The sequence below is a fragment of the Paracoccus sp. DMF-8 genome, from assembly GCF_029309835.1.
Classification (GTDB): Bacteria; Pseudomonadota; Alphaproteobacteria; order Rhodobacterales; family Rhodobacteraceae; genus Paracoccus.
Genome location: NZ_JARJHL010000003.1, coordinates 1 through 115,343 on the forward strand (window position 1 = coordinate 1; position 115,343 = coordinate 115,343).

A 115,343-nucleotide genomic window follows, 5' to 3' on the forward strand; every position below is an offset into this window, starting at 1 on the left:
GGGACTCCACGCAATTTCTTCTGCATTAGCGCAGGTTTTACGAATCTGCAAAGGTGAAAGGCGGAATGCGGGTTATACTGTCGTCAGGAACCCGTGACCGCCCGGATCGGTTGCGATGGCATCCCCCCCTTTCGCGAAAGGACGACAGAATGCGCATGACCAGACGGATTTCCCTGCAACTGGCGCTGACCGGCATCGCCATGGGCGGCCTGCCCCGCATCGGCGCGGCCGAGGACGCGGCCCCCGCCACGGTGTCGATCCGTCCGATCGAACATGCCTCTTTCTATCTGGAACTGCCCGACCGGGTGATTGCGGTCGATCCGGTGGGCGATGCGGCGCTTTATGCCAACCTGCCCCAGCCCGACCTGATCCTGATCACCCATGAACACGGCGACCATTTCGACCCGGACCGCTTGCAGGCCCTGCTGGGCGAACAGACGCGGATCATCTCGAACCCGGCGGTGCTGGAAAAGATGTCTGACGCGCTGAAGGCCCGCACCACCGCCATGGCCAATGGCGAAACCGCAGATCTGGACGGGCTGATGATCAGCGCCGTCCCCGCCTACAACATCACCGAGGACCGGCTGCAATACCACCCCAAGGGCCGCGACAACGGCTATGTCCTGACCATCGGCGGGGCGCGTTTCTACATCGCGGGCGATACCGAGGCCACGGATGAGATGAAGGCGCTGACAGACATTCACGTCGCCTTCGTGCCGATGAACCTGCCCTATACGATGACCGCCGATCAGGCGGCCGAAGGGGTCGCGGCCTTTGCCCCCGTTCAGGTCTATCCCTATCACCATCGCGGCACCGACCCGGCAGCCTTCGCCGCGAAACTGAAGGAACTGGGCAGCGAAACCGAGGTGATCATCGCCGACTGGTATCCCGCCGTCGAAGACCCGACCGGCGCCAACCCGGAATAAAGCGCGCCGAGTGAACGAAAAAGGCCCGAGAGCGATCTCGGGCCTTTCATCATGCGGCTGCGCGGCAATCAGCCTTGCAGCGCCTTGTTCAGATATTCGTCGACTTTTTCCAGATAGCCCATCGTGGTCAGCCATTTCTGATCCGGGCCGACCAGCAGCGCGAGGTCCTTGGTCATGAAACCATCCTCGACCGCCTGAACGGTCACACGCTCCAGCGTCTGCGCGAAATTCAGCAGGGCCGCGTTGTCGTCCAGTTTCGCGCGATGTTTCAGACCGCCGGTCCAAGCATAGATCGACGCAATCGAGTTGGTCGAGGTTTCCTTGCCCTTCTGATGTTCGCGGTAGTGGCGGGTGACGGTGCCGTGCGCCGCCTCTGCCTCGACCGTCTTTCCATCGGGCGTCATCAGAACCGAGGTCATCAGGCCAAGCGAACCAAAGCCCTGCGCGACCGTATCCGACTGCACGTCGCCGTCATAGTTCTTGCAGGCCCAGACATAGCCGCCCGACCATTTCAGCGCCGAGGCGACCATATCGTCGATCAGGCGGTGTTCGTAATGGATGCCGGCTTTTTTGAAGGCGTCTTCGAATTCGGCCTCATAGACCTCCTGGAAGATGTCCTTGAAGCGGCCGTCATAGGCTTTCAGGATGGTGTTCTTGGTCGACAGATAGACCGGATAGCCGCGCTGCAGACCATAGTTCATGGATGCACGGGCGAAATCGCGGATCGAATCGTCCAGGTTGTACATCGCCTGCGCGATACCGGCGCCGGGGGCCTGGAAGACCTCGTGTTCGATGACTTCGCCATCATCGCCGACGAATTTGATCGTCAGCTTGCCCGCGCCGGGGAATTTGAAATCGGTGGCCTTGTACTGGTCGCCGAATGCGTGACGCCCGACGATGATCGGCTGCGTCCAATGCGGCACCAGACGCGGCACGTTCTGGCAGATGATCGGCTCGCGGAAAATCACGCCGCCCAGAATGTTGCGGATCGTGCCGTTGGGCGATTTCCACATCTTTTTCAGGCCGAATTCCTCGACCCGCGCCTCGTCCGGGGTGATCGTCGCACATTTGACGCCGACGCCATGTTCCTTGATCGCAAGGGCGGAATCGATGGTGACCTGATCGTCGGTCGCATCGCGGTGTTCGATGCCCAGATCGTAATATTTCAGGTCGATATCGAGATAGGGCAGGATCAGTTTGTCTTTGATGAAGTGCCAGATGATCCGGGTCATCTCGTCGCCGTCAAGCTCGACGACCGGGTTCGCTACCTTGATCTTCGACATGGGTACCCCCTCATGGAATGGAACGCGCTCGGCGCCGCTATAGCCGGGAATGCGGGGAATGGAAAGGTGTGTATGCGATTGCATACCAAATTTCCGCCAATCTTCGGACGGGCGCGGCGCATGGCCGGCGTCGGGGCATCCGGCGGGGGTGTCAGGGACGGTTTCGCCGGGCGATCATCTGGTTCAGACACAGCGCGGCCAGACCGCAAATCACGACGGGCAGGCCGAAACGGGTGGAAAAGCCCTCTCCGATCCCCAGAAAGGACCGGCCTGCGGTCAGGGCGAACAGGATGCCGATCAGCAGGCCGAGGTCCTGCCGAGTGACGCCCTGCGGGATGGCGATGCGCAGCGCCAGCAGAATCAGGACGACAAGGCCCGCAGGTTGCAGCGCCTCGGTGACCAGACGGCGCCGCCCGGCGACTTCGGCAAAGGCGTCAAAGCCCCGTCCCGATGGCAGGGGGCCGCTGATCTGCGCGGCAATCCCGGCGATGCCGTGGTCCAGCAGCGCCATGCCGAAAAAGCACAGGCAAAGTGCCGCGGCACGCCTAGGCATGGGCGAACCACTGTCGCGCGCGTTCGTCCAGCCATTGCCACAGATCCGGCGCGCCGCGTTCGATCTGGCGCCCGACGCGGGCGACCAACTGGTCGTAGGTGACATTGTATTCCGGCCATGTCCCGCCATCGCTGGCCAGATTCAGCACGACCGGCTGCGCCCGGTCCAGCGCCTTGCCAAAGATCGCATCCGGGGTTTCGGCCGCCTCGAATTCGTCCCACAGCGCGCGGAAGCCCTGCCCTTGCGCCTGCGGCAACAGCCCGAAGATCCGCCGCGCCGCCGCCTGTTCGGCCGCAACCTGCCCCTGCGAATGATGCGAGGCGCCGCCATTGGCGTGGATCGGCACATCGCCCGTGTCGATTTCGACCAGATCATGCAGGATCAGCATGCGGATCACCCGCGCCGGATCGACGCCCGGCCCGGCGATGCCCCCCAAGACCAGCGCGTAAAGCGCCAGATGCCAGCTATGTTCGGCGGTATTTTCGCGCCGCGACCCGTCGCAGAGCCGCCCGGCCCGCAACACGGATTTCAGCCGGTCCGCCACCGCCAGAAAGGCCAGACGCCGCCCCAGATCGCTGTCGGGCAGGGGCTGGCCGTCCAGCAGGGATTGCGCCGCCGCCATCGCCTCGGGCCATTCCTGCCACAGTCGCGCGGCGCGGCCCCCGCCCATGTTGTCGCGCACGATCTGCAGGTGATCGGGGCGCGGACGATCGGACAGCAGGACCTGAAACAGCGGCTGGATATGGTCCATGCGCTTGGCGAAACGCGCATCGGGGCTTTGCCCCGCCTCGAATTCCTGCCACAGCGCCAGCAGGGACGCGCCACCCGGCAGCAGGCCGAACAACTGTTGCGCGGCGGCCAGTTCGGCGGCCTGCACGGCGGCGGCGTCATGGGCCAGATGGATCGGATGATCGCCCGTGTCGATTTCGACCAGATCATGCAGCAGGATCATGGCAATCGCCCGGTCCGACCCGCCAAAGACCATCGCGTAAAGCGCCACATGCCATGAATGTTCCGCGCTGTTTTCGGCGCGCGAATCGTCCATCAGCACATTGGCGCGGTCGACGGATTTCAGCCGGTCCGCCTCGATCAGAAAGGCGATCAGGGCGGAGTAATCCGTCATCTGCCGCGCCCGGCGTGGCGGCGGGCGAAACGCAGCGACAGCAGGGCGCCGATGATCGCGGGGGCCAGATATTGCAGGCGGTTGACCTCGACCGGGATGTCGCAGGCGCCGCCGTTTTCGCGGATCATGTGCCATGGGATCAGCGCGGCCAGAACCAGCGTGCCCGCGATCAGGACCGGACGTTCGCGCAGGGGCCGCAGCACCGCCAGCACCGCCAGCGGCATCAGGCACAGGCCCATCACCGCCAGCCCAAGCGGATCAAGCTGGGGCAGCACCACGCCAAGCGTCGCGGGCGGATAGCTGTCCATCATGTCGCCTGTCGGGCAGATCTCATCGCCCTTGATGATGCAATGGATACTGTCCACCTCCAGCCCCGTGGCCAGCGCCTCGGCCAGCAGAGCAAGACCCGCGACCACGACCAGCCACAGGCCCGAAAGCAGACGCAGCATCAGCCCGCCCAAACCCCGTTACCGCGTGGTTTCGGTCAGGCGGCGGCGGACATAGCCCTGAACATTGGCGATCATCGGCTTCATATGCACCTCGTCATCGCGGAAGAAATGGTCCGCGCCCTCGATTTCCTCGTGGGTGATGGTGATGCCCTTCTGCTCGCGCAGCTTGCCGACAAGGCCGTGGGTGTCTTTCGGCGGCGCGACACGGTCAGCGGTGCCGTTGATGATCAGGCCCGACGACGGGCAAGGCGCCAGAAAGCTGAAATCATACATGTTCGCAGGCGGCGCGACCGACACGAAACCGGTGATTTCCGGGCGCCGCATCAGCAGTTGCATCCCGATCCATGCGCCAAAGCTGAAGCCCGCGACCCAGCAATGCTTGGAATTCGGGTTCATCGCCTGCAGGTAATCCAGCGCGGATGCGGCATCCGACAGTTCGCCGATGCCCTGATCGAATTCGCCCTGACTGCGGCCGACGCCCCGGAAATTGAAGCGCAGCACCGTGAAGCCCATCTGATGAAAGGCGTAATGCAGGTTGTAAACCACCCGGTTGTTCATCGTCCCCCCGAATTGCGGATGGGGGTGCAGGATGATGGCGATCGGGGCGTCCGGCTTGGCCTGGGGGTGGTAGCGTCCCTCCAGACGACCTTCGGGACCGGGGAAAATCAGTTCAGGCATGGGCTTCCTTCGATTTCGGCTTTCTTGACGCTTATGCGGCTCACCATTAGACCCATACTTGGGAAGCACGCAGGAAGAACACAAGAAACGCAAGGCACGGCTTTGGCGGATTAGACCGAAGCCCTGGCCCGCGTCAATCTTTGGCCAAATCTTTGGCCAGCCCCACAGGCAGCCCGCAGATCCCTGCGCGAAGGAGAGAAACCCCATGAAACTATCGACAAAGGGTCGTTACGCGATGGTCGCGCTGATTGATCTGGCGATCGCCAAGGGCGACAACCTGACCTCTCTGGCGGAAATTTCGGACCGGCAGGATATCTCGCTGCCCTATCTGGAACAGCTGTTTGTGCGGCTGCGCCGGGCCGGGCTGGTCGAATCGGTGCGCGGTCCGGGCGGCGGCTATCGTCTGGCCCGTCCCGCGTCGGAAATCCGCGTCGCCGAAATCCTGGAAGCCGTCGATGAAACCGTCAGCGCCCTGCATGTCGGCGCGGGCGCGACGGGCGGCGTGTCCGGGTCGCGGGCACAGACCCTGTCGAACCGGCTGTGGGAAAGCCTGTCGGCGCATGTCTATGTGTTTTTGCACAACCACACGCTGGCGGATGTGTCGAAAAACGCCCTGCTGCCCTGCCCCGCCCTGCCGCAGATCCTGGCGGTCGTGGACGAATGATCACGCCTTATCTGATTGGGCCATTTCCAGCGCCAGCCGCAGCGCGCCGTCCAGCGGCGTGCCGCGCGCGGGGCGCTGATTCCAGCGGTCAAACAGCCGGTCGGCAAAGATCGGGCCAAGCCCGCCGGTGAAGGTCACGGGCAGATCGCGCCCCCCCTGCAACCGGGTGATGGCCTGAATGACGTAATCGCAGGCGGCATCCAGCACCTGTTCGGCCACCGGATCGCCCGGATATTCCAGCATCAGCCGCGCAACGCGGGCAAAATCGGCGCCGCTGGCCGTGCGCGCAAGGCCCACGATCTGCTGCGGCCCGCCCAGTTGATCCAGCACCGCCAGCGTCAGACCCGTCGGCTCGACCAGCCCGTCCTGCGTGCGCAGGGTCAATGTCAGCAGCAGCCTGCCCATCCATGCGCCGCTGGCCTCATCCCCCAGAACCGGACCCCACCCGCCGATGGTTTCGACCGCGCCGCCGATCTGGCGCGAAAACACCGATCCCGTGCCGATGGCCGCCACCACCCCGTCGCCCGCGCCAAGCGCCCCCGCCACCGCCGTCACCGCATCATGCACGACCCGCACCCGGCCAAAGGGCAGCATCGGTCCCAGCCAGTTGCGCGCGCCGGAAATATTCGCCCCGGCCAGCCCCAGACATGCCGCAACGTCACCGGGCGCGCGCCCGTCCAGCGCCTGCCCCGCCGTGTCCATGATCGCGGCGAGCGCGCCATCGCGGTCGGAATTGATATTGGCGGGCCCGCCTTCGCCCCGGCCCAGAACGCGGCCGTCGCGATCGGCCAGAACCGCGCGGCATCCGGTCCCGCCACCATCAAGACCCAGAAAGAACTGCATGTGACGACTCCTTGACGACCATGGCGGCGGGCTGCAACCTGACCTCAGCTAACAGAAGCGGCGAAACAGCCGCAAGCAGGGAGAACGACCATGAAGCTGGGCAAAATCAGCGCGATCCTTTTGGCGGCGACGGCACCGGGCACGCCCGCATTCGCGCAGGATGTGGTGCTGAACATCGAAAGCTGGCGCAATGACGACCTGCCGATCTGGCAGGAAAAGATCATCCCGGCGTTCGAGGCCGCACATCCGGGGATCAAGCTGAATTTCACGCCCTCGGCCCCGGCGGAATACAATGCTGTGCTGAATTCCAAGCTGCAGGGCGGTTCGGCGGGCGATATCATCACCTGCCGGCCCTTTGACGCATCCCTGCAACTGTTCGAACAGGGCCAGCTGGCCGATCTGACCGATCTGGCGGGCATGGCGAATTTCAGCGATGTCGCGAAATCGGGCTGGTCCACGGATGACGGGTCGAAAACCTTCTGCGTGCCGATGGCCAGCGTGATCCACGGGTTCCTGTATAACAAGGCGGCCTTTACCGAACTGGGGCTGGAACCGCCCCGGACCGTCGATGAATTCTTTGCCCTGCTGGACAAGATCAAAGAGGAGGGCAGCTATATCCCGATGGCGATGGGCACCCCGACCAGTGGGAAGCGGCGACGATGGGTTACCAGAACATCGGCCCGAATTACTGGCACGGCGAGGATGGCCGCAAGGCGCTGATCGCGGGCACCGCCAAGCTGACCGATCCCGAATTCGTGGCGCCGCTGGAACAGCTTGCCCGCTGGAAGGACTACCTTGGCGACGGGTTCGAGGCGCAGACCTATCCCGACAGCCAGAACCTGTTCACCCTTGGCCGCGCGGCGATCTATCCGACAGGGTCATGGGAAATCGGGCCGTTCACCCCGCAGATCGGCGGCGCCTTTGAAATGGGCGCCTTCCCGCCCCCGGTCCCGGCGGATGGCGATACCTGCTATATCTCGGATCACACGGATATCGGCATCGGCATGAATGCCGCGACCCGACATCCCGACGAGGTGCGCATCTTCCTGGACTGGGTCGCCAGCCCCGAATTCGCCACGCTTTACGCCAATGCCCTGCCCGGCTTCTTCCCGCTGTCCAGCGGCGAGGTCGCGCTGGAGGATCCGCTGGCACAGGAATTCATCGGCTGGCGCGGGAATTGCCAATCGACCATCCGATCCACCTATCAGATCCTGTCGCGCGGCACGCCGAGATCTGGAAAACGAGGCGTGGCGCATATCCGCCGCCGTCGTCAACGGCACCCTGACGCCCGAGGCAGGCGCCAAGGAACTGCAGGACGGTCTGGAAAGCTGGTATCAGCCCGCGCAATAAGGTCACGGCCCCGGTTCGCCGGGGCCGACCGCCATGTTCAAGCGCCCGCATATCCTGGTCTTTCTGGCCCCCGCCGTCATCATCTATACGCTGGTGATGATCCTGCCCTTGTTCGGCACGCTGCGCCTTGCGCTGTTTCGCGGCGACGGCTTTGTCGGGCTGGCGAATTTCCAGACCCTGTTCGGCGATCCACGGTGGAGCGCGGCTTTCTGGAACGCGCTTGGCAACAACCTGTGGTTTTTCATCGTGCATATGCTGGTGCAAAACCCCATCGGCATCGCGCTGGCGGCGCTGCTGTCGTCGAACCGGCTGCGCGGGGCGGCCTTTTACCGGACCGCGATTTTCATTCCGACGATCCTGTCTTTTGTCGTGGTCGGTTTCGCGTGGAAGCTGATCCTGTCGCCGCTCTGGGGGATCGCGCCGAACATGCTGGATGCGGTCGGGCTGAAATCGCTGTTCGCGCCATGGCTGGGACGCGAGGGATCGGCCCTGACCACGCTGGCGCTGATCTCTGTCTGGCAATTCGTCGGCATTCCGATGATGCTGATCTATGCCGCGATGATTTCCATCCCCGATGAGGTGATCGAGGCCGCCGAGATCGACGGCATCACCGGCTGGTCGCAGTTCCGGCGCATCAAGCTGCCGCTGATCCTGCCCGCGATCGGGATCATTTCGGTTCTGACATTCGTCGGAAATTTCAACGCATTCGACCTGATCTATGTCAGTCAGGGGGCGCTGGCCGGGCCGAATTACGCGACTGATATTCTGGGCACATTCATGTTCCGCACGTTCTTCGGGTTCCAGTTGCAACTGGGCGATCCGAACATGGGCGCGACCATTGCCAGCGTGATGTTCGTGATCATTCTGGCCGGCGTCTGCCTGTATCTGTTCGGCATCCACCGCCGCCTGCGGAGGTATCAGTTCTGATGCGCGCCCGCATGATCGCCGCCCATATCGCCCTGCTGATCTATACGCTGATCGCGCTGTTTCCGGTCTGGGTCGTCGTCATCAACAGTTTCAAATCGCGGCAGGCGATCTTTCGCGAGCCGCTGGCCCTGCCCGATGCCGACAGCTTCAGCCTGATCGGCTATCAGACGGTCGCGGCGCAGGGCGATTTCCTGCTGTATTTCCAGAACTCGCTGATCGTGACCTGCCTGTCGCTGGCGGGCGTGCTGCTGTTCGGCGCGATGGCGGCCTTCGCGCTGTCGGAATACCGCTTTCGCGGCAATGCGCTGATGGGGCTGTATCTGGCGCTTGGCATCATGATCCCGATCCGGCTTGGCACGGTGTCGATCCTGCAAGGCATGGTCGCGGCCGGGCTGAACAACACGCTGGCCGCGCTGATTCTGGTCTATATCGCGCAGGGGCTGCCGCTTGCCGTGTTCATCCTGGCGGAATTCGTGTCGGGCATTTCGGACGACCTGAAATCGGCAGGGCGGATGGACGGGCTGTCGGAATATGCGATCTTTTTCCGGCTGGTCCTGCCGCTGATCCGGCCCGCGCTGGCGACGGTTGCCGTGTTCACCATGATCCCGATCTGGAATGACCTGTGGTTCCCGCTGATCCTTGCCCCGTCCGAAGGCACCAAGACGATCACATTGGGCACGCAGGTTTTCCTTGGCCAGTTCGTGACCAACTGGAACGCGGTTCTGGCGGCGCTGACGCTGGCGATCGTGCCGGTTCTGGTGCTTTACCTGATCTTTTCGCGGCAGTTGATCCGCGGCATCACCTCGGGGGCAGTCAAATGAGGGTTCTGGTCGCGGGCTTGGGCAATATGGGGCGCAGCCATGCGCTGGCTTGGGCGAAACTGCCGGGGGTGCGGATCGTCGGGCTGGTGAACCGTTCGCCGGTCGATCTGCCGGATGAACTGTCGGGCCTGCCGCGTTTCAGCGATTTTCACAGGGCGCTGGCCGACACCCGCCCCGATGTCGCGGTGATCGCCACCTATTCCGACAGCCATGCCGAATATGCCATCGCCGCGATGCGGGCCGGGGCGCATGTGTTCGTGGAAAAGCCGCTGGCGACGACGGTCGCGGATGCGCAGGCCGTGGCCGATGTGGCGCGCGACACCGGGCGCAAGCTGGTCGTCGGCTATATCCTGCGCCACCACCCAAGCTGGCAGCGCCTGATTGCGGAATCGCGGGCGCTTGGCGGCCCCTATGTCTTCCGGCTGAACCTGAACCAGCAATCCAGCGGCGCGACATGGGATGTCCACAAGGCGCTGATGCAGACGACATCGCCCATTGTCGATTGCGGCGTGCATTACGTCGATGTCATGTGCCAGATCACCGATGCCCCGCCGGTCGAGGTGCGCGGCATGGGGGTTCGCCTGTCGGATGAAATCGCGCCCGACATGTATAATTACGGCCATTTGCAGGTGCTGTTCGCCGATGGTTCGGTCGGCTGGTATGAGGCGGGTTGGGGACCGATGATGTCCGACACCGCGTTTTTCGTCAAAGACGTGGTCAGCCCGAATGGCGCGGTCAGCATCCGCATGCCCGATGATGCGCGTTCCGACGATATCGACACCCATACGCAAACCGCAAAGATCCGGCTGCACCGCGTCGGCCAGCCCGATCAGGATCTGTCCATGCAGGGCGAACCGGGCCATCAGGAGCTGTGCGATGCCGAAGCGGCCTTCATGGCCCGGGCGATTGCCGATGACACGGATCTGGCGCGGCACAGGGCGGATGCGGTCGCATCATTGGCTGTCTGTCTGGCCGCCGACACATCCATCCGCACCGGCCAGCCGGTCCGATTGAAGAGGCAAAGATGCAGCAATCTCTGAACTGAGAAACCTGCGCAAGAAGCTTTGGCGCGGTCGAGGTGATCCCCGGCGTCAGCCTGACGGTCGAGCCGGGCGAGTTCTGCGTCTTTGTCGGCCCGTCGGGTTGCGGGAAATCGACGCTGCTGCGGATGATCGCGGGGCTGGAGGAATCGGACAGCGGCGATATCCTGATCGGCGGGCAACGCGTCAACGACATGGCGCCATCGAAACGCGAAATCGCGATGGTGTTCCAGACCTATGCGCTTTACCCGCATCTGACGGTCGCCGGAAACATGGGCCTTGCGCTGAAACAGGCGGGCAGGCCGACGCGCCGAAATCGACATGCCGCCGTGGCCCGCGCCGCCGATATGCTGGCGCTGGCCCCCTGCTGGAGCGTCGGCCCGCCGAACTCTCGGGCGGCCAGCGCCAGCGCGTCGCCATCGGCCGCGCCACTCGTGCGGCGAGCCCCGGCTGTTTCTGTTCGATGAACCCCTGTCGAACCTCGATGCCGCGCTGCGCGTGCAGACCCGCATCGAACTGGCCCGGCTGCATCGCGACCTGAATGCCACGATGATCTATGTCACCCACGATCAGGTCGAGGCGATGACGCTGGCCAATCGCATCGTCGTGCTGAACAAGGGCCGCATCGAACAATCCGGCCCCCCGATGGAACTGTATAACCGCCCCGCAAACCGTTTCGTCGCGGGGTTCATCGGATCGCCCGCGATGAATTTTCTGGATGCAGGCGCCCTGCCCGGCGCGCCTGCGGGCGCGGCGGAACTGGGCATCCGCCCCGAACATCTGCAGATCGCCGACAGCGGCATTGCCGGGGTGGTCAGCCATGTCGAACGGCTTGGCCATGAAACCATTATCCATGCCGATGCCCTCGGCCATCCGGTCGCCCTGCGGCTGAGCGGCGAACACGACCTGCCGGTCGGGCAAGAGCTGCGGCTGGCGCCCGACCCGGCGCGCGTTCACTGGTTTGACGCGCTAGGCGACCGGATCTAACGCCACCCCACGCAGATTGTCACCCCTGCGTCACCATTCCTTGCGAAACAGCGTGATCGCCCCTATATGCGGCCATTCCGTTTCAGTTTCCAAAGGGTTCGCTGATGCAGCCTCTCCCGACGCCCTATTATCTGATTGATCTGGCCGCCCTGCGCCGGAACATGGAAAAGATCGCGCATCTGCGCGAGGCTTCGGGGGCGAAATGCCTGCTGGCGCTGAAATGCTTTGCGACATGGTCGGCGTTCGATTTCATGCGGCCCTTCATGGATGGCACGACATCGTCCAGCCTGTTCGAGCTGCGTTTGGGCCGTGAGGAATTCGGCAAGGAAACCCACGCCTATTCCGTGGCCTGGGCCGATCACGAAATCGACGAGGCCATCGGCTATGCCGACAAGATCATCTTCAACAGCCTGAGCCAGCTTGACCGTTTCGGCGACAAGGCCAGCGGCATCGCGACGGGCCTGCGGCTGAACCCGCGCTTTTCGACCAGCGGCTTCGATCTGGCCGACCCGGCGCGGCAGTTCTCGCGGCTTGGGGAATGGGACCTGAACCGGCTGAATGCGGCGCTGGACCGCATCAGCGGCGTGATGATCCACTACAATTGCGAAAACCGCGATTTCGCGCTGTTCGACCAGCAGTTGACCCGGATCGAAACCGAATTCGGCAGCTTTCTGGAAAAACTGGACTGGGTGTCACTTGGCGGCGGCATTCACTTTACCGGCGACGATTATCCGCTGGATGATCTGGCCGCCCGCCTGCGCGCCTTTCAGGACCGTTTCGGCGTCCAGCTGTATCTGGAACCGGGCGAGGCCAGCATCACGAACTCGACCACGCTGGAGGTCACCGTGCTGGACATCATCAACAACGGCAAGGACGTGGCCATCGTCGACAGCAGCATCGAGGCGCATATGCTGGACCTGCTGATCTATCGCGAAACCGCCAAACTGCCGCAGGACGGCGCGCACGAATACCAGATCGCGGGCAAGACCTGCCTTGCGGGCGATATCTTTGGCGACGGGCGTTTCCCCGCGCCCCTGCGGATCGGCGACCGGATCAGCATCGCGGATGCGGCCGGTTACACGATGGTCAAGAAAAACTGGTTCAACGGCGTCGCCATGCCCTCGATCGCGATCCGCGAAGAGGACGGAACGGTGCGCCTTGTTCGCCAGTTTTCCTATGACGACTACAAGGACAGCCTGTCCTGACCCTGTTCAGCCACAGAAAGGAGACTGAATTGGCCAGAAACGTTCTCATCATCGGCGCCGGCGGCGTCGCTCAGGTGACAGCGCATAAGGTTGCGCAAAACGCGACCGAGTTCGGCACGCTTCATATCGCCAACCGGACGCAGTCCAAGGCGGATGACATCATCGCCAGTATCAAGGCCAAGGGTCACAAGGCGGAATTCACCAGCCATGCGCTGGACGCGATGGACAGCGATGCGGTCGCCGCCCTGATCCGCAAGGTCGATGCGCAGATCGTCATCAATGTCGGTTCGGCCTTCATCAACATGACCGTTCTGGAAGGCTGCATCCAGACCGGCGCCGCCTATCTGGACACCGCGATCCACGAGGATCCGGCCAAGGTCTGCGAAACCCCGCCATGGTATGCCAATTACGAATGGACCCGGCGCGAGGATGTCAAAAAGGCCGGCGTCACCGCGATTCTGGGCATCGGCTTCGACCCCGGCGTGGTGAATGCCTATGCCCGTCTGGCCGAAGACGAATATTTCGACAGCATCGAATCCATTGATATCGTCGATATCAACGCCGGTTCGCATGGCCGCTGGTTCGCGACGAATTTCGACCCGGAAATCAACTTCCGCGAATTCACCGGCACCGTCTATTCGTGGCAGAATGGCGACTGGCAGACCAACAAGATGTTCGAGGTGGGCCGCGAATGGGACCTGCCCGTCGTCGGCAAGCGCACCGCCTATCTGTCCGGCCATGATGAGGTTCACAGCCTGTCGGCCCGCTATCCTGCCGCCGATGTGCGGTTCTGGATGGGCTTTGGCGAGCATTACATCAACGTCTTTACCGTGCTGCAAAACCTGGGCCTTCTGTCGGAACAGCCCGTGAAAACCGCCGAGGGGCTGGAGGTCGTGCCGTTGAAGGTCGTCAAGGCGGTGCTGCCCGATCCCGCCAGCCTCGCCCCCGATTACGAAGGCAAGACCTGCATCGGCGATCTGATCAAGGGCAGCCGGGACGGCAAACCGGGCGAGGTCTTTATATACAACGTCGCCGACCACAAGGACGCCTATAACGAGGTCGGCAGCCAGGGCATCAGTTATACGGCGGGCGTGCCGCCGGTCGCCGCCGCGATCCTGGTTGCGCGTGGCACCTGGGACGTCAAGAAAATGGTCAACGTCGAGGATCTGCCCGCCCGGCCCTTCCTTGAACTGCTGGGCACGCTTGGCCTGCCGACGCGGGTGATCGACGCAAGCGGCGATCACGCGATCTAGGCCCCCCCTTTCCAGTCGCACCGAGGGCCGGTCGGGACATGCCTGACCGGCCCCTTTTTCAACTTGCGCGCCCCCGCCCCGGAACTGCGCGCCCACCATGGCGTTGCGATTGAGCCAACTGGTTTTGGGGGCTCCATGCCTTATCCTGATCGGGACGATCCACATCTGTTTCCGATTTCCGCTGATGCCGAAGCGCGTCCCGGCAAGGTTCCGGGCTGGGCCGTCATCGGCATTTTCGTGATCCTGCTGTTCTTTTTCATCGCGCAGGCGCGCGGCTTTCTGATGCCGGTGACCCTGGCGGTTCTCCTTTTCTTTGTCTTTGTTCCCTTTCGCCGCTGGATGGAGCGCATGGGAATCGGTGCGACCGTCACCGCCGCCGTCGTGACCGTCGGGCTGGTCATCGGCGTCATCGGCGTGGGCTTTGCCATTTCCGGACCAATCCAGCGGATGGTCGCGATTGCGCCTGAAATCTCGGCCCGACTGGAGGCGCGAATTTCCGAATTGCGCGCCAATTTCCACGGGCTCGAGGAGGCGGCAGCCAAGCTTGACGAACTGTCGGGCAGCGGCACCAAGCCAGAGGCCGAGCCTGTCGCCGCCGGACCCGGCCAGCACCGCGTCACCGGCACCATCACCACCGACCCGACACCGCAGGAACCGAACCCGGCCGATCAGCAGATCAACGTACAGGTCACCTCGCCCTCGGTCAGCTCGACCCTGATGGGCGCGCTGTCCTTTGGGCCGGAAATCGTCGGACAGATCATCTTTACCCTGTTCATGCTGTTCTTCCTGCTGGCCTCGGGGGATCTGATGTATCTGAAGATCGTGCAAAGCTTCGACACGATGCGCGACAAGCGCGGCGCCTATCTGGCACTTCGCGAGATCGAGGACAGCCTGGGCACCTATCTGGGGGCGATCACGCTGATCAACGCCTGTCTGGGCGCGATCATGGGGATGGCGATGTGGGCATGGGGAATGCCCAGCCCGCTGTTGCTGGGTTTGGCCTGCTTCCTGCTGAACTATATTCCCTATCTGGGACCGATCGCGGGGGTGGCGATTGCCTTTGTGGTGGCACTGATGGTCCAGCCGGACATCTGGACCGCATTGATGATCGCAGGCACCTATTGGCTGATCTGTGGGATCGAGGGGCAGCTTATCACGCCCTTTCTTGTCTCCAGCCGGCTGGAGCTGAACACGGTCGTGGTTTTCCTGACCGTCGCACTTTGGGCCTGGCTATGGTCGATCCTGGGCATGGTCGTCGCGGTTCCCATGCTGGTCGTCCTGCGCGTCCTGTCGGCGCATATACCCAGCATGCAGAAATTCGGGAACTTCCTGGCCGGAGAGGATCCGCCCGCGATCACCGAAGGTGACGAGGAGCCGCAACCCACGGTCACATAGTCCATAGAATTATCGCAATGCGGATTGCGGCGTGATATAGCACCATTGCGTCAGTGCTTATCAGAGAATCACGACATGACCACGACACCCGCGCCACGGCTTCGCATTGGTTTCATTCTCGCCCCGCGCTTTACACTTTCTGCCTTTGCGAATTTCGTCGATGTGCTGCGGTTGGCGGCAGATGACGGGGACGGATCGCGGCCGATCCGCTGCAAATGGACGGTGCTGTCGCATGACATGTCGGCGATCCAGTCCTCTTGCGGGTTGCGCATCCAGCCCGAGGAGCGATTGGGCGATCCATCGCGGTTTGACTATATCGTCCATGTTGGCGGGCTGATTGATGCGGGCAGCCGTCCCAGCCCGGAAATCGTCGCATTTTTGCGCAGCGCGGCCCAGGCACGTGTTGCGTTGATCGGGATCTGCACCGGGGTTTTTGCACTGGCACGCTCGGGTTTGATGGACGGATATCGCTGCTGCGTGAGCTGGTTTCATCATCAGGATTTTCTGGCCGAATTCGAAAAGATGCAGCCGGTTTCGGACCAGATCTTTGTCGTCGACCGTGACCGGTTGTCCTGTTCCGGCGGCGTCAGCGCGGCGCATCTGGCCGCCTTTCTGGTCGATCGCCACATCGGCCGCGCGGCGGCGCGCAAAAGCCTGTCGATCATGATGATCGACGAGGCGCTGACCGGCGACCGCCCGCAGCCCGGCCTGCCGCTGGAGCTGACCGCCCGCGACCCGCTGGTCCGCCGCGCGCTGCTGGCCATGCAGCAAAACCTGCACGCGCCCCTGTCAGTCGCCCGTATCGCCAAGGATCTGGGCGTCGGCCGCCGCAAGCTGGAGCGCCATTTCCGCGCCGATCTGGGTATCCCGCCTGCGGATGCCTCGATTCGAATCAGGTTGGGTCAAGCGCGGATGTTGCTGGGTCAGACCGGCCAGACCGTCACCCGTATCGCCGAGGAAACCGGCTTTTGCGACGCCTCGCATCTGATCCGGGTGTTTCGCGAAAGCGAGGGCACGACCCCGGACCAATGGCGCCAGCAGCAAGGCGTGACTGGCGAAAGCGCCGCCTGACCGCCCCGGAAACCCGCCTCGCATGACCCGCCTCTGGGCCGTTGCTTGGCGCCGGAACGCAACGCCCTGAAACCTCTCTGATAATGGCTGCGCCTTTCGGACAGAGTTTCAGGAGCAAGTCATGCCCAACAAAGCCACAGTCAGCGGCATCCTGATGGATGCCACCCTTGCCCCCGTCGCCGAGGGCAAGATCATCGCCACGCTGCACGGATCGGATGTTTTCGACAATGGCCTGCGCATCGTCACGCAAAAGGTCGAGGCGACGACCGACGCGGCGGGCGCATGGTCGCTGGATCTGATCGTCAATGGCGAAGGCGACAGTGCCGCGACGACCTGGACCATCGAAGGCTACAACCAATATGTCGCCAAGGTCTTTGAGGTGAAATCGCTGTTCATCGCAACGGATCAGGCGATCACTCTGGGCGATCTGGAAAAGACCAGCCCGCAGAACCTGAAAGCGGCGCAGGCCGCTGGCGTGTCGCGGCTGATCGTGGTCGATGATTTCCGCGAATACGAAGACCTGCCCGCCAGCCAGAAGCGCGCCACCGATATCGTTCTGGTCAAGGGGGCCTGAGCGATGACCGTCACCATTCACCCCGATATCGCAAGGCGCCTGTTCGACGGCGTCGCTGCGGTCCATTTCGGCGCGGATTCCGCGACCCTGCTGAACGCGCAGGGCGAAACGCTGGCGATTGGCGAAGCGCCGCTGCCGCCCGTGGTCGTCAACCAGCCCTCGCTGCAACCGGCATCGGCGGCGCTTGGCGACAGCGTCACCGTCAATCTGGGCAGCGCGACCGGGCGCCCCGCCCCCGAGGTCGCATGGCAGCTGACCCTGAACGGCGCGAGCGTGACCGAACGCGTCGACGAATTCATGGCCATCGAACTGTCCGAACCCGGTCTGTATGAACTGCTGGTCACCTGGACCAATATCAACGGCACGACCGAGACCGAGATCATCGGCCTGCTGGTCGAACAGGCCGTCGCCCGCGACATCGACTATACGCAGGCGCTGCTGTATATCGACGCCTCGACCCCGATCGAGGGCACGGACAGCGCCGTCACGGCAATCAATGCCATCGGCGCGGCGCAGGCGCGGCTGATCGCCACCGGCAGCGGCAACCCGGTCCAGCGCAATGAACAGGGCTTTGTCTTTGACAACGGGATCTGGCTGCAATCGCAGAACCTGACCAATCTGGCCGCTGGTGACGGGGTTTTCGCGGTGGTCGATTTCACGGTCACGGCAGCCGCGACAAGCGGCGGGCAGGTGCTGAACGGCGCGGGCAGTCGCATCAGTTTCAGCAACGAAGCGGGGCAGTTGCGCGCCTCGGCTGCGGATGACACAAACCTGAACGTGAACGCGGGCGCAACGCCCTATGGCACGCGCGTCGTTCTGGCCGGGCGGATCGACGACCTGCTGGACAGCTTTGACCTGATCAATGCCGCAGGCGCGACGGTTGCGACCAGCTTCGTCAACACCGACCCCAATCCGACGCGCTTCAACTGCGGGCGCTATCTGATCGGCACGATCCACCGCATCGCCATCTTTGGCCGGTCCGAAGGCGGCGCCTAGCCCTATACGATGGAGGAAATCCACGCGGATTTTCGGGTGGGGGCGTGACGGCCCCCAGACCTTCCGTCACAACGCTGGAACTGCTGCCCGCCTATGGGCAAAGCGAAAACCGCCCCTCGCGCAGCGCCGAGGCATTGGCGCCACTGGACGCGGCGACCACGAACCAGATGTATTTCACCTATGGGCTGGTCGATGCCGATGGCGCGATGCTTGGCCCCGCGGGTGCGGCGATCAAGGCGATTGACCAGCAGGTTCCGGCCAGCGGCTTCATGACGGCAGCGGCGCTTGGCAGCGTCTCGCCCGCCTATGCGTTCCAATATGCCCGTGCCGCCCGTTGGCGCGACGGCGGGGATGTGCAGCGGGGCGCCGTCATCGCGGACCACGGCAGCGGCGGGCGCCGGATCGAGGAATTCCAGCCCGACAACCCCACCCCCTGCGGGCGCAACCAGATCTATTGGCTGCGTGAAAGCGCAAGGCTGGCGGCCAGTTTCGGCACAGGTCTGCACTGTCCCTATGTCTTTGCCTTCATCGGGACCTCGGCCAAGACGCAAAGCGCGGCGGATTTCCGCACCGCCTTCAATGCCGCCCATGCCCCGCTGGTGGCCGAGGTCGAGGCCCTGACCGGCACCACGCCGAAACTGGTCATGGTGATGAACGGCAGCGACGTGCGTTCGATCGGGGATGTCTATGCGACGCCTTCGGCCCAATACCGGCTGGCGATGGAACATGGCGCGCTGATGGGCACATGGCAGCGGATCTATCCGATCAACGACCGCAACATCCATCTGGACCCGCAGGAAAAGGTGCTGATCGGCGAAACCTGTGCCTGGGCGGCCGAGATCGACGAGGCGGGCGGCCCGTGGAACATCACCTATGCGGTCGCAAAGGCCGGCGATACGGTGACGGTAAGTTTCGATCTGCGTCCCGGAGAGGTGCTGCTGAACCGCCCCGATCTGTATGACGCCTATGGCGGCCCCGCGACCTGCCCGAATTTTGGTTTCGAGGCAGAGGGCGGCATTCTGGCAGCGATCCCGGATTTCGGCGGGAACACGGTCACGCTGACGCTGGCCGACCCGGCGGCAAGCTGGCTGCGCTTTGCCCATCAGTTGCAGGACTGCATGGATATGGTGGACGAACAGGGCTATGCGATGTCCGCCCATCGCAGCACGCTGTTCGGTTCGGAAACCCGGCCAAGCCGCTTCGTCCCCGGCCAGACCCTGTGGCGCCCCCTGCCCGGCTTTCGCGGCACATTCAGCGGGGATGCCTTTACCGCCGAAGGTGGCTGAGCACCGACCCGCTGAGCGCCGCCCCGCCCGATCACAACATGGCAAGGCCGCGGACATCTTTGCGTCCGCGGCCTTGCCGAATATCTGTGCACCATCCTGCGTTACCCCGCCCGAGGCCCGGGACGGGCCAGTTCGCGCGGCTTCATCTGTCTGGTCGCCGTCGTGGACCGGTGCTTACGGCGGGTGCCGGCATCGAAACTGTCGGTCTCGCCGGTGGCCGAATTCTGCATCGCGGTCGCCTGATCGACCATATCCAGCCGGTCATGCGCGATCCGGCAACCAGCGCGCCTTTACCGCGCCCGAACGAAAAGGCCGCAGTTTCCTGCGGCCTTTCGAGATCATTTGAACTTCGCGTTGCGGTTGCCGATCAGTTTCAGCCGCAGGGCGTTCAGCTTGATAAAGCCCGCCGCGTCCTTCTGGTCATAGGCACCGGCGTCGTCTTCGAAGGTCACATGCTTTTCGGAATACAGCGAATGATCCGACCAGCGGCCCACGCAGGTGACCGAACCCTTATACAGTTTCAGACGCACGGTGCCGGTGACGTGTTCCTGGCTTTTGTCGATCAGCGCCTGCAACATCTCGCGTTCGGGGCTGAACCAGAAGCCGTTATAGATCAGTTCCGCATAGCGCGGCATCAGGCTGTCCTTGAGGTGGCCCGCGCCGCTGTCCAGGGTGATCTGTTCGATGCCGCGATGCGCCTCGAGCAGGATGGTGCCGCCCGGCGTTTCATAGATGCCGCGCGACTTCATGCCGACGAAACGGTTTTCGACGAAATCCAGCCGCCCGATGCCATGCTTGCGGCCATATTCGTTCAGATCGGTCAGGATGGTCGCGGGCGACAGCGCCTGGCCGTTGATCGCCGTGGCATCGCCGCGTTCAAAGGTGACCTCGATATATTCGGGGGTGTCGGGCGCATCCTCGGGGTTGACGGTGCGCTGATAGACGTAATCCGGCGCCTGTTCGGCGGGGTTTTCCAGCGCCTTGCCCTCGCTGCTGGTGTGCAGCAGGTTCGCGTCGACGCTGAAAGGCGCCTCGCCGCGCTTGTCCTTGGCAATCGGAATCTGGTTCTGTTCGGCGAATTCGATCAGTTTCGTGCGGCTGGTCAGATCCCATTCGCGCCAGGGCGCGATGACCCGGATCGACGGATCCAGCGCATAGGCGCTGAGTTCGAAACGCACCTGATCGTTGCCCTTGCCGGTCGCACCATGCGCCACGGCATCGGCGCCGTGCTGATGCGCGAGTTCGACCAGACGCTTGGAAATCAGCGGCCGCGCGATCGAGGTGCCCAGCAGATACAGCCCTTCATACAACGCATTGGCGCGGAACATCGGGAAAACGAAATCGCGGACGAATTCCTCGCGCAGATCCTCGATATGGATGTTTTCCGGGGCGATGCCCAGCAGTTCGGCCTTGGCGCGGGCCGGTTCCAGTTCCTCACCCTGCCCGAGATCGGCGGTAAAGGTGATGACCTCGCAGCCGTATTCGGTCTGCAGCCATTTCAGGATGATCGAGGTGTCGAGCCCGCCCGAATAGGCAAGGACGACTTTTTTCGGCGCGTCGGTCATGCGGTGAACCCTTCTGCGAATTTTCGCAGGGAATAGGACCATTCGCGCGTTGTCACAAGAGGAAGGGTGAGATCATCGCCGGATCAGGCGCCTTCGCATCCCGGCGTCATCTGCCTCGCCGTCGCTTCCGGGCCGCGAACGACTTGACTGATACAGCCGAGGAGCGCAGGATTTTCGTACCGTTAACGCGATCCGGAATCATTCCCAAGGCGACGGGAATGCGCCCCCCTGTTCAAAGGGAGAGACCAGGATGATCGTTCAGGAAACCTGCGATCTTTGCGGTGGCTACGGCACCGATTCCAAGCGGCGCGAATGCCTGAAATGCTATGGGCTGGGCAAGGTCGAAAGGCGGGTGCCCGATCCGCCGCGCCCGAAGAAACGGCGTGCCAGCGTCCAGCCCGGTCCCTCCGATCTGGTGAGGCTGATCCAGATGGCGCTGTTCGGCGCTGTCGCCTATTATTGCCACGCGCGCTGGGGCAATCCGCAGGCGCAGGAGCCCTGGACGCAATGGATCCTGCCGGTCGCCGCGGGGCTGGTGGCGGCCGCGCTGTGGCAGATCATCGCGACGCTGGCCGCCATCACGCTGGGCTATGTGCTTTTCGTTGCCGATTAGCCCCGGCGCTGCAAGTCCGCTTGCCAAATCCACCATTTCGCGCCATGGGCAGCAACATGGAAAACTTTGCCGCTTCTGTCCGCCAGGCAGAGCTCGCCCTGCGCGACCTCTTCGAGCCGACCCCGCTTCAGAAAAACGACCACCTCTCGGCAAAATACGGGGCCGAGATCTGGCTGAAACGCGAAGACCTGACGCCGGTGCGCAGCTACAAGCTGCGCGGCGCCTTCAACGCCATGCGCAAGATCGTGGCGACGCGCGGCACCGGGCATTTCGTCTGCGCCAGCGCGGGCAACCATGCCCAAGGGATCGCCTATGCCTGCCGCCATTTCGGGGCGCAGGGGACGATCTTCATGCCGGTGACGACGCCCCGGCAAAAGATCGACAAGACCCGCATCTTTGGCGGCGGCGCGGTCGAAATCGTGCTGACCGGGGATTATTTCGACCAGACGCTGGCGGCGGCGCAGGAGTTCGCCCGCCAGCAGGACGCGATTTTCCTGTCGCCCTTCGACGACCCGGACATCATCGAGGGTCAGGCGACCGTCGGCCATGAGTTGCTGGAACAACTGGGCACCGCGCCCGATCTGATGGTGATCCCGGTCGGCGGTGGCGGGTTGTCGTCGGGGCTGGCGCGGCTGATGGCCGAACGCGCACCGGGCACCGAACTGCGCTTTTCCGAACCCGAAGGCGGCACCAGCCTGCGCGCGGCCCTGCAGGCGGGCGAACCCGTCACCCTGCCCACCGTGGACAATTTCGTCGATGGCGCCGCCGTCGCGCGGATCGGCGCCCTGCCCTTTCAGGAGTTGAGCCGCTTTGCCCCCGATCAGGTTCTGGCCGCGCCCGAGGACCGCATCTGCCGCACCATGCTGGACATGCTGAATGTCGAAGGCATCGTTCTGGAACCGGCCGGGGCGCTGGCCATCGACGTGCTGGACGATCTGGGCGATATCCGGGGCAAGCGCGTCGTCTGCATCTGTTCCGGCGGCAATTTCGATTTCGAGCGCCTGCCCGAGGTCAAGGAGCGCGCCCAAAGGTTCGCGGGCCTGAAACGCTACTTCGTCCTGCGCCTGCCGCAACGCCCCGGCGCGCTGCGCGATTTTCTGGAACTGCTGGGGCCGGATGATGATATCTCGCGCTTTGAATATCTGAAGAAATCGGCGCGCAACTTCGGTTCCGTCCTGATCGGGATCGAAACAAGCCGGCCGGAAAACATGGCCGCGCTCTGCGACAGGTTGGACGCCAAGGGCTTTGGCTATCGCGACATCACGCACGACCAGATCCTTGCAGAGCTGTTGATCTGACCCTTTCGGCGCAGCCCTGTTCGTCGCCGTTCCGTTCGGCGCGGTCCCGGTCGGCGGGCGCGCTGCGGCACCTCTGGTCCAGATCGCGGATCAGCAGGCGCTTGCTGTCGGCATAGACCGTCAGCACGTCGTCGATACAGCCCTGTGGCAGCGCCCGGCCTTCGGCCAGCGCCTCCAACCGTTCGCAAAGCTGACTGAGGCAGCGAAAGCCCAGGCTGCACGCGCAGCCCGTCAGAAAATGCAGATCGGCGACGGACTGATCGCGATCATTGCCCGGCAGCCGAAAGACAACGGTTTCGATTTCGTCCAGAAACAGTTCCAGAATCGGGCGAAATTCGGCGTCGCCGACATCTCCCCGCATCTCCAGCACCCTTTTCCAGTCGATCATGTCCGAATGCCGCATGTTCAATCCTGTCTTCCCCGCACCCCGGCCGCGCGACCTGCGCGATGGGCATGCCTAACACCCGACAGGTTAGCATCGGGTTAAGCCGGCCACGCCGCTTAACATCTTGTTTATCGCATGGGCGTATTCCTGCGTCATGTCGCAAGCAGATCGCAATTTACCCAATTCCCCGGCACCGCCTTCCGCGCGGCTGGTTCTGCTGGTCAGCGACAGCCGCGCGCAACGGCGGATGATCGCGATTCAACTGGACCGCGCGGGCTATCACGTCAAGGAAGCCGGATCCGCGGATGAGGCGATGGGTTTTTTCCTGCGGGAACAGCCGGATATCGTGATTTCGGACTGGATCATGCCGGGGCGTTCGGGGCTGGACCTGTGCCGCGACCTGCGGGCGATCAACACCGGGCAATACAGCTATTTCATGCTGCTGACCTCGAAATACAGCAAGGATGACATTGCGCAGGGCTTCGGCGCCGGGGCGGATGAATTCCTGATCAAGCCGGTTTCCGGGGCGGAACTGCTGGCCCGGCTTGGGGTGGCGGAACGCATCCTGAAGATGGAACAGCAGTTGCGCAAATCGAATGCGGAACTGCAGCGGGTGATCGGCAGGCTGTCGGATGCCCAGGCCGCCATGGACCGCGACCTGAAAGAGGCGCGGGCCCTGCAACAGCGCCTGATCCGCGAAAAAAGCGAACAATATGGCGATTTTCAGCTTTCGTCGCTGATGCGCCCCGCCGGCCATATCGGCGGCGATATGGTGGGGTTCTTTCCGATCAACGACCGCCGGGTCGGGATCTTTGCGGCGGATGTTTCGGGGCATGGCATCACCTCGGCGCTTCTGACCGCGCGGCTGGCGGCGCAGCTTTCGGACACGACCGACCAGAATATCGCGCTGCGCATCACCGATCTGGGCCTGTTCGACGCGCTGCCCCCGCGGGAACTGGTCAAGGCGCTGAATACCCAGCTTTTGAACGAATTGCGCATAGATGCCTATTTCACCATGATCTACGGCGAACTGGATTGCCTGTCGGGCAGACTCAGGCTGGTGCAGGCGGGCCATCCCCATCCCTTCGTCCAACGCGCCGACGGGCGGCTTGAAAAGATCGGCAATGGCGGGCTGCCGGTCGGGATCTCGGATCATGCCGCGTTCGAGCAGATCACCATCGACCTCGGGCCGGGCGACAGGATCTTCATCGCTTCGGACGGGATCACCGAATGCGAATGCCCCGGCGGCCAACCGCTTGGCGACGAAGGGCTTTGCGCCATCCTGCAAACCAATGCGACGCTGCGCGGAAACACCTTTCTGGAATCGCTCAGCTGGTCCGTGCAGACCTATACCAGCGGGAACAGGATCGACGACATGTCGGCGGTGCTGATCGAACGCCTGCCCGCTCAGCCGGGATAAAGCGGCCTTGCCGATGCCGCCCTGCCCAGCACCATCTGCGCCATCGCGCGCGATCCGGGGTCGCGCAACAGCCCCGCCACGTCGCGACAGGGCACCCAGATCGCGGAATGGCCCGGCTCTGACGGGGCGGCCAGCCGGCAGATCGGACGGGCCAGCCAGACATGACAGATCTTTTCGGCGAACCAGCCGTAATCGGGCAGAAAGCAATGGCGGCGGAACGTGCCGATCCGGCGCAGGGGCCGGATGCGCCAGCCGGTTTCCTCGATCACCTCGCGATGCAGCCCGGCGATTGCGGATTCCTTCGGCTCGATCCCGCCGCCGGGCAGCTGGTAATCGGGTTCGGGAAAGTCCTGCAGCGTCATCAGCACATGTCCATCGCGGATCAGCAGCGCATAGGCGCCGGGTCGCGGGCGATAGGACTGGCCGGGCCGGATCGTGCCATATCGCGGAATCATCGCGCCTCCGGTTTCAGACTGATGTGCATCGCCCCTATCTTCCCCAATGAAACAGCCGCGCCATGACCGGAGCGCCAAGGATCACGATCACCAGCCGCAGCAGGTGATGGGTGATGACAAAGGGCAGATCGGCGCCGATCACCAGCGCCAGCACCGCCATTTCCGCCTGACCACCGGGGGCGAAGGCCAGAAAGGCCTCGACCCCGGGGGCAAGGCCCATCAGCATCACGGCCTCGGCAAAGATCAGCGAGACTGCGGCAAGGATCAGGCAGAACACCATGCCCGCCGCGACATCGACCCGCAATTCACGCGCCGTGACCCCGGTATATTTCGACCCGACCGAGATCCCGATAAAGAACTGCGCCGCCATGATCGCAATCGCAGGCGGGCTATGTTCGATCAGGCCGGCCAGCGACATCACCGCCGCGACGACCATCGGCCCGATGATCGAGGCGCCGAAGATCCCCAGCCTTTCGGCCAGCTTCCAGCCGCCGATCGCGGCGACGACCATCAGCGCCATTTCGGTCAAGGGGATTTCGGACAGCGACTGGCCAAGCGCCCCGTCCAGCGGTCGCTGATAGATGTAATGCATGATCAGCGGCACGGCAGTCACGATGACCAGGATCCGCGTCGCATGCACCAGCGAGACAGCGCGCATATCGGCCCCCGCCTCCTGCCCGAAAACCATCATGTCCTGCAGCCCGCCGGGCATGGCGCAGTAATAGGCGGTCGGCCCGTCAAAGCCGCAGATCCGGCGAAAGAACGGATAGCCGATCACCCCGATCACCAGAATGAACAGCGGCACCAGCGCCGCCGACATCGCCATATCGGGCAGGCGCCCGACCAGTTCCGGCGTGATCGTGCTGCCGACGGCCACGCCCAGAATGGTGCGCAAGGGCGCGCCGATGCTGCGCACCCCGCTCATCCTGACGCCGCAAAGCCCGGCGATCAGGCAGGCAAACAGCGGCCCCAGCAGAAAGGGCAGCGGCAGGGCCAGCAGCAGAAAGCCCGCCACCCCGGCTGTCGCCAGCCCGATCGTCACCACCGCCGTTTTCATCGCCGCTCCCTGCATCTGGGCCCCTGCATCTGGGCGCGAAAATGTCGGCACGGCTGCGCGGGCACAAGCCCGAATCGCGCCTCAGAAAAACGCCTGCGACCCGGTCACCGCGCGCCCCAGAATCAGCGCGTGAACATCATGCGTGCCTTCATAGGTGTTGACGGTTTCCAGATTGACCATGTGGCGCATGACCTGAAATTCTTCGGAAATTCCGTTGCCGCCGTGCATGTCGCGGGCCGCACGGGCGATGTTCAGCGCCTTGCCGCAGTTGTTGCGCTTGATCAGGGAAATCATTTCCGGCGCGGCATTGGCCGCGTCCATCAGCCGACCGACCTGCAGCGCCGCCTGCAGGCCAAGCGTGATTTCGGTCAGCATATCGGCCAGTTTCAACTGGAAAAGCTGGGTCTGGGCCAGCGGCTTGTTGAACTGCCTGCGGTCGATCCCGTATTGACGGGCGGCGTGGAAACAGAATTCGGCCGCCCCCATCGCCCCCCATGCAATGCCATAGCGGGCGCGGTTCAGGCAGCCGAACGGCCCCTTGAGCCCTTCGACATTCGGCAGCAGGGCGTCATCTGCAACCTCGACATTCTGCAGGACGATTTCGCCGGTGACAGAGGCCCGCAGGGACAGTTTGCCCTCGATCTTCGGGGCGCTCAGGCCGGGCGTGCCCTTGTCCAGCACAAAGCCGCGGATCTTGCCGCCATGCGCCTCGGATTTGGCCCAGACCACGAAGACATCGGCGAATGGCGCGTTCGAGATCCACATTTTCGACCCGTTCAGCACATAGCCGCCATCGATCTTGCGCGCCGTGGTGCGCATCCCGGCGGGGTCGGATCCGGCATCGGGTTCGGTCAGGCCAAAACAGCCGATCCATTCACCCGAGGCGAGTTTCGGCAGGTATTTCCGGCGCTGATCCTCGGTCCCGTAGGCATGGATCGGATACATGACCAGCGAGGATTGCACCGACATCATGCTGCGATAGCCGCTGTCCACGCGCTCGACCTCGCGGGCGACAAGGCCGTAGCTGACGTAACCCGCGCCAAGCCCGCCGTATTCCTCGGGGATGGTGACGCCCAAAAGACCCATCGCGCCCATTTCGCGAAAGATTTCCGGGTCGGTCTGTTCGTTGCGATAGGCGGCGATGATGCGCGGTTGCAGCCTGTCTTGCGCATAGGCATGGGCGGCGTCGCGCAAGGCGCGTTCGTCCTCGGTCAACTGGTCATCCAGACGCAGCGCATCCTGCCAGTTGAAGGTGGACAGGTCCGGGCGATCCTTGGGCTTGAGCGAAGGGGTCTGTGTCATCTGCATCCCGTTTCTGCTGGATATGTCGGTTCGGACCAGCCTAGCCCATTCATTCGGGGTGGGAAACGGGTGGGCTTGGGTCGGCGAGGCGCGGAATCGTCGTCGCCCCTGCCGATGCCGCCGCCAGCCTTGCCAGATCGCGCCACATGTGCAGGGCTGTCGGCACCACAAGGACAGGGCGAAACAAGGACAGGGCGGATCAGGATGCGACAGGGAAAGCTGAACCTCATCACCGATGTTCCCGGCCTGATGGTCGGCAATGCGCAGGATGACGCGCTGCGGTCGGGGGTCAGCGTGCTGCTGGCCGAACGGCCCTTTGCCGCGGCGGTCAAGGTGCTGGGCGGCGCGCCGGGGACGCGGGAAACCGACCTGCTGGCCCCGGACAAGCTGGTGCAGCAGGTCGATGCGCTGGTCCTGTCCGGTGGCTCTGCCTTTGGGCTGGATGCCTGCCGTGGGGTTGTCGATGGGCTGCGCGCGGCGGGTCGCGGCTTTGCCATCGGTCCGGTGCGCGTGCCGATCGTGCCCGGTGCCATCGTCTTTGACCTGCTCAACGGCGGGGAAAAGGATTGGGCGGCGAACCCCTATCCGACGCTTGGCCGTCGCGCCCATGATGCGGCGCGGCGCGAATTCGCCATCGGCACGGCGGGCGCGGGCACCGGCGCGCTGACCCATCAATGGAAGGGCGGGCTGGGGTCGGCCTCTGCCGTGATGGACAGTGGCGTGACCGTCGGGGCGCTGGTCGTGGTCAATGCGCTTGGATCGGTCACCGCGCCCTCGGGCGATTTCTGGGCCGCGCCGTTCGAGCTGGATATGGAATTCGGCGGGCGCGGTCTGTCCGGTCCCTTTGACCCAGCGCACGAGCCCTTTCCCGCCAAAAGACTGGGCGAATCGACGACAATCGCCATCATCGCCACCGATGCCGATCTGGACAAGGCGGGCCTGCTGCGCATGGCGACCGCCGCCCATGACGGCATGGCCCGCGCGATCCAGCCCAGCCACACGCCATTCGACGGCGATCTGGTCTTTGCCGCCTCGACCGGCGCGCGCAAGCTGGCCGATCCGGCGGTGGACAGCTATCTGCTGGGCCATGCGGCGGCCTGCGTCCTGTCCCGCGCCATCGCGCGCGGCGTCCATGCCGCCAGCCCTCGCCCTGGCGATCTGCAACCCTGCTGGCACGACAGGAACGGCCAGGCGCCGGCTTCATGCGCGGCTTCGGGCTCGGTGGATGCTTCGGGATCGGCGCCATAATCGCGCAGCATCCGCGTCACGTTCGCCTTGACCGCGCGCAGGCGGACATGGACCATATCGTCCTCCCATGTCTCGAACTGGTCGGAAATGCCGACGCTTTCAAAGCTGGGATAGTAATCGACGCCCGGAAAGCGGCCGATCGCGACCTCGGCCGCGATTTCGAATAGCTGTTGGCGACCAGCACGTCCTTGTCGGTAAAGGTCCGTTGCAACGGAATGGGCGAGACGGCAACCATGATCTTTTGATCCGCCGGGCCATTGGCGCGGATGCGTTCCCGCTGTCGGCGCTGCCGCCTTCATGCATCAGGCAGATATTCCAATTGGCTGATGAAAGGCGCTTGCCACGACATCACGGCTGCCCCTGACCGGGTTGCGGCGGCCGTTCCGCAAGGTCGGGGCAGGTAGCAGCGCGCACCCCCGGCTTTTTCGGAAACTGGACATGGCGCGGCGCCCGTGATCCAGTCGGCGCATCAACCCGATGCAGATCACCGACAGGGGAACGCCATGACCGCCAATGCAACCCAGGACCTGCGCGCCACGCTGCGCGACCCTTCGCTGCTGGAAACCCGAGGCTACGTCGCGGGCGAATGGATCCATGCCGGGGACGGCGCGACCTACGACGTGACCAATCCCGCGACCGGACAGGTCATCGCGCAGGTCGCCGACCTGTCGCGCGCCGACGCCACCCGCGCCATTGCCGCCGCCGAACAGGCGATGAAGGGCTGGGCCGCCCGCACGGCCAAGGAACGCGCCAACATCATGCGCAAATGGTTCGACCTGATGATGGAACATCAGGACGATCTGGGCCGCATCCTGACCGCCGAACAGGGCAAGCCGCTGGCCGAGGCCAAGGGCGAAATCGCCTATGGCGCCAGCTTCATCGAATGGTTCGGCGAAGAGGCCAAGCGCATCTACGGCGAAACCATCCCCGGCCACCAGCCCGACAAGCGCCTGACCGTGATCCGCCAGCCCATCGGCGTGGTGGGCAGCATCACGCCGTGGAATTTCCCGAATGCGATGATCACCCGCAAATGCGGCCCGGCGCTGGCGGCGGGCTGCGGTTTTGTCGGGCGCCCGGCGTCCGAAACGCCGCTGTCCGCGCTGGCGCTGGCCGTGCTGGGCGAACGCGCGGGCCTGCCTGCGGGGATCTTCAGCATGATCCCGTCCTCGCGCTCTTCCGATATCGGCAAGGAGTTCTGCGAAAACCCCGCCGTGCGCAAGCTGACCTTTACCGGCTCGACCGAGGTCGGCCGCATCCTGCTGCGTCAGGCCGCCGATCAGGTGATGAAATGCTCGATGGAACTGGGCGGCAACGCGCCCTTCATCGTCTTCGACGATGCCGATCTGGATGCGGCGGTCGAGGGCGCGATGGCGTCGAAATACCGCAACAACGGCCAGACCTGCGTCTGCGCCAACCGCATCTATGTGCAGGCGGGCGTCTATGACGAATTCGCCCGCCGCCTTGCTGCGGCGGTGGACAAGCTGCGCGTCGGCGACGGCATGCAGGACGGCATCACCACCGGCCCGCTGATCAATCAGGCGGCGGTCGAAAAGGTGCAGGAACATATCGACGATGCGCTGGCAGGCGGCGGCCGGGTCCTGACCGGCGGCAAGCGGATCGAGGGGCTGTTTTACGAACCCACCGTCATCACCGGCATCACCGACGACATGAAGGTCGCGACCGAGGAAACCTTTGGCCCCCTTGCCCCGCTGTTCAAATTCGACACCGAGGAAGAGGCCGTCGCCCGCGCCAATGCCACGATCTTTGGCCTGGCATCCTATTTCTACGCCCGCGACATCGGCCGCATCACCCGCGTTCAGGAATCGCTGGAATACGGCATCGTCGGCGTCAACACCGGCATCATCTCGACCGAGGTGGCACCTTTCGGCGGCGTCAAGCAATCCGGCCTTGGCCGCGAAGGCAGCCGCCACGGGATCGAGGATTATCTGGAAATGAAATATATCTGCCTGTCGATCTCAGCCACCAGCCCGTCCATCCCCTTGCAGTAATCGACCGGTTCAGAGGCCAGACAGAACAAGACCAGCTTTGCACTGGGTCGAATGCCGGGCTGGGACAAGGCCCATTCGGTCGCATCAAAACTCATGGCGCGCGCCTCGCGCAAATCGCCAACGGTTGGGCGTATGCCCGCAGGAAGCGCGGGCGGCTAGGCACAACAGGGCGGCGGCCCCACACTGGCGCATGCGCCTTGCGGCCCCGAGGCGCGGAAAAGCGAGGCCTGGGAAAGTTATCAGGTTCGCGCTTTGCTTCCGTTATATCCCGATAACGGAGATCGAGTAATTTTCTGATTTATTTATAAATTTTCTAACCTTGAAAACCGATGCCCCACTAGCCGAGCTAAACTCCCAAGCCGCGCGCCTGATTACGGCAGGATCGCCTCGCGATCAAAAGGGAATGCAGGCGCGGACTGTCTTTCGTCACCCGGCGCCCCCTCGCCCGTCAGGAAACCGCCCGACTGGCGCGACCACAGCCGCGCATAGATGCCGCCCAGGGCCAGCAATTCCTGATGGGTGCCCTGTTCGACGATGCGGCCGTCATCCATGACGATCAGCCGGTCCATCTGGGCGATGGTGGACAGCCTGTGCGCGATGGCGATCACCGTCTTGCCCTGCATCAGCCGCAAAAGCTGGCCCTGAATCGCTGCCTCGACCTCGCTGTCCAGCGCACTGGTCGCCTCGTCCAGAATCAGGATCGGCGCATCCTTCAGCAGCACGCGGGCGATGGCGATGCGCTGGCGCTGGCCGCCCGACAACTTGACGCCGCGTTCGCCGACATGGGCATCAAGACCGCGCCGCCCGTGGCTGTCGACCAGCCCGCCGATGAAATCCAGCGCCTCGGCGGCGCGGGCGGCCTCGATGATCTCGGCCTCGGTCGCGTCGGGGCGGCCATAGGCGATATTGTCGCGGACCGAGCGGTGCAGCAGCGAATTGTCCTGCGTCACCATCCCGATCGAGGCGCGCAGGGATTCCTGCGTCACCTGCGAAATATCCTGCCCGTCGATCAGGATGCGGCCGCCGGTCAGGTCGTGGAACCGCAGCAGCAGGTTGACCAGCGTCGATTTGCCCGCGCCGGAACGCCCGACCAGCCCGATCTTTTCACCGGGCCGCACGGCCAGATCCAGATCGCGGATGATCGTGCGCGGCGCGGCATGGCGGTCCGAATGATAATGGAAGGTCACATGATCGAAACGCACATCCGCCGGCCCCTGGGCAGGGGCCTTGCGCCGGGCGCGTCCGTGACCAGTTGCGGCACCGACAGGCTGCCGATGCCGTCGCGCACCGTGCCGATGTTTTCGAACAGCCCCGCGAATTCCCACATGATCCAATGCGACATGTTCCCCATCCGCATGGCCAGCGGGATGGCGATGGCGACCGCGCCGACCTCGACCCGGCCCGAGACCCACAGATACAGGCCAAGCGTCGCGACCACCCCGATCAGTCCCGAGTTCAGGGTCGACAGCGCGACGTTCTGGATCGAGGCCAGACGCATCTGCCGATGCACCGTCCCCAGAAATTCATCCATGCTTTCACGGGCATAGGCCTCTTCTCGCGCGGAATGGGAAAACAGTTTGACGGTGGTGATATTGGTATAGCTGTCCACCACCCGGCCCGTCATGGCAGAGCGCGCATCCGCCTGATCCGCCGAAATCCGGGCGATCTGCGGAATGATCCACCACAGCAGAAGCCCGTAGACCAGCCCCCAACCGGCAAAGGGCAGCGCCAGCCAGAGATCCATCGTCGCCGCAAGAATCAGCGAGCCGATGAAATAGACGCCGACATAGACCAGCACATCGGTGAATTTCATCGCGACCTCGCGCACGGCCAGCGAGGTCTGCATCAGCTTGGCCGCGATCCGGCCCGCGAATTCTTCCTGGAAATAGCTCGTCGACTGGCCAAGCAGATAGCGATGCGCCGTCCAGCGGATACTTTGGGGGTAATTGCCCATCAGGGTCTGGTGCATGACCAGCGAAAACAGCAGTTGCAGCACGGGCAACAGGACAACCAGAATCGCGCCCATCAGGATCAGACGCCCGCCCTCGACCTGCCAGAAACTGCCGCGATCGGCGCTTGCCAGACGGTTCACCAGATCGCCCAGATAGCCGAACAGCACGACCTCGGCCACGGCGATGGCGGCGGAACAGGCGGCCATGACCAGCATCCACGGGATCGCGCTGCGCGAATAATGCAGGATGAACGACCACATGCCGCGCGGCGCCATGCGCGCGGGGTGGTCGGGATAGGGATTCAGCCGGCGCTCGAACCAGCGAAACATGGGGTCCGTCCTGTCTGTCGTTTCAACCCGCCAAAGCGGTCGCGCGAACCGCCCCTTATGCCCGGCTTCGACGAAATTGGCCAGAGGTGACGGGGTTCGGGCGCGGGATTTCACCCGTTGTCAGCGGCACCATTGGCGAAATGGATCGGGGCCCGCAGCAACGGGCGTCGTGACAGGTTTTCATCCGTGGTCCCCGTGCAGGTTTCGGGCTGCACCTGCCGACAACGCAGCCACCGCTGGCCTGACAATGAAAAACCCCGCCAGATGTGGCGGGGTTTGTGTGATGTGAAGGTGGGGTGAAACCCCACCCTACCCCTGCCGCACCGTAGGTGGGGTTTCACCCCACCGCCACAAGCGCCGCAGGTCACTCGATGATTTTCGACACCACGCCCGCACCGACCGTGCGGCCGCCTTCGCGGATCGCGAAGCGCAGTTTCTCTTCCATCGCGATCGGCGCGATCAGCTCGACCTCGAACTTCAGGTTGTCGCCCGGCATCACCATTTCCGTGCCCTCGGGCAGCTTCACCGTCCCGGTCACATCCGTCGTGCGGAAGTAGAACTGCGGACGGTAATTCGCAAAGAACGGCGTGTGGCGGCCACCCTCTTCCTTCGTCAGGATATAGGCCTCGGCCTCGAACTTGGTGTGCGGCTTCACCGAACCCGGCTTGCACAGCACTCGGCCACGCTCGACACCGTCACGGTCGACACCGCGCAGCAGCGCGCCGATGTTGTCGCCGGCTTCCCCGCGATCCAGCAGTTTGCGGAACATTTCCACGCCCGTGCAGGTCGTTTTCTTGGTGTCGCGGATCCCCACGATTTCCAGCTCGTCGCCGACGTTCACCGCGCCACGCTCGACCTGGCCGGTCACGACCGTACCGCGGCTCGAGATCGAGAACACGTCCTCGATCGGCATCAGGAACGGCAGGTCGACCGCGCGCTCGGGCGTCGGGATGTATTCGTCCACCGCGGCCAGCAGCGCACGGATCGAGTTTTCCCCGATTTCCGGATCCCGGCCTTCCAGAGCGGCCGTGGCCGAGCCCTTGATGATCGGAATGTCGTCGCCCGGATAGTCGTAGGAGGACAGCAGTTCGCGCACCTCCATCTCGACCAGTTCCAGCAGTTCCTCGTCGTCAACCTGGTCGACCTTGTTCATGTAGACGACCATGTAGGGGATGCCGACCTGACGGCCCAGCAGGATATGCTCGCGCGTCTGCGGCATCGGGCCGTCGGCCGCGTTCACCACCAGGATCGCGCCGTCCATCTGCGCCGCGCCCGTGATCATGTTCTTCACATAGTCCGCGTGGCCGGGGCAGTCGACATGCGCATAGTGACGGCCTTCGGTCTCATATTCCACATGAGCCGTCGAGATCGTGATCCCGCGGGCCTTTTCCTCAGGCGCGCCGTCGATCTGGTCATAGGCCTTGAAGTCACCGAAATACTTGGTGATCGCAGCCGTCAGAGTCGTCTTGCCGTGGTCAACATGGCCGATCGTCCCGATGTTGACGTGCGGTTTCGTACGTTCAAACTTTGCCTTTGCCATCATGGCCTCCTATCGGGGGGGCCTGCGCACCTAAGCCCCCATGAAACATTCGCCGCGACTTATAAGTGTGTGGGGGAAAAATCAAGGGCTGGCGGGGCAATCGCCGCACGAGTTTTGCTTGCGGGAACTCCCGTCCCGGCCAAGAGTTGAAAGACGCAGCCGGTTCGCGGCCGCTTGGGCGCCTGCCTGACACAAAACCAGAGGGGATTTCGACCATGAGTCTTGTCAAGACACTGGCCCGCGTGGCGGCTGGCGTGATGCTGGCCAAGGGCATCGGATCGGTGATGCGGAACACGCAGAGCCGGGACGGACAAAGCGCGTCCTCGCGGCAGACCGGGGGCGGCATTCTGGGCGATCTGCTGAAAAACAACACACAAAGCGGCGGAGACCGTCGCAGCGGCTCGGGCGGGCTTGGCGATATGCTGGGTCAGGTTCTGGGCGGTGCCGCGGGATCGGCTGGCGCGGGGACGGGTCGGCGCTATGGCGGGCCGAATTCGCGGGGCGCGTCGGGCGGGCTGGGCGGCATTCTGGACCAGATCACCGGCGGGCAGCGCGGTGGACAGCAGGGCGGCGCGCTTGGCGGCATTCTGGGCGGTGCCGCAGCGGGTGGTCTGGGCGGTATTCTGGGCACGCTTCTGGGCAAAGGTCAGGACCAAGGCGACGCGGCCCTGCCCGCGCGCGACAATCTGGCCCAGAAGGATCTGCAGGGCAACCAACGACGCCAGCTTTGGCGAGTTGTTCAACGACTCGCTCACGACCGGCGCGGACCCGGAAGTTGCCCCGACCCCGGAACAGAACGCCATGGCCGGGCTGCTGCTGCGCGCGATGATTCAGGCCGCGAAATCGGACGGCAAGATCGACGACGCCGAAAAGCAGCGCCTGCTGGCCGAGATCGGCGATCTGGACGAGGCCGAGCGCGCCTTTATCCGCGAGGAAATGTCCAAGCCCGTCGATGCCGAGGCGCTGGCCCGCGAAACCCCGCAAGGCATGGGGCCGCAGGTCTATCTGATGTCGCTGATGGCCATCGACTTCGATAACGAGGCCGAGGCGCGCTATCTGCATGCGCTGGCCGAGGCCCTGGGGCTGGATCATGCGCAGGTGAACGAAATCCACGGTCAGGTCGGCGTCCAGAACCTTTACGCCTGATCGCGGCCCGCGCACACCGTGAACGGCAGGCACGGGTTCCTGTCCTGAAACTGCCCTGCGGCAATCCGTCGTCGCAGGGCATGGCTGTGTTCCCCTGCACCCATGATTCCCCTGTGCGCATGGCAACCGTCAGCCATGCAATCGGCGTGGCGCCTGTGCTGTCCGGGACCAAGGTGCACCGCCTTTGCAACAGACGGACCGCCACGGCCATATTACCGCATATGGCCGCGACAGCGGCCCGCGCGGACCCTGCTCAAGAGGCAGTATTAGGGCTACGACGCAGCCGCCCCATAGCCTTCACGGCCGCCAACCACGTCGCCCCGACACGATGCGCCTGCTATTCAGCGACGATAGCGCAAAAAGCAGCCATTCCGTCGATATAACCCTGCCCGCATTCCTGCTTAATTTTCGGTGTCGTCCCCTTTCTCGTCATCGAACAGCCCCAGTTGACGCGGTTCCGCCATGCCCCCGCCCTCCAATCCCGACAGGGTGATTCCCAGCAGGCGGATACCTTGCGGATCGGCAAAGACCGGGATCAGCAGATCCTGCGCGATGGCCAGCATTTCCTGTTCGTCCGCCACGACCCGCGCCAAAGAACGCGCGCGGGTGATCTGGCGGAAATCGCCATATTTGACCTTGAGCGTCACCGTCCGCCCGCGCGTTTCGCTGCGGGTGGCATGGCGCCAGACCTTGTTTGCCAGAACCTCCAATTCCTTGTTCGCCAGATCAATATCGCGCAGATCGGTAAAGAAAGTGTTCTCGGCGCCGATGGATTTGCGGATGCGGTCAGGCTTGACCTCGCGACTGTCGATGCCGCGCGCCACGTTCCAGTAATAGCTGCCCGCCTTGCCGAAACGCGCGATCAGGAAATCAAGGCTTTGGCGGCGCAGATCGGCGCCGTTATAGATGCCATGCGCCTGCATCCGCGCCGCCGTCGCAGGCCCGATGCCGCGAAAATCGCCGATGGGCAGGCCTGCGACGAAATCCGGCCCCGCCTCTGGCGGAATGACGAACAGCCCGTTCGGCTTGCGCTGATCCGAGGCGATTTTCGCCAGAAACTTGTTATAGCTGACCCCGGCCGAGGCGGTCAGTCCGGTGTCCTGAAAAATCCGGGCGCGGATTTCCTGCGCGATCCGCGTTGCCGTGCGGCCATTCAGGTGATCGGTCAGGTCCAGATAGGCCTCGTCCAGCGACAAGGGTTCGATCAGGGGGGTATATTCCGCGAAAATCGCGCGGATCTGCTGGCTGACGGCACGATAGACATCGAAACGCGGCTTGACGAAAATCAGGTCCGGGCACAGCCGCAGCGCGCGTTTCGAGGGCATGGCCGAACGCACGCCAAAGACCCGCGCCTCGTAGCTGGCGGCCGCGACGACGCCCCGCTCGATCCCGCCGACGGCGACGGGATGGCCGCGCAGGGCGGGATTGTCGCGCTGCTCGACCGAGGCATAAAAGGCATCCATATCGACATGGACAATGCGGCGAACGGGGTCGGGGACAGGTTCCTGTCCGCCCGCGCTCATGTCAGGATGCGTGCCTCGCCCGCGGTCAGCGGCACGCCCATCCGGTCGAAACGCATATGTGCGATGGCCCGGCCGTTCGATTGGGTGAACAGCACCCCGGCCTCGCGCCCGTCCTCCATGGTGATCGGCGTGCCGACGGGGGCCGCGCCCTCGATGCCGACCACGCGCAGGCCCTTTTTCAATTCGGCCTTGTGCTTCATCCGGGCCGTCACCTCTTGGCCGACATAGCAGCCCTTGCGGAAATCGACGCCGTTCAGCCGGTCAAACCCTGCTTCAAGGATAAAGCTGTCGTTCGGGATCAGTTCGATCAGGGTTTCGGGGATGGCATGTTCGACGCGGATCGCATCCCAATCGCTGCCGTCATCACCAGCCGTATCGCCATACAGCCGCCAGCCAAGCGCCGGGTGACGGGGATCGGGGATCGCGCCATCCGGCGCAGGCCCGGTCCCGCGCGAGACCTGGATATCCGTCGCCGCAATCTGCACATCGGATCGCAGCTTGTACATCGACAGCCGCCGCAACAGGTCATCGGCCAGCCTGTCATCGACATCGACCAGCAGCGCATCGCCCTGGGGGATCACCAGAAAATCGGCCAGATATTTGCCCTGCGGCGTCAGCAGCGCGGCCCATGCCGGCCCTTTCGACACGTCATTCGTGACCAGACCCTGCAGGAAACCGACGCGATCCTGACCGGAAATACGCATGATACGACGCATGAGACCTCACTTTCCGAATTGCAGACGCACAAGGGCGGCATAGGCGCCATTGCCCTGCATCAACTGGTCATGCGTGCCCTGTTCGACAACCCTTCCGCCTTCGATCACGACGATCTTGTCGGCCTGACGGACGGTGGACAGGCGATGCGCGATGACCAAAGTGGTGCGCCCCACGGACAGTTCATCCAGCGCCTGCTGGACCAGACGTTCGGACGCGGCATCCAGCGCGCTGGTCGCCTCGTCCAAGAGCAGGATCGGCGCGTCGCGCAGGATGGCGCGGGCAATCGCCACGCGCTGACGCTGCCCGCCGGACAGGGCCGAGCCGCGCGGCCCGGCGGCCGTGTCCAGCCCGCCCGGCAGCCCGTCCGCGAAATCCGCGACATGGGCGGCGGTGACGGCAAGGCGCAGGGCATCAGGATCGGCGGGGCGCCCCAGCAGGATGTTTTCCGCCAGCGTTTCGTCAAACAGCGCGGCATCCTGGCTGACGGTCGAAAACTGGTCGCGCAACACGCCCAGATTGTATTCCTGAACCGGCACGCCCCCCAGCAGAACCCGCCCGGATGCCGGATCGACCAGCCGCGTCAGCAGGTTGAAAACCGTGGATTTCCCCGGCCCCGACGGCCCGACCAGCGCGGTGGTCTGCCCCGCCTCTGCCGTGAATGTCAGCCCGTTCAGGACGGGATGGCCGTCGTAATCCAGCCTGACATCGCGCAGCTCGACCGTCGTCGCGGCAGGCGGCTGGACCCGCGCGCCCGAGATGATCGCGGGCTGCATGTCCATCACGTCATAGATCCGTTCCAGCGAGGCCGCCGCCGTCTGCCATGTCCCGGCCAGCATCCCGAGACGGCGCAGGGGCTGAAAGGCCAGCGCCAGCGCGGTGAAAAAGGACATGAAATCGCCGACCGTGCGCTCGCCCTGCGTGACCTCGACCTCGCCAAGGGCCAGAACCCCGATAAAGCCGATGCCGGTCACGATATCGACCAGCGCCGGGATGATCGCGGCCATGGCGGCCATCTTGACCTGACCCTGCCGGATCGCATCGACGATGGCGCCGAAACGGGCGGCCTGATAATCCTCCATCCGGTTCAGCTTGACAGCGTTGATGCCGTGCAGGACTTCGTCCAGACGGGTCGCGCGCTGGCTGGCGATATCGCGGTTCTGGCGCATCTTGCGGCGGACATAGCGTTGCACGACCACCATCGGCACGATCAGGATCGGCGCACCGATCAGCGCGGTCAGCGTCCAGATCGGGTCGATGAGGATCGCCACGGCAAACAGCGACAGCAGCGAAATGATGTCGCGCCCCATGCCGGTGATGAAGGTCTGCCAGACCCCTTGCACGGCCTGACTGTCGCCCTGCACCCGTTCGATCAGCGCGCCGGGCGGGTTTTTCTGAAAGAAGCTGCCGTCCAGTACCATGATATGCGCCAGCAGGTCCTTTTGCATCGAGGTGGACACCGCCAGCGACACCGAGGTCATCAGGCTGCGGTTCACGATATAGGTCACCGCCCGGATGATGAAGAGCGAGAAGATCACCCCCCCGACCCACCAGATCGCATCGGTATCGCCGCCGACGAACACGCGGTCAAACAGCGGTTTCAGCATCCAGCTGAGCAGGCCAAGGGTCGAACCCTCGACCACCAGAAAGATGAAGGCCAGCAGGATCCGGGGCCAGTAGGGCCGCAGATAGTCCCGCCACATCCGACCGAACAGCGGCCCGGTTGCATCCTCTTTGCCCGGCATGGAAATTCCTGATCAGGTGGCGCGTCCCGTCAGGGATACGCGGCAGCGCCGGTCAGGGCAAGCCTGCCGCCCCACCCGTTGACCATGATCGCGGGCGGGCCTACCGATGGTGGGCAGCTTCGCACAGGCAATCCCATGTCCCTTCATCCGGCCGCCCTTTCGCCATTCCCGGCCCCTCGCCCCTGCCCGACCGCGTGATCCGCGCCATGGCCCGCCCCTCGCCCGATATCTATGGCGAGGAACTGGCCGATCTGAACCGCCAGATGATCGCGGGGTTGAAGCGCATCGCCGGGACCTCTGCCCATCTGGCCCCCTATATCGGCAACGGACATGCCGCGTGGGAAGCCGCGAACGCCAATATGCTGGACCGGGGCGACCGCGCGTTGCTGCTGTGTTCGGGCCATTTCGGCCGGGCATGGGGCGAAAACGCCACGGCGCGCGGGATAGATGTGCAGCGCATCGACTTTGGCCCCGCCGCCCCCGATCCCGCCCGTCTGGCCGAGGCGCTGGCCGCCGACAGGGACCAGCAGATCAGGGCCGTTCTGGTCTGCCAGACCGATACCGCCAGTTCCGTGCGCGCCGATATTCCGGCGCTGCGTCAGGCGATGGGCGATCATCCCGCGCTGCTGGCGGTCGATGCCATCGCCTCGCTAGGGTGCGAGCCGATGCGGATGGATGACTGGGGCGTCGATGTGCTGATCTCGGCCAGTCAAAAGGGGCTGATGGCGCCGCCGGGCATGGGCTTCGTGTGGTTTTCCGACAAGGCCCGCGACAGGGCGCGCGACCGCAAGCGTTCCGCGCTGGTGACGCCCTATTGGGACTGGACGCCCCGGATTCAGGCGGATGCGCTGTGGCAGTTCTGGGGCGGGACGCCGCCGGTGCAGTTGATCTTTGCCATGAACGAAGCCATTGCGATGATCGAGGATGAAACCCTGCCCGCGATCTGGGCGCGGCATCAGGCACTGGCCGGGGCCACATCCGCCGCGATCGATGCATGGGGGGCGGGCCATCCGGGGATCGGCCATCTGGTCGCCGACCCCGCCGCGCGGGCCAATGCGGTGACGGCGGTGAACCTGCCGGGCGCGGATCGGCTGCGCGGCTGGTGCCGCGACATGGCCGGGCTGACACTGGGGATCGGCCTGGGCGCGGACCGGCCCGAGAACGCCATGCGCATCGCCCAGATGGGCCATGTCAGCGCGCATCAGCATCTGGGCACGCTGGCTGTGATTCAGGCGGGGCTGATCGCGCTGGATATCCCGCATGGCGCGGGCGCGCTGGATGCAGCGGCGGGGGCGATTGCTCGATCAGCGGCGGCGGCGGCGGCGGCGACAGGGGCGTGATTGCATCCCCGCCCCGCAACACCTAAGCACGAAACCGGAAACGGGAAATTCACAAGGATCAGGGGTATGAGCGACGACGATTATGTCTATGACGAGGCCAGCGGCGAATGGCGTCCGAAATCCGAAATGGCCGAGGCGAACCGCACCGTGGTCCGCGACGCCTCGGGCAACGAACTGGCCGACGGCGATTCCGTCACGCTGATCAAGGACCTGAAGGTCAAGGGCGCGGGTCAGACGCTGAAACAGGGAACCGTCATCCGCTCGATCCGGCTGACCGACAATCCCGAAGAAATCGACTGCCGCCACGACACGATCAAGGGTCTGGTGCTGCGCACGGAATTCGTCCGCAAACGCTGATCGCGCCCGAATTCAGGGGCGACAATGGGAAAGAGCGTGCGACAGGGCGGGCGCAGGATCCCTGCGATCCGATTGCCCGCATTGCCCCGCACGGCCTGCGCCAAGAAGCCCGGCAATGGAACGCCGACAGCCTGTCGGCACGACCAGCGGGGGGCGGGGAAACCGGCGGGGCGGGCCGATGAAGCGCAGGCCCTTCATGCCCCCACATCTATGCCCGCAGAAACGGGCCGGGGCAAATAGTCAGGCCGCCGCGTGGGGCAGGACCCAGATCCCCGCCTGCGGCACGGCATTGACCTGTAGCGAACAGCCATAGGCCCGCGACAGGATCTGATCGGTCAGGACCTGCTCGGGTCGGCCCTGTGCCAGCACCTGCCCCGCCGTCAGCAGGGTGATGCGATGGGCGAACATCGCCGTCAGGTTCAGGTCGTGCATGACCGCGACGACACCCCCGCCGCGCCGGGCATAATCGGCGGCCAGCCGCATCACGGTCAGCTGATGGGCAATGTCCAGAGAGCTGACGGGTTCGTCCAGAAACAGCCAGCGCGGGCCGTCCTCGCCCACCGGATGCCAGACCTGCGCCAGCACGCGGGCCAGTTGCACGCGCTGCTGTTCGCCGCCCGACAGTTCCTGATACAGCCGCCCGGCAAAGCCCGGCAGGTCGACCGCCGACAGCGCCGACAGGATCAGCGCATCGGCGCGTTCGCGGCGGACCTCCAGCCCGATGCGGACGACCTCGGCCACGGTAAAGGGGAACGCCAGCACGGTCGCCTGAGGCAGCACGCCGCGCATCCGCGCCAGCGCCTCGGGCGACAGTTTGCGCATGTCATGGCCGTTCAGCGCGATCCGGCCCGTGCAGGTGATTTCGCCGGTCATCGAGCGCATCAGCGTCGTCTTGCCCGAGCCGTTGGGACCGACGATGGCGGTGAATTCGCCCGGATTGGCGTGGAAATCGACGCCCTTCAGGATCGGCTTGCGGCCCAGTTCGACGCGGATATCGGTGGCGGTCAGGGTCATAGATCGACGACTCCGCGCTTTTTCAGCAGAATCCACAGGAACACCGGCCCGCCGATCAGGGCGGTGATGATGCCGATGGGCAGCTCTGCCGGGGCGACGATGGTGCGGCTGGCGACATCGGCCAGCAGCAGCATGGTGGCGCCCAACAGGGCCGAGTTGATCAGCAGCCAGCGGTGATCCGGCCCGGTCGCCAGACGCAGCAGATGCGGCACGACGATGCCGACGAAACCAATGCCGCCGGACACCGCGACGGCCGCGCCGGTCGCGGCGGCGACGGTCAGGATCGCGGCATTCTTGATGCGTTGCAGGCGGATGCCGGTGTGGCTGGCCGCCGCTTCCCCCAATGCCAGCGCATTCAGCCCCCGCGCCAGCAGCGGCGAAAAACCCAGTGCGATCAGGATGATCGGTCCCGCGACCATGACCTTGGTCCAGTTGGCGCCGGCCAGCGACCCCAGCCCCCAGAAGGTCAGTTCACGCAACTGGTTGTCATTGGCCTTGAAGACCAGCACGCCGGACACCGCCCCGGTCAGCGCACCCAGCACGATCCCCGCCAGCAGCATCGTCGCGATGGATGTGCGCCCGCTCAGCGTCGCGATCCGATACAGCACCATCATCGAACACCAGCCGCCGACGAAAGCCGCAACCGGCACCAGATACCAGCCAAAGAAATTCGCCAAAGCCACCGGCAGGCTGCCCGCCAGAACGATCATCGAAATCGCCCCAAGCGAGGCACCGGCGCTGACCCCCACCAGCCCCGGATCGGCCAGCGGGTTGCGAAACAGCCCCTGCATGACCGCGCCGGAACAGGCCAAAGCCGCGCCGACCAGAATGCCCATCAACAGGCGCGGCATGCGAATGTCAAAGATCACGACCCGGTCCTGCAAGGACAGCTCGCGCCCCGCCGCCAGATCGCCCAGCACCCGCCAGAAGGACGTGCCAGCCGCCCCCCAGCCAAGCGAAAACAGCGATGTCGCCAGCAGCACGACGATCAGGATCACGCTGATCCGGCGCGCGCGGTGGCTGCGGTCGCCGTCGATGCGCAGCGCGTCGGGGGTGACCGACACCATTATTCCGCCCCGTAAAGCGCCTGATGCAGCTCGCGCGCGGCCCGGGCGGTGCGCGGACCAAAGCCCAAGAGCAGCAGCCCGTCCATCATCACGACCTGACCGTTCTGGCCGGCAGGCGTGGTCTGGATCGCGGGCATGGCCAGCAGCGCATCGCGCGCGCCGCCGTGGCCGCTGCCGCCATTGGCCGCCGCATCCGCCGCATCATCGCCCCGGCTCATCATCAGGATGACATCGGGGGCGGCGGCGGTCACGGCCTCGTCCGTGACCTGCTTATAGCCGTCAAAGCCGGTGATCGCATTCTCGCCCCCGGCCAGCCCGATGATCGCATCGGCGGAACTGCCCTGCCCGCCCGCCATGATCCGGCCACCTTGCAGGGACAGGATGAACATGACCTTTTTCTTCGTTTCCAGCGCGGCGGCATCGGCCTGAACGGCGGCGATGCCGTCCTTGACCTCGGCCGCCAGCGCGGCGCCGTGATCGGACATGCCCAAGGCGTCGGCGACGATGGTGATCTTGTTCGCGATGCCTTCGGGTTCATAGGATTCGGGCACCTCGACATAGGGGATGCCCGCGCCTTTCAGAACCGAAATCGCCTCGGGGGGGCCGGCGCCTTCGTCGGCGATAATCAGTTCGGGTGCGACCGACAGCACCCCTTCGGGCGACAGCGCGCGGACATAGCCGACATCGGGCAGGGCCAGAACCTCGGGCGGATAGCTGGCGGTGGTGTCGCGCGCGATCAGGCGGTCGCCCTGCCCCAAGGCATAGACGATTTCCGTGATCGACCCACCTAGCGACAGCACGCGCCGGGCGTCGGGATAGCCCTCGGCCCATGCGGCAAAGGGTGCGGATGCAATCGCCAGCGCCGCGATCAGGGCGCGGCGTTTCATTCCGCCGCCTCGGCCAGCACCGGCAGGTCATTGACCAGCGCGGCCCAGACCGCCGCATCGCCGCCTTTTTCCGGGCGCATCCCGAAACATTGAAAGATCAGCCCGCCTTCGGCATCGAACGCCTCGACCGAGATCGCCGGGCCGCGTTTCGTTGGCTTGTCGACCAGCCAGACCTCGGCGATGTGATCGCCACGCAGATGCAGGTTGAAACGCGGGTCCATGACATTGATCCACGGCCCCATCGGCTTCAGGCTGTCCATGCGGCCGGAATGGATTTCGATACAGCCTTGATTGCCGACGAACATCATCACCGGCACGCCGCCCGCGCTGACGCGGTCAAACAGTTCGGTGACGGCCTCGACCGCCAGCGGCCGGGCCAGAGGCGCGCCGACGATGCGATAGGCGCCAAGCCGGTTCATTTTCAGCCGCCGCACCAGAATGTTGAACTGATGCGTGTCGGTCATCTCGCGCCATTCCTTGCGCAGGATTTCGACCTTGTCCATGGGGGCCTTGGCGGGTTCGACCGGGGCGCGCGCGTCAAAGGCGATGGTGTCGGACTGGTCGGCGATGGCCAGATCGCGCTTCAGCGTCTCCCACGCACCCAGATCGGAATTGTCGCGCAGATGGACCTTGTGGATCGCATCGCCCGCCGCGTCAAAGACCTGGATCGAGCGGCGCGTGCCCTGTTCACCCTGAACCTCGACCGCAAAGGCATGGACCCAGTAACGCGGGAACATCCGCATGTCGATTTCCGGGTCCAGCGTCATCGAGGCATGTTCGCCATCGTGGAAATTGTTGTAGGTGCCGATCTTTTCGATGACGCAGGAACGGTTGCGGGTCAGCGCCATGACCTCTCCCAGGCTCTGGATCGCGGGGAACAGCTTGCCCGGCGCCGCCTCGATCTGCAGATTGCCATGCCCGACATCGGCCGCGACCAGCGCGCATTCGGGCACGCCAAGACGGTCGGCAAGATCGAAGGGGCGGCCGGTATCTTCCTGCTTCAGCTTGCGCAATTCGGCGGCGGTGTAAGTCGGCATTGGGAATCCTTGAATCTGGCGTCGATGGTCACGGACGGGATCTGACAAAGGATCGCGGCTGTGTGCTTGACAATTTTACTTGGTTAAATAGCGAGCGCAAGACACGCCAGCACCCCGCCAGCCCCCACGCAGCAGAAATAGGGGAAAAAGCGGGATGGCGACCAGAACGGCATTGTTGGCAAGCGCGGCATGTATCATTTCAGGCCCCATGGCGGTATGGGCACAAGACGGCAACCGGACCTATGTTCTGGACCCCGTCGTGATCTATGCGGGTCAGCCCAAGGTCGCCTCCGAGGTCCCGCAATCGGTCACCGTCGTCGGCCCCGAACAGATCGCCGAAATCGCCCCCGGATCGGTCGGCGAAATTCTGGCCACGGTGCCGGGCGTTGCGGGCACCGGCTCTGGCAGCTTTTTCGGACAGGGCTTCAACATCCGCGGCTTTGGCACGACCAGTTCGGCCGCGTCCGAATCCGGCATCGTTCAACTGATTGACGGCGAAGAAAAATATTACGAATCCTATCGGCAGGGATCGCTGTTCGTCGAACCGGATTTCCTGCGTCAGGTGCAGGTGCTGCGCGGCCCCGGTTCGTCCACGCTTTACGGATCAGGCGCGCTTGGCGGCGTCATCGCCATGGAAACCATCGAGGCATCCGACCTAATCGCCGAAGGCGCGACGCAGGGCGGCCGGGTCAAGCTGGGCTATGCCTCGAACCCCGACACATGGACGGGCAGCATCATGTGGGGCTGGCGCCCGACGGCGGATTTCGAGGCGCTGGCCGCCTTTGCCTATCGCGATCTGGGCGACACCAAGGACGCCAATGGCGATGTCACGATCCGCACCAATTCGCGCACCCCGAATGTGCTGCTGAAGGCCGTGCAAACCTTTGGCGACCATTATGTCGCCTTTTCCTATCAGCATCTTGAGGCCAAGGGCGACAATCAGGACTTCAACCAGCTGGACGGCGCGCAGGCGGGGCTGTTTCCCGGTTTTGCCGGTTGGGGCGTCGGCGATATCACCACCCGCGACCAGGTGGCGAAAGCGGTCTGGGGCTACAACCCGCAGGACAACCGGCTGGTAGATCTGACCGCCACCCTGTCCTATACCAACACGATGAAGGACGTGCGTCAGGGCGACGACCCCGACGAGCCGATCATGTCCAGCCTGCTGGGCGAACGCGACTACAAACTGTGGAAACTGAAGCTGCGCAACGTCTCGGACCTGTCCACCGACAGCTATGACCATTTCCTGACGACGGGGATCGAGGGGCTGAAACAGGACCGGTCGTCATCCGTGCCGTCCTCGTCCCACCCCGAGGCTTATACCCGCGCCTTTTCGGCCTATGCCTGGTCGGAATTCTCGTGGGATCGCCTGACCGTCAACACCGGCCTGCGCTATGAAAAGCAGCGCACGGAACCGAAATCGACCGTCACCGTGCTGGACGAAAAAATCAGCGCCGAAGCGATCGAGCCGCAGATCGGTGTGATTTACCGCCTGAACGACCAGTTTTCGGTCTTTGGCTCTTACGCCTATGTCAATCGCCTGCCGACCGTCGATGAACTGTATGACAGCTTCAACGGCCGCCCGGCGAATCCCGATCTGAAGGATGAAAAGGGCAAGAACATCGAAATCGGTCTGGGCTACCGCAATGCGGGCGTCATCCGCGATGACGATGAACTGGTCGCCAAGCTGACCCTGTTTCGCAACAATATCACCAACATGATCTCTCGCCCGGCGACAGATGCCCCGCTGACCGTGCCCGGCTTTGTCAACATCGACCGCGCCTATCTGCGCGGTGGCGAGCTGGAGGCCAGCTACCGCACCGGCGCCTTTGATTTCGGCGCGGCGTTCTCGGTGGTCAACGGCTACGATCAGGACGGCGACAAGCTGACCAGCCTGCCCAACAACCGCGTCGTCCTGTCGGCAAGCTGGCGTCCGAACGACGACTGGAAGCTGGGCCTGCGCAGCACGCTGGCCGATGGCCGCGACAAGCCCGATGGCACGCATCGCAGCGGCTACGGCGTCCATGACATCTATGCGACCTGGACCCCGCAATCCGGCCCCGTCGCCGGGATCGAGGTTCACGCCGGCATCGACAATGTCACCGACCACGATTACCTGCCCGCAACCTGGACCGATGTCCGGGCACCGGGGCGCAACTTCAAGCTTTCCGTCGCCCGGAATTTCTAGGCGCCGCGTTTTCCTGGCACCGGCACTTTCTGGCACCCCTTTTTCTGGCACCGGCACCTTTGGCACCGCGATTTTCTGGCACCCATCACTTTCCAAACCACGACTTTTCACCACGGATCTTTCAAAAGGCTCGCGACAGCCTGCCCGCCCGGCTCCCTCTCGGGCGGGCTTTTTCATGCCGGGTCCGGGTTACGGCGAGCGGGGGTGTCGGCGGATGACGCTGGCCGGGATTGTCCCGGCCCGGACATGGCCCCACATTGACAACACCCGCTTTGGGCCAAACGCCGCGACAGGGCAGACCATGCGCACCACGCCCCTTCCCGAATTCCAGTCCGAGGCCGTCTTGCCCGAACTGTGCTTTGACCGGTTGCTGCCACATCTGCAGGCCCATGCCCGCGCGCGGGGCGCCGATCTGCACAATGGTCATGGCCGGTCGGTCTGGGTGCAGGACAGGCGCGGCGAATATGGCGCGCGGAAACTGGGCACGGGCAGCCTGCTTTATGCCCGCGCCCATCAGCGCGACGGGCTGGCCGGGGTGCAGGCCGAAATCGCCGCGCTGGCCCTTGCCAGCGGCGGGGCGCGGCCCGACTGGAACACCGACGCCCCGAACCGCGCGCCGGTCGGCTTCAGCACGGCTCAGGTCGTGTCGGTCACCCGGCTTTCCCTCGATTTCCTGCGCCTCAGGCTGGCCGGAGCGGGTTCGCCCGCCCTGCGCAGGACGATTCGATCCATTTCCGACTGGTCCAGCCAAGGCCCGGCCTGACAGCGCCGGTCTGGCCGCATGTCGGAGACCGGGGGCAGACGGTCTGGCCCACCGGCGACCACGCCCTGCGCCGCCCGGTCTATACGACGCGCCGCATCGACCCCGCTGCGGGCTGGCTGGACACCGATATCTTTCTGCATCCCGGCGGGCGCACGGTGGATTGGGCGCTGGCCGCGCGTCCCGGCGATCCGGTGGGGCTGATGGGCCCTTCGGGCGGCGGCGTGCCGCAAGGCGACCGGCTGATCCTTGCAGGCGATGAAACCGCCTATCCCGCGATCGCCCGCTTTCTGGAAACGCGGGCGGGCAATGCGCGGGGTCAGGTCTGGCTGCTGGGCCAGAGCGCCGATTACCCCCTGCCCGAAACCCCGGAATTCGAGGTTCTGCACCGTCCCGGTGGCGAATCGCAACTGGCCGCAATGCTGGAACCCGCCCCCTGCCGCATCGCTGATCTGCTGTGGGTCGGCGGAGAACGCCGCGCGATCGAACCGTTACGCCGGCTTGCCGCCGATAAAATGGCCCCGGACGGGCTTTTCAGCCATGTTTCCGCTTTCTGGACGGCATGAATCGGGCGCATGGCATTGCTTGCTAATAGTTGACAATTTTACATGGGCAGCGGATAGGGACGTAACTGTCCGCAATGGGCAGGCAAGCCCGGCTGCCCATTGCGTGGCGATTGCTTTCAAATCCTACGGCGCAGCAACCGCGCGCGCCCCGAGACTGCAAAAAGAAGGATAACCATGACCAATCAGCGAAAGTCGCGCAAAGCCGCGAATATTCAGGCCATGACGCTGGCTTGCTTGCTGATGGCAGCGACCCCGCTGGCCGCGCAGGAAACCACCCTGCCCGAGCCGCAGGGCACCGCAACCGAATCCACCCAGACCACGCCGGACACGGCAGCGCCGCAGGCGGCCCCCGAAGCAGCCGCACCGGCAGCCTCCGCACCGGCAGCCCCCGCAGCAACGACGCCCGCGACACCTCCGGTGACGACGGCACCCGCCGCAGGAACGCCCGCCGAGACAGGCGCAGAGACACCTGCCGCGCAAACCCCTGCGGCACAGACACCCGCAGCAGAAACCACCCCTGCGGCAAGCACCGGGACCGCCCCGGCGGCCGTCGCGCCTGCCGCGACTGAAACCCCGGCTCCGGCCGCGACCACGCCTGCGGCCCCTGCGGCAACCACGCCCGCAGCCGGCGAAGCACCGGCAACCCCTGCGGCAGACGCCGCCGCAACGGGTGCAGCCGCCCCGTCCGGCGAAACCGCGGCTGACGCCGCTGCCTCGACCGCGACTCCGGCGGCGCCCGCCGCCGAACCCGCCGAAGCGGAAGACGCGGCCCCCTCGTTCCTGCCCGAATCGGTGCAGCGCGCGCTGGATCCGGTGCTGAACCCACCCGCGCGGGACCCGAACCTGCCGCATGACCTGTCGCCCGTCGGCATGTTCATCGCGGCGGATATCGTCGTGAAAGCCGTGATGATCGGCCTGGCCTTTGCCTCGGTCGTCACCTGGACCGTGCTGGTCATGAAGGTGCTGGAACTGATGGGCGCCTCGGGCCGCGTCGCCCGCGCCCGCCGCATCATCGAAGATTCCGCCGACCTGCCGCAGGCCGCCGCCGCGACCAAGGGCCGGGGCGATCCCGCCTCGCGCATGGTGCGTGCCGCGATGGCCGAATATGAACGCTCGGCCCCGTCGCTGGTCGGTCGTCAGGGCGACGACGGGCTGAAAGAGCGCGTCCATTCCCGCCTTGGCCAGATCGAAGGTCAGGCGGGCCGCAGCATCAGCCGTGGCACCGGCCTTCTGGCCACCATCGGTTCGACCGCGCCCTTTGTCGGCCTGTTCGGCACGGTCTGGGGCATCATGAACAGCTTCATCAGCATTTCCGAATCGCAAACCACCAACCTCGCCGTCGTCGCCCCCGGTATCGCCGAGGCGCTGCTGGCCACCGCCATCGGCCTGGTCGCGGCCATCCCGGCCGTCGTCATCTACAACGTCTTTGCCCGCGCGATCACGGGCTACCGCATGAAACTGTCGGCAGCGGGCGCAGGCATCCAGCGTCTGGTCAGCCGCGACCTGGACTTCAGGGGGGTCTGAAAATGGCCGGAGGCATTCGCGAAAGCTCGGGGGGGTTCGGCGACGATCTGCCCGACAACCACGAGATCAACGTCACGCCCTTTATCGACGTGATGCTGGTCCTGCTGATCATCTTCATGGTGGCGGCGCCTTCGGCGACGGTCGATGTGAACATCGACCTGCCGGTGTCGAATGCCACGCCCGCCCAACGCCCGGATCAGCCGGTCTATCTGACGATCCAGCCGGACCTGACGCTGAACTCGGGCAATGATCCGGTCGCCGAGGGCGCCTTGCAGGCCGCGCTGGACCGGGCGACCGGCGGCAACCGCGAACAGCGTATCTTCCTGCGCGCGGACAAGGTCGTCGCCTATGGCGATGTCATGGACACCATGAACGAGATGCGCAGCGCGGGCTATCTGAAAATCGCACTGATCGGGCTGGAGGCCGCGCCGGGCGAACAGGTCGCCCCGCCCGCAGCCACACCAGAAGCAGCGGGGGCAGGGCAATGAGTTCGCGGACCGGCAATTTTCTGCGTGATTCGGCGGCCTGGGGCACGGCAGGGCTGATCGTTCTGACCGCCCATGTCGCGACAGCCGCCTGGCTGATGCGTGACGCCGAAGCGGCGCAGATCTCGGGCCTGCCCGAGCCGGTCTTTATCGACATGGCCGAAATGCCCATGGCCGCCGCCGAACCGGAGGAGGTCGAGCAGGTCGAGCAAGAGGAATCGAAACCCGAACCGGAACCCGAGCCGGATTTCAGCGAACTGCCCCTGCCCGAACTGGAACCGCTGCCGGATATGAACTCGCTGTTCCCGCCGCCGCCCGACGCGGTCGTGCTGACGCGGTCGGAACGCCCGCAGCCCCGCCCCGAAAAGCGCGAGGAACCCAAGGTGGTCGAGCGTCGCGAACCCGAGCCGGAGCCCAAGCGCGAACGTCGCAGGGAACCCGAGGCGGTCCAGCAACGGCAATCCACCCGCGTCGACGCGCCGCGCGCCGATCGCACGGCAGCCCGCAGCGCGCCCGCAGGCAATGTCACCCGCCGCCAGACCGAAAGCTGGCAATCGACCGTGCAATCGCGGGTCGCGCGTCACATGAACCGCACCCGGATGCCGGGCCGGCGCGGGTCCCTGTCCACGCAGGTCCGGGTCAGCATCAGCGCGAATGGCACCGTCACCGGGGCGCGCATCAACGGTTCGACGGGCGATCCTGCGGTCGATGCCGCGCTGAGCCGTCAGGCCGCGCGGATGCCGAACCTGCCCCCCCATCCCAGTGGCACGCCGCAGTCGCTGGTCGTGCCGGTCGTGGTGCAATTCCGCTGAAGGGCAAAGAGCCGCTCCCGTGGGCGGCTTTTGCGGGCGGCTTTTTTCATGGCGCCATCCCGTCCCCCTCGAACCTCGGCCGAAGATCGGGCCAATCCTCGGGCCATGCGGGGGCGGGAATGCCGTTTTCCGCCTCCAGCCGTTGCAGGCGGGTTTCCTCGGTCGCCAGATAGTCGCGGGTGATCGGCACGGCGTCGTTGCGATGGGCCATCTGGATCTGGAACACCACCATATCGCCCAGGCGAAAGCTGGCCTCGCTGCCGGCAAGGTAGAATTCCCACATCCGGCAGAACGCCTCGTCATAGATCGCCAGCGCGCGGTCGCGCTGCACCATGAACCGCGCCCGCCAGGCGCGCAGGGTTTCGGCATAGTGAACCCGCAGAATCTCGATATCCGCGACGATCAGGCCCGATTTTTCAATGGCACGCATGACCTCGGACAGGGCCGGGATATAGCCGCCCGGAAAGATGTATTTGTGGATGAAGGGGTTCGTCGCCCCCGGCGGGTCCGACCGCCCGATGCTGTGCAGCAACATCACCCCACCGGGCCGCAGGACCTGCGCGGCCTTGCGGAAATAGGTGTCGAAATGGTTGACGCCGACATGTTCGAACATGCCGACCGACACGATCCTGTCGAACTGCCGGCCGATATCGCGGTAATCACGCAGCTCGAAGCTGACGCGGTCGCCCAGCCCGCCGGTCGCGGCGCGGCGCTGCGCGACGGCAAGCTGTTCATCCGACAGCGTGACACCCCGCACCCGCGCACCCGCGACCTGCGCCAGATACAGGCCCATGCCGCCCCATCCGCAACCGATGTCCAGAACCTCGTGTCCCTGCGACAACAGCAGCTTGGCGGCGATATGGCGCCTTTTCAGCAGTTGCGCATCGGCCAGATCCAGATCGGGATCGGTGAAATAGCCGCATGAATATTGCGCATCCGGGTCCAGAAACAGCCGATACAGATCGGCCGACAGATCGTAATGGCGCCGGACATTGCCGCGAGAGCGGGCATGGGTGTTCATCTGTTGCAGACGCCGCCCGGCCTCGCGCAGCTTTTCCAGCACCACCATCCAGGGCGCCGCTGCCGGGCGCGTCCCGGCGTTTTCATGGGCCAGCATGATCAGGTCATAAATATCGCCCTGCAACAGGTCGATATCGCCATCCATATAGCATTCGCCCAGTTTCAGCGCCGGGTCCATCGCCACCGCGCGTTCCGCCGCCGCGCTGTTGAAGCGCAGCGTCACCGGCCGCCCCGTCCCGTCGCCATGGGTCCATGACCGGCCCGCCGCGTCGATCAGGGTCAGATTGCCGCGCCTTACAAGTCGATCCAGATAGGCGCGAAGTATCACATTCATTCCAGCACCTGCCGATTGCCCGGCTGTCACGACCAAAGGCGCCGGTCGCCCGGCGGCCCTGATCGTTACAAACCAAGATCGTGGGCGCGGGAAAGTTCCCGCCAGCCCCTGACGACAGCCCCTAACGCCAGCCCATCGCGGGCGCGACATGGGTCAGCAGGCTTTCGATCACATGGGCGTTGTAATCGACGCCCAGCTGGTTCGGGACGGTGAACAGGATCGTATCGGCCTCGGCCAGCGCCTGATCCTGCTTCAGTTCGTCGATCAGCCTGTCGGGCTCGGCGGCATAGGACCGGCCAAAGATCGCGCGGGTATTGGCGTCGATATAGCCGATCTGGTCATCCGATTTGCCGTCGCGGCCGAAATAGGCGCGGTCCATGTCGCTGACCAGCGCAAAGACCGAGCGGCTGACCGACACGCGCGGCGTGCGGGCATGTCCCGCCTCGCGCCATGCCGCGCGATAGGCGCGGATCTGGGCTGCCTGCTGGATGTGGAACGCTTCGCCGGTTTCGTCGTCTTTCAGCGTCGAGCTTTGCAGGTTCATGCCCAGTTTCGCGGCCCAGACCGCCGTCGCATCGGAACCGGCGCCCCACCAGATGCGGTCGCGCAGCCCTTTGGAATGGGGTTCGGGACGCAGCAGGCCGGGCGGGTTCGGAAACATCGGGCGCGGGTTCGGTTTCGCGAAACCATCGCCGCGCAAGACGTCCAGAAAAACCTCGGCGTGGCGGCGGGCCATGTCGGCCTCGGTCTCGCCTTCCGCCGGGGCATAGCCGAAATGACGCCAGCCGTCGATCACCTGCTCGGGCGAGCCGCGGCTGATGCCCAGTTGCAGCCGCCCGCGCGAAATCAGGTCCGCCGCGCCCGCATCCTCGGCCATATACAGCGGGTTTTCATAGCGCATGTCGATGACCGCCGTGCCGATCTCGATCCGGCTGGTGCGCGCCCCGACCGCCGCCAGCAGGGGAAAGGGCGATGCCAGTTGGCGCGCAAAATGGTGGACGCGGTAATAGGCGCCGTCCAGACCCAGTTCTTCGGCCGCGACGGCAAGGTCGATGGATTGCAACAGCGCGTCCTGCGCCGTCTGCGTGCCCGAACCGCGACCCGGCGACCAATGGCCAAAGGACAGGAAACCAAGGTTTTTCATGTTGCCACCATGCATAAAGCGTTGAACGTCAGCTATGGCCCCAGGGACGCGGATACAAGTGTGCGGGGCGACAGCCCGCCATGCAAAAAGGGCGGGTCGCCCCGCCCTTTTCCCGATCATGTCATGGCGATCACCGCCAGGACTTGATCAGCTCCTCGTACGAAATCGTTTCGCCCTGCGGCTTTTCGTTGTCCAGCTTGGCCACAGGTGCGCCCGGCGCATCCAGCCATTCCTGAGGATCCTTTTCCTCGTTCAGTTTCGGCCCCAGATCGCCCTGCACGCCAGCCCGTTCCAGACGTTCCAGCACGCGTTCCTGTTCGGCACAAAGCGCATCCAGCGCCTCTTGCGGGGATTTCGCGCCGGACATGGCATCGCCGATATTCTGCCACCAAAGCTGTGCCAGCTTGGGATAATCCGGGATGTTCGTGCCGGTCGGCGACCACTGGACGCGGGCCGGAGAACGGTAGAATTCCACCAGACCGCCCAGCATCGGCGCACGTTCCGTAAAGGATTCATGCTGGATCGAGCTTTCGCGGATGAAGGTCAGCCCGACATGGCTTTTGCGCGTATCGACGGTTTTGGAACTGACGAATTGCGCATAAAGCCGTGCCGCCTGCGCGCGATCGTCCGGCGTCGATTTCAGCAAGGTCCAGGACCCCACATCCTGATAGCCGACCTTGGTGCCTTCGGTCCAATAGGCGCCGTGGGGGCTGGGGGCCATGCGCCATTTCGGCGTGCCGTCCTCGTTCATCACCGGGGTGCCCGGCTTGACCATATCGGCGGTAAAGGTCGTATACCAGAATGCCTGCTGGGCGATGTCACCGCGCGCGGGCACCGGGCCTGCCTCGCCAAAGGTCATGCCCTGTGCCTCGGGCGGGGTGAATTTCTGCAGCCATTCCACGGCCTTGGTCACCGCATAGACCGCCGCCGCGTCATTGGTCGCACCACCACGCGCCACGCAGGAACCGACGGGCCGCGAGTTTTCATCGACGCGGATGCCCCATTCATCGACCGGCAGACCATTCGGTTCGCCATGATCGCCCATCCCGGCCATGGACATCCAGGCATCGGTGTAACGCCAGCCAAGGCTGGGGTCCTTCTTGCCGTAATCCATATTGCCCCATGCCTTCGAGGGGCCGCCCTCGATATAGGACATGTCGCGGCCGGTAAAGAATTCGGCGATATCTTCGTAAGCCGACCAGTTCACCGGAACGCCCAGATCATAGCCGTATTTCGCCTTGAAATCGTCCTTGGTCTTTTGATCGTCGAACCAGTCCTGACGGAACCAATACAGGTTCGCGAATTGCTGGTCAGGCAGTTGATACAGCTTGCCATCGGGGGCGGTCGTGAATTTCAGCCCGATGAAATCGTCCAGATCCAGACCGGGGTTGGTGAAATCCTTGCCCTCGTTTTCCATCCAGTCGGTCAGGCTGCGCGCCTGCTGATAGCGCCAATGGGTGCCGATCAGGTCGCTGTCGTTGATACAGGCGTCATAGACGTTTTCGCCGGTCTGCATCTGGGTTTGCAGCTTTTCGACGACATCGCCCTCGCCGATCAGGTCATGGGTGACCTTGATGCCGGTGATCGCGGTAAAGGCCGGGGCCAGCACCTTGGATTCATATTCATGGGTGGTGATGGTTTCCGACACCACCTTGATATCCATCCCCGCCAGCGGTTTCGCGGCGTCGATGAACCATTGCATTTCCTTTTCCTGATCCGCGCGCGACAGCGCGGACACGCCGTCGATTTCGGCATCGAGAAACGCCTTGGCAGCGTCCATATCGGCCCAGGCGTGGCCAGCCGGTCGCCATCAGCGCAAGCGCGGTGGCGGCTGTGGTCCTCAGTTTCAGGACTTCCTCCCTGTGGAACAAGGTCGTTCCGCTCATTCCGTGGCCGACCTCCTCTGGCCGCCCATCGGTTTGGCGTGTCAGACCCAGCGGAACACCGCCGCGGCCCAGACAAGAGACAGCGCAAGACCCCACCAGACCGGCGGGCCCGCGAAAAACAGCCAGCCCAGACAGATGAAGGCCGAGCCGAGCAGCGTGATGAACAGCCAGGTCCCCCCGCGTCGTCTCGATCCGCAAAATGCCGGATGCGCGGGGTTTCGGGGAACCGGATCGCCAGGACTGGAACAGCACCAGCAGGCTCGGCAGATGCGACCCAGAAAAACAGCGCCACCGGCAAGCTCCAGTGCCATCCAGCCACCGGGTGATCATCGCGGTACCGAACCAGTCCTTGGCGCCGTCGCGGCCCATGGGCGTGGCCCAGATCAGGAGGTGCCAGCGCGGCGCCCATGGAACAACGATGGCCGTGGTATGGATCGCGGGCCATGTTGCGCGGCGGGTGACGGTATCGGTGATGCTCATCACACCCTCCCCGCGGCAAAGCCCTTGGCGAAGCGATGCGGTTGACGCTGACAAATCCAGACGCACCAGGCGCACCGGGGATGATGGTCAGGACCCCGGCTGCGGCCAAGACGCCCCAATCCATGCCCGACGCGCTGACCGTGCGGGCTGCAGCGGTTTCGCGCGATGGGGCTTGGCGTTGACCGAGGTCTGCCGTCCGCGACAGCAGCAGTTCGAATCTTCCAGGAAAACATGAAAACAGGAAAACGCCGCCACCCCGATCCCCGACGCGATCAGCGGCATGACGATCCCGACGAAGAACTGCGGAAAGGAATAGCCGTCGATATAGGCGGTTTCGTCGATTTCGCCGGGACGCCGCGCATGAACCCCGAGATCCAGACCGCCAGCGGCACGTTGAACAGGCAATGCGCCAGCGCCACCGCGATATGCGTCAGTCGCCAGACAGCGCTGACCATAAATAAGAGCTGGAAGAACGGCAGCGCGAACACGGCGGGCGGCGACATGCGGTTGGTCAGCAGCCAGAAAACAGGTGCTTGTCCCACGCATGTTGCCATAGCGGCTGAAGGTACAGGCGCAGGCGGCGGCAGCGCCACGGCGATGGAAATTCACCGGTATTCATCACCACAGCAGATCGAAACTGACGCAACCCATATACCAGCTGGGGTTCTGGTCAGACGACGCGTAATTGCGCAGCGCGAAATCGCGCGGGAACAGGGTGAAGGCGTTGGTGATCTCGGCGGCTTCGTCTTTGAAGCTCATCGGCGTCTATCAGCCAATAGATCGGGATCAGCAGGAACAGCAGATACGAGCACCATGACCACGGCAGAGGAACGGTTGCGCATCATTGCCCTCTTCCCGGTCAAGGTTGGTCATCACGGTGTAAAACACCCAACTGACCAGCAGGATCACCAGAAAATACATCAGGCTGAAGGCCGCGGCCGGGCCAAGGTCGAACTGCCCCACGGCCATTTTAACAAGGTCGATGGACAGGAAGGTGGTCGAATTGCCCTGACCGCCGCCGGTGACGACGAAAGGCGTCGGTATAGATCATGAAACTGTCCATGAAACGCAGCAGGATGGCGATCAGCAGAACGCCCTTCATCTTCGGCAGTTCAATGCAGCGAAACACCGCCCAACGGCTGGCCTGGTCGATGCGGGCGGCCTGATAATAGGCCTGCAGGATGGATTGCAGCCCGGCATAGCACAGCAGCGCGACAAGGCTGGTCCAGTGCCAGACATCCATGACCACCACCGTGATCCACGCATCCACCGGGTCATTGGTATAATTATAGTCGATCCCCAGCCCCGACAGCGTCCGCCCCAGCAGGCCGATATCGACGCGGCCAAAGATCTGCCAGATCGTGCCGACCACGTTGAAGGGGATCAGCAACGGCAGCGCCATCGTGACCAGCACCAGACTGACCAGAGACCCCTTTTCGGCATGTTCAGCGCGATGAAGATGCCCAGAGGATCTCTATCGCCAGAATGATCGCGGAAAACAGCGCCTGCCGCCCAAGCGCTGCATGCAGGCGCGAGGAGTGGATCATTTCGTCAAACCACTCCAGCCCGGCCCAAAAGAACTGGTTGTTGCCGAATGTGTCGTTGAAGGCGTAGTTGACCACCGTCATCAGCGGGATCACCGCCGAAAAGGCGACGATGGCCAGCACCGGCAGGACCAGAAACCACGCGCGGTTGTTGCGGGTCTTTTCCATCACTGGCCCCCATTCACGGCAGCGACGCGCCAGTCGTCGCGGTAGATGTTGATGCGTTCGGGCTGAAAGGCCAGCCGGGTGGCGTCGGCGTCTATCGGCGTGCCTTCGAGGATCACGGCGATGACGGGGCGGCCCATGATCTCGCCGCGCAGCAGGCGGTGGCGGCCGACATCCTCGATCCGCTGGATGGTGACGGGCAGGCCGGGGCCGCTGGTCAGGGTGACATGTTCGGGGCGGATGCCGATCTGGACGCGGCCCTGCGGCGCACCGTAATCGGCGCCAAGCGCCACGACCTCGCCCCCCGGCAGCCGGGCGGTCGTGCCCTGCACATCGGCATCCAGAAAATTCATGCCGGGAGAGCCGATGAAATAGCCGACAAAGGCGCGTTCGGGCCGGTCGAACAGTTCGGCGGGCGTGCCGACCTGCACGACGCGCCCGTCATCGCATGACCACGACCTTGTCGGCGAATGTCAGCGCCTCGGTCTGGTCATGGGTCACATAGATCATCGTATGCGCGACCTCGCGGTGAAGCTGCTTCAACTGGGTGCGCAATTCCCATTTCATATGCGGGTCGATGACGGTCAGGGGTTCGTCGAACAGGATCGCGTTCACGTCTTCGCGGACCATGCCGCGGCCAAGGCTGATCTTTTGCTTGGCATCGGCGGTCAGGCCGCGCGCTTGCGGTGCAGCGCGTCCTCCATCCCGATCATGCGGGCGATCTGGGCGACGCGGGCCTGAATGCGATCCGCCTGCATCCCGCGATTGCGCGAGGGAAAGGCCAGATTGTCATAAACGCTCATGGTGTCGTAGACGACGGGGAACTGGAACACCTGCGCGATATTGCGCGCGGTGGTGGGCGCGTGGGTCACGTCGCGATCCCCGAACAGCACCCGCCCCTGCGACGGGATCAGCAGGCCCGAGATGATGTTCAGCAGCGTCGTCTTGCCCACAGCCCGAGGCGCCCAGCAGGGCATAGGCGCCGCCGTCTTCCCAGACATGGGTCATCTGTTTCAGCGCGAAATCATCATCCGATTTCGGGCGCGGCAGATAGCTGTGGGCCAGGTTTTCAAGCGTGATCCGTGCCATGTCAGGCCGCCCTTGCATAGGCGGCGGTGGCGGCAAGCGCGCCCGCGCCGTCGAACAGATACAGATGCTGCGGATCGACCCAGACCGTCACATCGCTGCCCGGTTCCAGATCGTGGACGCCATGGACCAGCCCGACCCAACGATCCGCCCCATGTTCCAGATGCGGGAATGTTTCCGAGCCGGTGATTTCCGTCCCGATCACCCGGCAGACAAAGGGCAAGGCGCGGTCATGGGGTGCGCGCTGCCGCAGGTGATTGGCGCGGAAACCGGCGGTATAGGCGCCATCGGGCAGATCGGGCAAGCGGCCATCCGGTGGCGACCGCGGAGTGCCGCGCCGATCTGCACGCTGCCGTGCGCCCATCCGCAGCGGCGCGAAATTCATCGGCGGATCGCTGAAGACGCGGGCGGTGATCGCATCGCCGGGGTTGCGATAGACGCGCGGCGTCGGGCCGAACTGGGTGACGCGGCCTTCCCACATCGTCGCGGTCTGGCCGCCCAGCAACAGCGCCTCTTCGGGTTCGGTGGTGGCATAGACGAAAATCGCGCCCGAGGTTTCAAAGATGCGGGGGATTTCGATGCGTAATTCCTCGCGCAGCTTGTAGTCCAGATTGGCCAGCGGCTCGTCCAGCAGGACCAGCCCGGCGTCCTTGACCAGCGCACGGGCCAGCGCGCAACGCTGCTGCTGGCCGCCCGACAGTTCCAGCGGCTTGCGGGCCAGCATCGGGGTCAGGCGCAGCATTTCGGCGGTGTCGCGGACGCGGCGGTCGATATCCTCGCGCGCGACCCCCATGATCCGCAGCGGAGAGGCGATGTTTTCGTAAACCGAAAGGCCGGGATAGTTGATGAACTGCTGATAGACCATGGCAACGCCCCGGTCCTGCACGCGCTGGCCGGTGACATCCGGACCATTCCACAGGATGCGCCCGGTCGTCGGCTGGTCCAGCCCGGCCATCAGCCGCATCAGGCTGGTCTTGCCCGCGAGGGTCGGCCCCAGCAGGACGTTCATCGTCCCCTCTTGCAGCCGCAGATCGGTCGGGTGAATATGCACCCTGCCGCCCACCACGCGCGAGACGCCTTGCAATTCCAGTGTCATGCCCCTCCTCCCCGGCCTCCTCTCGGCCTGTGGCAAGCTGTTCTGTGGCGCGCTCCCCGCGCCCGATTCAGCCTGCATGAAATCACCCAGCGCGGCGATCCGGGCCGCATCCAGATGCAACCCCAGCCGCGTGCGCCGCCAGACCACATCCTCGGCGGTCAGGGCGTATTCGCGGGTCATCAGCCAGCGCACCTCGGCCTCGGTCAGACCGGCGCCGAAATCGCGGCCCAGATCGGCGGCGGTCTGCGCCCCGGCCAGAATGCGCGCGGCATCGGTGCCATAGGCGCGGATCAGGCGCTGCGCCTGCGCGGGCGTCAGGAACTGATGCGCCGCCCGCAAGTGCGCGGCCAGCGCGCCCGCGCCATCGACCGGGAAATCGCCGCCGGGCAGCGCCACGCCCGCCGTCCATTCGCCGCCAGCCTGCGGGAAACAGGGCAGCAGCTTTTCCAGCGCATGTTCGGCCAGACGGCGATAGGTGGTGATCTTGCCGCCAAAGACATTCAGCAGGGGCGCCCCGTCCCGATCCAGCCGCAGGACATATTCCCGCGTCGCCGCCGTGGCCGAACTGGCGCCGTCATCATACAGCGGCCGCACGCCGGAATAGCTCCAGACCACGTCCTGCGCCGTCACCGGCTGGCGGAAATAACCCGAGGCGAAGCGGCACAGGTAATCGCGTTCCTCATCCGAGCAATGCGCCTGTTCAGGCGTGCCCCGGTGGTCCTTGTCGGTGGTGCCGATCAGGGTGAAGTCCTGCTCATAGGGGATCGCAAAGATGATGCGCCCGTCCGTGCCCTGAAAGAAATAACAGCGGTCGTGGTCATACAGCTTGCGGGTGACGATATGGCTGCCGCGCACCAGACGCACGCCTTCGGTCGTGTCGAGATGGGCGACATCGCGCAGCACGTCCTTGACCGAGGGGCCGCCCGCATTGACCAGCGCGCGGGCGCGGTGCTGCCGGCGACCGCCCTGCCCCTCGGTCACGATTTCCCACAGGTCGCCGATGCGTTCGGCCGAAACCACCCGCGTGCGGGTCAGGATGCGCGCGCCCCGCGCCTCTGCATCGCGGGCGTTCAGCACGACAAGGCGCGAATCCTGCACCCAGCAATCGGAATATTCCCAGGCGGTGTGAAAGCCGGGGCGCAGCGCCTTGCCGACGACATCGCTGTCCAGATCGACGCGCCGCGTGCCGGGCAGGATCTGGCGACCGCCCAGATGGTCATAGAGAAACAGGCCAAACCGGATCAGCCACGCGGGCCTGCGCCCCTTCATCCAGGGCATGACACGGCCCAGCAACCGCGATGTCGGCGTGTCGTTTTCGAACCGCATATCCGGCGAATAGGGCAGCACGAACCGCATCGGCCAGCTGATATGGGGCATGGCGCGCAGCAGGGTTTCGCGTTCCTGCAACGCCTCGCGCACCAGCCGGAATTCGAAATATTCCAGATAGCGCAGCCCGCCGTGAAACAGCTTGGTCGAGGCCGACGAGGTCCCCTGCGCCAGATCGCCCATTTCGGCCAGCACCACCGACAGGCCACGGCCCGCCGCGTCCCGCGCGATGCCGCAGCCGTTGATGCCGCCGCCGATCACAAAGATGTCGCTGATACCGTCCTGCTGACCCACGTCGTCCGTTCCCCGGCCCGTCATACCAAAGCAGTAGCGGCTTTGCGCAACCGGTCAATCACTATTTTCGTTTATGTGCGATTTTTTCCAAAACGAAGATTATCACGCGGCAATGCAGCAATTTCTGCATCGCAACGAAACTTGGCAAGGCGATATGTTCTGGTGCATGATCGCTTTTTGCCCCGCGAAGCGGTGCGGCGGACGGGCGGCGCTAGGCCGGATCACAGCGAGGGAAAAGCGCGTGGCACTCAGCATCCGGCAAAGCGAAATTCTGGAACTGGCCCGGCATGACGGCCGGGTGCATGTCGATGATCTGGCGCAGCGTTTCGACGTGACGCTGCAGACCATCCGCCGCGATCTGGGCGATCTGGCCGAGGCGGGTCTGGTCGATCGCGTCCACGGCGGCGCCGTGCCGCGCACCGGCGTCGTCAATCTGGGCTACAGATCGCGCCGCCGCATGAATGCCGAGGCAAAGGCCGCCATCGCCGCCGCCTGCGCGGCGGAAATCGCCGACAATTCGTCGATGATCCTGAACCCTGGCACCTCGACCGAGGCGGTGGCCCATGCGCTGGTCAACCACCAGAACATCACCGTCGTCACCAACAACATGAACGTCGCCAATATCCTGCTGGCCAATCCGGGCTGCGAAATCATGGTGGCGGGCGGCGCCCTGCGGCGTTCGGACGGGGGCATCGTGGGTGAAATGACCACCCAGTTCATCGAACAGTTCAAGGTCGATTTCGCGGTCATCGGCACGTCCGGGCTGGATCAGGACGGCGACCTGCTGGACTATGATCTGGCCGAGGTCCGCGTCAGCCGCGCCATCCTGCGCCAGTCGCGCCGCGCCTTTGTCGTGACCGACCATTCCAAGGTCGGCCGTTCTGCCCCCGCGCGAATCGCCAGCCTGTCGGAAATCGACACGCTTTTCACCGACCGCCCCCTGCCCGCCCGGATCAAAGGGCTGTGCGCCGATTGGGGAACCCGGCTGCGGATCTGTTCCACGGCTGGATCCGACCATCCGGAATAATTTTATACGATATGGATAAATCAATTATTTGACTGATTGGTCTGCCGCACTCTACATCCCCTGCGTGTTTTATGTGGTGTGGAGGTCAGGTTGAATCTCAGATCGCTCAGGCTGGAACGCGGCCTTAGTCAGGCGGCGCTTGCGGAACGGATCGGCACGACGCAGCAGACGGTCGCGCGTTGGGAAACCGGAAAATCGCAGGTCAGCATCGCGCAGCTGCGCGCGCTGGCCGTCGCGCTGGACAGCAGCATCGCCGCCATTCTGGGCGAAACCGGACCCGCGCGCCGCCCGGCCCGCCGCACCGCTGCCGCCCTGCCCGATGACCGCCCCTTTGGCACGCTGACGCTGGAATTTCCGGGCCACAGCCGGTCCCATCCCATCGCCCGGGGCGCTCTGGATGCGCTGAGCGCCGATCTGGCCGCGCGCGATCCGGGACAGGGCGGCGCCGCGACGACGACCGAATGGCTGGTCACGGCGACGCTGGACGGGCGCCGGATCTTTATCAACCCGCTGCATCTGACCACGCTGCGGATGCTGGCCCACAGCGACCGGCACCCGATCCCCGAATACCTGCCCTGCCCCGTGCAAGAGGCGCTGTGCCGCTGGCCGCAAGCCGATCTGCCCGACACCCTGCGCCGCGAATGCGAATCGGCAATCGCGCGGCTTGGCGACCAGATCGCGACGCAGGCCCGCCGCCTGGCCGTGATCTTTGCCGATGGGCGCCAGGATGCGCTGCCGATGAATTGCGCGAATGCCGCCGTTATCGCATCGCTGGAACAGGAACGCGCGGCCATCGCCCGCGCCTGTTACCTGCGGCTGCTGCATGACGACGGGCAGCACCATTTCGCCAATCTGGACCATGTCGCGCTGATCGACGCGCCGCTTGGGCTGATGCGGGAACAGGCGCTGCCGGGGGATGGCGCTAGCCCGGAATGATCTCGAATCTGGTGACATCGACCATGCCGCGGTCGGTGATCTTCAGCGCGGGAATGACCGGCAGGGCCAGAAAGGCCAGTTGCAGGAACGGTTCTTCCAGTTCGACGCCAAGGCTGCGGGCGGCGGCGCGCAGGGCAACCAGCTTTTCGCGAACGTCCTCGTAGCTCAGCAGGCTCATCAGCCCGGCGATGGGCAGCGCGAGTTCGGCCAGAATTTCGCCGTCGCGGGCAACGACAAAGCCGCCCTCGATTTCGGTCAGGCGATCTGCGGCCAGCGCCATATCGCCGTAATCGGCCCCCACCGCGATGATATTGTGATGGTCGTGACAGACGGTCGAGGCGATGGCCCCCGCCTTCAGCCCGAAACCCTGCACGAAACCCGTCGCGATATTGCCGTTCTTGCCGTGGCGTTCGACCACCGCGATGCGCATCAGGTCGCGTTCGGGATCCGGCGCCTTGTCACCGTCGCGGATGGGGATGTCATGGCGCAGATGTTCGGTGATGATCTTGCCCGGGATGATCCCCACAACATCGGTTTCGCTGCGATTGCCGGTCGCGCGGAAATCCCGCGCCGTGACGCGCGGCGCCTTGACCGAATTGCGCCCGATGTCACCCATCGCGGGCAGTGCCGCAAAAGCCGCGTCATCGACCACCCGCCCGCCGCAGATCACCAGCCGCGCGTCGCAACCGGCCAGCGAACCAAGCGCCACGATATCGGCGCGCAGCCCCGGCGCGATCAGCCCGCGATCCTTCAGCCCGAACGCCTCTGCCGCAGACAAGGACGCCGCGCGATAGGCCGCCAATGGCGAGGTGCCAAGCGCGATCAGCCGCCGCAGCATATAGTCCAGATGCCCGTGTTCGGCGATATCCAGCGGGTTCCGGTCGTCGGTGCACAGGCAGATATAGGCGCTGGTCGCATCGCTCAGCACCGGTTGCAGCGCGTCCAGATCCTTGCTGACCGAGCCTTCGCGGATCAGCACCCGCATCCCCTTGCGCAGCTTTTCCAGCGCCTCGGTCGCGGTCGTCGCCTCGTGTTCAGTGCGGATGCCGGCGGCGATACAGGCGTTCAGGTCATGGCCGGTCAGTTGCGGGCAATGGCCGTCGATATGGCCGCCCTGAAACAGCGCCAGTTTCGCCATCGGGCCGGGGTCGCATTGAATGACGCCGGGATAATTCATGAATTCCGCCAGCCCGATCCCCGAAGGATGGCCGATCAGGGGGCGCAGGTCCTCCGCCTCGATCCGCGCGCCTGAGGTTTCCATATCAGTCGAGGGCACGCAGGATGACAGTTGCACGCGCAGGTCCATCAGCACGGCATCGGATGCCTGCTGAAACCAGCGGATGCCATCGACGCCGATGACATTGGCGATCTCATGCGGGTCGCAGATCGCCGTGGTGATGCCGCGCGGGGTCACGCAGCGGTCGAACTCCTGCGGGGTCAGCAGGCTGCTTTCGACATGCAGATGGGTGTCGATGAAACCCGGCACCAGCACCAGCCCGGTCACGTCGATTTCGCGCTGGCCGCGATAGCTGCCGCAGGTCCCGACGATGCGGTCGCCGCAGATCGCGACATCGCCGTCCAGCATCGCACCCGTGACCAGATCAAAGACCCGCCCGCCTTTCAGGACCAGACCAGCCGGTTCGCGCCCCTGCGCCTGTGCGATGCGTTTTTCCAGCATTTCTTGGGACATGGCGGCTCTTTCCTTGGTGGGCTTCGGTCAATGGCGGGGGCGCCGCCTTGTGCCAGAATATCCCAGTTTGTGACAGGCGACAGCATTGAACCGAAAGGGCATTCCCGGATCGCGCCATAATGTGGAATGAAAAATCCAATGAGTTCCACCATCTGCACGGAAATGCGCCGGGCGCTGTCGTTTTTGCTTGCATTCCATGCTGGAAATCCGGGAAATCCCGATCCGGCAGAGGATTAAACGCTCCACGATGTGGAGCGGGTGACGGTCGAGGAGGGCCGCGCCACCAGGCGGGAGGATGAACATGCAACCCATCGACATCGAGTCGGGGGCCGAACTGGCGCTTGGCGGGATCGAGGCCACGACCGAACCCAAGCGCGCCGAACCCTGGATGCGCCCGATAGAGATCCTTGCCGCCGGCCTGCTGGTCGTCATGATCTGCATGGTTCTGGCCAATGTCTTTTTCCGCTATGTGCTGGCGAAACCGCTGATCTGGGGGGATGAGGTCGCCTCGATCAGCTTTATCTGGATGGCCATGCTGGGCGCCGCGCTGGCGGTCGACCGCCACGAACACATGCGCCTGACCGTGGTCCCGCCGCTGCTGCCCGAAAAACTGGCGCGGATCGTCGAGGTCGCGGGCCAGGTCATGGTCTGCATCCTGCTGCTGCGCCTGCTGCCCGTCGCCGTCGAATACGCCTATGAGGAGCGCTATGTCACCTCGCCCGCGCTTGGGCTGCCGATGTCGTGGCGGGCCTCGGCGATTCCGGTCGGATCGGGCTGATGGCGTTTCTGTCGCTGATCGCGGTGATCCGCACCAAGGCATGGGGGACAATCGCCGGGACGCTGATCGTGACCGGGATCGCGGTCGCCCTGATGTGGTATCTGCGCCCGACGATGCTGTCGATCGGCAACTGGAACCTGCCGATCTGGCTGGGCCTGCTGGTCGCGGTCCTGCTGGTCATCGGCGTGCCCATCGCCTTCTGCTTTGCGCTTGGCACGCTGGCCTATCTGACATTCGCCAGCCATTCGCCGATCTTCGTGATGATGGGCCGCATCGACGAAGGCATGTCGTCGCTGATCCTGCTGTCGGTGCCGGTCTTTGTCCTGCTGGGCTGCATCCTTGACGCGACGGGGATGGGCAAGGCCATCGTGAATTTCCTTGCCTCACTTCTGGGTCACGTCAAGGCGGGGATGAGCTATGTCCTGCTGGGCTCGATGTTCCTTGTGTCGGGGATTTCGGGGTCGAAAGTGTCGGATATGGCGACGGTCGCACCCGCACTGTTTCCCGAAATGCGCCGCCAGGGCCATTCGCCCTCCGAAATGACCGCGCTGCTGGCGACCGGGGCGGCGATGGCCGATACCGTGCCGCCGTCCATCGTGCTGATCGTGCTGGGTTCGGTCGCGGGCGTGTCCATCGCCGGGCTGTTCACCAGCGGCTTTGCCATCGCCATGGTGCTGCTGGTCATGCTGGCGATCCTGGCCCGCTGGAAGGCCCGCAACGAAGACATGTCCGGCGTCCAGCGCGCCACCCTGCCCTGTATCGGCAAGGTCGCCCTGATCGCGATCCCGGCGCTGGTCCTGCCCTTCATGATCCGCAGCCTTGTCGCGGGCGGCGTCGCCACCGCGACCGAGGTGTCGACCATCGCCGTCGTCTATGCCTTTGTCATCGGGGTCGTGCTGTATGGCGGCATTCCGATGCGCAAGCTGGGCACGATGCTGGTCGAAACCGCCGCCATGTCGGGCGCGATCCTGCTGATACTGGGCGCGGCATCGGCGGCCACGGGCGCTGACGCAATCCGGCTTTGCCCGCGACCTGATGAATATCGTCACGGCGCTGCCGGGCGGCTGGATCACCTTCATGCTGGCGTCCATCGTCATCTTTCTGGTGCTGGGCTGCTTGCTCGATGGGCTGCCCGCCATCGTGCTGCTGGCCCTGATCATGTTCCCGATCTCGCGCAGTCTGGGCATCCATGATATCCACTATTCCATGGTCATCGTCACCGCGATGAACATCGGCCTGATGGCGCCGCCCATCGGCATCGGTTTCTATATCGCCTGCAAGATCGCCAATGTCCCGGCCGATCAGGTCATGCGCAAGATCTGGTCCTATCTGGCCGCGCTGCTGGTCGGCCTGCTGGCGATTGCCGCCGTGCCGTGGTTTTCGACCGCGCTTCTGTAATCAATCACGACCACCAAACAAACGAACTTTCGGGAGGAGAAGACATGACCATCACCCGCCGCAACATCCTGCTGGGCGCCGCCGCCGGCGCGTTGGCCGCGCCCTTCATCCGGCCGGACACGGCCCGCGCGGCCGATTTCAGCTACAAGATCGCCAACAACCAGCCGATGGAGCATCCCAGCAACATCCGCCTGACCGAAGCGGTCGCGCGGATTCTGGAAGAAAGCTCGGGCGCGGTCGATATCCAGATCTTCCCCTCGAACCAGTTGGGCGCGGATACCGACGTGCTGGGCCAGTTGCGTTCGGGCGGGGTCGAATTCTTCCAGCTTTCGCCGGTGATCCTGTCGACGCTGGTCCCGAATGCCTCGATCAGCGGCATCGGCTATGCCTTTACCGATTACGACGCCGTGTGGCAGGCGATGGACGGCGAGCTGGGCGCCTATGCGCGCGGCCAGATCGAAAACGCCGGTCTGGTCGTCATGGACAAGATCTGGGACAACGGCTTCCGCCAGACGACTTCTTCGACCAAGCCCATCGTGACCCCCGCCGATCTGGAAGGGTTCAAGATCCGCGTGCCGGTCAGCCCGCTCTGGACCTCGCTTTATGCGGCCTTTGGTTCGGCCCCGGCCTCGATCAACTTTGCCGAGGTCTATACCGCGCTGCAGACCGGCATCGTCGATGGTCAGGAAAACCCGCTTGCGATCATGAAGGTCGCCAAGATGTGGGAGGTCCAGCCGCCTGGCCTGTCGATGACCAGCCACATGTGGGACGGTTTCTGGCTGCTTGGCAACCGCCGCGCATGGAACGCCCTGCCCGAAGACATGCAGCAGATCGTCGCGAAGAACTTCAACGCCTCGGCCGATCAGCAGCGCGCCGATGTCATGGCGCTGAACGCCACGCTGAAGGGCGAACTGGAATCCGAAGGTTTCGTCTTTAACGACGTCGATCCCAAGCTGTTCGAGGACAAGCTGCGCGAGGCCGGTTTCTACGCCCAGTGGAAAGACACCTATGGCGAAGATGCATGGGCCATTCTGGAAACCGCCATCGGCCGCAATCTGGCCTGACGCAGATGCGCGCGCCCGCCCTTTCGCCTGCAACGCCGCCCCCCGCGCACGGTTTGAAACCGGAACGCGCGGGGGGGTCGCAGGCCGTTGGGCGGGCGCTGTCGCTGCTGTCGTTGGTCGGGCGCGGCGGGGATGCGGGCCTTGGGCTGGCCGAACTGGCGCAGGCGGCGGGCGTGACACGCTCGACCGCGCGGCGGCTGCTGCTGGCGCTAGGCGCGGCGCGGCTGGTCGAACAGGATATCGCCACGCGGCGCTATCACCTTGGCCCGGAAACCTATCTGCTGGGGACATTCGCCGCCGAACGCCACGGCATCCTGACCCATGCCCGCGATTCGATGAACAGGCTGGCGGCGGAAACCGGCGATACCGTGCTGCTGACCGTGCCGCAGGACGACCACACGCTTTGCCTTGAACGCATCGAGGGCGCCTGTACCACATCTACGCACCCATGCGCTGGTGCGCGGCGACCGCAAGCCGATGGGCATGGGCGCCGGCGCGCTGGCCATTCTGGCCGCCCTGCCCGTGGCCGAATCCGACGCAGTGCGCCGCCGCATCGCTGCCCCTGGAGTCGGCGATCTGATGCCCGACCTGATCCATGACGAAAACCGCGCCCGCCAAGGCCGGCCATGCGCTGAACCCGGGACGCATCGTGCCGGGGTCCTGGGGGCTTGGCGTGGCGATCCGCTGGCCCGATGGCCGCCCGGCGGGCGCGCTGTCGCTGGCCGCGATCGAAAACCGCATGCGTCCCGACCGCCAGCCCGCGCTGGTCGCCGCCCTGCATCGCGAGGTCCGCATCATTCAGGACAGCCTGTCCCGCCTGTCCCGTCCCGAACCCCAAACCGAACCGTAAGGAGCACGACATGGCCGACCCCCTCATCGTCGGATGGGCGCATACGAAATTCGGCAAATCCGCCGCCCCCGACACCCAAACCCTGATGGCAGAGGTCGCCCTGCCCGCGCTGGACCATGCCGGGATCGCGCCCGCGCAGGTCGATGGCATTTTCACCGGCGTCTTCAACAACGGCTTTTCGCGGCAGGATTTTCAGGGCGCGCTGGTCGCCATGGGCACGCCCGAACTGCATGGCGTGCCGTTCCTGCGCACGGAAAACGCCTGCGCCGCCGGGTCCGCCGCGATCTATGCGGCGGCGGATTTCACCGCATCCGGTCGCGGGCGGGTGGCGCTGGTCATCGGTGCCGAAAAGATGTCGGCCACGCCCGGCGATCAGGTCGGCGACATCCTGCTGTCGGCCAGCTACCATGCCGAGGAAGGCGATATCCCCGGCGGTTTCGCGGGCGTCTTTGGCCGCATCACCGAAAATTATTTCCAGCGCCACGGCGACCGCTCGACCGAACTGGCGATGATCGCGGCCAAGAACCACGAAAACGGCATGCGCAACCCGCTTGCACATATGCAAAAGCTCTTTGATCTGGATTTCTGCAACACGCCTTCGGACAAGAACCCGCGGGTGGCGGGGCCGTTGCGGCGCACGGATTGCTCGCTGGTGTCGGACGGGGCGGCGGCGCTGGTCCCGGCGGATGCGGAAACCGCCGCCGGGCTGGCCCGCGCGATCCGTTTCCGCGCGCGCGCGCAGACCGGCGATTATCTGGCCCTGTCGCGGCGCGACCCCATCGCCTTTGACGGCCCGCGCCGGGCGTGGGCGCTGGCGCTGGAACAGGCGGGTCTGGGCATCCGCGACCTTGATCTGGTCGAAACCCATGACTGTTTCACCACCGCCGAGATGATCGAATACGAAGCCATGGGCCTTGCCGAACCCGGTCAGGGCTGGCGCGTCATCCGCGACGGCGTGACCCGTTTCGACGGCGCGCTGCCCGTCAACCCTTCGGGCGGGCTGAAATCGCGCGGCCATCCCATCGGCGCGACCGGCGTGTCGCAGCATGTCGTGGTCGCCATGCAGCTTGCGGGCGAAGCGGGCGCGATGCAGGTCCCCGGTGCGGCGCTTGGCGGGGTCCTCAACATGGGCGGCGCCGCCGTCGCCGGCTATTGTTCCATTCTGGAGCGCGAAAGATGACCGATCCCAAAGGCGGCATCACCCCGGTTTCGACGCGGGTGATGAACCTTGCGACCCTGCTGACCCAATCCGCGCGCCGCGACCCGGACGGCGTGGCGCTGGTCATGGGCGACAGCCGCTGGACATGGGCCGAATTCGACGCCCGCACCGATGCGCTGGCCCATGCCCTGCAAACCCGTTTCGGCCTGCAAAAGGGCGACCGGGTGATGTGTCAGTCCCAGAACTGTCTGGAAATGATGCAGGCCATGTTCGCGGTCTGGCGCGCGGGTGGGGTCTGGGTGCCCGCCAACTTCCGCCAGACCCCCGAAGAGGTCGCCTATCTGACCGAAGCATCCGGCGCCACGCTGATGTTTTGCAACGCGGCCTTTCCCGACCACGCCGCGGCCTGTCAGGGCGTGACGCTAATCGCCTTTGACGCGGCGGATTTTGCGCCTTCGGTTCAGGACATCACCGCCCGGAACATGGGTGAGACGCCGCAGGTCGCGGTGGTGGACCGCGACGATCCCTGCTGGTTCTTCTTTACCTCGGGGACCACGGGGCGGCCCAAGGCCAGCGTGCTGACGCATGGGCAGATGGCATTCGTGGTGACCAACCATCTGGCCGATCTGATGCCGGGGCTGACCGGCGATGATGCCTCGCTGGTCGTCGCGCCCTTGTCGCATGGCGCGGGGTGCATCAACTGACGCAGGTCGCGCGGGGGTGAAAACCATCCTGCTGCCGTCCGAGCGTTTCGACGTGGAACAGGTCTGGGGGCTGATCGCCGAATGGCGCGTGTCGACCATGTTCACCGTCCCGACGATCCTGAAACTTCTGGTCGAACATCCCTCGACCGCGACGGCGGATCATTCGTCCCTGCGCTATGTCATCTATGCGGGCGCGCCGATGTATCGGGTGGACCAGCAAAAGGCGCTGAACACGCTTGGCAAGGTCATCGTGCAATATTTCGGTCTGGGCGAGGTCACCGGCAATATCACCGTCCTGCCCGCCCATCTGCATGACGCGGGCGACGGCCCGCAGGTCCGTATCGGCACCTGCGGCCATGCCCGCACGGGGATCGAGGTTCAGGTCCAGAGACGATCAGGGCCGCGAACTGCCCCCCGGCCAGACCGGCGAAATCTGCGTCATCGGCCCGGCGGTTTTCGCGGGCTATTACCAGAACCCGGAAGCGAACCGGAAATCCTTTCGCGACGGCTGGTTTCGCACCGGCGATCTGGGCCATATGGACGATGCGGGGTTCCTGTATATCACCGGGCGCGAAAGCGACATGTTCATTTCCGGCGGCTCGAACGTCTACCCGCGCGAGATCGAGGAAAAGATCCTGACCCATCCCGCGATTTCCGAGGTCGCGGTGCTGGGCCTGCCCGATCCCCTGTGGGGCGAAATCGGTTGGGCGGTCTGCGTCGCCCATGCCCACGTGACCGAGGACGAACTGGCCGCTTTCCTTGACGGGAAGCTGTCGCGCTACAAGATGCCGAAACGGTTTCCTGTTCTGGGACGCGCTGCCGAAATCGGCCTATGGCAAGATCACCAAGAAAATGATCCGGCAGGAACTGGAGGCGCGCGGCCTGACGCCGCAGGCGGCACCGGCATGACCCGCATGATCCACCCCGGCCCGCGCGCCGCCCTGCGCGTGCAGGCCCGGCGCGCGGCGCTGCGCAAGCTCACCGGCATCACGCCCGCAGGCCAGACCGTGATGCAGGCCGTGGGCGATATTTTCGCGCAGGCCGGTTGCAAGGGCGGCATCCTGTGGCTGGACGGGGTCGTGCTGGAACTGATGCGTTTGCGTGGCCGCCCGCCCCCGCGACCGACGGGCTGCATGGCGCGTGGTATTCCGCGACGCATGCGCCCGAAGGCCGCTGGACGATCCGCAGCTCGACCGCGACGGTGGGGTGGAAAGACGGCGCGCCGTTCCTGCATTGCCACGGCATCTGGTCGGGCGGCGGCGATCCCGAAATGGGCCATCTGCTGCCCTTTGACAGCGTCATCGCCCAGGACGCCGAAGTGCGCGGCATCGGCGCCCCGGATACCCGGTTCGAGGCCCTGCCCGATGATGAGACCGCATTCACCCTGTTCACCCCAAAGGGCGAGGGCGCAGGCAGCGGGCTGTTCGTCCGCCTTCTGCCCGGCGAAGATAGTCGTGACCGCGATTGAGGCGCTGGCCCTGCGTTTCGGCATCCGGAACGGCCGCGTCTACGGTGTCGGCAGCATCGACCACATCCGTTTCGCCGAAGGCCACCGCATGGATTGCCACGCCACCGAACTGCGTCTGGACGGGGCGCGCATCACCGAGGGGCAGGCTCTGATCCGCATCGAGGTCGTGGACATCGACGGCAATATCGCAACCGGCATGCTGACGCGCGGGGACAACCCGGTCGGCGTGACGCTGGAACTGATCATCGAACCGCAAGAGGCATATCTATGAATAAAACCGCCATCGTCACCGGGGTGTCGCGGCATCGGTCTGGCCGCGACCGAGATTTTTCTGGAACAGGGCTGGCGCGTCGCCGTCGTCGACCGCGACACCGAAGAACTGCACCGCGCCTGCGATCACATCGAAAACGTGCTGCCGATCGAGGCGCGACATCTCCGACCCGCAGGCGGTCGATGGCGTGATCCGGCAAGACCGTCGAACGCTTTGGCCGCGTCGATGCGCTGGTGAACAACGCGGGCGTCGCGCTGTTCTCGACGGTCGGCCAGACCAGTTTCGAGCAATGGCGCGAAGTGATGGCGACGAACCTGGACGGCGTGTTCCTGTGCACGCAGGCCGCGACCGAGGAACTGGCCAAGACGCGCGGCGCCATCGTCAACATCGCCTCGATTTCCGGGCTGCGCGCCTCGACGCTGCGGGTGGCCTATGGCACGTCCAAGGCCGCCGTCATCCACCTGACCAAGCAATGCGCCGCCGAACTGGGCGAGCGGGGCATCCGCGTCAATTGCGTGGCCCCCGGCCCGGTCCGGACCAAGCTGGCCATGGCGGTGCATGCGCCCGGAGATCATCAGCGCCTATTACGACGCCATTCCCCTGAACCGCTATGGCGAGGCGCGCGAGATCGCCGAGGACGATCGTGTATCCTGTGCTCGGACAAGGCCAGCTTCGTCACCGGGCGGACGCTGGCGGTGGACGGCGGCTTTGACGCCACCGGCGTCGGCCTGCCCGCCCTGCGCCGCGATCCGGCCTGAGCGACGGGCCAGACGACGCCAGAGCCTGATGACACGAGGGCCGGGCCATTGCGCGCCCGGCCCGCTTTCGCTACCCCTGATCGTGCCTGCTGCCCCCCCGCCGGGGCAGGATCGGGAATGCGGCGCAAATCCGCGACATGCCCAACGCTGTAACGCGAACCGGGGCGGCAGGATGCCACGGGCCTTGGCCGAAAAGGCGCCGCGACCGGGATGATGCCAGATCAGAAGTCCGGCCAGACGACACGGGCCTTGCCATGCGGATGATGACCGGGTCGCCAATTTGACGGGGACCAGTTTGAAGGGGGGGAAACGTCATGCAACCATCCGATCCGCAGGGGCAGGATAAACTCGGGCCCGCTGCCGCCTTTACCGACGCCGAACGCGCCGCCGTCTATCGCGCCATCCACTCGCGCCGCGACGTGCGCAGCCAGTTCCTGCCCGATCCGCTGGATGACGCGCTGGTGATGCGGCTGTTGCAGGCGGCCCATGCCGCGCCCTCGGTCGGGCTGATGCAGCCCTGGGATTTCATCCTGATCCGGCAGGCGGACACCCGCGCCCGCATCCGCGCCGCCTTTCAGGCCGCCAATGACGAGGCGCAGGCGATGTTCCACGGCGAAAGGCGCGCGCTGTATTCGACGCTGAAACTGCAAGGGATCACGGATGCGCCCCTGAACATCTGCATCACCTGCGACCGCGCGCGCGGGGGCGATGTCGTGCTGGGCCGCACCCACAACCGCGACACCGATCTGTTTTCGACGGTCTGCGCGGTCCAGAACCTGTGGCTGGCCGCCCGCGCCGAAGGCGTCGGCGTGGGTTGGGTCAGCATCTTTCGCGACAGCGACCTGCGAAGGGTCCTGCGCCTGCCCGACCATGTCGTGCCGGTGGCCTATCTGTGCCTGGGCCATGTCCGCGAACTTTACACCGAACCCGAGCTGCAGGCCAAAGGCTGGGCGCAGCGCCTGCCGCTGGACCAGATGATCCGGCGGGAAAGCTGGGAGGGGTAATGACCCCTCAGCGCCTTTCGACCCGACAGGCCTTGTCGGCCCGCAATCCCCGGCGGTTCGATGTCGCATCCATCGCCTGTTTCAGCGCGTCCCGCGCCCGGACCGCGCCCGCAGGCTCAAGCTGGAAAAGGCAATCCACTGGCCCCGGCAGCACGGCGACGACCCACGCGACAATGGCTGGCGAGGTGTCGATCCCAACGACAGCTTCGCCCCGGGCGGCCAGTTGCAGGTTGTAGGTCAATCCACCGCGAAAGCTTCGCGTCCTGACCCTGACTTCGGTGATCCGCTCATATGCAACGCTTCGTTCGGACATCAGGCTGACGACGGTCAGGGTCTCATCGGTCAGCACCAGGCGCGGGCGCAGCGACCAGACCATGCCCACGCCCGACAGCACGGCAACCGTCATGAAAATCCGCGAGACACGCCTTGCCCGGTCCATGTCACTGTGCCTGAACGCGCGCCTGCGCTGCGCCGGGGTCGCCCGGCGCCATCTGCGTGCGCCGTGGACGTAAAAACCCAGAACGACCCCACAGAAAACGGCTGTTGCGAACAACATCTGCGCGGCAAAGGCCGCGCTTGGGAAATGGACGACCAGACCCGGCTCGGCGTGATGAATCAGTCGGAACAGCGGGCGATACAGCAGATATCCCACGATCAGCGGGGATGCCGCGATCACGGCCAGCAGCGCCGCAAATGCCACGACAACCAGAAAGCCCATCACGCCCCTTCCCGCAGGCGGGACAGCGGCAAAGACAACGGCACCCTTCGCGCAGAATGTGACGCCACGACAGCCAACCCGCCAATTTCCTTTACAACTTTGTCATGAGCCATGTTTAACTCATGCCAGCCGTCCACCGTCACATAAGCCGGGGACACCTTACAAGGATGAGGAAGATGAATATCCTGAAATGCACATCGGGGGCGATGGCCCTGCTGATCGCCTCGGGCAGCCTTGCCGCGGCCGATGATCTGGCCGCGCTGGAAGAAGCCGCGAAAAAGGAAGGCATGCTGACCACGATCGCCCTGCCCCATGACTGGTGCAACTATGGCGGCGTGATCGAAGGCTTCAAGGCCAAGTATCCCGACATCAAGATCAACGAACTGAACCCCGACGCAGGTTCGGCCGATGAGCTGGAGGCGATCCGCGCCAACAAGGGCAACACCGGCCCGCAGGCGCCCGACGTGATCGACGTGGGCCTGCCCTTTGGCCCCGCTGCCAAGGACGAAGGGCTGATCCAGCCCTACAAGGTCGCGACATGGGATTCGATTCCCGACGATGCCAAGGATGCCGAGGGCTATTGGTATGGCGACTATTACGGCGTCATGGCCTTTGGCGTGAACACCGATCTGGTCGAAACGATCCCGACCAAATGGACCGACCTGACCAACCCGGAATATGCCAATGCCTTTGCGCTGGCCGGCGATCCGCGCGCCTCGGCGCAGGCGATCATGTCGATGCTGGCCGCAGGCATCGCCAATGGCGGCGAACCGGGCGAGGCCTCGGGCCAGAAATCGCTGGAACTGTTCAAGCAGATCAACGACGCCCGGAACTTTGTCCCGGTCATCGGCAAATCGGCCACCATCGCGCAGGGGGCGACGCCCATCGTCGCGGCCTGGGACTACAACCTGCTCGCGTGGCGCGACAGCCTGAACGGCAACCCCCCGGTCGAGGTCGTCATCCCCGAGGACGGCGTCGTCGCGGGCGTCTACGCGCAGGCGATTTCGGCCCATGCGCCGCATCCGAATGCCGCGAAACTGTGGATGGAATACCTGTATTCCGACGAAGGCCAGCTGAAGTGGCTGGAAGGCTATTGCCACCCGATCCGCTTCAACGATCTGGTCGAACAGGGCAAGGTCCCGCAGGAACTGCTGGACGCGCTGCCCCCGGCGGACATGTATGCCAAGGCGGTTTTCCCGACGCTGGAACAGCAGGACGCCAACAAGAAAGTCGTGACGGAACAGTGGGATTCCGTTGTCGGCGCGGCTGTCGCGGAATAATCCTGATGTGAACGCAACGGTCCTGCCGGTTTTCGGCAGGACCAGCTAACGGGCAAAAGCATGAGCCAGAAATTCGGGTGGAACTGGTTGGGGGTCGTGCCCTTTCTGGCCTTTGCCCTGCTGTTCCTGATGCTGCCGACGATGAACATCGTCATCGGCGCATTTCGCACGCCCGGAGGCGGGTTTACCCTGGCCAATGTGCAGGGGCTGTTCAGCCCCCGGATCATGTCCAGTTTCATCCTGTCGATCCAGATTTCCGCCGCCTCGGCCCTGCTGGGCTGCCTGATCGGCTTTGCCATCGCGGCGGCGATGGTCCACGGCGGGCTGCCGAAATGGCTGCGTGGTCCAATCACGACCTTCTCGGGCGTCGCCTCGAATTTCGCGGGGGTGCCGCTGGCATTCGCCTTCATCGCGACGCTTGGCCGGGTCGGGCTGGTGACGATGCTGCTGCGCGACTGGTTCGGCATCAATATCTATGCGATGGGATTCAACCTGCTGTCCTTCTGGGGCCTGACCCTGACCTATCTGTTCTTTCAGATCCCCCTGATGGTGCTGATCATTACCCCGGCGCTGGACGGGCTGAAAAAGGAATGGCGCGAGGCGGCCGAGGTTCTGGGCGCCTCCGGCTGGCAATACTGGCGCATGGTCGCGCTGCCGGTGCTGTTCCCGTCCCTGCTGGGCACCTTCGCGCTGCTGTTCGCCAACAGCTTCGGCGCCATCGCCACGGCCTATGCGCTGACCGGATCAACGCTGTCGATCGTGCCGATCATGCTGTATGCCCAGATCCGCGGCGACGTGCTGCAAGACCCGCATCTGGGCTATGCCATGGCCTTTGGCATGATCGTGGTCACGGGGGCCGCGAACCTCGTCTACATCATCCTGCGCACCCGCGCGGAAAGGTGGATGCGATGAGCTTCCTGCTGTCCACCCTCCGCCGCAGACTCAGTCTGAAACGCCTGCAGCGACGCGGCGGCCCAAGGCCGAAATCCGGCAACGGGTTCAGGCGTTTCTGGTCATGGACCGCCCTGATCGTCGGCGGCCTGTATTTCTTTCTGCCGCTGATCGGCACGCTGGAATTCTCGCTGCGGATGCGGCGCGGGGAATATTCGCTGGACGCCTATCGTTCCGTGCTGGAGGATCCGCGTTTCCAGCAGACGCTTGGCTATTCGGTGATCATGGCGCTGGCGACCATCGTCGTCGGCATCCTGATCGTCGTGCCCACCGCCTATTGGGTGCGGCTGCGCCTGCCGCGCTGGCGGCCGGTGATCGAATTCATCACGCTGCTGCCACTGGTCATCCCGGCGATTGTCGTGGTGTTCGGCTATATCCGGCTGTTCAACACATCGTCGTTTTTGCCGATGACGGGGACGACGATGGGCACGAACATCCTGTTGATGTTCGGCTATGTCATGCTGGCCCTGCCCTATACCTACCGCGCCGTCGATACCGGCCTGTCCACCATCGACGTGCGCAGCCTGACCGAAGCCGCGCAAAGCCTTGGCGCAAGCTGGGTCACGATCATCGGGCGGCTGATCCTGCCCAATGTCTTTGGCGCGGTGATGTCGGGGGCGTTTTTGTCATTCGCCATCGTCATCGGCGAATTCACCATGGCATCGCTGCTGAACCGTCCGGCCTTCGGGCCTTACATGCAAATCCTTGGCGCCAACCGCGCCTATGAACCCGCCGCGCTGGCCGTGATCGCATTCGCCATCACCTGGGCCTGCATGGGGCTGCTGAGCCTTGTCACGCGCATCACACGGGTCGGAAGGGCAGGAAAATGAGCTTTCTGGAACTGCAGAACCTGGAAAAAAGCTTTGGCGACACCCGCGTCGTCAAGGATTTCAACCTGAACGTCGCCAAGGGCGAATTCATTTCGCTGTTGGGACCGTCGGGCTGCGGCAAGACGACGGTGCTGCGCATGGTCGCGGGGTTCGAGGCGCCGACCAGCGGCAGGATCAGCGTTGACGGCAAGGACATCACCCGGCTGCGCGCCAACCAGCGCAATGTCGGCATGGTGTTCCAGTCCTATGCCCTGTTTCCGAACCTGACCGTGGCGCAGAATGTCGGTTTCGGGCTGAAGGTCGCGGGCGTGCCGAAATCCGAACGCAATCCGCGCATCGCCGACATGCTGGCGCTGATCGGCCTGCCCGATCTGGGCGACCGCTATCCGTGGCAACTGTCGGGCGGCCAGCAACAGCGCGTCGCGCTGGCCCGCGCGCTGGCGCCGAAGCCGCAGATGCTGCTGCTGGATGAACCGCTGTCGGCGCTGGATGCCAAGGTCCGGGTGTCCCTGCGCAACCAGATCCGCGAAATCCAGCAGCAACTGGGCATCACCACGATCTTCGTCACCCACGATCAGGAAGAGGCGATGGCGATTTCCGACCGCATCGTCGTCATGCATCAGGGCGTCGCCGACCAGATCGCCGCCCCGCAGGACATCTACAACCGCCCCTCGACCGAATTCGTCGCCGGTTTCGTCGGCACGCTGAACCGGCTGACGGCAGATGTGCTGGACCCCGAAACCGGCCATATCCGCATCGGCGGTTCCGAAATCACCCTGGGCCAGCCCCTGCCCGCAGGCCGCGTCACCCTCTCCGCCCGCCCCGAGGCATTCCGTCTGGCCGCGACCGGCATTGCCGCGCAGGTCACCAAGGTCGAATTCCTGGGCGCGCTGATCAGCGTCGCGGCACAGATCGACGACACGCCGGTCAGTTTCGTGCTGTTCAACGGCGGCGACGACCCCGTGCCAGAGCCCGGATCCCGGATCCATCTGCAGATCGCCCCGTCGCGCTTGCTGATAAAACAGGCGGCGTAACTGCGCCTACGACTTATTGCCGAGCGACCGGACTGGTCGCTTTTCGGCATTTCTTGTCGTTTTCGTCTCATATCATTGCGATTCTGCCGTCCTTTTGGTAAATGACGCATAACGGCGAAATTTGGTCGTTTTAGGATGCGTTGTCGCCTGCAAGGATGTTGAAATGCACCATGGCCCAAGGTCATGCCGCTTTCCGTCCCTGACTGTGACAGGATGCATCGTCATTCTGGCAGCGGGGCGGTCCGCTTTTTGCGGGGTCGGCAGACCTGCCGGCCCAATCGCGAGCGGACAATCCGCCGCATATAAACGAAACCGGGAGAAACCATGAAAAAACTACTGGCAAGCTCATGCGCCATCGGCCTGTCCCTGATCACACAGACCGCCTTTGCGCAGGACGAATGCGGCAATGTCAGCCTGGTCAGCATGAACTGGCAAAGCGCCGAGGTTCTGGCCAATCTCGACGCCTTCATCCTGGAAAACGGCTATGGCTGTTCGCCTGAAATCATCGTCGGCGACACGGTGCCGTCGCTGACCTCGATGGTGGAAAAGGGCCAGCCCGATGTCGCCCCCGAAGGCTGGACCGGCCTTGTCCCCGAAGTCATCAATGGCGGCGTCGAAGCCGGCAAGATCGAACTGCTGGGCAAATCGCTGCTGGATGGCGGCCAACAGGGCTGGTGGATCCCGAAATACATCGCCGACGCCAACCCCGACATCAAGACCATCGACGACATGCTGGCCCATCCCGAACTGTTCCCCGACCCCGAGGACAGCTGCAAGGGGGCGATCTACAACGGCCCGGCGGGCTGGGGCGGCACGGTCGTCACCGCACAGCTTTACAAGGCCTATGACGCCGAAGCCAAAGGCTGCGCGCTGGTCGATACGGGTTCGGCCGCGGGTCTGGATGGCTCGGTCGCGCGGGCATATGAACGCGAACAGGGCTGGGTCGGCTATTACTGGGCACCGACCGCCCTGCTGGGCAAATATGAAATGGTCATGCTGGATTTCGGCGCGGAATATGACGACGCCGAATGGAAGCGCTGCACTTCCGTTGCCGAGTGCCCGGACCCGAAAAAGAACGCCTGGCCGATCGACGATGTCCAGACCGTCATCACCAGCGATTTTTCCGCACGCGCCCCGCAAGAGGTCAAGGATTACCTGTCCAAACGCGGCTGGCACAATAACACGGTCAACGCGCTGATGGCGTGGATGACGGACAATCAGGCGACCGGCGAAGACGGCGCCCGCCACTTCCTCGAAGAAAACGGCGACCTGTGGGAAGCCTGGGTCACCCCCGAGGCCGCAGAAAAGATCAAGGCCGCTACGTAAGCGCAGCAGGATCGCAACTTCGACGCAGCCCGTCCACGGGCGGGCTGCGCATACCTGACCAGGACCCTTTCACCCAAGTCAAGGCGAATTGATGGATTGGCTGACAAAATTTCCCACCATAAGTGACGGCACGCTGCGAAACCTGAAAAAGGCCATCGACGATGGCTTTCGCGAATTCACCCGAGGTTACGGCGACGCGATCGAGGGTTTCTTTCGCCGCTGGACCCTGTTGATCTGGTCCGAGCGCCTGATGACGCGGACCCCCTGGATCATCGTCTTCATCGTGATCCTGCTGATCGTCTGGTTGCCAGCCGCAATATCCGCATCGTGATCGGCACCGCTGACCGGGTGCTGATTGCGCCTCGATATGTGGGACGACACGATGAAAACCGTGTCGATGATCCTTGTCTGCACCATTCTGGCGATCGTGATCGGCATGCCCATCGGCATCCCGATGGCGCGGTCGAACCGCTTTCAGTCCGTCGTGAACCTGATGCTAGGACGTGACGCAGACGCTGCGCGGCTTTCGTCGATGTCTGATCCCGGTCGTCATGCTTTCGGGCATCGGCCGCGTGCCGGTCTGATCGCAGTAGTGATCTATGCCATTCCTCCGATGATCCGCCTGACCAACCTTGGCATCCGGCTGGTCGACCGCGGAGGTGCTGGAGGCCGCCGACGCCTTCGGATCATCCGCGTGGCAAAAGCTGAAGAACGTTCAGATCCCGCTGGCCATGCCGACGATCATGGCGGGGATCAACCAGACCATCATGATGGCGCTGGCGATGGTCGTCATCGCGTCCATGATCGGGGCGCAGCGGCTGGGCCAGCCGGTTCTGCGCGCGATCAACAACCAGTATTTCACCCTGGGCGTCCTCAACGGTTTTGCCATCGTCGGCATCGCGATCATCTTTGACCGCACCAGCCAGGCTTCTGGCCGTCGCCTGCAAAAGCATACAGAGGCCACCCATGGCTGAGATCGGCACCCCCATCACCATCCGCAGCCTGTATAAGATCTTCGGCCCCGGCGACAAGGAAATGGTCGCCAAGGTTCAGGCCGGCATGACCAAGCAGGAACTGAACCAGCGAACATGGTCACGTCCTGGGTTTGCAGGACATCAACCTGGACATCCCCGGCGGCTCGATCCAGGTCGTCATGGGGCTGTCGGGTTCGGGCAAGTCGACCCTGATCCGCCACATCAACCGCCTGATCGAACCGACCACCGGCGAGGTCATCGTGGATGGCGAGGATGTCGTCAAGATGTCCCCTGACGCGCTGCGCGAATTTCGCCGCCACAAGACCGCGATGGTCTTTCAGAAATTCGCCCTGCTGCCGCACCGCACCGTGCTGCAAAACACCGTCTACGGGCTTGAGGTGCAGGGCATCGGCAAGCGCGAACGCGAAGAGACCGCCCATCGCTGGATCGAGCGCGTCGGCCTGAAAGGGTTCGAAAACAGCTATCCCAGCCAGCTCTCGGGCGGGATGCAGCAGCGCGTGGGCCTGGCCCGCGCCCTGTCGAACGACGCCCCGATCCTGCTGATGGACGAGGCTTATTCCGCGCTGGACCCGCTGATCCGCGTCGACATGCAGACTGTGCTGCTGGATCTGCAAAAGGAAATCCGCAAGACCATCGTCTTCATCACCCATGATCTGGACGAAGCCCTGCGTCTTGGCGACCAGATCGCCATCCTGCGCGACGGCATCATGGTCCAGCAGGGCACCAGTCAGGATATCGTGCTGAACCCGGCCGACGATTACGTCGAAAGCTTCGTCAAGGAAGTGAACCGGGGCAAGGTCATCCAGACCCGCACCCTGATCGAGACCGATGGCGAACCGGCCAACTGGCCCGACAGCGCCGTGCTGGACACCGAAACGCTGGACAATGCCGCGCGGGAATTCACCCGTCCTGGCATCGACCGGCTGTCTGTCACGGATGCCAGCGGGCGCAAGCTGGGCACGCTGTCGATGCATCGCACCCTGAACGCGATGGTCGCCCAGTAATCCGAGATCGAGGCGATACATCAGAGGATGTCTGGCCGCGCCAACCGACCTGATCCGCCAGAGGCATTCTGGCGGATTTCTCATGCTTACACCGCCAAAATATTCCGCCGGCCTTGGAAGGGCGTTGATTTCTACAGTGTTTCCGATTTTAAACACGATAGATACAAGAGAAACCTGATCACTCGAAAACAGACACCTCCGTCCTGACCGCGTCAAGCGACCTCAAGTCATCCAACTTTCTGAAAGGATAAAGAATGGCCAATCTGCATATCGTCAGGCTTGAAGGCGATTCCGAAACTGATCCCATCAGTCTTCAGCTTTGGCTCGACAAAGCAGGACAGCCCCTGGCACGCGGGACGACCTTCGGAGTGGTGGGCGGATTGGCCCCCGGATCTGAACCCATCATCCCCTTCGTCCTTTTCAAAGATGGAACCATTGACTGCGGCTCCGGCTATGAAGAAACTGACGGCCGATATGGCAAGGCAAACTTCTATGAACAGAACCGCATTATGGAAAGAGGTGCATTATTCACCATTGATTGGCAAGAAGATGGCGCCCATACATACCGGGTTCTGTCGGTCACGTCGCTGAGCAGCTAAGCTGAAAACTGTTATGGAATGACACGAAGGATCGGGAGTGACACATTATTTTATCGCTGACACCCATTTCGGCGATGACAATGTTCGCCGCTTTTTCGGGCGTCCCTTTCGCTCCACCGATGAGATGGACCGTGCCATGATCGCGGGCTGTTCGGCGATTGACCCCAGTGACGACCTCTGGGTCGTTGGCGACGGTTGCCGCCTGCGAGACGCAAGAGCTGCGGGCACGAGCCAGTTTCGCATTTGAATCCCTTCCAGGCAGAAAGCATCTGATCCGCGGCAATCACGACTGTGATTGGGTCTGTACCAGCCTTGGCTGGGAATCTCTGCACGACCTGATAGAATTCGAAGCTGAGGGAAGGCGCCTAGGCTCAGGACCCATTGATTTCCGACTGGCGGCGTGATTCACGGTTCGAAAAGCGAGCGGTGACCATGTCTGATCTTTTTTGGTTGACGGACGCGCAGATGGCGCGTCTTGAGCCTTTCTTCCCCAAGTCCCACGGCAAGCCTCGCGTCGATGATCGACGCGTGTTAAGCGGGATTATCTTCATCAATCGCAATGGCTTACGGTGGCGCGATGCCCCGGCAGCCTATGGCCCGCACAAGACACTATACAACCGTTGGAAGCGGTGGAGCGACAAGGGCATCTTTGCCCAAATGATGGCGGGTCTGGCGGCCGGGCACGGCGAAGAGAAGACCGTGATGATCGACGCCACTTACCTGAAGGCCCACCGCACCGCGACCAGCATGGGCGTGAAAAAGGGGGCGTGGGCGCCCTGATTGGTCGCACCAAGGGCGGCATGAACACCAAGTTGCACGCCATCTGCGACAGCCAGGGCGCCCCCTCAACCTGTTCGTCACTGCCGGACAGGTCAGCGATTACATCGGCGCGCGGGCATTGCTGAGCAGCCTGCCGGATGTCGATTGGCTGCTCGGGGATCGCGGCTATGACGCCGACTGGTTCAGAGAAGCGTTGAAAGACAAAGGGATACGCGCCTGCATCCCAGGCCGGAAGCAGCGGAAGAAAACCGTCAAGTACGACAAGCGCCGGTACAAACGGCGCAACCGGATCGAGATCATGTTCGGCAGGCTCAAGGATTGGAGGCGTGTGGCGACCCGGTACGACCGTTGCCCCAAGGTATTCTTGTCAGCAATCGCACTTGCTGCCCTCGTCATCTACTGGCTTTGAAACTCAATGAGTCCAGACCCTAGTGCTGTGTCACTATCCTCTGGTGACATGGAACGGGGTACGCGACGGTGCGCTTCAGATTTTCGGCCATGTCCACGACCGCTGGCCGGGGGCGCAGGGACAGGTGAATGTCGGCGTGGATCTTTGGCAAGTACCTGCCTCGTCGATCCTGACCCAGGATCGGAAATCGCGGCGCTGACCATGCCGCCGTCGCCCCTGCAAGCGGTGGTGGAAGGTTACGGCGACTAGCCAAATCACTTCCCAAAGCGACTGTTTTCCTGTATGCGCTTGCCCATCTGTGACGTGACGCCCTTCCCCCGGGGCACATGCAAAGGATTGGGGGATGGCGGCAATCAGGGGCCGCATGTGACTTACGGGATGGCCAGAGGGCTGGCGCATCCTCAGAGGAAATCCAGATGTTTGATGAAGTGAAAAAGGAAATCCAGCGGGGCCAGGAAACGCCTCACGCTGGAACCGGGCAAGGTTGCCCGCCAGGCCGACGGCTCGGTCATTGCCACCCTGGGCGAAACCAGCGTCATGGCCAACGTGACCTTCGCGAAGGAGCCGAAGCCGGGTCAGGATTTCTTCCCGCTGACCGTTCACTACCAGGAAAAATACTATGCCGCCGGCAAGATCCCGGGCGGCTTTTCAAACGCGAGGCGCGCCCGTCGGAGAAAGACGCTGACCGCGCGCCTGATCGACCGTCCCCTGCCGCCCGCTGTTCGCACCCGGCTTCAAGAACGCAGTGCTGGTGATGTGCACCGTGCTGTCGCACGATCTGGTCAACGACCCCGATATCGTCGCGATGATCGCCGCCTCGGCCGCGCTGACGATTTCGGGCGTGCCGTTCTGCGGTCCGATCGGCGCCGCGCGCGTCGGTTTCGTTGACGGCGAATATGTCCTGAACCCCGAAGTCTCGGACATGGACCACCTGCGTTCCAACCCCGAGCAGCGCCTTGATCTGGTCGTCGCGGGCACCAAGGACGCCGTGATGATGGTCAGATCGGAAGCCTATGAGCTGACCGAGGAAGAAATGCTGGGCGCCGTGAAATTCGGCCATGAGGCGATGCAGCCGGTGATCGACCTGATTATCGACCTGGCCGAAGCCGCCGCGAAAGAGCCCTTCGACTTCCAATCGCCCGATTATTCGGCGCTGTATTCCCGCGTCGCCGGTCTGGGCGAAACCGCCATGCGCGCCGCCTATGCCGATCCGCGACAAGGGCGAACGCCATGACGCGATCGAGGCCAGCCAAAGCCGCGATCAAGGCGCGGCCTGACCGAGGAGGAACTGGCCGGATGCCGAACCTTGGCTCGGCGCTGAAAAAGCTGGAATCGGGCATCCTGCGCGGTGACATCATCAACGGCGGCGCCCGCATCGACGGCCGCGACAACAAGACCGTGCGCGCCATCGACAGCGAAGTGGGCATCCTGCCCCGCACCCATGGTTCGGCCCTGTTCACCCGCGGCGAAACGCAGGCGCTGGTCGTGACCACGCTGGGCACCGGCGACGACGAACAGATCATCGACGCGCTGCACGGCAACTCGCCGCTCGCAACTTCCTGCTGCACTACAACTTCCCGCCCTATTCGGTGGGCGAGGTTGGCCGCGTCGGCGGCCCGGGCCGCCGCGAGATCGGCCATGGCAAGCTTGCCTGGCGCGCGCTGCAGGCCGTGCTGCCGGCCGCGACCGACTTCCCCTATACCATCCGCGTGGTGAGCGAGATCACCGGATCGAACGGCTCGTCCTCGATGGCTTCGGTCTGCGGCGGCTCGCTGTCGATGATGGATGCGGGCGTGCCGCTGAAGGCGCCGGTCGCCGGCGTCGCCATGGGCCTGATCCTGGAAGACGACGGCCGCTATGCCGTGCTGACCGACATCCTGGGTGACGAGGATCACCTGGGCGACATGGACTTCAAGGTCGCCGGCACCGAAAACGGCATCACCTCGCTGCAGATGGACATCAAGGTCGCGGGCATCACCCCGGCGATCATGGAGCAGGCCCTGGCGCAAGCCAAGGACGGCCGGATGCACATCCTGGGCGAGATGTCCCATGCCCTGACCGAAGGCCGGCGCGAGTTCAGCGCCCATGCCCCGCGCATCGAGACCATGACCATCCCGACCGACAAGATCCGCGAAGTGATCGGCTCGGGCGGCAAGGTCATCCGCGAGATCGTCGAGGTTTCCGGCGCCAAGGTCGACATCAACGACGACGGCGTCATCAAGATCGCCTCGGCCAATGCCGATTCGATCAAGAAGGCCTATGACATGATCTATTCGATCGTGGCCGAGCCGGAAGAGGGCAAGATCTACACCGGCAAGGTCGTCAAGCTGGTCGATTTCGGCGCCTTCGTGAACTTCTTCGGCAAGCGCGACGGCCTGGTGCATGTGTCCCAGATCGCCTCCAAGCGCCTGAACCATCCGAACGAGATCCTGAAGGAAGGCCAAGAGGTCAAGGTCAAGCTGCTGGGCTTCGACGACCGCGGCAAGGTCCGCCTGGGCATGAAGATGGTCGACCAGGAGACCGGCGAGGAAATCACCGAGAAAAAGAAGAATCGGCCGAAGGCTGATCTGCTTTTCCCGACAATTCCGAAAGCCCCGCCACCGGCGGGGCTTTTTCATGCCCGCACCGCCCCCGCCAGACGCCGCACCCCCGTCAGGATCTTGCGCGGCGGGATGGCGGCAAAGCCAAAGATCACGCCCTGCCGGCGCGCGGGGCCAAGGTAATAGATCGACAGCGGCCGCAGCATGATCCCCACCGCCCGCGCCTGCGCGCAGAATGTCACATCGTCCAGACCACCGCGCAGCATCGCCAGCAGGTGGACGCCGGTTTCGGCAGGCGCGACCGTCAGGATATCGCCCAGATCACGGCGCAGGGCCTCGATCAGGCAGGTCTGGCGTTCGGCATAGATCAGCCGCATCCGCCGGATATGGGCGGCGAAACGGCCCGACTGCATGAAGGCCTCCAGCGTGATCTGTTCCAGCAGCGGGGGATGTTTGTCGATGATCGCCTTGGCATTGGCGAAGGCCGTCGCCAGTTCCGGCGGGGCCACGAAAAATCCCAGCCGGAAACTGGGCAGCAGCGCCTTGCTGAAGGTGCCCAGATAGATCACCCGGCCCGATGCGTCCATGCTTTGCACCGCAGGCAGGGGCGTGCCGCCATAGCGGAATTCGCAGTCGTAATCATCTTCGATCACCCAGGCACCGCAGCTTTCGGCGCAGGCCAGCAGCTCGGCCCGGCGTGCCATGCTCATCGTCACGCCAAGCGGGTATTGGCGCGATGGCGTGATAAAGATCAGCCGTGGCGCAGGGGCCAGCGCGGCCCCGGCCGTAACGGACAGCCCTTGGTCATCAACCGGCACAGGCACCAGCCGCGCGCCCGCCGCGATCAGCGCGACACGGGCGCCGACCCAGCCCGGATCCTCGATCCAGACGGTATCGCCGGGATCCAGCAGGATGCGCGCCAGCAGGTCCAGCGACTGCTGCGTGCCCGATGTCATGATCATCTGGCCCGCCTCGCAGCGCAGAAAGCGGTTGGCGCGCAGGTGCCGGGCCAGTTCGCGGCGCAGGGGCAGATATCCCGCAGGGTCGGCATAGCCCAGCAGCGCCGGATCGACATCACGCCAGCTCAGCGCCATCTGCCGCGACCATGCCGCCAGCGGAAAGACATCGAAGGCGGGCACATCGGCGACAAAGGGCACGGGCCGGTTCGACCCCGCCGCATGGCTGACCCAGGTCAGCGCCTCGCCCCGCCGGGAAAAACCCGGGGGCGCGGATGGCGCCTCGGGCAGCGGGGGCAGCGGGATCGGCTGCTGGTCGGGCAGGCTGGCGACAAAGGCGCCCGCGCCGATGCGGCTGTGAATCCAGCCCTCGGCCGCCAGCATGTCATAGGCAGCGGTGACGGTATTGCGCGACAGGCCCAGTTCGGCGGCCAGCACCCGCGTCGCGGGCAGGCGGGTGCCGCGATCCAGCCGCCGTTCGGCAATCGCGTCGCGGATACGTTCAGCCAACTGGCGATAGGCGGGCACCCGCGCCGTCGCATCCAGACGAAAGCTGACCAGAACCTCGCCCAGGGGCGCATTGTCATGGTGATGCGGCACGGCTGTTCCCGGACGTGAGGTCGTTGGGGCCAATCTGATCCGCGTATCGCCACCGTGCAAGCACGATCAGAGCCAATTCTGAATTGGCACTGTCCGTTTTCACGGATTGGCTCTCGCGCCCCGCGGGGCGTTGCGTGACAATCAACGCATCCGACCAGCCAAAGACCAGCCCATGACCCACCTGACCCCGGCGGATATCGCCCGCTTCGGCCCCGACCCGCAGGCCACATTTGCCGCCAACCTGCACGAGGTTCAGGCGCGGATCGCCGCCGCCTGCCAGCGCGCCGGACGCCCCCGCGCCGATGTCCGCCTGCTGCCCGTGACCAAGACCGTTCCCGCCCATGTCCTGCGTCTGGCCCATGCGGCGGGCATCCGCGATTTCGGCGAAAACCGCCTGCAAGAGGCGATGACCAAGCACGATGCCCTGTCCGACCTGCCCATCCGCTGGTCGATCATCGGCCATCTGCAAAGCAACAAGGCGAAATATCTGGCCCGATTTCGCCAGCGAATTCACGCGCTGGACGGCCTGGGACTGGCCGCCGAACTCAACCGCCGGATGGAGGCAGAGGGCCGCGACCTGCCGGTTTTCGTGCAGGTCAACACCTCGGGCGAACAGACGAAATTCGGGCTGGCCCCCGGTGACCTGCCCGGCTTTCTGGATGCGCTGACCGCCTTTCCGCGCCTGCGCCCGCAGGGGCTGATGACGCTGGCGATCTTCAGCGCAGATCAGGACCGGGTGCGCGCCTGTTTCCGTCTGCTGCGCCGCTTGCGCGATGACAGCCGCACCAGCCATCCGCAGATCGCCGGCCTGTCGATGGGCATGTCCGGCGATTACGAAACCGCGATCATGGAAGGCGCGACGGTCGTGCGGGTGGGGCAGGCGATCCCTGGCCCGCGCCCCGGCAGCGATGCCCATTACTGGCCGGGGCTGATCCCGGACAACCGCTGAAACCACTCCACCCCGAAGGCAGGCAGATGACCACGGCAGGCGACACCTATCCGATCACCCCCCGCAACCGCGTCCGGCGCGAACCGACGCGCGGCAGCTATGACCATGCCAGCGTCCATGCCATTCTGGACGCGGCGATGCTGTGCCATGTGTCCTATGTGCTGGACGGCCAGCCCTTTTGCACGCCCACCCTGCACTGGCGCGAGGGCGAGATGCTGTATTGGCACGGCTCATCCGCCTGCCGGATGATCCGCCATCTGGCCGTGGGCGCGCCCGCCTGCCCGACAGTGTCGCATCTGGACGGGCTGGTCATGGCGCGGTCGGCCTTTCACCACACGGTCAATTACCGCGCGGCCATGTGTTTCGGGACGGCGCATCCGGTCAGCGATCCGGCGGAAAAGCTGCATGCCCTGCGCGGCATGGTCGAACGCTTTTATCCCGGCCGCTTCGATGCGCTGCGTCCGGTGACGGCGCAGGAAATCAAGGCGACCGGCGTCATCGCCATGCGGATCGAGGATGCCTCGGCCAAGGCCCGCACCGGCGGCGTCGGCCCCGCGCCCGAAGACGAAGGCCACCCGGTCTGGGCGGGCGTCATCCCCGTCACCACCCGCATCGGCGCCGATCTGCCCTGTCCGCGCATGGGCCGGCCCCTGCCGCGCGGCGGCGACCTGTCGCGTTACCCGGCGGGCGGCGAACTGGGTCAGGCGCTGACGGAACTGCAACGGCTGTATCAAGGCTGACAGGCTTTGCCCCCCGCCCGATTGCGGCGCAAGATCCGGGGTGCGTGGCAGGCCGGGACCTGCGACACGCCGGGACCTACGACAGGGGCGGCACGGGAAAGGCAGGGCGATGAACAGCGGACGGATCCATATCGGCATCGGCGGCTGGAGCTGTGCGCCCTGGCAGGGCAGCTTTTACCCTAAGGGCCTGCCCGCCCGGCGCGAGCTGGAACATGCCAGCCGCAAGCTTACCTCGATCGAGGTGAACGGCACCTATTACCGCGCCCAGACACCCGAGACCTTTCAGAAATGGCATGATGAGACGCCCGATGATTTCGTCTTTGCCGTCAAGGCGCCGCGCTATGCCACGAACCGCAAGGTTCTGGCCGGGGCGGGCGACAGCATCGCGCGCTTTCTGGATGGCGGGCTGATGCGGCTTGGCGACAAGCTGGGACCGATCAACTGGCAGTTCATGGCGACCAGGAAATTCGACCCCGACGATTTCGCGGCTTTTCTGGCGCTGCTGCTCGACCGCCATCAGGGCCGCCCCCTGCGCCATGCCGTCGAGGTCCGCCATGACACATTCCGCGACCCGGCCTTTACCGCGATGATCCGCGACCGGGGCATTGCCGCAGTCGTCTCGGCGGATGGCGGCTATACGCAGATCGCCGATCCGACCGCGCCCTTTGTCTATGCAAGGATCATGGGCACGACCGACGGCGCGGCGACGGGTTATGACGATGCGGGGCTGGACCTGTGGGCGGCACGCATCCGCGAATGGGCGGCGGGCGGTTGCCCCGATGGGCTGGACCATGTCGATGCCCCCGCGCCGGGCCAGCCGCGCGATGTCTATCTCTATGTGATCGGCGGCCACAAAGCCGCGAACCCGCAGGCCGCCATGGGTCTGATCGAGCGTCTGGCATGACCGATCTGTTCGGCGGCAACGAACCACGTCAGAGCGCGCACCAGACCATCGCGCCCGGCGCCATGCTGCTGCGCGGCTTTGCGCTGGACGACCAGCGGGCGCTGCTGGACGGAATCGACCGGATCGCCACCGCCGCGCCCTTTCGCCGGATGCAGACGCCGGGCGGTCATGTCATGTCGGTCGCCATGACGAATTGCGGCGGCGCGGGTTGGGTGACGGACCGCCGGGGTTATCGCTACAGCCCGACCGACCCTGAAACCGGCCGGCCATGGCCCGCGATGCCCGATGCCTTTCTGACGCTGGCCCGCGCAGCGACGGCGCTGGCGGGATATGCCGATTTTCGCCCCGACGCCTGCCTGATCAACCGCTACGCCCCCGGCGCGCGCATGTCGCTGCATCAGGACCGCGACGAAAGGGACATGACCCGGCCCATCGTCTCGGTGTCGCTCGGCCTGCCCGCGACATTCCAGTTCGGCGGCTTGAAACGCGGCGATCCGGTGGCGAAATATGCCTTGCTGCATGGCGATTGCGTGGTCTGGGGCGGGCCGTCGCGGCTGTGCTGGCATGGCGTCCTGACGCTGAAGGACGGGGATCATCCCGCGACCGGGCGGCTGCGCCTGAACCTGACCTTTCGCGGCGCCATGTGAGGCCGGATTCGACCGCAAGCCACGGGACGCAAGGCCCCGCCATCCCGTCTAGAATGGGCGCATGACATCCGAAAGGCGCAAGGCCATGACCAGAACCGACACCACCCCGACCCGATCCGACCCGACACCGACGGACCCGCGCTGGCAGAAGGTCGTCGCCCGCGACGCCAGCGCCGATGGCACATTCGTCTATGCGGTGCGCAGCACGGGGGTCTATTGCCGCCCCTCCTGCCCGTCGCGCCGCGCCAATCCCGCCAATGTCAGCTTTCACGACAGCCCCGAACAGGCCGAGGCGGCGGGCTTTCGCCCCTGCCTGCGCTGCCACCCCAAGGGCCAGTCACCGGCGCAGGCCACCGCCACCCTCATCGCCGAAGCCTGCCGGTTGATCGAGGCCGCCGAGGACGCCCCCAGCCTTGACCGGCTGGCCGAGCGCATCGGGCTGAGCCCCTGGCATTTTCACCGCCAGTTCCGCGCCATCACCGGCCTGACGCCCCGCCAATGGGCCGCCGCCCATCGCGCCCGCAAGCTGCGGGGCGAGCTGGAGGACAGGGGCGCCACCGTCACCAGGGCGATCCATGGCGCGGGGTTCAATTCAAGCAGCCGCTTTTACGAACAGGCGGATGGGCGGTTGGGCATGACGCCAAGGGCGTGGCGCAAGGGCGGTCAGGACATGGATATCCGCTTTGCCGTGGCGGAATGCGCGCTTGGGGCGATTCTGGTCGCGGAAAGCGCGCGCGGCATCTGTGCGATCAGTCTGGGCGACGACCCCGAACCGTTGGTGCGCGAATTGCAGGACCGCTTTCCCCGCGCGAACCTGATCGGGGACGATCCGGATTTCGACGCCCGCGTGGCGCAGGTCATCGGCTTTGTCGAGGCGCCGGGCATCGGCTTGTCGCTGCCCTTGGACATTCAGGGCACCGCCTTTCAGGAACGGGTCTGGCAGGCGCTGCGCCAGATCCCGGCCGGGCAAAGCGCCAGCTATGCCGAGATCGCGGCGGCCATCGGCACCCCCCGTGCCATCCGCGCCGTCGCGGGCGCCTGCGCCGCGAACCGCATCGCCGTCGCCATCCCGTGCCACCGCGTCCTGCGCACCGACGGCAGCCTGTCGGGCTATCGGTGGGGGGTCGCGCGCAAACGCGCGCTGCTGGATCGCGAGGCCGGGGCATGAGCGAGATCGGGGGCATGACCGACATCGACACCCGGCTGGCGCGCATCGACTGGCCCGCCTTTCGCGCCGAGATGGACGGTTTCGGCTGCGCCGTCCTTCCCGGCCTGCTGACGCCGGACGAATGCGCCGGGCTGGCCGCGCTTTACCCGCAGGAACAGCATTTCCGCAGCCATATCCATATGGCGCGACACGGTTTCGGGCGGGGCGAATACCGCTATTTCAAATACCCCCTGCCCGATCTGGTCGGCGCCTTGCGCGCGGCGCTGTATCCCCGGCTGGCGGCGATTGCGAATGACTGGAACGCGCGCATGGGCCTGCCTGCCCGCTATCCGCCCGATCACGCCGGCTTTTTGCGTGACTGCCATCAGGCGGGCCAGACCCGTCCGACGCCCTTGCTGCTGCAATATGTGCCGGGCGACTACAACTGCCTGCATCAGGACCTGTATGGCGATCTGGCCTTTCCGCTGCAGGCGGCCTTTCTGCTGTCCCGGCCGGGGCGGGACTTTACCGGCGGGGAATTCGTGCTGACCGAACAGCGCCCCCGCATGCAAAGCCGGGCCGAGGTCGTGCCCCTGACCCAGGGCGATGCGGTGGTCTTTGCCGTTCACAACCGGCCCGTTCAGGGCAGCCGAGGCAGCTACCGCGTCAACCTGCGTCATGGCGTCAGCCGGTTGCGGTCGGGGATGCGCCATACGCTTGGCGTCATCTTTCACGACGCGAAATAGCCCGGAGATTTCCACCAAAACCGCAAAGCTGAATATCGAAAGCCGGATGAATGGCACGGGACACCGATCAGGTTTCCGCGATTTATATCGCGATACCACAAGCTTGACATATCCATCCCCGGCCACGCCTGCCCGGACATGAAAACCGGCCCGATCATGCCGCGCCATTCTTTCCCCCGCAATGCCGCCGCGCCTGCTACAACGCCGCAACCTGAGGGAAGAGAGGCAGGACAAGATGAGCGTGACGCTGGAACTGGCCCGGAAACTGGCCGACCTTTGCCTGGAACAGGCGGGCCGCATGCAGTTGAAACCGCTGACCGTGGCCATTCTGGACGCGACCGGGCAGTTGAAGCTGCTGCTGCGTCAGGACGGGACCAGCCTGCTGCGCGCCGACATCGCGCAGGGCAAGGCACGGGGCGCGGTAGGTCTGGGGATGGGGTCACGGGCGATCTACAACCGGGCGCTGGAACAGCCCTGTTTCGTGCAGGCGCTGAACGGGCTGGCCGGGGGCAGTCTGGTGCCGGTGCCGGGCGGCGTGCTGATCCGCGACGGGGCTGAAATCATCGGCGCCATCGGCATCACCGGCGACACATCGGACAATGACGAGGCCTGCGCCGTCCATGCCATCACCGCCGCCGGTCTGGTCGCCGATCCGGGCTGGGACCGCTAGATCAGCGGCCCTTCCCCGGCCATGTCGTGATCATGGGCACACAGGTCATGATTGCCCAGCACCTCGATCACATGGCAATTCGCGATGGTCCCGGCGGAACATTGGTCCAGCATCCGGGTCAGTTCCTCGCGCAGGGCGTTCAGCCGGGAAATGCGGCGGTTGACATAGGCAAGCTGGCGCCGCGCGATCACATCCGCCGCCGCACAGGGCTGGTCGGGCGTGTCCGACAGGCTGAGCAGCTCACGGATATCATCCAGCGCAAATCCCAGTTCGCGGGAATGGCGGATAAAGCGCAGGCGGTTCAGCGTATCCCGACCATACAGCCGCTGGTTGCCCGCGCTGCGTTCGGCGGCGGGCAGCAAGCCGATCTGTTCGTAATAGCGGATGGTCGGCACCTTGACCCCGGCAGCCTCGCCCAGTTTTCCGATGGTCAGCATGAAAAACCTCTTGAACCTATAGCCGCTAGAGATCCTATCTTCCCGAATCATCGAAGGCAAGTTGACGGGAATGGCGATGGCGGAACGGCATGAATGGACGGTGACGGGCATGGATTGCGCGGCCTGCACCACAAAGGTCGCGCGCGCGATCGAACGCCTGCCCGGCGTCAGCGTGGTTCGCGTGACACTGATGGCGGAACGGCTGTCCTTGCAACTGGACCCCGGCACGACCGCCGCCACCGATGTCGAAACCGCCGTGCGCAAGCTGGGCTACGGCATCGCGCCACGCGACGCATCGGCGCCCGCGCCCGGCCTGAAAACCTCCTGCTGCGGCGGGCACGGGCCTGACCACGACCATCGCGGGCATGACCATGCCCCGACCCCGCTGGACCAGCCCAGCCCGCGCTGGTTCCAGACCGCCAAGGGGCACCTTGTCCTGACCACCGGCGCGCTCCTGGCCCTGGCCTCTGCGGTCGAGTTGCTGACCTCGGCCCGCATCGGCTATTGGGCGTTCTTCGCCGCCTGTCTGGTCGGCGTCGCCCCTGTCGCCGCCCGCGCCTTTCAGGCGCTGCGCATGGGCCAGCCCTTCACCATCGAAGGGCTGATGACCATCGCCGCCATCGGCGCCCTGTTCATCGGCGCCGTCGAAGAGGCCGCGCTGGTCGTGTTCCTGTTCGCCGTGGGCGAGCTGCTGGAAGGCGTCGCCGCCAACCGCGCCCGCGACGGCATCCGCGCGCTGGCCGATCTGGTCCCGAAAACCGCCCTGCGCGAAGACGCGGATGGCGCCACCGCCGAAACCGCCGCATCAGCGCTGGTGCCGGGCGATATCGTGCTGGCCCGCCCCGGCGACCGCATCCCGGCGGATGGACAGATCCTGACCGGCACCGGCGGGATCGACGAAAGCCCGGTCACCGGCGAAAGCATCCCCGTCACGCGCGGCCCCGGCGATACCGTCTTTGCCGGGGCGATCAACACCGGATCCGCCCTGCGCATCCGCGTCACGCGCGGCGCGCAGGACAACACCATCGCCCGCATCATCCGCCTTGTCGAAGAGGCCGAGGATCGCGCGCCCCGACCGAACGCTTCATCGACCGTTTCAGCCGCTGGTATATGCCCGCCATCGTGCTGCTGGCCGCGCTGGTCGTGGTGCTGCCGCCGCTGGTCGTGGGTCAGCCCTGGGATGTCTGGATCTATCGCGGCCTTGCGCTGCTGCTGATCGGCTGCCCCTGCGCGCTGGTGATTTCGGTGCCTGCGGCGATTGCCTCGGCCCTGTCCACCGGGGCGCGGCGCGGTCTGTTGATGAAGGGCGGCGCGGTGATCGAAGCCGCCGCGACCGTCAATCACGTCGCCTTTGACAAGACCGGCACCCTGACCCATGGCCGCCCCGTGGTGACGGCGCTGCAGGGGCCTGCTGGCCGCGCGTGGTTCCCCGAGGATCAGGCCGAATTGCTGGCGACCGCCGCCGCCGTTGAAACCGGATCCAGCCACCCGCTGGCGCTGGCAATCCTGAATCGCGCCGCAGAAGAAGGCGTCCTTGCCCTGCCCTCGGACGGCGGCCGCGCGATTCCGGGCAAAGGCGTCACCGCGCTGGTCGCGGGGCATGAAACCTATGTCGCCTCGCCTCCACAGGCGGTTGCCGCCGGGGTCATGTCGGACGCCGATCTGACACAGGCCCGCGCCCCTGAATCCGAAGGCAATACCGTGGTCGCGGTCTATCGTCCGGGCCGGTTTCTGGGGCTGATCGCGATGCGCGACGAACCCCGCGCGGATGCGGCGGACGCCATGCGGCAGCTGCGCGCGATGGGGATTACCCCGGTGATCCTGACCGGCGACAACCCCCGCACCGCCGCCGCCATCGCGGGCGCTCTGGGCATGGATTTCCGCGCCGAGATGCTGCCGGCGGACAAGCTGGCCGCGATCCGCGCGATGCTGGACGGCGGCGTGATGATGGTCGGCGACGGCATCAATGACGCGCCCGCGCTGAAACAGGCCAGCGTCGGCGCGGCGATGGGATCGGGCACCGATGTCGCGCTGGAAACGGCGGATGCCGCGATCCTGCGCGACCGGGTCGAGGACGTGCCCGCCCTGATCCGCCTTGCCCGCGCGACCATGGCGAATATCCGGCAGAACATCACCATCGCACTTGGGCTGAAGGCGGTGTTTCTGGTCACCTCGGTTCTGGGGATCACCGGGCTGTGGCTCGCGATTCTGGCCGATACCGGCGCGACCGTTCTGGTCACGCTGAACGCGCTGCGCCTGCTGCGCCATGACCCGACGCGGCACGACAGCGCCAGCCCGGCAAGCCACGGCACCGAAACCGCGACGGCCTGATGGCGCGCGCAGGCAACAGCGGGACGCATCGTCGATCCTGACCTGAAGCATGGGTCACGACCTTCTGCTGGCGCGGCGCTCCGCAACCTTCGAGAGGCGCAGCATGCGGCCGGTCAGGGTGATGCGTGGACATCCGCCTCAACGCCGTCATCCGGGCCGCGATCATCATCGGCCGGATCCGGAATTCACAGGGATGCAGCCCGCAAGGCGCCAAAGACGCCCTTTGGCGCGCCATGATCCTGCACCGCAGGATTGCCCGGCCCGACGGGGTGGCCAGTGGGGGCGGCAAATGGCGTTTTCCGCCCTCAGCGCGCCTTTACGGCATGGGTCAGAACCGCGCCGGTTTCGTAATATGCCGCGCGCAGGGGGGCGAATGTCTCGTGGTGCTGCGTGACCGGGGCGACCGGCAGGACGGCATCCTCGCCGGTCAAAAGCGCCTCGGCGGCCAGCGTGCCGAAGGCCGTGCCCGGTCCGATGCCGCGGCCGGAATAGCCGAAACAGGCCAAGGCCGCCGGGCCAAAGCGCACGATCCTGAGGATGTGGTCGCCGGTCATGGCGATGCGCCCGCGCCAGTCGTATTCAAACGGCAGATCGGCCAGTTGCGGAAAGGTCTGGCGCAGCTTGCGCCGCGCCGCATGACAGATGCACGGCGCCGCCCGGCCCCTCCAGATTGCCGATGCCGCCGATGATGACACGCCCCGCCGCGTCCATGCGGAACGAGGACATGACCATCGCGGTGTCCCAGCACCCCTCTTGCCCCGGCAGGATGGTGTCGCGCAGCGCCTGCGGGATTGGCGCGGTCGCAGCCTGAAAATAGCTGACGGCGACGATCTCGGGGCGGAAACCCATGTCGATGCCGTCGAAATAGGCGTTGGTCGCCAGCAGCAGCGCCCGCGCCCGCACCGGATGGCCGTTGACCGTCAGTTGCCACGACGCCCCGTCGCGGCGCACCATGCCGACCCGGCTGCGTTCGTAAAGCTGCGCGCCCGCCGCCATCGCCCCCCGCGCCAGCCCGCGCGCATAGGACAGCGGCTGGATCGTGCCCGCGCGCGGATCGAAAAGCGCGCCGTGAAAGGCGGTGCTGCCGGTGCGGCGCGCGGTTTCGGCTGCGTCCAGAAGTTCGAGCGGCCAGCCCATCGCCCGGCCCTGCCGGTGCCGCTCGGCCAGATCGGCAAGGCCCGAGGGCGCATGGGCCAGATGCAGGGTGCCGGTGCGCGTGGCCTCGCAGTCGATGCTCTCGCGCTCGATCAGCGACCAGACCCGGCGCGGGGCATCGGCCAGCAGGCTCATCAGCCGCTTGCCCGCCCCGGCGCCCATGGCCGCGATCACGTCGTCGGGCGGCAGCCACAGCCCGGCATTGACCAGCCCGACATTGCGCCCCGAACCGCCACGACCGAAAGTCTCGCCCTCGAACAACGCAACCGAGGCGCCGCGCCGCGCCGCCTCCAGCGCCGCGGCATTGCCGGTAAAACCGCCGCCGATGATCGCCAGATCGACATCAAGCCCGCGATCCAGCGCCGCCGCCTGAACCCGCGTGCTGGCGCTGGCCCGCCACAGATTGCGTTTCCCCGGCATGGCTTCCATCCCCGCGCGCTGCCCGATTCGACCCGGCAATTGATCTTGGCTTGAGAATAGATCGGAAAAACCGTTATTAAATTGCTATTTCGGAACGGATATCCAAGGAAAACTCACATGATCGCGCCGCGCCGCTTTCTGCCCTCGATCCCGTCGCTGCTGGCGCTGGAGGCGGTGGACCGGCTTGGCGCGATCACGGCGGCGGCGGCGGATCTGTCCCTGACCCATTCCGCCGTCAGCCGGCAGCTGAACGTGCTGGAGGAACAGCTGGGGGTGGAACTGCTGCGCCGTGACGGGCGCGGCGTCGCGCTGACCGACAGCGGTCGCGACTACGCCCGCGCGGCGCGGGACTGCCTGCACGATCTGGCCGACGCCAGCCTGCGCATCCGTGCGGCCGGGGCGCGGGCCAGCCTGAATCTGGCGATCCGCCCGGCGTTCGGCATGTCGTGGCTTGCCCCCCGGCTGCAGATCTATGCGGCGCGCCATCCCGACATCTCGATCAACCTCGGCACCCGGCTGAAGCCCTTCGACTTTGCGCAGGAGCGTTTCGACGCCGCGATTCATTTTGGCCTGCGCGACTGGCCGGGCATGTGCTGGCTGGATCTGGCAGGCGAAGAGGTCATCCCCTGCTGCGCCCCCGCGCTGCGCCCGGCGCGGACCGACGATCCGCAGGCGCTGCTGGCGCTGCCGCTGCTGCATCTGGAAGGCCGCCCCGGCGCGTGGGAGGATTGGTTCGCCCAACAGGGCAGCACCGTTTCGCGGTTGCGGGGGATGCTGTTCGACCAGTTTTCGACGCTGGCCGAGGCTGCGGTGCTGGGTTTTGGCGTCGCCCTGCTGCCCCGCGCCATCGCCGGGCCGGAAATCGGGCGCGGCCGCCTGGTCGCCGCCTTCGACCGCTATGCGCCGATGCAGGGTCGCTATGCGCTGGTCTGGCCCGAGGCGCGACCCCCGTCGCGCGCGCTGGCGGCGCTGATCGCGCAGCTTTCCGAAGACGACGCTGGAAAGGACGGGACCAGACAGGACAGGGCCAGACAGGACGGGGTCTGATAGGCAGGCCGAAGCAATCCGGATGGGCCCGTATGTCGCGCCGCATCCGCGCCTGTATTCATTGCACGAATTTCCCTGCCTGCGCCGACAGCGGCTTGCGGCGTGGCGCGATCAGACAGATCGACTTGCCCAACGCTTCCCTTATCCGTCGCCAGCCCTGTCGGCACTTCTCTGCCGAAGACAAGATCCGCATCCTGCTTGAAGGTCTTCGCGGTGACGACAGCATCGCCGGACTGTGCCGCCAAGAGAGCATCGCCCAGAGCCTCTATTACGCATGGTCCAAGGAGTTCATGGAGTGAGCCAGTAAGGCGCCACGGGTTCAAGCCCACTGGCGAACGCCAAGCGACCGCTTGCCGACGATACCGCCCGTGCCGCGACCACTGGTGTCACAGCAAGACAATTTCTGGAGTTCTGCGGCGTGGGCACCTGGATTTCGCCACAATGCCGTCGCCTCTTCTTCAGGCGCTTGTTTGAGGACAAAATGCAATTGCGCGCGAGGCATGGCAAAACCGCACGTGCTAAAAAGGGGTGTTCAGAACATAAAAGGCAGGGCCGTAGCCCTGCCCTTATTTGGTGCAGTCAAGCTGCTTGTTAACAGCCAGCCCGCGGTTTCTGAATTTCAATATTCCTATAAGCATAGCGAAAAGTCAATTGCATGAATGGCTGATCTTTGAATAGTTTCAAGGAGAGAGATGACGGATGCCGTGTTTCACAGAAAACCTTGCCACAGAACGACATTACCGGGCAGCCAGAAACTACCCGGTAATGCGCTTCAGAACCGCGGGCCAACCGCAACTGGAAATAGACGCTCTCTCGCTTCATGGCGAAACGCTCAAGAGCGGTCAGTCCAAGGCGCGCCGCAATTGTGAACACCGGGCACTTCCACTACGTTGGCTTTCGCGAAGCAGGCACTTTGCTATCCTGTCCGGCCGGGTTTGCCCCCCGGTCAGACAGTCGACCGTCTGTGGCGTAGTCCCCTTTCTTTCCAACCGCAATCTTCATGATGTCGGGTCTATTTTCACGCGACTGAATTTATATCTTCGGGGACAACATGACCACGACCCTCGGCATAGATCTGGGCACCAACAGCCTCGGCTGGGCATTGATCGGCGACAATCGCATCATTGACCTTGGGGTCATTATCTTCAGCGCGGCCGCAAGCGCCGGTCGGGATCCGAAATCGGGCGCTCCTTTGGCCGAAGCGCGGCGAGAGGCCCGCGCGGCACGGCGGCGGCGGGACAGATCGCTTGGGCGGCGCTCGGCTTTGCTGGACAAGCTGATCGACGTCGGTCTGATGCCGGGCACTCCGCCGGAGGAGAGCCGGGGACGACGGCGGAACCAGTCCGTGCCGAATGATCAGGCCAAGGCTCTGGCCGCGCTCGACCCCTATGAATTGCGTCGTCGCGCACTCTCCGAGCCGCTGTCTCCCCATGAAATCGGCAGGATTCTGTTCCATCTGAATACGCGGCGCGGTTTTCAGTCCAATCGCAGGGCCGAACGCAACCGCAAGGACGCCGATGATGGCAAGATCGCCACGGCAGGACAGGCGCTGGACGAGGCGTTGCAGGGCCGGACGCTGGGTCAGTTCCTTGCCGACCGTATCGACACGGGCCAGCCCGCCCGCGTCCGTATGGGCGGCGAAAACCAAGCCTATGACTTTTATCCGCAGCGCCGCCATCTGGAGGCCGAATTCGATGCGATTTGGCGGGCGCAGGCTCAGCACCACCCGACGCTCATGACGGACGAGGTTCGCGCCACACTGCATCGCATCCTGTTTTTCCAGCGCCCGCTGAAGGCGCCCGAGGTGGGTTACTGCACCTTCGGCGGCATGAACGGCGTCCCGCAGGACGAACGCAGGTTGCCCAAGGCACACCCGCTTTTTCAGGAGAGGCGGCTTTACGAGGAGGTAAACCAGTTGCGCATCGTCTCGGCCGGGGCGGCGGGGCGGGATCTGACGCTGGACGAACGTGACAAACTGATCCTCGTGCTGCGCGACAAGAAAAAGGTCAGCTTCGCGACATTAGGCAAGAAGATCGGACTGGCCGAGGGCGAACGTTTCAACAAAGAAAGCGAAAACCGCAAGGAACTGGCCGGAGACGAGGTCCGCGCCGAAATGGCCGACAAGAAGCGCTTCGGCAACCGCTGGCCGCATTTCCCGCTGGACGAGCAATTGCGCATCCTTGACCGCCTGCGGAACGAAGAGGATTCCGACGTCCTGCTGGATTGGCTGCAATCGGAATATGGGCTGGACGAGGCCGCGGCGTTGGCCGTAGCCAATGCCAACCTGCCTGAAGGTCATGGCCGTTTTGGTGAAATGGCGACGCGAGCTCTGATCGCCGCGCTGAAAGGCGGGGTCGTGACCTATGACAAGGCAGCCTTGCAAGCAGGCTTTCACCACAGCGACCACAGGACGGGCGAGGTTTTCGACGAATTGCCCTATTATGGCCAGATCCTGACCCGTGAGATCGCGCCGGGCAAGGCGGAATACGGTGATCCGCTGGAACGGCAATATGGCAAGGTCACGAATCCGACCGTCCATATCGGACTGCGCCAATTGCAAAAGCTGGTCAATGCGGTGATCGCGCGTCACGGCAAGCCCGACCGGATCGTCGTCGAGCTTGCCCGCGACCTGAAGCTGAACGAGCGCGAAAAGGCCGAGCATCAGCGCCGCATTCGCCGCGATACCGAGGCCGCACAGCAGCACAGCCATGACCTGATCGACGCCGGCCGCCCCGATACCGGGGCCAATCGCGCCCTGCTGCGCCAGTGGAAAGAGTTGAACCCCGCGAACGTGCTGGATCGCCGCTGCCCCTATTGCGGTGAGCCGATCGGGATGGAACAGATTTTCAACGGGCTGGCCGATATCGACCATGTAATTCCCTATTCGCAATCGCTGGACGACAGCGCTGGCAACAGGATCTTGGCTCATCGGCATTGCAACCGGCAGAAAGGCAACATGACGCCCCATGAACGATGGGGTCATGAACCTGACAAATGGGATATCATCTCTGTCCAGGTCGCACGAATGCACCGGTCGAAACAGTGGCGCTTCGGCCCCGACGCGCGGGAACGGATGGATCGGGACGGCGGTTTTGCGGCGCGCCAGCTGACCGATACGCAATATCTTGCGCGGATCGCGGGCAAATATCTGCGCAGCCTCTACCCGACCGCTTCCGACGGACGCGTGGACGTTATCCCCGGCCGGATGACGGCGATGCTGCGGCGGGTCTGGGGGCTGAACAGCCTGCTGCCCGATCACAATTTTGTCGAGAACGCCCATTCCAATGCCCCCAAGAATCGGCTGGATCATCGCCATCACACCATCGACGCGGCGGTGGTCGCGGTAACTTCGCTGTCGCTGATGCAGCGCATCGCGGCAGCGGCGGGCCGGGCCGAGGCGCAGGAATTGGACCGGATGTTCGACGATCTGCCGCAGCCGTGGCCGGGCTTTCGGGAGGAGCTGGGCACGCGGTTGGCCAATGTAACCACTGCACACAAACCCGACCACGGTCGCAAGGGAAGGCCCTCGCGCCATCATGATGTGACGGCGGGCAAGTTGCACAATGACACGGCCTATGGCCTGACCGGGCAAATGTCGGCAGATGGCAAGCTGCCCATCGTCGTGCATCGCATCGCGCTTTCCTCGCTGAAACCGGCGCAGATTTCGGACCCGGATTTCATCACCGATCCCGCCTTGCGCAATGCGCTGTGGCTGGCGACGAAGGATTGCACGGGCAAAGCCTTTGATCAGGCTCTGGCTGAGTTTGCCCGTAAACATCCGGTGTTCAAGGGCATCCGCCGCCTTCGGGTGCGCGAGCCGCTGACTGTAATCCCGATTCGCGACCGCCAAGGCAAGGTTTACAAAGCTTACAAGGGCGACGCCAATGCCCGCTACGATGTCTGGCGTTTGCCGGACGGGAAATGGCAGGCGGATGTCGTGCCGATGTTCGACGCGCATGCTCCTGAAGCGCCTGACCGGCGCCCGCATCCGGCGGCAAAGAAGATTCTGAGCTTGCGGCAGGGGGACGTGATCGCGGCGGAACGCAATGGCGGCACAGTAGAGCTTTTGCTTATCAAGGGGTTCAACCAAACCGGCCGCCTTACTCTGGCGCCGCCCAATGAAGGTGGAAAATTGCAAGAACGCGACCGCGCAGAGAATGAGGTGGACCCATTTAAATACACCTATCTTTCACCCGGCTCGCTGAAGAAGGCCCGTGCCCGGCAGGTCCGCATCGACCCTCTGGGCCGCGTCTTCGACCCCGGCCCACGCGAATAGGAGACGAAGGATGGACCGGATCGTCGATATCGCCACGGACGGCCAGCACCTCTCGCTTCATCGTGGTTTCCTTCTGGTCGAAAAGGATCGTGCCGAGGTCGGCCGTGTGCCGCTTGACGATATCCATGCCGTCATCGTTCATGCGCATGGCGTCACCTGGACCGGCAATATCGTCGCGGCGCTTGCCGACCGTGGCGCGCCCGTCGTGTTTTGCAACAGTTCGCACGCGCCAGTCGCCGTAACGCTGCCGCTTCAGGGACATCATGCGCAGAATGCCCGGATGCAGGCCCAGATTGCTGCCTCAACGCCGCTGATGAAGCAGCTCTGGCGCCGGATCGTCTCGGCCAAGATCGCGATGCAAGGCTCGCTGCTTGCGGCGCGCGGCGTCGCGGGGGCCGAAGCATTTCCGTTCATGGCCCGCCGCGTGACATCGGGCGACAAGGAAAATCTTGAGGCGCAGGCTGCCCGTCGCTATTGGCCGCTGCTGATGGGGCAGGATTTCCGCCGCAACCGTGACGCCGGTGACGTCAATGCGCTGCTGAACTATGGCTATGCAGTGATGCGTGCGACCTGCGCGCGGGCCGTGGTCGCCGCCGGCCTTCACCCGACACTGGGGATTCAGCACTCCAATCGCGGCAACGCCTTTGCCCTTGCCGACGACCTGATTGAGCCGTTTCGCCCCTTGGTGGATGCAGTTGCCGACCAGATGCGACAGGAGGGCATCGCTGCTCTGGACCCCACGCAGAAACGCCGTTTCGCGCGCCTTATCTCCTTCGACCTGCACCTCGCCGGCGAAACTTCGCCCGTTTCGATTGCCGCCACCCGACTTGCGCAATCGCTGGCCGAGGCCTTCGAAACCGGACGCCCTGACCTGATCCTGTTCGAACCGCCGACGGCGATCGAATGGTCCTCGATCGGCCGGGCTGAGCGGGAGGGTGCATGAAGAATTCCGGCGCGTCGCATCTGAGTGGATATAGGCTGATGTGGATTTTCGTGATGTTCGATCTGCCGGTGAGCAGCAAGAAAGAGACGCGCGATGCAACCCGATTCCGCGAATTCCTGCTGGATCAGGGGTTCGAGATGAGCCAGTTCTCGATCTATGCGCGCTTCTGCAACGGCAAGGACAGTTACGAATCGTATTTGAAGAGGATCGAGGGTAACCTGCCTGAGAAGGGAGAAGTCCATGTACTCACATTCACGGACAGGCAATACGAGGCAATCGTCCGATTCTCCAGCCAACAGAGGCGCAGGCCTCGCCAAAATCCTGATCAACTGGCGCTGTTCTAGTTATGTCCAAGGTTTGGCCTCGACTGGATGTGTCGTTTTCTCCTGTAAATTCAGCGAGTTATCGACACATCCAGCTTAGCCTTTCAGAAACCGCAGGCCAACCGCAACTGAGGATGACATGAGCGGATTCCTTGAGGCAGCTTAGCCTTTCAGAAACCGCAGGCCAACCGCAACCAGATCATCAATCAGACCCTCCAATTCACGAGCTTAGCCTTTCAGAAACCGCAGGCCAACCGCAACGGTGTTGGCCTCGCCCTGATGAACCATCACAGCTTAGCCTTTCAGAAACCGCAGGCCAACCGCAACGCCGGTGACATCGATGCCGAAGCCGCTGCCAGCTTAGCCTTTCAGAAACCGCAGGCCAACCGCAACGCAAATGGACGCCACCGAAGCGCCTGCCCAAGCTTAGCCTTTCAGAAACCGCAGGCCAACCGCAACATCGGCTCAATCGGGGCGGCGCTGGCCGTCAGCTTAGCCTTTCAGAAACCGCAGGCCAACCGCAACGGCGCGTCGTATGTGCCGTCATACGGCCCTACAGTCAGGCCTCACAACCAATAGATGACGGTGGCTGCCAAGGCGCAGGCTGAGAGAAACAGGATCGGGCAGCGATCGTAGCGGGTTGCAATCCGACGCCAGTCCTTCAGTCTGGCGAACATGTTCTCGATCCTGTGGCGTTGACGGTAGAGGTCGGCGTCGTGTGGGATCGAAACCTTCCGGGCTTTTCGGGATGGGATACAGGGTGAAATCCCCATGTCGATCAGCGCATTGCGAAACCAGTCGGCGTCGTAGCCCCGGTCCGCCAGCAGCGAGGCCGCCTGCGGGATCTGCGAGAGCAGCGCCCGCGCCCCGATGTAATCCGAGGTCTGCCCCGCCGACAGAAACATCCGGATCGGGCGACCCTTGGCATCGGCCAGGACATGCAGCTTCGAGTTCAGTCCGCCTTTCGTGCGCCCGATCAGCCGTCCGCGTCCCCCTTTTGGAGCCCCAGGCTCGATGCCGTCCGGTGCGTTTTCAGATGTGTCGCGTCGATCATCACCGTGTCGGTTTCCTGCGCCTGCCCGGCCAGTTCGGTCATGATGGTGGCAAACACCCCCATCTGGCTCCAGCGCTTCCAGCGGTTGTAGAGCGTCTTCGCGGGACCATAGGTGGCAGGCGCGTGTTTCCACATCAACCCATTGCGTTGAATGAAGATTATGCCGCTCAGCACGCGCCGGTCGTCAACGCGCGGCCTGCCTCGTGATTTCGGAAAGAACGGTCGCAGACGTTCCATCTGCGCATCGGTCAGCCAGAAAAGTTCGTCCATCATCCCTCTCCATGTCGGGAAGGTAGAATCATGACGTTAGCCTGCGCTCAAGTGAATTTATGGGGCCTGACCGTAGTCATCCAGATCTGAAGTCCCTGTCATTGTTTTCTGGCAGAAGCGTTTGACCGACGCGAGGATATCATCGGCGGATTTGACCCATCGGTAGGGCTTGGGGTTCTCGTTATGCGCTTCGATAAAGGCGGCGATGTCAGCCTCGAGTTCGGCAGTCGAGCGATGGACGCCGCGCCGCAGCTGCTTGCGGGTCAGTTCCGCGAACCAGCGCTCGACCTGGTTGATCCACGATGCCGATATGGGCGTGAAGTGGACATGCCGACGTAGGCGGCGCGCGAGCCAGGCCTTGATACTGGGCGTCTTGTGCGTGGCGTTCGGCGGGAAAACGGTCGCACGGTGGCGCTTGTCGCATTTGCCGATCTGGGGCGGCACCACCGTATCCTCGACAAAACTCACCGGCCGGGCCGGGGCCGTCGACCCTACCCAAAAGCCCCACCCCGGCCGAACGGATCGCCCAGAGCGCGCGGATTTCGGCCAGATCGGCGGCGACATGGAGGCCGCCCGTGCCCGGCAGACCGGCCAGGATCGCGCGGCAATCCATCAGCCGCGCGGCGACCTGCGCCGGATCGTCGCCGTTGATCTCGATGAACAGATAGGCCAGCCGCTTACCCGGCGCGGCGCGCACGGCGGCGGGCAGGCCGTCCAGGATGCCCGCGTCTTCGGCGATGGCCTGCACGGTTTCGTCCATCACCTCGACCGCCGTGGGCTGGGCCGCCAGCAAGGGCGCAGCGGCGGCCAGCGCCTCGCGAAAGCTGTGGAACCCGGCGATGATCAGACGCTTTTCGGCCTCGATCCGGCGCAGCCTGACGCGGATGCGGCTGATCGGGCCAAGCGTGCCCTCGGCCCCCGGAAACAGCCGCCACCAGTCGAAGCCGCCCTGTTCCGGGCAGGCGCGCTCCAGATCATAGCCGGTAAAGCGCCGGTTCAGCCGGGGCGTCCGCGCGACAAAGGCCGCCCGTCCCGCGCGCGACGCCGCCTCGGCAGCAATCAGCATCGGCCGCGCCCAGTCCGGCGCGGGCGCCATGCTGTCCAGCAGCCCCTGCGCACAGGCCAGTTCCAGCCCAAGGATATTGTCCGACGTCTTGCCATAGACCCGCGACCCCTTGCCCGAGGCATCGGTGCTGACCATGCCGCCGATGGTGCAGCGCGTCGAGGTCGAGGTTTCGGGCGCAACGAACCAGCCGCTTGGCCGGATGCGGGCGTTCAGATCATCCAGCACCATGCCCGGCTCGACATCGGCCCAGCCCTCGGTGGTGTTCAGCGCCAGCAGCCGGTGCATGTGCCGACGCAGATCGACGATCACCCCGCGATTGAGGCTTTGCCCGTTGGTGCCGGTGCCGCCGCCCCGCGCGGTCAGCGCGATCCCGGCCCAATCGGGACGTTCCAGCACCCGGATCAGCGTGACCAGATCGGCGGCATCGGTGCTTGGCATCGTGCCCTCGGCCCTGTCCGAGATCGTGCGCCAGATCGAGGAAGGGCTGGGCGCGCCGCTGTTCGACCGCAGCAGCCGCCCCGGCGGCGATCACCCCCTTGGCCACGCCTTCTGGCCCGAAACCGCCCCGCTGGTCGAGGGCATGGACCGCGCCCTGACCCGCCTGCGACAGAACGCCGGGCTGGTGCATGGGACGCTGGCGATCGGCGCCTCGCCCTCGGCGATTTCCGATCTGGTCGTCCCGATGCTCAAGGGGTTTCTGACCGATCATCCGGGCATCCATTGCCTTGTCCATGACGATATCGCCGAACGTCTGGCCGAGATGGTGGCCGAAGGCGCGCTGGATCTGGCGCTGGCCGGGCGGGTGCGGGTGTCCCCGGACCTGATCCAGCGCGAGATCGGCACGGATCCGGTGGGGCTGGCCTGCGCCGCCGATCATCCGCTGGCGGCACGGCCGCAGGTGACCTTGCAGGATCTGCCGCCCGATCAGATGATCGCGCTGGACCCCCGCACCGGCAGCCAGCGCCTGCTGGAGAAATGTCCGGCGATTCCGCGCGCCCTGCTGGCCCCGCGCCTGCGCGCCCATTCGACCATCGCGCAACTGAGCATGATCCCCGCCGGGCTGGGCATCGGCCTGCTGCCGCGCAATGCGGTCTTGTTGTTTCGCGACCTGACGATCCGGTTTCTGCCAATCGCCGGGCTGGATCTGTGCCGTCACCTGTTCCTGCTGCAACCCGCCCGCCGCCCGCCCTCGGTCGCGGCGGCGGCATTCATCGCGCGGATCGGTTAGCCGCCCGGTCCCGGCATCCGGGCAGGTGCCGTGTCCATCGCGGTCTGGTCCGTGACGAAGAATGTCCGACAGGGGCGGATTCGTAACGGAATGTTTCCGCGTCCGGCTCAGCAACAATTCCTTACAAAACATCGCGTGCGCCGGGAATAATGTCGCGTATCATGATTGCCGGCGGCGAGCAGAACCGCCGCAGGACAGACAGGGCGCGCGATCATGACCAGCCACACACTTGCCGAAGCCCGCCGGCGCATGGCGCTATGCGTGCCGCGCAATGACGCGGCCGGCGCCGACACGCGCCGGATGGAGCCGGTCTCGTTCAGCCTGATCGAATTCGGGGGTGAGTTCGGGGGTGAGGATCTGATTTTCCGGCTGGTCGATGCGCAGGGCGACCTGCTGGATCCGGCGCTGAACCCGGTCGTCGCCGGCGCCTTGCGCGACAGCATCGCCCTGGCCGAAACCCTTGCCAGATCTGACGAGGGACAGGCCGGATGACGCTGGAACACGACCACGACTGGCTGCTACGGCTGCTTGGCGCAGCGATCTGGTTCACCATGGCGCTTGCCCTGAGCATCGAAATCTGCGCGTTGATCGGATGGGCCTTCGGCCATGCCGGATGCGGCGCCCGGATCGGCGTGCTGCTGAGCGGGGTGTTCCTGCTCTGGGTGCTGTGGGGCGACGCGACGGCGCGCAGATAAAGCCTCTTTTCCGACGGTAACCTGTGGCAGACTGAACCGCGCCGTCCGTTTTCGACCAAGGATTAATTCATGACCTATCGCTCGTTTCTTCGGTTTGCCCGGCTGGGCATTGCCCTGACCGCCATGTCCCTTGCGGGACGGGCCGTCGCGCAGCAGCCCCCCGCATCGGGACCGACGCAGGTCGGGGTCGTCGCGGTCACGGCGGGATCCCTGCCGCTGGTCAGCACCCTGCCCGGCCGGGCCGTGGCGCAGGACGCGGTGGACATCCGCCCGCGCGTGGACGGTTTCGTGACCGAAGTGCTCTACAAGCCCGGCCAGCCGATCAAGGCGGGTGATCCGATGTTCCAGATCGACCCCACCACCTATGAGGCCGCCGTCGATGAGGCGCGCGCCAATCTTGCCTCGGCCAATGCCGCCGTGCCGCAGACCGAGGCCGCCTATGAACGCTCGCGCAGGCTGCAGGGGTCGGGTTCGACCCAGGCCGCGCTGGAGGAGGCAGAGGCCACGATGGAACAGGCGCATGCCGCCGTCACCGCCGCCGCCGCCGCACTGAAACTGGCCGAAACCCGGCTTTCCTGGACCACGATCACCAGCCCGCTGGACGGGTTGCCTTCGGTCGCGGCGGTGTCGCCGGGCGATCTGGTGACCGCAGGCCAGAGCGATGCGCTGGCGACGGTCACGCAGCTCGACCCGATCGACGTCGATATGTATGAACCCTCGGCCCGGCTGCAACGCATGCGCGAGCGCGTGGAATCGGGCGAGATCCAGCGCAGCCAGACCCTGAACGCGCAGTTGACGCTGGAAAACGGCGTGACCTATGCCGCCACCGGCGAAATGGTGGCGCCGGGCTATACCGTCTCGACCTCGACCGGGGCCATCGACTTCCGCTTTCGCTTCGACAACCCTGAACGCCGCATCCTGCCCGGCATGTTCGTGCGCGGCACCATCGAAATCGGGCGCATCCACGCCTTCCTTGTGCCGCAGATGGCCGCGACGCGCAGTCGCGACGGGACGCTGCGGGCATGGGTGGCCGAGGACGGCAAGGCGGTCCGGCGCATCCTGACCGAAGAAGGCGTGCATCAGAACAGCTGGATCGTCACCGCCGGGCTGCAGGACGGCGACGCGCTGATCGTGAACGGCGCGACCAATCTGGCCGAAGGGGCGGAAATCACCCCGGTCACGGTCGAAATCGACGAAAACGGCGTGGTCCGCGACCTGCCCGCGACGCAGGTGGAGTGATCCGGCATGGCACGTTTCTTCATTCACCGGCCGGTCTTTGCCTGGGTGCTGGCCATCATCACCATGCTGGCCGGGGTCTATGGGCTGAGCAGCCTGCCCATCGCGCAATATCCCGACATCGCGCCGACGACGGTGCGCATCAGCACCACCTATACCGGCGCCTCGCCCGATATCGTCGAAAATTCAGTGACCTCGATCATCGAGGACGGCATGACCGGCCTTGACGGGCTGACCTATATGACCTCGACCTCGTCGCAGGGGTCCAGCTCGGTCCAGTTGACCTTCGATGACAGCGTCGACCCCGAAATCGCGCAGGTGCAGGTGCAGAACAAGCTGCAACTGGTCACCTCGCAACTGCCCGACGCGGTGCAAAGCCAGGGCGTGTCGGTCACGCGCTCGACCTCGTCGATCCTGCTGGTGGGGGCGCTGACCTCGACCGATGGCAGCTACAACTCGCTGGAACTGGGCGATCTGGTGGCGCAGGTCATCGAGGATCCGGTCAAGCGCACGGTGGGCGTCGGATCGGTGCAAAGCTTCGGCTCGGGCTATGCGATGCGGATCTGGCTGGATCCGGACCGGATGCTGCAATACCAGGTCACGCCTTCGGACGTGGTGTCGGCGGTCAGCGAACAGAACACCAATGTCACGGTGGGCAGCCTGGGCAGCCAGCCGACTGTCAAGGGCCAGCAACTGAACGTCGCGCTGTCGGCGCAGTCGCAACTGACCTCGGTGCGCGAATTCGAAGGCATCCTGCTGCGCACCGACAGCGAAGGCGCCACGGTCTTTCTGGGCGATGTGGCCGATATCGAGATCGGACAGGAGGATTACGGTTCATCCTCGCGCTACAACGGCAATCCTGCGGCGGGCTTCGGCGTGAACCTGGCCACGGGGGCGAATGCGGTCGATACGGCGGCGGCGGTGCGCAACGTGCTGGACGGGCTGCAATCCTCGCTGCCGGCGGGGGTGCAGATCGTCTATCCCTACGACACCTCGCCCTTTGTCGAGGAATCCATCAACCAGGTCTATCACACGCTGATCGAGGCGGTGGTGCTGGTCTTCCTGGTGATCCTGGTCTTCCTGCAAAGCTGGCGCGCGACGCTGATCCCGACGCTGGCGATCCCGGTGGTGCTGCTGGGCACCTTCGGCGTACTGTCATTCGCCGGTATGTCGATCAACACGCTGACCATGTTCGCCATGGTGCTGGCCATCGGCCTGCTGGTCGATGACGCCATCGTCGTGGTCGAAAACGTCGAGCGGGTGATGGAGGAGGAAGGCATCGGCCCGGTCGAGGCGACCGAGAAGAGCATGGACGAGATTTCCTCGGCGCTGGTCGGCATCGTGCTGGTGCTGTCGGCGGTGTTCCTGCCCATGGCCTTCATGTCCGGCTCGACCGGGGTGATCTATCGCCAGTTCTCGGTCACCATCATCTCGGCCATGGTGCTGTCGCTGGCGGTGGCGCTGATCCTGACCCCGGCCATGTGCGCCACCTTGCTGAAGCCGCGCGGCCATGGCGACGGCATCGCGCCCGCGCGCTGGTTCAACCGCAACCTGGACCGCGCGACCAACGGCTATGCCGGGGTGGTCGGTGCGCTGCGTGCGCCGCCCCTTCCGCTTTCTGGTCGTGCTGCTGGCCTTTGGCGCCGGGGCATACATGCTTTACCAGAAGCTGCCCGGCTCGTTCCTGCCGTCCGAGGATCAGGGCGTGCTGATGGTCATGGTCGAAACCCCCGAAGGCTCGACCGCCGCGCGCACGCAGGCGCTGGTCGAGGAGGTCGAGCAATTCGTCCTGACCGAAGAAACCGACACCGCCGAAAGCGTCTTTGCCGCGCTCGGCTTCGGCTTCGGCGGCAGCGGACAGCGCAATGCGATGATCTTCATCAAGCTGAAGGATTTCGACGCAGCGCGAGGGGTTCGAGCGCCGCCTCCATGGCGACGCGCGGCAACATGCGCTTCATGTCGAACCGCAACGGTCAGGTGTTCTTCATGCAGCCGCCGGCGATTCAGGGCATGGGCAATACCGCCGGCTTCACCATGCAGTTGATCGACCAGGCCGGCGGCGGCCAGGCGGCACTGGCGGACGCCGCCGACGAACTGGTCACGAAGGCCACGGCGGACGGCCGCGTCACCAGCCTGCAGGGCAATGACGCGCCCTTCCAGACCTCGCGCCGGATCGACATCGACCAGCAGAAGGCGGCGGCCTATGGGCTGTCGATCGCGGACCTGAACAACACGCTGTCCATCATCTTTGCCAGCGCGAACGTGAACGACTTTTCACTGGGGACCGAATTGCGCCCGGTGATCGTTCAGGGCGCGGCCGGGGCGCGGATGCAGTCCGACGACATCGAGAAATGGTATGTCAGGAACAGCGACGGCGACATGGTGTCCTTTGCCGCCTTTACCAGTCAGGAATGGGCCGAACAGGCGCAAAGCCTGGCGCGCTACGGCGGCACCCGCTCGATGGAGATTTCGGGCGCGGCGGCGCAGGGCGTGTCCTCGGGCACCGCGATGGAGGTGATGGAGGAACTGGTCGCCGACATGGATGGCGGCTATGGCACCGCATGGACCGGCCTGTCCTATCAGGAACGGCTGTCGGGCAATCAGGCGCCAATGCTGTTCGCGCTGTCGGCGCTGGTGGTGTTTCTGGCGCTGGCGGCGCTGTATGAAAGCTGGTCGGTGCCGCTGTCGGTGATGATGACCGTGCCCATCGGCATTGTCGGCGCCATGCTGGCGGCGCTGGTCTTTGACCAGTCGAACGACGTCTATTTCAAGGTCGGCCTGCTGACCACCATCGGGCTTGCCGCCCGTAACGCCATCCTGATCGTGGAATTCGCCGAAATGCTGCACCGTCAGGGCAAACCGCTGCTGGAAGCCGCGGCCGAGGCCTCGCGCATGCGGCTGCGGCCGATCCTGATGACGACGCTGGCCTTCATGCTGGGCGTGCTGCCTCTGGCGCTGGCCAGCGGCGCGGGCGCGGCGGCGCAGCAATCCATCGGCATCGGCGTCCTGGGCGGCATCGCGGCCTCGGCCGTGGTCGGGATCTTTCTGGTCGCGGTCTTCTATGTCGCCGTCCTGCGGGCCGTGCAGCATTTCACCAGAAAGAAGGCCGGGACCTGATTGCTCCCTCTCCCTCTTTGGCCCGCCGCTGCTGTTTGTGGTGGCGGGCCGGTTGTCTGCCCGCATGTCGTTCTTCTTCGACCAAGGTGCAATAAATACAACCTTTGATTGCTTTACGCGGCAACAATCAGAACGAAGGTCCTATAAAGACCCGCGCCGCAAGATCTTTTGACAGGGGAAAAGGCGTGATATCCTGCAACGGATATCCTGCATCCTCCCATATCTCGGTTCCGCCGGGGAACCAGTAGATATTTCGATATCCCATTTTTGAAATCCGCTGAACGGCATTCCACCCCAACCAGCAATCCACCTTGCAAAACACGACAATCGGCGCGGCCTGATTTTCAGCCGTCAGTTCGCGCAGGCTTTCATCCAGATATTCCTGCTGCCATGGCTCCAGCACACCCCAGCCAATCACCGGCAACCAAGCCGAACCGGGAATCGAGCGGTGGCGTTCCGGCGTGATGAAATCACCGTTTTCCGTTATGTCATAGTGCCTTATGCCAGCGACATCCAGCATCAGGACATCGGTTTCCTGTTTCAGATTTTTCAATTGATCTGCCGTGATCGTAACCGCATTCCCGGCCGAATCGGGAAGTTTTCCCCGGTAATGCGTGATCCTGTAGCCATCCGGTCCGAAAAGGCCGGGGTCTGCGATACCTTGCGACGGATACGG

The 115,343-nt window shown here is 64.7% G+C and carries 93 protein-coding genes, 19 pseudogenes, 1 CRISPR repeat array and 1 riboswitch (1 of these 114 running past the window's edge); of the genes and pseudogenes, 71 read left to right on the forward strand and 41 right to left on the reverse strand.

Annotated features, from left to right (window positions below):
* The first annotated feature begins 149 nt into the window (after nt 1-149).
* Nucleotides 150-926: an MBL fold metallo-hydrolase gene (locus PE067_RS00625; RefSeq protein WP_276187359.1), complete on the forward strand. Its 777-nt coding sequence runs from the start codon at nt 150-152 to the stop codon at nt 924-926.
* Between the two features lie 68 nt (nt 927-994).
* On the opposite strand, the gene PE067_RS00630 is transcribed toward PE067_RS00625, so the two are convergent.
* From PE067_RS00630 to PE067_RS00650, 5 genes are all read right to left on the reverse strand, one after another.
* Nucleotides 995-2,209, reverse strand: coding sequence for an NADP-dependent isocitrate dehydrogenase (locus PE067_RS00630; protein WP_276187360.1), 1,215 nt, complete (start codon nt 2,207-2,209; stop codon nt 995-997).
* Between the two features lie 151 nt (nt 2,210-2,360).
* Nucleotides 2,361-2,762 carry a hypothetical protein gene (locus PE067_RS00635; protein WP_276187361.1) on the reverse strand — a complete coding sequence of 134 codons (402 nt, stop codon included), beginning with the start codon at nt 2,760-2,762 and terminating at the stop codon, nt 2,361-2,363.
* Entirely contained in the window at nt 2,755-3,885 is a 1,131-nt protein-coding gene (locus PE067_RS00640; protein ID WP_276187362.1) for an HD domain-containing protein, read from the reverse strand. Before PE067_RS00640 ends, PE067_RS00635 begins: the two co-directional genes overlap by 8 nt.
* Nucleotides 3,882-4,334, reverse strand: a complete 453-nt coding sequence (locus PE067_RS00645; RefSeq protein WP_276187363.1) for a hypothetical protein — start codon at nt 4,332-4,334, stop codon at nt 3,882-3,884. The genes PE067_RS00640 and PE067_RS00645 overlap by 4 nt, the downstream gene beginning before the upstream one ends.
* 18 nt (nt 4,335-4,352) lie before the next feature.
* Nucleotides 4,353-5,012: an alpha/beta hydrolase gene (locus PE067_RS00650; protein ID WP_276187364.1), complete on the reverse strand. Its 660-nt coding sequence runs from the start codon at nt 5,010-5,012 to the stop codon at nt 4,353-4,355.
* A gap of 205 nt (nt 5,013-5,217) precedes the next feature.
* Here PE067_RS00650 and PE067_RS00655 point away from each other — a divergent pair, with 205 nt between their 5' ends.
* Entirely contained in the window at nt 5,218-5,676 is a 459-nt protein-coding gene (locus tag PE067_RS00655) for an Rrf2 family transcriptional regulator (protein WP_276187365.1), read from the forward strand.
* On the opposite strand, the gene PE067_RS00660 is transcribed toward PE067_RS00655, so the two are convergent.
* Nucleotides 5,677-6,519 carry a BadF/BadG/BcrA/BcrD ATPase family protein gene (locus tag PE067_RS00660; protein WP_276187366.1) on the reverse strand — a complete coding sequence of 281 codons (843 nt, stop codon included), beginning with the start codon at nt 6,517-6,519 and terminating at the stop codon, nt 5,677-5,679. It lies immediately after the preceding gene.
* 90 nt (nt 6,520-6,609) lie between these two features.
* Between PE067_RS00660 and PE067_RS00665 the strand changes: the two are divergent.
* The 12 genes and pseudogenes from PE067_RS00665 (at nt 6,610) to PE067_RS00720 (ending at nt 19,424) form a co-directional block, all read left to right on the forward strand.
* Nucleotides 6,610-7,869, forward strand: a pseudogene (locus PE067_RS00665) (ABC transporter substrate-binding protein).
* A gap of 33 nt (nt 7,870-7,902) precedes the next feature.
* Complete coding sequence (locus PE067_RS00670; RefSeq protein ID WP_276187367.1) at nt 7,903-8,796, forward strand: sugar ABC transporter permease; 894 nt, start codon at nt 7,903-7,905, stop codon at nt 8,794-8,796.
* On the forward strand, nt 8,796-9,617 hold the full coding sequence (locus PE067_RS00675; RefSeq protein WP_276187368.1) for a carbohydrate ABC transporter permease: 822 nt from the start codon (nt 8,796-8,798) through the stop codon (nt 9,615-9,617). Before PE067_RS00670 ends, PE067_RS00675 begins: the two co-directional genes overlap by 1 nt.
* On the forward strand, nt 9,614-10,657 hold the full coding sequence (locus tag PE067_RS00680; protein WP_276187369.1) for a Gfo/Idh/MocA family oxidoreductase: 1,044 nt from the start codon (nt 9,614-9,616) through the stop codon (nt 10,655-10,657). Before PE067_RS00675 ends, PE067_RS00680 begins: the two co-directional genes overlap by 4 nt.
* Nucleotides 10,658-10,695: 38 nt before the next feature.
* Nucleotides 10,696-11,644 (forward strand): annotated as a pseudogene (locus PE067_RS00685) (ATP-binding cassette domain-containing protein).
* A gap of 104 nt (nt 11,645-11,748) precedes the next feature.
* Complete coding sequence (gene nspC / locus PE067_RS00690) at nt 11,749-12,849, forward strand: carboxynorspermidine decarboxylase (protein ID WP_276187370.1); 1,101 nt, start codon at nt 11,749-11,751, stop codon at nt 12,847-12,849.
* A gap of 29 nt (nt 12,850-12,878) precedes the next feature.
* Entirely contained in the window at nt 12,879-14,102 is a 1,224-nt protein-coding gene (locus PE067_RS00695; RefSeq protein WP_276187371.1) for a saccharopine dehydrogenase family protein, read from the forward strand.
* Nucleotides 14,103-14,237: 135 nt separating this feature from the next.
* Complete coding sequence (locus PE067_RS00700) at nt 14,238-15,497, forward strand: AI-2E family transporter (RefSeq protein WP_276187372.1); 1,260 nt, start codon at nt 14,238-14,240, stop codon at nt 15,495-15,497.
* 75 nt (nt 15,498-15,572) lie between these two features.
* Complete coding sequence (locus PE067_RS00705; RefSeq protein WP_276187373.1) at nt 15,573-16,568, forward strand: GlxA family transcriptional regulator; 996 nt, start codon at nt 15,573-15,575, stop codon at nt 16,566-16,568.
* A gap of 121 nt (nt 16,569-16,689) precedes the next feature.
* The gene (locus PE067_RS00710) at nt 16,690-17,142 is read left to right on the forward strand and encodes a hypothetical protein (RefSeq protein ID WP_276187374.1); all 453 of its coding nucleotides are present in this window, start codon (nt 16,690-16,692) and stop codon (nt 17,140-17,142) included.
* 3 nt (nt 17,143-17,145) lie between these two features.
* Nucleotides 17,146-18,138 (forward strand): hypothetical protein, encoded by a 993-nt coding sequence (locus tag PE067_RS00715; RefSeq protein ID WP_276187375.1) that lies wholly within the window; start codon nt 17,146-17,148, stop codon nt 18,136-18,138.
* A 44-nt stretch (nt 18,139-18,182) separates the two neighbouring features.
* Complete coding sequence (locus PE067_RS00720) at nt 18,183-19,424, forward strand: hypothetical protein (RefSeq protein WP_276187376.1); 1,242 nt, start codon at nt 18,183-18,185, stop codon at nt 19,422-19,424.
* A gap of 101 nt (nt 19,425-19,525) precedes the next feature.
* Here the strand turns inward: PE067_RS00720 and PE067_RS00725 are convergent, their stop codons facing one another.
* Together PE067_RS00725 and PE067_RS00730 are read right to left on the reverse strand one after the other, a co-directional pair.
* A complete protein-coding gene (locus tag PE067_RS00725; protein WP_276187377.1) occupies nt 19,526-19,675 on the reverse strand; it encodes a hypothetical protein in 150 nt (49 codons plus the stop codon).
* A gap of 87 nt (nt 19,676-19,762) precedes the next feature.
* Nucleotides 19,763-20,989: an argininosuccinate synthase gene (locus PE067_RS00730; RefSeq protein WP_276187378.1), complete on the reverse strand. Its 1,227-nt coding sequence runs from the start codon at nt 20,987-20,989 to the stop codon at nt 19,763-19,765.
* A gap of 250 nt (nt 20,990-21,239) precedes the next feature.
* On the opposite strand from PE067_RS00730, the gene PE067_RS00735 reads away from it, so the two are divergent.
* Nucleotides 21,240-21,602, forward strand: coding sequence for a hypothetical protein (locus PE067_RS00735; RefSeq protein WP_276187379.1), 363 nt, complete (start codon nt 21,240-21,242; stop codon nt 21,600-21,602).
* A 56-nt stretch (nt 21,603-21,658) separates the two neighbouring features.
* Nucleotides 21,659-22,900, forward strand: coding sequence for a threonine ammonia-lyase IlvA (ilvA, locus tag PE067_RS00740; RefSeq protein ID WP_276187380.1), 1,242 nt, complete (start codon nt 21,659-21,661; stop codon nt 22,898-22,900).
* Here ilvA and PE067_RS00745 read toward each other — a convergent pair.
* Nucleotides 22,863-23,303, reverse strand: coding sequence for an Hpt domain-containing protein (locus tag PE067_RS00745; protein WP_276187381.1), 441 nt, complete (start codon nt 23,301-23,303; stop codon nt 22,863-22,865). The two genes, ilvA and PE067_RS00745, sit on opposite strands and share 38 nt — an antisense overlap.
* A gap of 136 nt (nt 23,304-23,439) precedes the next feature.
* On the opposite strand from PE067_RS00745, the gene PE067_RS00750 reads away from it, so the two are divergent.
* Entirely contained in the window at nt 23,440-24,705 is a 1,266-nt protein-coding gene (locus PE067_RS00750; RefSeq protein WP_276187382.1) for a fused response regulator/phosphatase, read from the forward strand.
* On the opposite strand, the gene PE067_RS00755 is transcribed toward PE067_RS00750, so the two are convergent.
* From PE067_RS00755 to PE067_RS00765, 3 genes are all read right to left on the reverse strand, one after another.
* Complete coding sequence (locus PE067_RS00755) at nt 24,693-25,160, reverse strand: NUDIX hydrolase (RefSeq protein ID WP_276187383.1); 468 nt, start codon at nt 25,158-25,160, stop codon at nt 24,693-24,695. The two genes, PE067_RS00750 and PE067_RS00755, sit on opposite strands and share 13 nt — an antisense overlap.
* A 34-nt stretch (nt 25,161-25,194) precedes the next feature.
* Nucleotides 25,195-26,217, reverse strand: a complete 1,023-nt coding sequence (locus tag PE067_RS00760) for an AbrB family transcriptional regulator (RefSeq protein WP_276187384.1) — start codon at nt 26,215-26,217, stop codon at nt 25,195-25,197.
* Between the two features lie 81 nt (nt 26,218-26,298).
* Nucleotides 26,299-27,519, reverse strand: coding sequence for an acyl-CoA dehydrogenase (locus PE067_RS00765; protein WP_276187385.1), 1,221 nt, complete (start codon nt 27,517-27,519; stop codon nt 26,299-26,301).
* Between the two features lie 204 nt (nt 27,520-27,723).
* On the opposite strand from PE067_RS00765, the gene PE067_RS00770 reads away from it, so the two are divergent.
* On the forward strand, nt 27,724-28,767 hold the full coding sequence (locus PE067_RS00770; protein ID WP_276187386.1) for a P1 family peptidase: 1,044 nt from the start codon (nt 27,724-27,726) through the stop codon (nt 28,765-28,767).
* A gap of 503 nt (nt 28,768-29,270) precedes the next feature.
* Nucleotides 29,271-30,776 carry an NAD-dependent succinate-semialdehyde dehydrogenase gene (locus PE067_RS00775; protein ID WP_276187387.1) on the forward strand — a complete coding sequence of 502 codons (1,506 nt, stop codon included), beginning with the start codon at nt 29,271-29,273 and terminating at the stop codon, nt 30,774-30,776.
* Nucleotides 30,777-31,147: 371 nt separating this feature from the next.
* Here the strand turns inward: PE067_RS00775 and PE067_RS00780 are convergent.
* Nucleotides 31,148-33,057, reverse strand: a pseudogene (locus PE067_RS00780) (ABC transporter ATP-binding protein).
* Between the two features lie 364 nt (nt 33,058-33,421).
* Nucleotides 33,422-34,597, reverse strand: a complete 1,176-nt coding sequence (gene tuf, locus PE067_RS00785) for an elongation factor Tu (protein ID WP_276187388.1) — start codon at nt 34,595-34,597, stop codon at nt 33,422-33,424.
* A 576-nt stretch (nt 34,598-35,173) separates the two neighbouring features.
* Between tuf and PE067_RS00790 the strand changes: the two genes are divergently transcribed.
* Nucleotides 35,174-35,743, forward strand: coding sequence for a tellurite resistance TerB family protein (locus PE067_RS00790; RefSeq protein WP_276187389.1), 570 nt, complete (start codon nt 35,174-35,176; stop codon nt 35,741-35,743).
* Nucleotides 35,744-36,144: 401 nt separating this feature from the next.
* Here the strand turns inward: PE067_RS00790 and dinB are convergent, their stop codons facing one another.
* The 3 genes from dinB to PE067_RS00805 are packed head-to-tail and all read right to left on the reverse strand — an operon-like array spanning nt 36,145 to nt 39,725.
* Nucleotides 36,145-37,266, reverse strand: coding sequence for a DNA polymerase IV (gene dinB, locus PE067_RS00795; RefSeq protein ID WP_276187390.1), 1,122 nt, complete (start codon nt 37,264-37,266; stop codon nt 36,145-36,147).
* The gene (locus PE067_RS00800) at nt 37,263-37,982 is read right to left on the reverse strand and encodes a folate-binding protein (RefSeq protein WP_276187391.1); all 720 of its coding nucleotides are present in this window, start codon (nt 37,980-37,982) and stop codon (nt 37,263-37,265) included. The genes dinB and PE067_RS00800 overlap by 4 nt, the downstream gene beginning before the upstream one ends.
* Nucleotides 37,983-37,988: 6 nt before the next feature.
* Nucleotides 37,989-39,725 (reverse strand): ABC transporter transmembrane domain-containing protein, encoded by a 1,737-nt coding sequence (locus tag PE067_RS00805; RefSeq protein ID WP_276187392.1) that lies wholly within the window; start codon nt 39,723-39,725, stop codon nt 37,989-37,991.
* 206 nt (nt 39,726-39,931) lie between these two features.
* Here PE067_RS00805 and PE067_RS00810 point away from each other — a divergent pair, with 206 nt between their 5' ends.
* Together PE067_RS00810 and PE067_RS00815 are read left to right on the forward strand one after the other, a co-directional pair.
* On the forward strand, nt 39,932-41,065 hold the full coding sequence (locus tag PE067_RS00810; protein WP_276187393.1) for an aminotransferase class V-fold PLP-dependent enzyme: 1,134 nt from the start codon (nt 39,932-39,934) through the stop codon (nt 41,063-41,065).
* Nucleotides 41,066-41,122: 57 nt separating this feature from the next.
* A complete protein-coding gene (locus tag PE067_RS00815) occupies nt 41,123-41,422 on the forward strand; it encodes an alkylphosphonate utilization protein (protein ID WP_276187811.1) in 300 nt (99 codons plus the stop codon).
* A 240-nt stretch (nt 41,423-41,662) separates the two neighbouring features.
* Here PE067_RS00815 and PE067_RS00820 read toward each other — a convergent pair whose 3' ends face one another.
* The 4 genes from PE067_RS00820 to PE067_RS00835 are packed head-to-tail and all read right to left on the reverse strand — an operon-like array spanning nt 41,663 to nt 45,427.
* Entirely contained in the window at nt 41,663-42,436 is a 774-nt protein-coding gene (locus tag PE067_RS00820) for a heme ABC transporter ATP-binding protein (protein ID WP_276187394.1), read from the reverse strand.
* Entirely contained in the window at nt 42,433-43,503 is a 1,071-nt protein-coding gene (locus tag PE067_RS00825) for an iron ABC transporter permease (RefSeq protein ID WP_276187395.1), read from the reverse strand. Before PE067_RS00825 ends, PE067_RS00820 begins: the two co-directional genes overlap by 4 nt.
* Nucleotides 43,503-44,390 carry an ABC transporter substrate-binding protein gene (locus PE067_RS00830; protein WP_276187396.1) on the reverse strand — a complete coding sequence of 296 codons (888 nt, stop codon included), beginning with the start codon at nt 44,388-44,390 and terminating at the stop codon, nt 43,503-43,505. Before PE067_RS00830 ends, PE067_RS00825 begins: the two co-directional genes overlap by 1 nt.
* On the reverse strand, nt 44,387-45,427 hold the full coding sequence (locus PE067_RS00835) for a ChuX/HutX family heme-like substrate-binding protein (protein WP_276187397.1): 1,041 nt from the start codon (nt 45,425-45,427) through the stop codon (nt 44,387-44,389). The genes PE067_RS00830 and PE067_RS00835 overlap by 4 nt, the downstream gene beginning before the upstream one ends.
* A 208-nt stretch (nt 45,428-45,635) precedes the next feature.
* On the opposite strand from PE067_RS00835, the gene PE067_RS00840 reads away from it, so the two are divergent.
* The 6 genes from PE067_RS00840 (at nt 45,636) to PE067_RS00865 (ending at nt 51,762) form a co-directional block, all read left to right on the forward strand.
* Entirely contained in the window at nt 45,636-47,615 is a 1,980-nt protein-coding gene (locus tag PE067_RS00840; protein WP_276187398.1) for a TonB-dependent receptor, read from the forward strand.
* Nucleotides 47,616-47,916: 301 nt separating this feature from the next.
* Nucleotides 47,917-48,378 carry a hypothetical protein gene (locus PE067_RS00845; RefSeq protein ID WP_276187399.1) on the forward strand — a complete coding sequence of 154 codons (462 nt, stop codon included), beginning with the start codon at nt 47,917-47,919 and terminating at the stop codon, nt 48,376-48,378.
* Between the two features lie 155 nt (nt 48,379-48,533).
* Nucleotides 48,534-48,941 (forward strand): siderophore-interacting protein, encoded by a 408-nt coding sequence (locus PE067_RS00850; protein ID WP_276187400.1) that lies wholly within the window; start codon nt 48,534-48,536, stop codon nt 48,939-48,941.
* 174 nt (nt 48,942-49,115) lie between these two features.
* On the forward strand, nt 49,116-50,465 hold the full coding sequence (exbB, locus tag PE067_RS00855) for a tonB-system energizer ExbB (protein ID WP_276187401.1): 1,350 nt from the start codon (nt 49,116-49,118) through the stop codon (nt 50,463-50,465).
* A gap of 2 nt (nt 50,466-50,467) precedes the next feature.
* Nucleotides 50,468-50,953 (forward strand): TonB system transport protein ExbD, encoded by a 486-nt coding sequence (gene exbD / locus PE067_RS00860; protein WP_276187402.1) that lies wholly within the window; start codon nt 50,468-50,470, stop codon nt 50,951-50,953.
* A complete protein-coding gene (locus PE067_RS00865; protein ID WP_276187403.1) occupies nt 50,950-51,762 on the forward strand; it encodes a TonB family protein in 813 nt (270 codons plus the stop codon). Before exbD ends, PE067_RS00865 begins: the two co-directional genes overlap by 4 nt.
* Before the next feature lie 46 nt (nt 51,763-51,808).
* Here PE067_RS00865 and PE067_RS00870 read toward each other — a convergent pair whose 3' ends face one another.
* From PE067_RS00870 to glpD, 9 genes and pseudogenes are all read right to left on the reverse strand, one after another.
* Nucleotides 51,809-53,116, reverse strand: coding sequence for a cyclopropane-fatty-acyl-phospholipid synthase (locus PE067_RS00870; protein WP_276187404.1), 1,308 nt, complete (start codon nt 53,114-53,116; stop codon nt 51,809-51,811).
* Between the two features lie 121 nt (nt 53,117-53,237).
* On the reverse strand, nt 53,238-54,260 hold the full coding sequence (locus tag PE067_RS00875; RefSeq protein ID WP_276187405.1) for an LLM class flavin-dependent oxidoreductase: 1,023 nt from the start codon (nt 54,258-54,260) through the stop codon (nt 53,238-53,240).
* A gap of 130 nt (nt 54,261-54,390) precedes the next feature.
* Nucleotides 54,391-56,110, reverse strand: a pseudogene (locus PE067_RS00880) (ABC transporter substrate-binding protein).
* Between the two features lie 77 nt (nt 56,111-56,187).
* Nucleotides 56,188-56,444, reverse strand: a pseudogene (locus PE067_RS00885) (DUF2160 family membrane protein).
* 181 nt (nt 56,445-56,625) lie between these two features.
* A pseudogene (locus tag PE067_RS21700) lies at nt 56,626-57,452 on the reverse strand (carbohydrate ABC transporter permease).
* Nucleotides 57,413-58,338 (reverse strand): annotated as a pseudogene (locus tag PE067_RS00900) (sugar ABC transporter permease). The pseudogenes PE067_RS21700 and PE067_RS00900 overlap by 40 nt, the downstream one beginning before the upstream one ends.
* A pseudogene (locus tag PE067_RS00905) lies at nt 58,338-59,424 on the reverse strand (ABC transporter ATP-binding protein). The pseudogenes PE067_RS00900 and PE067_RS00905 overlap by 1 nt, the downstream one beginning before the upstream one ends.
* 1 nt (nt 59,425) lies before the next feature.
* Nucleotides 59,426-60,595: an ABC transporter ATP-binding protein gene (locus PE067_RS00910; RefSeq protein ID WP_346429646.1), complete on the reverse strand. Its 1,170-nt coding sequence runs from the start codon at nt 60,593-60,595 to the stop codon at nt 59,426-59,428.
* Nucleotides 60,590-62,161: pseudogene (gene glpD / locus PE067_RS00915) on the reverse strand (glycerol-3-phosphate dehydrogenase); the annotation flags it as partial. The gene PE067_RS00910 and the pseudogene glpD, both read right to left, overlap by 6 nt.
* A 217-nt stretch (nt 62,162-62,378) precedes the next feature.
* Between glpD and PE067_RS00920 the strand changes: the two are divergent.
* Together PE067_RS00920 and PE067_RS00925 are read left to right on the forward strand one after the other, a co-directional pair.
* The gene (locus PE067_RS00920) at nt 62,379-63,164 is read left to right on the forward strand and encodes a DeoR/GlpR family DNA-binding transcription regulator (protein WP_276187409.1); all 786 of its coding nucleotides are present in this window, start codon (nt 62,379-62,381) and stop codon (nt 63,162-63,164) included.
* A gap of 90 nt (nt 63,165-63,254) precedes the next feature.
* Nucleotides 63,255-64,100, forward strand: coding sequence for a helix-turn-helix transcriptional regulator (locus tag PE067_RS00925; RefSeq protein ID WP_276187410.1), 846 nt, complete (start codon nt 63,255-63,257; stop codon nt 64,098-64,100).
* On the opposite strand, the gene ade is transcribed toward PE067_RS00925, so the two are convergent.
* Nucleotides 64,087-65,790, reverse strand: a complete 1,704-nt coding sequence (gene ade, locus PE067_RS00930) for an adenine deaminase (RefSeq protein ID WP_276187411.1) — start codon at nt 65,788-65,790, stop codon at nt 64,087-64,089. The genes PE067_RS00925 and ade overlap by 14 nt on opposite strands.
* 301 nt (nt 65,791-66,091) lie before the next feature.
* Between ade and PE067_RS00935 the strand changes: the two genes are divergently transcribed.
* The 9 genes and pseudogenes from PE067_RS00935 (at nt 66,092) to PE067_RS00980 (ending at nt 73,482) form a co-directional block, all read left to right on the forward strand.
* Complete coding sequence (locus PE067_RS00935) at nt 66,092-66,568, forward strand: TRAP transporter small permease (RefSeq protein WP_276187412.1); 477 nt, start codon at nt 66,092-66,094, stop codon at nt 66,566-66,568.
* Nucleotides 66,569-66,681: 113 nt separating this feature from the next.
* Nucleotides 66,682-67,966, forward strand: a pseudogene (locus PE067_RS21705) (TRAP transporter large permease).
* Nucleotides 67,967-68,010: 44 nt separating this feature from the next.
* Nucleotides 68,011-69,030, forward strand: coding sequence for a TRAP transporter substrate-binding protein (locus tag PE067_RS00950; RefSeq protein ID WP_276187414.1), 1,020 nt, complete (start codon nt 68,011-68,013; stop codon nt 69,028-69,030).
* 5 nt (nt 69,031-69,035) lie between these two features.
* The gene (locus PE067_RS00955) at nt 69,036-69,629 is read left to right on the forward strand and encodes a helix-turn-helix domain-containing protein (RefSeq protein ID WP_276187415.1); all 594 of its coding nucleotides are present in this window, start codon (nt 69,036-69,038) and stop codon (nt 69,627-69,629) included.
* A complete protein-coding gene (locus PE067_RS00960) occupies nt 69,626-69,880 on the forward strand; it encodes a hypothetical protein (protein ID WP_276187416.1) in 255 nt (84 codons plus the stop codon). The genes PE067_RS00955 and PE067_RS00960 overlap by 4 nt, the downstream gene beginning before the upstream one ends.
* 10 nt (nt 69,881-69,890) lie before the next feature.
* On the forward strand, nt 69,891-71,060 hold the full coding sequence (locus PE067_RS00965; protein WP_276187417.1) for an acetyl-CoA acetyltransferase: 1,170 nt from the start codon (nt 69,891-69,893) through the stop codon (nt 71,058-71,060).
* Nucleotides 71,057-71,743 (forward strand): AMP-binding protein, encoded by a 687-nt coding sequence (locus PE067_RS00970; protein WP_276187418.1) that lies wholly within the window; start codon nt 71,057-71,059, stop codon nt 71,741-71,743. Before PE067_RS00965 ends, PE067_RS00970 begins: the two co-directional genes overlap by 4 nt.
* Nucleotides 71,721-72,071, forward strand: a pseudogene (locus PE067_RS00975) (AMP-binding protein); the annotation flags it as partial. The gene PE067_RS00970 and the pseudogene PE067_RS00975, both read left to right, overlap by 23 nt.
* Before the next feature lie 28 nt (nt 72,072-72,099).
* Nucleotides 72,100-73,482: an AMP-binding protein gene (locus PE067_RS00980; RefSeq protein WP_276187419.1), complete on the forward strand. Its 1,383-nt coding sequence runs from the start codon at nt 72,100-72,102 to the stop codon at nt 73,480-73,482.
* A 15-nt stretch (nt 73,483-73,497) separates the two neighbouring features.
* Here the strand turns inward: PE067_RS00980 and PE067_RS00985 are convergent, their stop codons facing one another.
* A complete protein-coding gene (locus tag PE067_RS00985; protein ID WP_276187420.1) occupies nt 73,498-73,644 on the reverse strand; it encodes a hypothetical protein in 147 nt (48 codons plus the stop codon).
* A gap of 71 nt (nt 73,645-73,715) precedes the next feature.
* Between PE067_RS00985 and PE067_RS00990 the strand changes: the two genes are divergently transcribed.
* Nucleotides 73,716-74,240 carry an SDR family oxidoreductase gene (locus tag PE067_RS00990; protein ID WP_276187421.1) on the forward strand — a complete coding sequence of 175 codons (525 nt, stop codon included), beginning with the start codon at nt 73,716-73,718 and terminating at the stop codon, nt 74,238-74,240.
* 70 nt (nt 74,241-74,310) lie between these two features.
* Nucleotides 74,311-74,493, forward strand: a riboswitch (cobalamin riboswitch).
* 61 nt (nt 74,494-74,554) lie between these two features.
* Complete coding sequence (gene bluB / locus PE067_RS00995) at nt 74,555-75,244, forward strand: 5,6-dimethylbenzimidazole synthase (protein WP_276187422.1); 690 nt, start codon at nt 74,555-74,557, stop codon at nt 75,242-75,244.
* Between the two features lie 7 nt (nt 75,245-75,251).
* On the opposite strand, the gene PE067_RS01000 is transcribed toward bluB, so the two are convergent.
* Entirely contained in the window at nt 75,252-75,962 is a 711-nt protein-coding gene (locus PE067_RS01000) for a hypothetical protein (RefSeq protein ID WP_276187423.1), read from the reverse strand.
* Between the two features lie 176 nt (nt 75,963-76,138).
* Here PE067_RS01000 and PE067_RS01005 point away from each other — a divergent pair, with 176 nt between their 5' ends.
* The 12 genes and pseudogenes from PE067_RS01005 to pnp all read left to right on the forward strand — a co-directional run.
* Entirely contained in the window at nt 76,139-77,242 is a 1,104-nt protein-coding gene (locus PE067_RS01005) for an ABC transporter substrate-binding protein (protein ID WP_276187424.1), read from the forward strand.
* Between the two features lie 60 nt (nt 77,243-77,302).
* Nucleotides 77,303-78,154: an ABC transporter permease subunit gene (locus PE067_RS01010; protein ID WP_276187425.1), complete on the forward strand. Its 852-nt coding sequence runs from the start codon at nt 77,303-77,305 to the stop codon at nt 78,152-78,154.
* Complete coding sequence (locus tag PE067_RS01015; RefSeq protein ID WP_276187426.1) at nt 78,151-79,023, forward strand: ABC transporter permease; 873 nt, start codon at nt 78,151-78,153, stop codon at nt 79,021-79,023. Before PE067_RS01010 ends, PE067_RS01015 begins: the two co-directional genes overlap by 4 nt.
* A complete protein-coding gene (locus tag PE067_RS01020; RefSeq protein ID WP_276187427.1) occupies nt 79,020-80,057 on the forward strand; it encodes an ABC transporter ATP-binding protein in 1,038 nt (345 codons plus the stop codon). Before PE067_RS01015 ends, PE067_RS01020 begins: the two co-directional genes overlap by 4 nt.
* Before the next feature lie 324 nt (nt 80,058-80,381).
* Nucleotides 80,382-81,383 carry an ABC transporter substrate-binding protein gene (locus PE067_RS01025; RefSeq protein WP_276187428.1) on the forward strand — a complete coding sequence of 334 codons (1,002 nt, stop codon included), beginning with the start codon at nt 80,382-80,384 and terminating at the stop codon, nt 81,381-81,383.
* Between the two features lie 91 nt (nt 81,384-81,474).
* Nucleotides 81,475-81,714, forward strand: coding sequence for a hypothetical protein (locus PE067_RS21710; RefSeq protein WP_346429632.1), 240 nt, complete (start codon nt 81,475-81,477; stop codon nt 81,712-81,714).
* A gap of 301 nt (nt 81,715-82,015) precedes the next feature.
* Nucleotides 82,016-82,357, forward strand: coding sequence for an ABC transporter permease subunit (locus tag PE067_RS21715; protein ID WP_346429633.1), 342 nt, complete (start codon nt 82,016-82,018; stop codon nt 82,355-82,357).
* A pseudogene (locus PE067_RS01035) lies at nt 82,350-83,382 on the forward strand (glycine betaine/L-proline ABC transporter ATP-binding protein). The gene PE067_RS21715 and the pseudogene PE067_RS01035 overlap by 8 nt, the downstream one beginning before the upstream one ends.
* Nucleotides 83,383-83,636: 254 nt before the next feature.
* Nucleotides 83,637-83,981, forward strand: coding sequence for a hypothetical protein (locus tag PE067_RS01040; protein WP_276187429.1), 345 nt, complete (start codon nt 83,637-83,639; stop codon nt 83,979-83,981).
* A gap of 37 nt (nt 83,982-84,018) precedes the next feature.
* On the forward strand, nt 84,019-84,228 hold the full coding sequence (locus PE067_RS01045; protein WP_276187430.1) for a hypothetical protein: 210 nt from the start codon (nt 84,019-84,021) through the stop codon (nt 84,226-84,228).
* Nucleotides 84,229-84,413: 185 nt separating this feature from the next.
* Nucleotides 84,414-85,170: pseudogene (locus PE067_RS01050) on the forward strand (IS5 family transposase).
* Between the two features lie 416 nt (nt 85,171-85,586).
* A pseudogene (gene pnp, locus PE067_RS01055) lies at nt 85,587-87,734 on the forward strand (polyribonucleotide nucleotidyltransferase); the annotation flags it as partial.
* A gap of 50 nt (nt 87,735-87,784) precedes the next feature.
* On the opposite strand, the gene PE067_RS01060 reads toward pnp, so the two are convergent.
* The gene (locus PE067_RS01060; protein WP_276187431.1) at nt 87,785-89,266 is read right to left on the reverse strand and encodes a PLP-dependent aminotransferase family protein; all 1,482 of its coding nucleotides are present in this window, start codon (nt 89,264-89,266) and stop codon (nt 87,785-87,787) included.
* Between the two features lie 172 nt (nt 89,267-89,438).
* On the opposite strand from PE067_RS01060, the gene PE067_RS01065 reads away from it, so the two are divergent.
* The 7 genes from PE067_RS01065 (at nt 89,439) to PE067_RS01095 (ending at nt 95,069) form a co-directional block, all read left to right on the forward strand.
* Complete coding sequence (locus PE067_RS01065) at nt 89,439-90,215, forward strand: YggS family pyridoxal phosphate-dependent enzyme (RefSeq protein ID WP_276187432.1); 777 nt, start codon at nt 89,439-89,441, stop codon at nt 90,213-90,215.
* Between the two features lie 26 nt (nt 90,216-90,241).
* Nucleotides 90,242-90,955, forward strand: coding sequence for a pyridoxamine 5'-phosphate oxidase family protein (locus tag PE067_RS01070; protein ID WP_276187433.1), 714 nt, complete (start codon nt 90,242-90,244; stop codon nt 90,953-90,955).
* Nucleotides 90,956-91,064: 109 nt separating this feature from the next.
* Nucleotides 91,065-91,859: a DUF72 domain-containing protein gene (locus tag PE067_RS01075; RefSeq protein ID WP_276187434.1), complete on the forward strand. Its 795-nt coding sequence runs from the start codon at nt 91,065-91,067 to the stop codon at nt 91,857-91,859.
* On the forward strand, nt 91,856-92,506 hold the full coding sequence (gene alkB, locus PE067_RS01080; RefSeq protein WP_276187435.1) for a DNA oxidative demethylase AlkB: 651 nt from the start codon (nt 91,856-91,858) through the stop codon (nt 92,504-92,506). The genes PE067_RS01075 and alkB overlap by 4 nt, the downstream gene beginning before the upstream one ends.
* A gap of 85 nt (nt 92,507-92,591) precedes the next feature.
* Nucleotides 92,592-93,674 (forward strand): bifunctional DNA-binding transcriptional regulator/O6-methylguanine-DNA methyltransferase Ada, encoded by a 1,083-nt coding sequence (ada, locus tag PE067_RS01085; protein ID WP_276187436.1) that lies wholly within the window; start codon nt 92,592-92,594, stop codon nt 93,672-93,674.
* Entirely contained in the window at nt 93,671-94,399 is a 729-nt protein-coding gene (locus tag PE067_RS01090; protein WP_276187437.1) for a 2OG-Fe(II) oxygenase, read from the forward strand. The genes ada and PE067_RS01090 overlap by 4 nt, the downstream gene beginning before the upstream one ends.
* Before the next feature lie 235 nt (nt 94,400-94,634).
* Nucleotides 94,635-95,069, forward strand: a complete 435-nt coding sequence (locus tag PE067_RS01095) for a heme-binding protein (RefSeq protein ID WP_276187438.1) — start codon at nt 94,635-94,637, stop codon at nt 95,067-95,069.
* Here the strand turns inward: PE067_RS01095 and PE067_RS01100 are convergent.
* Nucleotides 95,066-95,506 (reverse strand): helix-turn-helix domain-containing protein, encoded by a 441-nt coding sequence (locus PE067_RS01100; protein ID WP_276187439.1) that lies wholly within the window; start codon nt 95,504-95,506, stop codon nt 95,066-95,068. The two genes, PE067_RS01095 and PE067_RS01100, sit on opposite strands and share 4 nt — an antisense overlap.
* A gap of 70 nt (nt 95,507-95,576) precedes the next feature.
* Between PE067_RS01100 and PE067_RS01105 the strand changes: the two are divergent.
* Nucleotides 95,577-97,837, forward strand: a pseudogene (locus PE067_RS01105) (heavy metal translocating P-type ATPase).
* A 305-nt stretch (nt 97,838-98,142) separates the two neighbouring features.
* Here PE067_RS01105 and PE067_RS21720 read toward each other — a convergent pair.
* Entirely contained in the window at nt 98,143-98,391 is a 249-nt protein-coding gene (locus PE067_RS21720) for a hypothetical protein (RefSeq protein ID WP_346429634.1), read from the reverse strand.
* Nucleotides 98,392-98,416: 25 nt separating this feature from the next.
* Nucleotides 98,417-99,412: an FAD-dependent oxidoreductase gene (locus PE067_RS01110; protein ID WP_346429635.1), complete on the reverse strand. Its 996-nt coding sequence runs from the start codon at nt 99,410-99,412 to the stop codon at nt 98,417-98,419.
* A 117-nt stretch (nt 99,413-99,529) separates the two neighbouring features.
* Between PE067_RS01110 and PE067_RS01115 the strand changes: the two genes are divergently transcribed.
* The 5 genes and pseudogenes from PE067_RS01115 to cas2 all read left to right on the forward strand — a co-directional run bounded on the left by PE067_RS01115 (nt 99,530) and on the right by cas2 (nt 106,022).
* A complete protein-coding gene (locus PE067_RS01115; RefSeq protein ID WP_276187440.1) occupies nt 99,530-100,459 on the forward strand; it encodes a LysR substrate-binding domain-containing protein in 930 nt (309 codons plus the stop codon).
* A gap of 95 nt (nt 100,460-100,554) precedes the next feature.
* Nucleotides 100,555-100,841, forward strand: a pseudogene (locus PE067_RS01120) (transposase); the annotation flags it as partial.
* A gap of 669 nt (nt 100,842-101,510) precedes the next feature.
* Nucleotides 101,511-104,735 (forward strand): type II CRISPR RNA-guided endonuclease Cas9, encoded by a 3,225-nt coding sequence (gene cas9, locus PE067_RS01125; RefSeq protein ID WP_276187441.1) that lies wholly within the window; start codon nt 101,511-101,513, stop codon nt 104,733-104,735.
* A gap of 10 nt (nt 104,736-104,745) precedes the next feature.
* Nucleotides 104,746-105,678 carry a type II CRISPR-associated endonuclease Cas1 gene (gene cas1, locus PE067_RS01130; protein ID WP_276187442.1) on the forward strand — a complete coding sequence of 311 codons (933 nt, stop codon included), beginning with the start codon at nt 104,746-104,748 and terminating at the stop codon, nt 105,676-105,678.
* Nucleotides 105,675-106,022: a CRISPR-associated endonuclease Cas2 gene (gene cas2, locus PE067_RS01135; RefSeq protein WP_276187443.1), complete on the forward strand. Its 348-nt coding sequence runs from the start codon at nt 105,675-105,677 to the stop codon at nt 106,020-106,022. The genes cas1 and cas2 overlap by 4 nt, the downstream gene beginning before the upstream one ends.
* A gap of 72 nt (nt 106,023-106,094) precedes the next feature.
* A CRISPR array of direct repeats spans nt 106,095-106,526; the repeat unit is 36 nt; unit sequence AGCTTAGCCTTTCAGAAACCGCAGGCCAACCGCAAC.
* 41 nt (nt 106,527-106,567) lie between these two features.
* Here cas2 and PE067_RS01140 read toward each other — a convergent pair.
* The 3 genes and pseudogenes from PE067_RS01140 to PE067_RS01150 all read right to left on the reverse strand — a co-directional run.
* A protein-coding gene (locus PE067_RS01140) for an IS5 family transposase (RefSeq protein WP_276187444.1) occupies nt 106,568-107,325 on the reverse strand; the annotation gives its coding sequence in 2 pieces (ribosomal slippage) (nt 106,568-107,007 and nt 107,007-107,325; 759 coding nt in all).
* A 57-nt stretch (nt 107,326-107,382) separates the two neighbouring features.
* Nucleotides 107,383-107,709, reverse strand: a pseudogene (locus PE067_RS01145) (hypothetical protein); the annotation flags it as partial.
* A gap of 172 nt (nt 107,710-107,881) precedes the next feature.
* A pseudogene (locus PE067_RS01150) lies at nt 107,882-108,829 on the reverse strand (FAD-binding oxidoreductase); the annotation flags it as partial.
* On the opposite strand from PE067_RS01150, the gene PE067_RS01155 reads away from it, so the two are divergent.
* From PE067_RS01155 to PE067_RS01175, 5 genes and pseudogenes are all read left to right on the forward strand, one after another.
* A complete protein-coding gene (locus PE067_RS01155) occupies nt 108,798-109,619 on the forward strand; it encodes a LysR family transcriptional regulator (RefSeq protein ID WP_276187445.1) in 822 nt (273 codons plus the stop codon). The pseudogene PE067_RS01150 and the gene PE067_RS01155 overlap by 32 nt on opposite strands.
* 213 nt (nt 109,620-109,832) lie before the next feature.
* Entirely contained in the window at nt 109,833-110,111 is a 279-nt protein-coding gene (locus tag PE067_RS01160; RefSeq protein ID WP_276187446.1) for a hypothetical protein, read from the forward strand.
* The gene (locus tag PE067_RS01165; RefSeq protein WP_276187447.1) at nt 110,108-110,314 is read left to right on the forward strand and encodes a hypothetical protein; all 207 of its coding nucleotides are present in this window, start codon (nt 110,108-110,110) and stop codon (nt 110,312-110,314) included. Before PE067_RS01160 ends, PE067_RS01165 begins: the two co-directional genes overlap by 4 nt.
* A 69-nt stretch (nt 110,315-110,383) precedes the next feature.
* A complete protein-coding gene (locus PE067_RS01170; RefSeq protein ID WP_276187448.1) occupies nt 110,384-111,553 on the forward strand; it encodes an efflux RND transporter periplasmic adaptor subunit in 1,170 nt (389 codons plus the stop codon).
* A gap of 6 nt (nt 111,554-111,559) precedes the next feature.
* Nucleotides 111,560-114,667, forward strand: a pseudogene (locus PE067_RS01175) (efflux RND transporter permease subunit).
* A 127-nt stretch (nt 114,668-114,794) separates the two neighbouring features.
* Here the strand turns inward: PE067_RS01175 and PE067_RS01180 are convergent.
* Nucleotides 114,795-115,343 carry the 3' portion of a rhodanese-like domain-containing protein gene (locus PE067_RS01180; RefSeq protein WP_276187449.1) on the reverse strand. It continues 120 nt past the right edge of the window, so only the last 549 of its 669 coding nucleotides appear in the window; its start codon lies beyond the right edge, outside the window; it ends in the stop codon at nt 114,795-114,797.

What these genes read in the sequence shown, in the direction of transcription:
- PE067_RS00625 (WP_276187359.1), top strand. Translation starts at nt 150, where the DNA reads ATGCGCATGACCAGACGGATTTCCCTGCAACTGGCGCTGACCGGCATC.
- PE067_RS00630 (WP_276187360.1), bottom strand. Translation starts at nt 2,209, where the DNA reads ATGTCGAAGATCAAGGTAGCGAACCCGGTCGTCGAGCTTGACGGCGAC.
- PE067_RS00635 (WP_276187361.1), bottom strand. Translation starts at nt 2,762, where the DNA reads ATGCCTAGGCGTGCCGCGGCACTTTGCCTGTGCTTTTTCGGCATGGCG.
- PE067_RS00640 (WP_276187362.1), bottom strand. Translation starts at nt 3,885, where the DNA reads ATGACGGATTACTCCGCCCTGATCGCCTTTCTGATCGAGGCGGACCGG.
- PE067_RS00645 (WP_276187363.1), bottom strand. Translation starts at nt 4,334, where the DNA reads ATGCTGCGTCTGCTTTCGGGCCTGTGGCTGGTCGTGGTCGCGGGTCTT.
- PE067_RS00650 (WP_276187364.1), bottom strand. Translation starts at nt 5,012, where the DNA reads ATGCCTGAACTGATTTTCCCCGGTCCCGAAGGTCGTCTGGAGGGACGC.
- PE067_RS00655 (WP_276187365.1), top strand. Translation starts at nt 5,218, where the DNA reads ATGAAACTATCGACAAAGGGTCGTTACGCGATGGTCGCGCTGATTGAT.
- PE067_RS00660 (WP_276187366.1), bottom strand. Translation starts at nt 6,519, where the DNA reads ATGCAGTTCTTTCTGGGTCTTGATGGTGGCGGGACCGGATGCCGCGCG.
- PE067_RS00670 (WP_276187367.1), top strand. Translation starts at nt 7,903, where the DNA reads ATGTTCAAGCGCCCGCATATCCTGGTCTTTCTGGCCCCCGCCGTCATC.
- PE067_RS00675 (WP_276187368.1), top strand. Translation starts at nt 8,796, where the DNA reads ATGCGCGCCCGCATGATCGCCGCCCATATCGCCCTGCTGATCTATACG.
- PE067_RS00680 (WP_276187369.1), top strand. Translation starts at nt 9,614, where the DNA reads ATGAGGGTTCTGGTCGCGGGCTTGGGCAATATGGGGCGCAGCCATGCG.
- nspC (WP_276187370.1), top strand. Translation starts at nt 11,749, where the DNA reads ATGCAGCCTCTCCCGACGCCCTATTATCTGATTGATCTGGCCGCCCTG.
- PE067_RS00700 (WP_276187372.1), top strand. Translation starts at nt 14,238, where the DNA reads ATGCCTTATCCTGATCGGGACGATCCACATCTGTTTCCGATTTCCGCT.
- PE067_RS00705 (WP_276187373.1), top strand. Translation starts at nt 15,573, where the DNA reads ATGACCACGACACCCGCGCCACGGCTTCGCATTGGTTTCATTCTCGCC.
- PE067_RS00710 (WP_276187374.1), top strand. Translation starts at nt 16,690, where the DNA reads ATGCCCAACAAAGCCACAGTCAGCGGCATCCTGATGGATGCCACCCTT.
- PE067_RS00715 (WP_276187375.1), top strand. Translation starts at nt 17,146, where the DNA reads ATGACCGTCACCATTCACCCCGATATCGCAAGGCGCCTGTTCGACGGC.
- PE067_RS00725 (WP_276187377.1), bottom strand. Translation starts at nt 19,675, where the DNA reads ATGGTCGATCAGGCGACCGCGATGCAGAATTCGGCCACCGGCGAGACC.
- PE067_RS00730 (WP_276187378.1), bottom strand. Translation starts at nt 20,989, where the DNA reads ATGACCGACGCGCCGAAAAAAGTCGTCCTTGCCTATTCGGGCGGGCTC.
- PE067_RS00735 (WP_276187379.1), top strand. Translation starts at nt 21,240, where the DNA reads ATGATCGTTCAGGAAACCTGCGATCTTTGCGGTGGCTACGGCACCGAT.
- ilvA (WP_276187380.1), top strand. Translation starts at nt 21,659, where the DNA reads ATGGAAAACTTTGCCGCTTCTGTCCGCCAGGCAGAGCTCGCCCTGCGC.
- PE067_RS00745 (WP_276187381.1), bottom strand. Translation starts at nt 23,303, where the DNA reads ATGCGGCATTCGGACATGATCGACTGGAAAAGGGTGCTGGAGATGCGG.
- PE067_RS00750 (WP_276187382.1), top strand. Translation starts at nt 23,440, where the DNA reads ATGTCGCAAGCAGATCGCAATTTACCCAATTCCCCGGCACCGCCTTCC.
- PE067_RS00755 (WP_276187383.1), bottom strand. Translation starts at nt 25,160, where the DNA reads ATGATTCCGCGATATGGCACGATCCGGCCCGGCCAGTCCTATCGCCCG.
- PE067_RS00760 (WP_276187384.1), bottom strand. Translation starts at nt 26,217, where the DNA reads ATGAAAACGGCGGTGGTGACGATCGGGCTGGCGACAGCCGGGGTGGCG.
- PE067_RS00765 (WP_276187385.1), bottom strand. Translation starts at nt 27,519, where the DNA reads ATGACACAGACCCCTTCGCTCAAGCCCAAGGATCGCCCGGACCTGTCC.
- PE067_RS00770 (WP_276187386.1), top strand. Translation starts at nt 27,724, where the DNA reads ATGCGACAGGGAAAGCTGAACCTCATCACCGATGTTCCCGGCCTGATG.
- PE067_RS00775 (WP_276187387.1), top strand. Translation starts at nt 29,271, where the DNA reads ATGACCGCCAATGCAACCCAGGACCTGCGCGCCACGCTGCGCGACCCT.
- tuf (WP_276187388.1), bottom strand. Translation starts at nt 34,597, where the DNA reads ATGGCAAAGGCAAAGTTTGAACGTACGAAACCGCACGTCAACATCGGG.
- dinB (WP_276187390.1), bottom strand. Translation starts at nt 37,266, where the DNA reads ATGAGCGCGGGCGGACAGGAACCTGTCCCCGACCCCGTTCGCCGCATT.
- PE067_RS00800 (WP_276187391.1), bottom strand. Translation starts at nt 37,982, where the DNA reads ATGCGTCGTATCATGCGTATTTCCGGTCAGGATCGCGTCGGTTTCCTG.
- PE067_RS00805 (WP_276187392.1), bottom strand. Translation starts at nt 39,725, where the DNA reads ATGCCGGGCAAAGAGGATGCAACCGGGCCGCTGTTCGGTCGGATGTGG.
- PE067_RS00810 (WP_276187393.1), top strand. Translation starts at nt 39,932, where the DNA reads ATGGCCCGCCCCTCGCCCGATATCTATGGCGAGGAACTGGCCGATCTG.
- PE067_RS00820 (WP_276187394.1), bottom strand. Translation starts at nt 42,436, where the DNA reads ATGACCCTGACCGCCACCGATATCCGCGTCGAACTGGGCCGCAAGCCG.
- PE067_RS00825 (WP_276187395.1), bottom strand. Translation starts at nt 43,503, where the DNA reads ATGGTGTCGGTCACCCCCGACGCGCTGCGCATCGACGGCGACCGCAGC.
- PE067_RS00830 (WP_276187396.1), bottom strand. Translation starts at nt 44,390, where the DNA reads ATGAAACGCCGCGCCCTGATCGCGGCGCTGGCGATTGCATCCGCACCC.
- PE067_RS00835 (WP_276187397.1), bottom strand. Translation starts at nt 45,427, where the DNA reads ATGCCGACTTACACCGCCGCCGAATTGCGCAAGCTGAAGCAGGAAGAT.
- PE067_RS00840 (WP_276187398.1), top strand. Translation starts at nt 45,636, where the DNA reads ATGGCGGTATGGGCACAAGACGGCAACCGGACCTATGTTCTGGACCCC.
- PE067_RS00845 (WP_276187399.1), top strand. Translation starts at nt 47,917, where the DNA reads ATGCGCACCACGCCCCTTCCCGAATTCCAGTCCGAGGCCGTCTTGCCC.
- exbB (WP_276187401.1), top strand. Translation starts at nt 49,116, where the DNA reads ATGACCAATCAGCGAAAGTCGCGCAAAGCCGCGAATATTCAGGCCATG.
- exbD (WP_276187402.1), top strand. Translation starts at nt 50,468, where the DNA reads ATGGCCGGAGGCATTCGCGAAAGCTCGGGGGGGTTCGGCGACGATCTG.
- PE067_RS00865 (WP_276187403.1), top strand. Translation starts at nt 50,950, where the DNA reads ATGAGTTCGCGGACCGGCAATTTTCTGCGTGATTCGGCGGCCTGGGGC.
- PE067_RS00870 (WP_276187404.1), bottom strand. Translation starts at nt 53,116, where the DNA reads ATGAATGTGATACTTCGCGCCTATCTGGATCGACTTGTAAGGCGCGGC.
- PE067_RS00875 (WP_276187405.1), bottom strand. Translation starts at nt 54,260, where the DNA reads ATGAAAAACCTTGGTTTCCTGTCCTTTGGCCATTGGTCGCCGGGTCGC.
- PE067_RS00910 (WP_346429646.1), bottom strand. Translation starts at nt 60,595, where the DNA reads ATGCAGGCTGAATCGGGCGCGGGGAGCGCGCCACAGAACAGCTTGCCA.
- ade (WP_276187411.1), bottom strand. Translation starts at nt 65,790, where the DNA reads ATGTCCCAAGAAATGCTGGAAAAACGCATCGCACAGGCGCAGGGGCGC.
- PE067_RS00935 (WP_276187412.1), top strand. Translation starts at nt 66,092, where the DNA reads ATGCAACCCATCGACATCGAGTCGGGGGCCGAACTGGCGCTTGGCGGG.
- PE067_RS00950 (WP_276187414.1), top strand. Translation starts at nt 68,011, where the DNA reads ATGACCATCACCCGCCGCAACATCCTGCTGGGCGCCGCCGCCGGCGCG.
- PE067_RS00955 (WP_276187415.1), top strand. Translation starts at nt 69,036, where the DNA reads ATGCGCGCGCCCGCCCTTTCGCCTGCAACGCCGCCCCCCGCGCACGGT.
- PE067_RS00960 (WP_276187416.1), top strand. Translation starts at nt 69,626, where the DNA reads ATGACGAAAACCGCGCCCGCCAAGGCCGGCCATGCGCTGAACCCGGGA.
- PE067_RS00965 (WP_276187417.1), top strand. Translation starts at nt 69,891, where the DNA reads ATGGCCGACCCCCTCATCGTCGGATGGGCGCATACGAAATTCGGCAAA.
- PE067_RS00970 (WP_276187418.1), top strand. Translation starts at nt 71,057, where the DNA reads ATGACCGATCCCAAAGGCGGCATCACCCCGGTTTCGACGCGGGTGATG.
- PE067_RS00980 (WP_276187419.1), top strand. Translation starts at nt 72,100, where the DNA reads ATGCCCGCACGGGGATCGAGGTTCAGGTCCAGAGACGATCAGGGCCGC.
- PE067_RS00985 (WP_276187420.1), bottom strand. Translation starts at nt 73,644, where the DNA reads ATGTCGCGCCTCGATCGGCAGCACGTTTTCGATGTGATCGCAGGCGCG.
- bluB (WP_276187422.1), top strand. Translation starts at nt 74,555, where the DNA reads ATGCAACCATCCGATCCGCAGGGGCAGGATAAACTCGGGCCCGCTGCC.
- PE067_RS01000 (WP_276187423.1), bottom strand. Translation starts at nt 75,962, where the DNA reads ATGGGCTTTCTGGTTGTCGTGGCATTTGCGGCGCTGCTGGCCGTGATC.
- PE067_RS01005 (WP_276187424.1), top strand. Translation starts at nt 76,139, where the DNA reads ATGAATATCCTGAAATGCACATCGGGGGCGATGGCCCTGCTGATCGCC.
- PE067_RS01010 (WP_276187425.1), top strand. Translation starts at nt 77,303, where the DNA reads ATGAGCCAGAAATTCGGGTGGAACTGGTTGGGGGTCGTGCCCTTTCTG.
- PE067_RS01015 (WP_276187426.1), top strand. Translation starts at nt 78,151, where the DNA reads ATGAGCTTCCTGCTGTCCACCCTCCGCCGCAGACTCAGTCTGAAACGC.
- PE067_RS01020 (WP_276187427.1), top strand. Translation starts at nt 79,020, where the DNA reads ATGAGCTTTCTGGAACTGCAGAACCTGGAAAAAAGCTTTGGCGACACC.
- PE067_RS01025 (WP_276187428.1), top strand. Translation starts at nt 80,382, where the DNA reads ATGAAAAAACTACTGGCAAGCTCATGCGCCATCGGCCTGTCCCTGATC.
- PE067_RS21710 (WP_346429632.1), top strand. Translation starts at nt 81,475, where the DNA reads ATGGATTGGCTGACAAAATTTCCCACCATAAGTGACGGCACGCTGCGA.
- PE067_RS01040 (WP_276187429.1), top strand. Translation starts at nt 83,637, where the DNA reads ATGGCCAATCTGCATATCGTCAGGCTTGAAGGCGATTCCGAAACTGAT.
- PE067_RS01065 (WP_276187432.1), top strand. Translation starts at nt 89,439, where the DNA reads ATGACCCACCTGACCCCGGCGGATATCGCCCGCTTCGGCCCCGACCCG.
- PE067_RS01070 (WP_276187433.1), top strand. Translation starts at nt 90,242, where the DNA reads ATGACCACGGCAGGCGACACCTATCCGATCACCCCCCGCAACCGCGTC.
- PE067_RS01075 (WP_276187434.1), top strand. Translation starts at nt 91,065, where the DNA reads ATGAACAGCGGACGGATCCATATCGGCATCGGCGGCTGGAGCTGTGCG.
- alkB (WP_276187435.1), top strand. Translation starts at nt 91,856, where the DNA reads ATGACCGATCTGTTCGGCGGCAACGAACCACGTCAGAGCGCGCACCAG.
- ada (WP_276187436.1), top strand. Translation starts at nt 92,592, where the DNA reads ATGACCAGAACCGACACCACCCCGACCCGATCCGACCCGACACCGACG.
- PE067_RS01090 (WP_276187437.1), top strand. Translation starts at nt 93,671, where the DNA reads ATGAGCGAGATCGGGGGCATGACCGACATCGACACCCGGCTGGCGCGC.
- PE067_RS01095 (WP_276187438.1), top strand. Translation starts at nt 94,635, where the DNA reads ATGAGCGTGACGCTGGAACTGGCCCGGAAACTGGCCGACCTTTGCCTG.
- PE067_RS01100 (WP_276187439.1), bottom strand. Translation starts at nt 95,506, where the DNA reads ATGCTGACCATCGGAAAACTGGGCGAGGCTGCCGGGGTCAAGGTGCCG.
- PE067_RS21720 (WP_346429634.1), bottom strand. Translation starts at nt 98,391, where the DNA reads ATGACCGGCGACCACATCCTCAGGATCGTGCGCTTTGGCCCGGCGGCC.
- PE067_RS01110 (WP_346429635.1), bottom strand. Translation starts at nt 99,412, where the DNA reads ATGCCGGGGAAACGCAATCTGTGGCGGGCCAGCGCCAGCACGCGGGTT.
- PE067_RS01115 (WP_276187440.1), top strand. Translation starts at nt 99,530, where the DNA reads ATGATCGCGCCGCGCCGCTTTCTGCCCTCGATCCCGTCGCTGCTGGCG.
- cas9 (WP_276187441.1), top strand. Translation starts at nt 101,511, where the DNA reads ATGACCACGACCCTCGGCATAGATCTGGGCACCAACAGCCTCGGCTGG.
- cas1 (WP_276187442.1), top strand. Translation starts at nt 104,746, where the DNA reads ATGGACCGGATCGTCGATATCGCCACGGACGGCCAGCACCTCTCGCTT.
- cas2 (WP_276187443.1), top strand. Translation starts at nt 105,675, where the DNA reads ATGAAGAATTCCGGCGCGTCGCATCTGAGTGGATATAGGCTGATGTGG.
- PE067_RS01160 (WP_276187446.1), top strand. Translation starts at nt 109,833, where the DNA reads ATGACCAGCCACACACTTGCCGAAGCCCGCCGGCGCATGGCGCTATGC.
- PE067_RS01165 (WP_276187447.1), top strand. Translation starts at nt 110,108, where the DNA reads ATGACGCTGGAACACGACCACGACTGGCTGCTACGGCTGCTTGGCGCA.
- PE067_RS01170 (WP_276187448.1), top strand. Translation starts at nt 110,384, where the DNA reads ATGACCTATCGCTCGTTTCTTCGGTTTGCCCGGCTGGGCATTGCCCTG.